This window comes from Mycobacterium sp. GA-0227b (assembly GCF_001499855.1).
Lineage (GTDB): Bacteria > Actinomycetota > Actinomycetes > Mycobacteriales > Mycobacteriaceae > Mycobacterium.
On the sequence record NZ_LQIK01000009.1, the window covers coordinates 1 to 107,594 of the forward strand.

A 107,594-nucleotide genomic window follows, 5' to 3' on the forward strand; every position below is an offset into this window, starting at 1 on the left:
CAGGCCTAAACCACTAACACCGAGTGTCAAGGATCAACCGAAACAGATTCGTCAAGGATCAACCGACGTCAGACAGGCGCGCTTTTTCTTGCCGCCGAACCTGAAGTAGTGCTCGACTTCCAGCCAGACTTCGCACACAAGCTCAGGTTCGTCGTCGGCGTCGCCACCACTAGATTGGCCGGTATGCGGCTGCTGCTCATCGCCGATACCCATGTCCCCAAGCGCGCCCGAGATCTGCCCGCCAGAGTGTGGGACGAGGTGGCCAAGGCCGACGTTGTCGTCCATGCCGGCGACTGGGTCGAGCCGTCGCTGCTGGACACTCTGGAGGCCCGCGCCACGCGACTGGTCGCATGCTGGGGCAACAACGACGGCGCCGAACTACGAAGGCGACTGCCCGAACGCGCCGACGTGACGCTCGGCGGGCTGCGGTTCACCGTCGTCCACGAGACCGGTGCGGCGACCGGTCGCGAGGCCCGCATGGCCAAGGCGTACCCCGACACGGACGTCCTGGTGTTCGGTCACAGTCACATACCGTGGGACACGACGGCGAAAACCGGTCTGCGCCTGCTCAATCCCGGCTCACCCACCGACCGTCGCCGCCAGCCCTACTGCACCTATATGACGGCGACGGTGCATAACGCCACGCTGACCGACGTCATCCTGCACACCTTGGACCGCCATGCGTGACCGACCGGCGCGGGTGGCCGACGTGCACGAGATTGCCGCGTCGATGCCGCACACCAGACGCATCGAGGGTCCTAAGGGCAACCCGATCTACCAGGTGGGGGGCAAGTCGTTCGTGTTCTTCCGCACGCCGCAACCCGACGCCGAAGATCCCGAGACGGGCGAACGCTACGCCGATGTGATCATGATCTGGGTGGAGTCGGAAATGGACAAGCTGGCGCTCGTGCAGGACCCCTCTTCGCCGTTCTTCACCACCGACCGCTTCGAGGGCCACCCGTCGGTTCTGGTGCGGGCCAGCAGGTTACCCGAGATCGGCAAGGTGGAGCTGACCGAACTGATTCAGGACGCGTGGTTGTCGCGGGCCTCGCGCCGCCGTGCGGAGCAGTGGCTCGCCGAGCACCAGAGTTAGGGCACGATCACGTCGGCGTGCTCAGCGCCGCAGATGAAAACGGCCATGCGGGCGGGCTTGTCGCCCGGATTCTTCCACCGGTGCCGCGTGCCGTTCTGTACCACCGTGTCACCCGGGTGCAACGTCACCTCGGCGCCGTCGTCGAGTTCGAGCACCACCGTGCCGTCGAGAACCACCTCGAAGTCGACGGTGGGAGTGGTATGCATGCCCGGATCGGTGTAGTCCATGTAACCCAGCATCCCGGGCAGCTTCTCCTCCATCTCGGCCATCGCCTCGTCGACGTCGAGACCGGCCGGCGCCTCGGCCGTGTGCGACGGCGGCAGCGTCAGCATCGCGAACCGGAATCCGCCAACGGGCGGGAAGTAATTGCGCCACTGCGGCATCGAGCCGTCATCGGGGAATCGGCAGGGCTCGTCGCCGCCCCACAGCAGATGGTTCTCGAAGCCCCGCATCAACATGGTCTCGATGGGCGCGACGTGAGTGTCGCTGACGAAGACGGACTTTCCGGACGGGTCGTGTCCGGTCACCACTCGACGTACGTGCATGGGCTCAGTGAACCAGCCACACGCCGATGCCGGGGTGAATATGGCGTCACCCGACTCAGGGAATTCCGCCGTCGACGCGGATGATCGAGCCCGACGTATAGCTCGACGCATCCGACATCAGATACAGTGCGGCGCCGACGATCTCGGGTGGCTCGCCGAGCCGCTTCAAAGCGAAATGCTGCGCGCCCGCCGTCGTCGCCGGAATGTCCCAGGCCTTGCTGATGTCGGTGAGGAACGGGCCGGGCATCAGCGTGTTGACCCGCACCGTCGGGCCGTACGCCAGCGCGAGCCCCTCGGTCAACGCGTTGAGGCCCGCCTTGGCCGCCGAGTACGGCAGCTGCTCAGGGCGGGGCCGGCGCGAACCGCTCGAGCTGACGTTGACGATCGAGCCGCCACCGTCGGCGACCATCCGTTCGCCGACGAGGGCGGACAACCGGAACGGGCCCTTCAGGTTGAGGTTGATCACCGCATCGAACAGCTTCTCCGGCACCGACGCCAGCGACTCGTACAGCGGTGACATGCCGGCGTTGTTCACCAGGACGTCGACCTTGCCGAACCGTTCATAGGCCGCGTCGACCAATCCGTCGAGCTCATCCCACCGCCCGACGTGCACCTGATACGGGAGCGCGGCGCGACCCGTCGCCGCGGCGATCTCCTCGGCCGTCGCCACGCAGGAGTCGTACTTGCGGCTGGCGATCACCACATCGGCGCCGCAGCGCGCGGCGGCGAACGCCATCTCCCGGCCCAGCCCGCGGCTGCCGCCGGTGATCAGCACGACGCGGTCGGTCAGGTCGAACAGTTGGTCGGCGTACCCGCGAGAAGACACCGCCATATGGTGTCACGGTGCAGTTGCTCATCATCCGACACGCGCTGCCCCTGCGCAGCGAGCCCGGCCAGGGCTCCGACCCCGACCTCTCCGAAGAAGGTGTCGAACAGGCCAAACGCCTACCCGATGCGCTCGCCCGGTTCCCGATATCGCGGCTCGTCAGCAGCCCGCAGCGGCGCGCGATCCAAACGGCGCAGCCGGTCGCCGACGCGTTGGGGCTCGAAATAGACATCGACGACCGCCTCGCCGAGTACGACCGCGACCTGTCGCACTACACCCCGGTCGAAGAGATCTCCGAGGAGGACATGCGCCGCCTGGCCAACGGCGAGCTGCCCAGCGGGGTGGACCAGTCGGCGTTCATCACCCGCGTCAAGGCCGGGGTCGCCGACATCGTCAAGGCCGCCGACCGGGAGGACACCGTCGCGCTGTTCAGCCACGGCGGCGTCATCAACGCATTGGTCCACGACGTCATGGGCACCGAGCGCCTGCTGTGCGTGCAGGTCGACTACGCGGGCATCACCCGGCTGCTGTGGTCGTCGTCGCGCGAGACGTTCTTCGTGGCGGGGGTCAACGCGACCGAGCACGTGTGGGATCTGCTGCCGAGAAATCAGCAGTGGTAGACAAGTCCGGTGACCACTGAGCCGCGCCCGTCCGAGCCCGCCCGGCTGGAAGGGCTCGACCTCGACGCCCTGGACCGTCACCTCCGTTCGGAAGGCATCCCGCGGTCGGGTGACCTACGCGCCGAGTTCATCTCCGGCGGCCGGTCCAACCTGACCTTCCTGATCGCCGACGACGCCTCGAAGTGGGTGCTGCGCCGCCCACCGCTGCACGGGCTGACGCCGTCGGCGCACGACATGGCCCGCGAGTACAAGGTCGTCGCCGCTCTGCAGAACACCGCTGTACCCGTCGCCCGCGCCGTGACCATGCGCAACGACGACTCCGTGCTGGGAGCGCCGTTCCAGATGGTCGAGTACGTGCCGGGCCGCGTCATCCGCCACACCAACGAACTCGAGGCGCTGGGCGGCAAGGACGAGATCGACGCCTGCGTGGACGCCCTGATCAAGGTGCTCGCCGACCTGCACGCGCTGGACCCCGAAGAGGTCGGCCTCGGAGACTTCGGCAAGCCCACCGGATACCTCGAACGACAGGTCAAGCGCTGGGGTGGCCAGTGGGAGCTGGTGCGCCGCGACATCGATGGCGGGGACGAACGCGACGACGACGTCAAGCGGCTGCACTCGGCGCTGGGCGAGGCGATCCCGCCGCAGCGCCGCAGCGCGATCGTGCACGGCGACTATCGCATCGACAACACGATGCTCGACGCCACCGACCCCGCCAAGGTGCTGGCGGTGCTGGACTGGGAGATGTCGACCCTCGGCGACCCGATCAGCGACGCCGCGCTGATGTGCGTCTACCGCCATCCGATGTTCAACCTCGTGCACGCCGACGCGGCGTGGGCCTCACCGCTCATCCCGACGGCCGACGAACTGGCGCAACGCTATTCGGTGGCATCCGGTCAGCCGCTGGACCACTGGGACTTCTACATGGGGCTGGCGTACTTCAAGCTGGCGATCATCGCCGCGGGCATCGCCTACCGCGGCCGGGTGGGCGGCGCGGACGCGGAGTTCGTCACCATGGTCGACGATGCGGTGGCGCCGTTGATCGCCGCGGGTCTCGAAGCGGTCTCGCGCCGAGCGTGAGACCAGTGCGAGCGAGGCCCAAAGGCCTACGGCCGCGGACCCAGTCCCTTGAAGTTCTTCTTGGCCGCGCGACGCAGCTGAACGATCCTGGCCGTCCCTGCCGCGACAGTCAGCAACCCGCCGCACACGGCGGCCAACAGAATCGCCACGCCGACAGGCAAATGCCACTCCCACGCGAAGAAGTTGATGGTCGTCGAGTCGGTGTTCTGCATGATGAACACCAACAACACGATCAGGATCACGAAGCCTGCGAACAACGCCGACCACAGCGCCGCGGCGCGGGTGAACTTCACCGCCGACTCCGGTTTGACGAGGTAGTCACCCGGGGTCGCGGTCGGATCGGGTGGTGTCCCGCGCGAGGACTCCGGCGACGGGACGGACGGCGGCACTTCAGCGGGATCGCTGGTCATGCCCACATCTTTGCCCGTTCCGGCACTCGGGAAACCCAGTTCGGAGAATCGCGGCGAGATTCGGGCTGAAACAAACCCGGGTGGAGCTGCGGTGCGATGGATAGTTTGGGCCTATGACAGCCTCGTCCGCGGCCCCGCGACGCCGGCACCGTCCTTTCGTTGTTCTCGTCCTGGTCGCGGGAATGCTGTCGGCCTGCGGAAGCTCCAACCCGCTCGGCGGCGGCGAGATCTCCGGTGACCTCAATACGATCGCCGTCGGGTCGGCGGACTTCACGGAGTCCAAGATCATCGCGGAAATCTACGCCCAGGCGCTGGAGGCCAACGACTTCACCGTGCGCCGCCAGTTCGGCATCGGCAGCCGCGAAACCTACATCCCTGCCGTGCAGGATCACTCCATCGACCTGATCCCCGAGTACACCGGCAACCTGCTGCAATATTTCGACGAGGACACCACCGCCACCACCCCCGACGACGTATTGCTGGCGCTGTTCGAGGTGCTTCCCGGCGACCTGTCGATCCTGTACCCGTCGCCGGCACAGGACAAGGACACCCTCGCGGTGACCGAGGGGACCGCGCAGCGGTGGAACCTCAAGACCATCGGCGATTTGGCCGAGCATTCCGCCGAGGTGAAAGTCGGTGCGCCGTCGGAGTTTCAGACGCGCGTCACCGGCCTGGTCGGGCTCAAAGACGCCTACGGCCTCGACATCGCACCCGCGAACTTCGTCGCGATCAGCGACGGCGGGGGCCCGGCGACCGTCGACGCCCTCAACAGCGGGACGGTCACCGCCGCGAACATCTTCAGCACCTCACCGGCGATCGAGCAGAACAACCTCGTCGTCCTCGAGGACCCCGAGAACGTCTTCCTCGCCGCCAACGTGGTGCCGCTGGTGGCGTCGCAGAAGAAGTCCACTCAGCTCAAGACGGTGCTCGACGCGGTCAGCGCGAAACTCACCACCGAGGCGTTGATCGCGCTCAACACCTCGGTGGAGGGCAACCGGGGCGTCGACCCCGACGAAGCGGCCCGAAAGTGGATCACCGACAACGGATTCGACAAGCCGGTGGGCAGTTGATGAGCGCTTGCGCGAAGAACAGACAACCATGATCACGTTCTCCGACGTCACGAAGCGCTACCCGGACGGCACCGTCGCGGTCGACGACCTCACCTTGGAGGTACCCGAGGGCACGCTGACGGTCTTCGTCGGTCCGTCGGGCTGCGGCAAGACCACCTCGATGCGGATGATCAACCGGATGATCGAGCCGACCTCGGGCACGCTGACCGTCGACGGCCGGGACGTCAGCGAGGTGGATCCGGTCAAGCTACGGCTGGGCATCGGTTACGTGATCCAGAGCGCCGGGCTCATGCCGCACCTGCGGGTCGTCGACAACGTGGCCACCGTGCCGGTGCTGCGCGGCCAATCACGGCGCAGCGCACGGCGATCCGCGTTGCAGGTGATGGAACGGGTGGGGCTGGACACCAAACTTGCCGACCGCTATCCCGCCCAGCTCTCGGGCGGTCAGCAACAGCGGGTCGGGGTGGCCCGGGCGCTGGCCGCGGACCCGCCGATCCTGTTGATGGACGAGCCGTTCAGCGCCGTCGACCCGGTGGTGCGCGAGGACCTGCAGACCGAAATCACCCGCTTGCAAAGTGAATTGCGCAAGACCATCGTGTTCGTCACCCACGACATCGACGAGGCGGTCAAGCTCGGCGACAAGGTCGCGGTGTTCGGCCGCGGCGGCGTGCTCCGCCAATACGCCGACCCGGCGTTCGTGCTGTCCAACCCGGCCGACGAGGAGGTGGCGGCGTTCGTCGGCGCCGACCGCGGCTACCGCGGCCTGCAGTTCTTCCACGCCACCGGACTGCCGCTGCACGACATCGACCACGTCCCCGAGGATCAGGTCGACGGGCTGAGCCTACAGCCGGGCGCGTGGACGCTGGTCACCAAGGGAAACGGCAAGCCGTACGCGTGGATCAACGCCGACGGTGTGGCGCTGCACCGCAGCGGAAGTTCGCTGCACGACAGCACCATCGGCGGCGGATCGCTGTTCCGGCCGGACGGCACGCTACGGCATGCGCTCGACGCGGCGCTGTCCTCGCCGAGCGGCCTCGGCGTCGCGGTCGACGAGCACGGACGGGTGATCGGCGGGGTGAAGGCCGACGACGTGCTGGCCGCACTCGACAAGCAGCGTCGTCTGCCGGAGTTGGGGTAGCGCATGCGCTACCTGCTCACCCACCTCGATGACCTGTGGGCGTTGACGCTGATCCATCTGCGGCTGTCGCTGATCCCGATCGTGCTCGGCCTGATCATCGCGGTGCCGTTGGGCGCCGCGGTCCAGCGGACCACCACGCTGCGACGGTTGACCACGATCACCGCCAGCGTCGTCTTCACGGTTCCGTCGCTGGCGTTGTTCGTCGTGCTGCCCCTGGTCATCCCGACGCGCATCCTCGACGAGGCGAACGTGATCGTCGCGCTGACGCTCTACACCGTCGCGCTGCTGGTGCGAGCGGTGCCCGAGGCCTTGGACGCGGTGTCGCCGACGGTGCTCGACGCCGCGACCGCGGTCGGTTACCGGCCCTTGACCCGGATGGTCAAAGTCGAACTGCCGCTGGCGCTTCCGGTACTGACAGCCAGCCTGCGGGTGGTCGCCGTCACCAACATCTCGATGGTGTCGGTGGGCTCGGTGATCGGCATCGGCGGGCTGGGCACCTGGTTCACCGAGGGTTATCAGGCCAACAAGAGCGATCAGATCGTCGCGGGCATCATCGCGATCTTCCTGCTGGCGATCCTCATCGACACGTTGATCATGCTGACGGGCAAGGCGCTCACACCCTGGACGCGCGCCTCGCGCACCGGTCGAGTCAAGGCGGTCTCCGCGTGAGCCCGATGAGCTTCTTGGCCGAGGCGCTGTCCTACACCTTCACCGCGGCCAACTGGGACGGACCGGCCGGGCTGACCGCCCGCCTGCTCGAACACCTGCTGTACACCGTCGTCGCGGTGTTCTTCTCGGCCCTCATCGCGGTCCCGATCGGGATGCTCATCGGCCACACCGGCCGCGGGATCTTCCTCGTCGTCACCGGGGTCAACGCGTTGCGGGCGCTTCCGACGCTCGGCGTCCTGCTGCTCGGCGTGCTGCTGTGGGGGCTGGGCCTGATACCGCCGACGGTCGCGCTGATGTTGCTGGGTATCCCGCCGCTGCTGGCAGGCACCTACGCGGGAATCGCCAACGTCGATCCCGCGGTCGTCGACGCCGCGCGGGCGATGGGTATGACCGAGCGGCGCATCCTGCTGCGGGTGGAGGCGCCGATCGCGTTGCCGCTGATCCTCGGCGGGTTGCGCACCGCCACACTGCAGATCGTGGCCACCGCAACGGTTGCCGCGTACGCCAGCCTCGGCGGGCTGGGCCGCTACCTCATCGACGGCATCAAGGTGCGGCAGTTCCAACTGGCGTTGGTCGGCGCGCTGATGGTGACGGCGCTGGCGTTGCTCCTCGACGCCGCGCTCGCGTTCGCGGTGTGGGTTTCGGTGCCGGGGACCGGTCGGCTCAGGAGATCGCCCATGCCCCAGCCGCTGCTCAGTGACGAAGTCGTCCTCGAATCCCGCCCGCGCGCAACATCACAGAACGCCGGGAAAACCGCCGTCCAAGCACGTTACGAACGGGGCGATCCTTCGCATACGGTATAGGGGTGAGTGAAGCAGGTGGCTCCGAGAAGTCATGGCCGGCGATCCTGACCTGGCGGGCGCATGACGTACCGCGGATGGAATCGGTCCGGCTTCACGTGTCGGGTAACCGCATCAAGGCCTACGGCAGGATCGTGGCCGCCGCGACATCGTCGCACCCGGCGTTCTCCGCCTCCTACGATCTGGTGACCGACGAGGCCGGCGGCACCAAGCGGCTTTCCATGACGGTCACTCTCGCCGAGCGGGAACGGCAGCTGTCGATCGCTCGCGACGAAGAGAACATGTGGCTGGTCCAGCAGCACACCGGGGAGTCGCGGCGCGCTGCGTACGACGGTGCGCTCGACGTCGACGTGATCTTCAGCCCGTTCTTCAACGCGCTGCCGATCCGGCGGACCCGGCTCTATCAACGCTCGGATTCGATCAGCTGTCCGGTGGTGTACGTGCGACTGCCGGAGATGTCGGTCGAAGCCGCGGTGATCAGCTACAGCAGCGCCGAGGACGGCATCAAGCTGCACTCGCCGGTCGCCGAGACGACGATCAGAGTGGACTCCGACGGGTTCATCCTCGACTACCCAGGGCTGGCAGAGCGGATCTGATCACCCCACCGGCGCGGCCCGCGGCGGCGAGTTCCTCGCGCCACCTGTCCTGCCCGACGACGACCGTGACGATGTCGGGCCTGCTGAAGCTGTCGTAGCGGATCCGGGCGGCGTGGCCGGTCTCGACGAGGTCGGTCAACGGTTTGCGCTCGGCGAGTGCGTCGCGCGCATGGTGAAGCAGGCTCAGCGTGCGTTCCAGGACCGGCAGCAGTTCGTCGGCGTTGGCCTCACACATCGCCCGCACCAGATCCGGTGCGGTCGCTGCCACCCGGGTGCCGTCGCGAAACGACCCCGCCGCGAGCGCGAACGCCAGCGGCACCTCTCCCGCGGTCGCGGCGAGCGCCTCGGCCAGCAGGTGTGGCAGGTGCGAGATCGTCGCTGCGGCGGCGTCGTGTTCATCGGATCGGGCCGGGACGACGACTGCGCCGCAATCCAACGCGAGGTCCATCACCAGGGTCCAGACCTCGGGGTCGACGTGGTCGTCGACGCTGATCACCCAGGGCGCCCCGACGAACAACCGGGCGTCGCCGGCCGCCCACCCGGAGTGCGCCGTGCCCGCCATCGGATGACCTCCGACGAACCGCTCCAGCAGGCCGAACGACTGAACTTCCTGCAGCACAGCGGTTTTCACGCTGGTCACATCGGTCAGGGGGCATCCCGGCGCCGTTTCGCGGATACGGCCGAGCATTTGGGCCAGCGCGGGCACCGGCACCGCCAGCACGATCAGCGCATTGCCTGCCGCCGCGCGGCCGAGCGTGGCATCGAGGTCTTCGCTGGCGTCGAACCCGTCGACCACCGCCGCCTGGACGGCCTCCAGCGACCGGTTGTACCCGAAGACCTCGCGCCCGGCGGCCGCCGCCGCACGCATCACCGAACCCCCGATCAGCCCGAGACCGAGCACGCAAACCGGTGTGTTCGTCACCCTTCAAGGTTGGCACATCGAGAGCCGTCGGCAGACGTCAGGCTTGGTGCCTTTTCCTGGTCAAGGGCCTGGTCGGCGACTACCGTAAGCCGACATGGGAGCACAGCGTGCACCGGCGCGGGAGCAGTCCGTCGAGACCCCCGACGGCTTCGGCGTGGCGGTCGTCCGGGAGGACGGCAAGTGGCGTTGCGCTCCGCTGCGCCGCGCGGCGTTGAGCAGCCTGACTGCCGCCGAGACCGAGCTCCGCGAGATACGCAGTGCGGGAGCGGTGTTCGGGCTGCTCGACATCGACGATGAGTTCTTTGTGATCGTGCGGCCCGCACCGTCGGGCGCTAGGTTGTTGCTCTCGGATGCGACCGCAGCGCTGGACTACGACATCGCCGCAGAGGCGCTGGAAAAGCTCGACGCCGACATCGAGCCCGAGGAACTCGAGGAGGCCGAGCCCTTCGAGGAGGGTGACCTGGGCCTGCTTTCCGACGTCGGCCTGCCCGAGGCGGTGCTCGGCGTCATCCTCGACGAATCCGATCTCTACGCCGACGAACAATTGGGCAGGATCGCGCGGGAGATGGGATTCGCCGACGAACTGTCGGCGGTGCTGGATCGTCTGGGTCGGTGAACCTGATCGACGACGAGGCGCTGATCCGCGCCGCCCTCGAGGCTGCGTCCGCCGCAGGACCCCGCGACGTGCCCGTCGGCGCGGTCGTCGTGTCCGCCGACGGCACCGAACTGGCCCGTGCCGCCAACGCGCGAGAAGCGTTGGGCGACCCCACCGCACACGCGGAGATCCTCGCGATCCGCGCGGCCGTGGCGGTGCTCGGGGACGGCTGGCGGCTGGAGGGTACGACGCTGGCGGTCACCGTCGAGCCCTGCACGATGTGCGCGGGCGCGCTCGTGATGGCGCGCGTGGCGCGCGTGGTGTTCGGCGCGTGGGAGCCCAAGACCGGAGCCGTCGGCTCGCTGTGGGATGTGGTGCGCGACAGGCGGCTGACGCATCGGGCCCAGGTGCGCGGCGGGGTGCTGGCCGAGCAGTGCGCGGCACCGCTGGAGGAGTTCTTCGCCCGGCAGCGATTGGAGTAGATGGGCGGGTGCCCGGTAAGCTGCCACACGGTGGCGTGTCCGAGCGGCCTAAGGAGCACGCCTCGAAAGCGTGTGACGGGTAACCCCCGTCCGAGGGTTCAAATCCCTCCGCCACCGCCACAACGACTCAGGCACTATTGTCGGATTTCGTCACTGAAGCAGAGGTCGAGGCGACCGCGGTGACCAACGCGAGAGAATTGGTTACATATGCGTGCGCTTCATGACCAAGGCCCGTCCGCCTCGGCCGGTGCCGGCGCTGCCGTGCGCCCCTTTTCGGTGCTCCTCGTCGAGGACGATCGCGGCGACGCGATTCTGGTCGAGGAGTTGATCGCCGATGCCGCCGTCGAAATCGATGTCTCGTGGGCGGCCTCGATGGAGGACGCCGAACGGCAGTTGGACACCTCTCGGCCGGATTGTGTGCTGCTTGATTTGAACCTGCCCGACGCGAACGGCATCAAGGCCCTCGACCGGATCACCAGGCGCGACATCACTTTGCCGATCGTGGTGTTGACGGGGCTCAACGATGAGCACTTCGGCATCTCCGCCGTCGCCGCCGGCGCTCAGGACTACCTCGTCAAGGGCCGAGTCGAACCCGAGACGCTCCGCCGCGCGCTGCTCTACGCGGTGGAACGCAAACGCGCCGAGCTCACCTCGGTCGAACTGCACGCCAGCGAGCTGCGCGCCATGGAGAACGCCCGCCTCGAGCGTGGGCTGCTGCCGTCTCCGCTGCTACTTGACTCGCCCGGCGTCGACATCGTCGCCGAGTACCGGCCCAGCAGACAGCATGCGCTGCTCGGCGGTGACTTCTACGACTTCGTGCAGACGCCGGACCGCACCGTGCACGTCATGGTCGGCGACGTGGCCGGGCACGGCCCCGACGAGGCCGCGCTGGGCGTAACGCTGCGCATCGGCTGGCGCGCTCTGACGTTCGCCGGGTTGCGCGGCAACGAACGCATGCGACAACTCGAACGGATTCTGAGCACCGAACGGCCGGGTTCGAGCATCTTCGCGACGGTGATCAGCGTCGCGATGTCGACCGACAGCCTCAGCTTCAACGTGGTGTCGGCAGGCCATCCCGGCATGCTGCTGCACGGTCCAGACACCGTGGAGTGGCTGGAGCCGAAGGTCGGTCCCGCCCTCGGCCTCTATGGCCACGAGTGGCCGCTGAACGTCCTCGAGCTGCCGCCGGGGTACGGCCTGGTGTTGCTGACCGACGGGCTGTTCGAGGGACGCTCCGGTGAGGGCACCCAACGCCTCGGCGAGAAGGGCCTGCTCGAAGTCGCGCGCGGCTATGCGCATCTGCCCGGCGCCGAGTTCGTCAGCGCGCTGATCGACGATGTGGAGCGTCGGGCGCAGTCAGTGGGCGGCATCAGCGACGACATCGCTGTCGTGCGGGTGGAGCGGACGACGACCGGATGAGATCACGCCTCACCGTCCAGGGCTGGCAGAACCTGGTGTTGTCGATGATGGGTGTGGTGGTGATCGCCGGTGCGATCGCCGGTGCCCTGCTGCTGAACCGGACCGACGACGTCTCGCGTGAGCTCAACCTCGGCATCCAACCCGCCCGCGTTGCGGCGTACCAGCTGCAGGCCGCTCTCCGTGACCAGGAGACCGCGATTCGCGGATACGCCATCGCCGCCGACCGCCAGTTCCTCGAACCGTATTACGCCGGCCAGGAGGCCGAGCGTGCCGCCGCGCAGCAGGTCCGCGACGGAATCGGCCACCGGCCCGAGTTGCTCGCCGACCTCGAAGCGATCGAAGAGGCCGCTGCCGCGTGGCGCTCGACGTTCGCGGACCCGGTTCTCGCGTCGGTGACGCCGGGGTCCCCGAAGGTTCTGGACGCCGAGACGGCCGCGCGCGGCAATGCCGAATTCGACAGCCTACGAGCGTTGTTCGAAGCCCAGAACCGCGATCTGACCCAGGCCCGGCAGGACGCCGTCGATGAGCTCGCCCGGGTGCAAACCTGGCGGAACAGCGTGCTCATCACGGTTGTGGCGACATTCTTCTTGGCCGCGATCGCGTTGGCGGTGCTGGTGCGTAGCGCCGTCACCCGGCCGCTGGAAGCGCTCGCCGCGGCCTGCCGCAAGATCACCGAAGGCAGCTTCGGCGAGAAGATCACGGTGGGGGGTCCGCGCGACATTCAGTCCATCGCCGCGGACGTCGAGGACATGCGGCAGCACATCGTCGACGAACTCGAAGCGGCGCGGCAGGCGCGGACCCAGCTGGCCGACCAGGCCCTCGAACTGCAGCGATCCAATGCCGAACTCGAGCAGTTCGCCTATGTCGCGTCGCATGACCTGCAGGAGCCGCTGCGCAAGGTGGCGTCGTTCTGTCAACTGCTGGAGAAGCGCTACGGCGACAAGTTGGACGAGCGCGGCGTCGAGTACATCCGGTTCGCCGTCGACGGCGCCAAGCGGATGCAGGTGCTGATCAACGATCTGCTGACGTTCTCCCGCGTCGGAAGGCTTCATTCGGTGCACGACGACGTCGACCTCTCAGCCGTGTTGGACGACGCGATGGACAACCTGGCCACCACGATCGAGGAGGCCGGCGCCGAGGTGGTGGTCCACAACGGACGGCCGCTACCTTCGGTCAAGGGTGACCCGACCCTGCTGACGATGCTCTGGCAGAACCTGATCGGTAACGCGGTGAAGTTCCGCAGACCGGGCGTCGTACCGCGGATCGTCATCGACTGCGCGACGGGTGAGGACGCGCAGGACGGGTCGTGGGTGTTCACCGTCACCGACAATGGCATCGGGATCCCCGACGAGTTCACGGAGAAGGTCTTCGTGATCTTTCAGCGCCTGCACGGCCGCGAGTCGTCGTACTCCGGCACGGGTATAGGGCTTGCGCTGTGCCGCAAGATCGTCGAGTACCACGGCGGCAGCATCTGGATCGACACCACCTACACGGACGGCACCAGGTTCCGTTTCACCATTCCCTGCGTCGTCGACGAGCCCGTCGAGGCCGATATGGAAGGATCAACCGCATGACATTGGACGGTCGAGCGATCGACGTTCTGCTGATCGAGGACGATCCGGGAGATGAGCTGATCACCCGGGAAGCCTTCGAGCACAACAAGATCAAGAACACGCTGCACGTCGCCCACGATGGCGAGGAGGGGCTCGACTTCCTCTACCAACGCGGCCAGTTCGCCGACGCGCCGCGCCCCGATCTGATCCTGCTCGATCTGAACCTGCCGAAGTACGACGGCAGGCAGCTGCTGGAGACCATCAAGTCCGACGCGGACCTGAGCCTCATCCCGGTGGTGGTACTCACGACATCGTCGGCGGAGGAAGATATTCTGCGCAGCTACAAGCTGCACGCCAACGCCTACGTCACCAAACCGGTTGACCTCGACCAGTTCATGAACGCCGTTCGGCAGATCGACGAGTTCTTCGTTCAGGTGGTTCGGCTGCCCCAGTCGTGACGCCCGTCGGTGACCTCGAAGTCGATCCGCACGGTGGTGCCGCTCGCTGAACCCGCGACGTCCACCCCGTCGCCGACGGCCCGGATGATCGGCAGCCCGCGACCGCGCGTGGTCGGTTCGGTGCTCGGTGTTCGCCACGCACCGTGATCGGAGACGCAGACGATGATCCGCTCGTCCTCGACGGTCGCGTCGATGACGATCACGCCGTCGTCGCAATCCCGATAGGCATGTTCGACGCAGTTGGTGGCCGCCTCATTGACCGCCAGCACGACATCGGCGACGACGGGATCGGGGACTCCGATCGGGGTCATCCAGTCGAGCAGTCGGTGGCGGATCTGTGCCAATCGATCCGCGGTGGCCGGTACCTCGATACGCAACGGGTCTGCCGGCCGCAGGCGCACGTCGATCACCACGCCCGTGTTGTACCCCGCTTGGCCCGATTCCTCACGCATGCCACGCATATGCGATCGATCTCGAAACGGTAGCGAGGCCTAGATCACACCTCGCGCACCGTCGAGACGGCGATCACGGGGCCTCGCCGCCGGCGCCTTTCGAGCGCCTCAGCCGTAGAACATCACGCGGTAGTCCGGGGTCCAGGCACCTTCGAGGCAGCTCAGCGGAACGCCGTCCGGCGACTGCGCCACCCCGGTCGCGTCACCGCAGGGCAGCCGATTGGTCCGGATGCCGACCAGCGGTGGTGATGCGATCCATCGGCTGCGCGAGTTGCATGCGAGGGTGTTGCCCGACGCGTCGATCCCGAAGTTGTAGCGGGTGTTCTGCACGCAGTGCGTGCCCTCCACCGCAGTCCGGTCGATATACGGGACGCAATCCGCGCCGTCGCAGTAACCCGGGGACGCCGGCGCATTCGCGGCGGTGAACATCGGCGCGGCGACGAACCCGCACGCCAGCGCAGCTGCAGCCATGAGCCTCATGGGGTTAGCGTATGTGCCCCGCACCGGCGGCGGGCACGGAATAGGCTCATATGCCATGAAGCGCGTCATCGTTGCTTTGGCCGCCGCCGCTGCCGGTGCCGGCGCTCTCGTCTGCGCCCCGCCGGCCGGCGCCGACGTCGTCGCCTATCTGGTCAACGTGCACGTGCGACCCGGCTACAACTTCCCGAACGCGGACGCGGCCATCGGCTACGGAAACAGCATCTGCGACCGGGTCGCAGCCAAGATGGGTTACGCCCAACTCGTCGATCAGGTGAAGGCCGACTTCCGCACCGCCGACTATTACCAGGGCGCCTACCTGATCAACCAGGCCGTCAACGAGCTGTGTCCGGCGCAGATCTGGCAGCTGCGGCAGTCGGCGGCCGGCTACACCGGATGACGAACGGCGGCGCCCCGGTCCGGGACGCCGCCGCCTTTCGTGCACGCTTTATCTACGGGCAGCTGACCTCGATCTCGAACGGCTTGTTGACCGGCTGCAGCGGGTTCGCCATGTCGACGCCCGTCGCGGTGCCGCTGATCTTGTAGGTGTTGCCGTCCTTCTCCACCTTGGCGTCGCCCTGGCCCGTACCGCTTTGGTAGCCCAGCGTCACGCCGTTGACGTTGCCCAGGCCGACGGACTGCACGGTGGGCTCGTCGCCGGAGCTGACCACCGCGCCGATGCCGGTGGTCGCGTCACCGATCGCGATATTGGTGTTGCCGCCGACCGAACTGCACACGACCGTGCCCGTTACGGCCTGATCCTGGCCGTCGATCGTGACGGTGGTCTTGCCTTCCGCTGCTGCGGCCGTTGACGTCTCACCCGTCGTCTCTGACTTCTTGTCGTCGGAAGAACAGCCGGACAGTCCGGCGATGACGAGAGCCGCGCCGCCTACCGCGACCAGGAAACCACGCTTCACCACAGTTCTCCTTTTGTTGTCGTGACCCGTCAAGATCGGATCATCTAGAGCAGTATGGTTCGCGGCACCCCTGCGAACAGCGGTTTCGCGGAAAAATTGATCTTGCCCCCGTTAGCAGGACACCCGGATGTGGAATGGGCCGGAAGTGCGAAAGCTCGGCGAGTCGGTCTTGAAGCCGTGGGCGGTGCCCGAGATGTCGTAGGTCCGGCCGGTCATCTGAACCTCAGCGGCCTCAGCTCCCGCGCCGCCCGCCCCGGCGTTGTAACTACCGGTGAAGCCGCCGACGTTGTTGATGCTGACCGACTCCGCGGCCAGTTCGTCTTCGGCCGACACCATCGCCGTGACCCCGGACGTCTGATCGCCGGTGGTGATGGTGGTGAGCCACCCCGTCGTGTCGCACTGCACTGTCTCGGTGACGCCGGCGTCGTGGCCGTTGACCGTCACCTGCGCCGTGCCCGCGACGAGTTGGCCGGCCGGCGGTTGGTAGTCCGGCGGATCCGACGAGCATCCGGCCATCACCAGCACGGTCGCGGCTGCGCAGCACGTGGGGAACCACCGGTTTCTCACAGTGCAGAATCTACGGCGTGGCCGTGCCGAATTCTCCCGCTCCGCAAGAGTCGTCGGCACCGTCGTTCAGCGTGGTGACCGAATTGCCCGGACGCTTCGGCCGCACGGGCGTCATCCGCACCCCGCACGGCGAGATCCACACCCCGGCGTTCATTCCGGTGGGCACCCAGGCGACCGTCAAGGCGGTGCTTCCCGAGATGATGAAAGAACTTGGTGCCCAGGCGATCCTGGCCAATGCCTACCACCTCTATCTGCAGCCCGGCGCGGACATCGTCGACGAGGCCGGCGGGGTGGGCGCGTTCATGAACTGGTCGGGGCCGACGTTCACCGACAGCGGCGGGTTCCAGGTGCTGTCGCTGGGCGCCGGGTTCCGCAAGGTGCTGGCGATGGATACCGAACGCGTGCAGGCCGACGACATCATCGCCGAGGGCAAGGAGCGGTTGGCCAACGTCGACGACGACGGGGTGACGTTCCGGTCGCATCTCGACGGCTCGACCCACCGGTTCACCCCCGAAGTGTCGATCGGCATCCAGCATCAACTCGGCGCCGACATCATCTTCGCGTTCGACGAACTGACCACGCTGGTCAACACCCGCGGCTACCAGGAGCGGTCGGTGCAGCGCACCCACGAGTGGGCGGTGCGCTGCCTGGCCGAACATGAGCGGCTGTCGACCCTTCGCCCGGACAGGCCGCGGCAGGCGCTGTTCGGTGTGGTGCAGGGCGCGCAGTACGAAGACCTGCGCCGGCAGGCGACCCGCGGGCTGGTGTCGATCGGGTTCGACGGCTACGGCATCGGCGGGGCACTGGAGAAGCAGAACCTGGCCACCATCGTCGGCTGGGTCTGCGAGGAACTGCCCGTCGACAAGCCGCGCCATCTGTTGGGCATCAGCGAGCCCGACGACCTGTTCGACGCGGTGGCCGCCGGCGCCGACACGTTCGACTGCGTATCGCCGTCGCGCGTCGCGCGCAACGCCGCGCTCTACTCGGCCACCGGCCGCTTCAACATCACCAACGCACGGTTCCGGCGCGACTTCACACCGATCGACGCGGACTGCGACTGCTACACCTGCGCCCACTACACCAGGGCTTATCTGCATCACCTGTTCAAGGCCAAGGAGATCCTCTCGGCGACGCTGTGCACCATCCACAACGAGCGGTTCGTGGTGCGCCTCGTCGACCGGATGCGCGCGGCGATCGACGCGGGCGAGTTCGAGGAGCTGCGCGCCGACGTGCTGGGCCGGTACTACTCGACGCGCACGCGGTAGTTTCACGCCATGCCAACCGAGCTCACCGCCGAGCAGGCCGCCGCGCGGCTCGCGACCGACGACGCCCTGGGGATACCGCTCGGACCCGGCCAGCCGCCGGCGGTCCTGCGGGCGCTCGGTGAGCGCGAGGACTGGACGGATCTGGGGGTGTACGGCGCGTTGCTCGCGGTCGGTACGGAGCTGTTCGCCCGTCCGGGCGTCCATTACCTGTCGGGGTTCTTCGGTCCGCTCGAGCGGGCCCTGCGGGACGCGGGTGCCAATGTCGAGTTCGCACCCGCGGACTTCCGCCGGTTCGGGCCGCTGCTCGAGCAACAGTCGCCGCGCGTGATGACGACCGTCGCCGCCCCGCCCGACGCCGACGGGTGGTGCTCGTTGTCCCTGCACGCGGGCGGCACGGTCAACGAATTGCGCCGTGCCGGAAGCGATCCCGAGCGGCTGCTGATCGTCGAGGTGTCAACCGCCTACCCGCGGACATTCGGGCTCGATGACCACCGGCACGCGCTGCACGTCGACGAGATCGACATCCTCGTGCAATCGACCGATGCGCCGCTTGCACTACCGGGCGGTGACGCGGCGCCCACCGAGGCCGACACGGCGATCGCGCGCCACGCGGTCGAGTTCATCACCTCCGGTGCGACCCTGCAGACCGGTATCGGTTCGATTCCCAGCCAGATCGCGACCCTGCTGGCCGAGGGCGACGGTGGCGAATACGGTTTGCACAGCGAGATGTTCACCGACGGCTGCATGAAACTGCATCGCGCGGGCAAGGTCACCAACACCGGCAAGGGCATCTACGACGGTGTCAGCGTGACGACGTTCGCATTCGGGTCGGCGGAACTGTACGCCTGGCTCGACGGCAACCGCGACGTCGCATTCCTGCCCGTGGAGATCGTCAACGCGCCCGGTGTGATCGGGGCCAACAACGACATGGTGTCGATCAACGGTGCGCTCGCGATCGACATTCAGGGCCAGGTCGTCGCCGACACGATCGGCGGCAACCAGTTCAGCGGAGTCGGCGGCGCCGAGGACTTCGTCGCCGGTGCAGGTCTCGAGCTGTCGGACCGCTCGCTGATCTGCCTGCCTTCGACGTTCGAGAAGGACGGCGAACCGCAGTCGCGGATCGTGCCGTGGTTCGGTCCGGGCGCGGTGATCACGACACCGCGACACCACGTCGACGTGATCGTCACCGAGTACGGCGCTGCCGAATTGGAGGGCAAGACGGTCCGCGAACGCGGTGAGGCGCTCGCCGCGATCGCACATCCGCTGTTCCGCGACGACCTGCTTGCGGCTGCCGAGCGCGCTGCGAAGGGCCGCTCACCCGTCATTTAGTCGGCGCGAGTGACCCCTAAACCCCGCGAGCGACCGCGCTTGTACAACGACGCGCCGCCGATGGCGGTGCAAACACGGTCGCTCGCGCCGGTCAAGTGACCGGGTAGATCCATGGCCGGCGGGGCAGTTCGGCCGGGTCGAAATCGGCCAGCATGCCCTCGAGGTCGCGGGCCTGCCAGCCCAACGACGCGCTGATCTGCGCGAGCGCGCGCTGGACGCCGATCTCGGCGAGGGTCACGGCGCCGTCGCGCTTGGCCAGCCGGGCGCCGTCCTCGTTGAGCACCAGCGCGACGTGGGCGTACGTCGGCTCCGGAAATCCGAGCATCCGCGCCAGGTACGCCTGGCGCGGCGAGGAAGGTAGGAGGTCGTCGCCGCGCACCACCTGGTCGATGCCCTGTGCCGCGTCGTCGACGACGACCGCGAGGTTGTACGCGGGCACGCCATCGCCCCGGCGGACCACGAAATCGTCGACGATGCCGGTGTAGTCGCCGTGCAACAGGTCGTGGATGGTGTGCACGATCGCGTCGGTGCGCAGCCGTAACGCGGGCGCCCGTCCGATCTCGTCCCGGCGCGCCGCGCGCTCGGCGTCGGTGAGGTCGCGGCAGGTTCCCGGGTAGGCGCCCTGGGGTGCATGCGGTGCCCGCGGCGCTTGCGCGATATCCCTTCGGCTGCAATAGCATTCGTACAGCAGTCCGCGGCTCGTCAGCTCCTCGATCGCCGAGGAGTAGCGGTCGGGCTGCTCGGACTGCCACTCGACGGCGTCCCACGTCAACCCGATCGCGGCGAGGTCGGCGAGTTGCCGCCGGCCGATCTCGGTCGAGGTGCGGTCGTCGAGGTCGTCGACGCGGATCAGGAACCGGCGGCCGGAGGACCGGGCGAACAACCACGCGAGGACCGCGGTGCGCAGGTTGCCGATGTGCAGGTCGGCAGAGGGGCTCGGGGCGAACCTGCCAGCGCTCACCACCGAAATCTAGCCATTCGGCGCATGCCGTCGATCAACGGCGCCTGCCGCGAGGCGATCCGGGGTACTCGCCTGAAGCGCTGGTACTTTGCTCGTGCACCGAGAAACACGGCCCTCCGCCGGCGCTCGCCGTGCCTAGGCGTCCCGGGGGCCGTGCCCGACGGACGCGAGGAGGCACGCGCGTGCACCCCGAAGGCTCCAGCAACCCGCAGCACGAGCCCGAGCAGGAGTCGCCGCCGGGCCAGGTGAAAAAAGCCATCGCGGCGTCGGCCGTCGGCAACTTCACCGAGTGGTTCGACTACGGCCTCTACGCCTACGGCGTCTCCTACATCTCCGCGGCCATCTTTCCGGGCGACGGAGCCACGGCGACGCTGCTGGCGCTGATGACGTTCGCCGTCTCGTTCCTGGTCCGGCCGCTCGGCGGATTCGTCTGGGGGCCGCTCGGCGACCGACTCGGTCGACGGCGGGTCCTCGCCATCACGATCCTGGTGATGGCCGGCGCAACGCTGTGCGTCGGGCTCGTTCCCAGCTATGCCGTGATCGGGCTCTGGGCCCCCGCGCTCATGGTGATCTTGCGGATGATCCAGGGCTTCTCCACCGGTGGAGAGTACGGCGGGGCCGCGACCTTCATGGCGGAATACGCGCCGACCCGTCGTCGGGGAATGCTCGGCAGTTTCCTCGAATTCGGCACCTTGTCGGGCTTCTCGGTGGGCGCGCTGTTCATGCTCGGATTCTCGCTGGTGCTCACCGACGACCAGATGAACGTATGGGGCTGGCGGCTGCCGTTTCTGCTCGCCGCGCCGCTCGGCCTGATCGGGCTGTATCTGCGCACCAGACTGGACGAGACGCCGGTGTTCAAGGAGTTGGCGAAGTCGGGCGAACGAGAGCGCGACGTCGGCGGCGAGTTCAAGGATCTCCTGGTCCAATACTGGGGCCCGATCCTGCGGCTGGGCGGTCTGGTCGTCGCGCTCAACGTCGTCAACTACACGCTGCTCACCTACATGCCCACCTATCTGGAGCAGTCGATCGGCCTGTCCACCGACATGTCGTTGGTCGTCCCGATCATCGGCATGCTCTCGATGATGGTGTTCCTGCCGTTCGCCGGCCTGGCGTCGGACAGGATCGGGCGCAAGCCGATCTGGTGGGTCTCCCTTATCGGGCTGTTCGTCGCGGGTATCCCGATGTTCATGCTGATGTCGACCGGCGCGGTCGGAGCCGTCATCGGCTTCGCCGTGCTGGGGTTGCTCTACGTTCCGCAGCTGGCGACGATCTCGGCCACCTTCCCGGCGATGTTCCCGACGCAGGTGCGCTATGCCGGTTTCGCGATCGCGTACAACGTGTCGACCGCGATCTTCGGTGGTACCGCGCCGGCGGTCAACGACTGGCTGGTCAACGCGACGGGCCACAACCTCGTGCCGGCGTACTACATGATGGCCGCCTGCGTCGTCGGCGCGATCGCACTGCTCAAAATGCCGGAGACCGCGCGGTGCCCGATCAACGGCACCGAGATACCCGGCACGCCCGAAGCGCCGCCGCAGTTGGATTACGAGCTCGAGGGCAGCCGCGGCTGACTACAGCGGCTGCAAGCTGATCGGGTTCTCGTGCCGGCTCGCGTTGGGATCGTTGCAGGCCCCGGGTTTCGACGTGTAGGTGGCGGTGCCCGCCAGGCTGGCGGGGTCGAACGCGTACGACAGATCCCCCGGCCCGGTACTACCGTCGGGACACGTCCAGCCGTTCGGGACGTCGTGGCGCTCGACGATCCACGGCCCGTCGGCCGCCCGGCTGATATGGGCGATCATGCCTGTGGAACTCGACACCGTCCCGGCGCAAAAGCCTTCGGGGTTGCATTGCGTGGTGATCGCCCACGTGTTGGACGTTGCGCCGTTGACGAATCGGTAGTTGCCCTCGAGGCGTCCGTCCGCCCATGCGGGGCTTGCCAATCCGATCGCGACGCCGGCGATTGCGGCCGCTGCTGCCGTCGCGCGTGTGAGCATCATGCAGGCAGCATCACACGTTCGGGACGCGAAGATACGCCTTCCGACGAAAGTACTTCCTCAGCCCAGCCCGGGGACGATGTCACCGAGCTTGAAGGTGACAGGTTGCTCGAGTTGTTCGTAGGTGCACGACCGAGGGTCCCGGTCGGGCCGCCAGCGATTGAATTGTGCGGTGTGGCGGAATCTTTCGCCTTCCATGTGGTCGTAGCGCACCTCGACGACCAGTTCGGGTCGCAGCGGGACGAACGACAGGTCCTTGCCGGCGTTCCAGCGTGAACCCTCGTTGCGGCGGGGCGTGCGGTCGCCGGCCATGTGTGCGGCCCAGTTCCATGGGTGATCGGCGAATGTCGTTACCAGCGGCTGTAATTCGGTGAACAGCTCGCGGCGCCGGGCCATCGGGAAAGCGCCGATGACGCCGACGGATGCGAGCGTTCCATCGTCCTTGTACAGCCCGAGCAGCAGCGAACCGATCGCATCCTCGCCGGACTTGTGCACCCGGTAGCCGGCGACCACACAGTCGGCGGTGCGTTCGTGCTTGATCTTGAACATCACTCGCTTGTCCGGCTGATAGGTCAGTTCCAACGGCTTGGCGATGATGCCGTCGAGGCCCGCGCCCTCGAACTCGTCGAACCAGCGCTCGGCGGTGGCCAGGTCGGTGGTCGCCGGGGTGACGTGGAACGACGGCCCGGCGTCGGTGAGCGCGTCGATGAGCGCGGCGCGCCGCTCGCTGAACGGCCGGCCGGTGTAGTCGTCATCGCCGAGCGCGAGCAGGTCGAACGCGATGAACGATGCCGGGATCTGCTCGGCAAGCATGCGCACCCGGCTGGCGGCGGGATGCAGGCGTAGCTGAAGCGCCTCGAAATCCAGGCCGCGGTCGGTAGCGATGATGATCTCGCCGTCGATGACGCAGCGATCGGGTAGTTCAGCCTTGGCTGCGTCGACGACCTCGGGGAAGTAGCGGGTCATCGGACGCTCGTTGCGACTGCCCAACTCGACCTCGTCGCCGTCACGAAAGCAGATGGTCCGGAAGCCATCCCATTTCGGTTCGTAGGAGGCGTCGGCGGGAATCGACGTGACCGGTTTGGCCAGCATCGGCGACACCGGAGGCATCACGGGCAGGTGCATCCCGCCATTGTCGCAGCGAGCCCTGCGGCAGCGTAATCCCTTGTGCCACAGTGGTTTCATCAGTCACAAACAGAGCCGAGTTGTCAGTGGTTCGAACTAGCGTTCGGGTATGTCGTTCGAACGGATCGGTGAGCGGATCGCGGTGATGAGCCGCGAGTTGACCGGGTTGCTGGCCGAGTCGTTCGAGTCGTTGAGCACCGCCGAGCAGTTCGCGGTGGCCGCGCAGTGGGAGACGTTCACCCGCGCGCAGGCCGCGGTGGGGCACCGGTTGGTCGCCGAGCTCGAGCGCACGCCGATCGCCGAGTTGGGTGCGCCTAGCGTGGCCTCGGCATTGACCGTGTTGTTGCGGATCTCGAAGACCGATGCGAACCGTCGGGTGCGACAGGCGCGCGAGTTGGCGCCGCGGCGGGCGATGACCGGGGAGCAGTTGGAGCCGGTGCTGGCCCGGACTGCTGCTGCGCAGGCGCGCGGGCAGATCGGTGTCGAGCATGTGCGCATCATTGGGAAGTTCTTCGCCAAGCAGATACCGGTGTCGGTGCCCTTTGACGTGCGCGAGGCCGCCGAAGCGCAGCTGGCCGATATCGCTGCCAAGCTCACCCCGGAGGAGTTGCGCGAGGCCTGTGAGCGTCTGGCCGCCTATCTGCATCCGGACGGGGATTTCTCCGACGAGGAGCGCGCGCGTCAGCGCTGGCTGCGGTTGGGGCGCCAGCGCGCCGATGGGATGCGCGAAGTGCGCGGGTTGCTCGATCCGACGACCGGCGCGGCGTTGGAAGCCGTTCTCGCCAATGCGGCCGCGCCGGGGATGAACAACCCCGCCGACGAGAAGCCGTGTGTGGACGGCGAACCCTCACCCGAAGCGGTGTCGTCCGATACGCGGACGGTCGGGCAGCGCAATCATGATGCGTTGAGTGCGATGTGCCGGGCGTTGTTGGCGTCGGGGACGCTGGGTAGCCATAACGGGTTGCCGGCCACGATGGTCATCACCACCACGCTGCGGGAGTTGCAATCCGGAACCGGTCACGGCGTCACCGGCGGGGGCAGCTTGGTGCCGATGAGTGAGGTGATCCGTCAAGCCTCGGCGGCCTATCACTATCTGGCGGTCTTCGACGAGCACACTGAAGAACCGCTGTATCTGGGGCGGGCCAAACGCCTGGCCACCCCCGGACAACGGCTGGTGCTCTACGCCAAAGACCGCGGCTGTACCCGGCCGGGATGTACTGCGCCGGCCTATCACTGCCAGGTGCATCACGCGGTCGCGGACTGGGCTGATGACGGTAAGACAGATATCACCGATCTGACGTTGGCCTGTGGGCCCGACAATCGGCGGGTCAAACCCGGCGGGTGGCGCACCCGAAAACGCAAAGACGGCCGCACCGAATGGCTGCCCCCACCACAACTGGACACCGGCCAAGCCCGCGTCAACAACTTCCACCACCCCCAGCGCTACCTCATCCCCGACGACGGAGACGACGAGACTGCCGACGGAGACGCCGAGTAGACGCGAATGGCTCCGAGGCATCTTGAAAGTGAGCCATTTGGCGGCTGCTGGTGCCCCGATGACTTAGCCCGGTTTGGCGGGTCTACCTGAGTATGGACAGCGGGCATGTTGCAGTGCATCGGGCGCCGGAACGGATCGCGAACGGATGGACGACACCATGACGAAGCAGGAAGGTCCCGGCATTCCGTCACCATCGATGCAGCAGGACGAAATCGCGCTGCCGGAAATCGTCTCGCATGACGAATGGCAGGCCGCCCGTGAAGATCTGTTGGAAGAAGAGAAGGCGTTGATGAAGGCGCGGGATCGCCTCGCTGCAAAGCGTCGGCGGCTACCCATGACCCCCGTGCGCAACGACTACCGCTTCGTCGGGCCTGACGGCGAAGTCGACCTCCTGGGCTTGTTCGCCGGGCGGCGTCAGCTGATCGTCTACCGCTTCTTCTATGCCCCTGATGTTGAGAACTGGCCGGACGGGGCGTGCTCGGGCTGCTCGCTTTTCGCCGACACCGTGATCCATCCAGCGCACCTGGCTGCCCGTGACACGAGTCTGGTGTTTGTCACCGCGGCCCCGCAGGAGCGCATCAGAGGGCTTCAAGCGCGGATGGGTTGGGAGCAGATTCCCTTCTTCACCCTTGTCGGCGACGAGTTCTCTCAGGACTTCGGTGTCGCGGAGATGTTCGGGCTCAACGTCTTCATCCGCGACCGCGATCGCGTCTTCCGCACCTATTTCATCAACGGGCGCGGCATCGAGGAGATCGGTCCGGTCTGGTCGTTCCTCGACATCACACCGCTCGGCCGACAAGAAGATTGGCAGGATGTCCCGCCAGGCAGACCGCAGGGTCCCCCGTATGAATGGTGGCGCCTGCACGACAACTACGGCGACATAGTCTCCGGCGGCAATGACCGCCGATGACATTGCCCGGTGTCGTCGGTCTCAATTGCCGTGGACGCAATAATGGGCCGGGTGGACCTTCCGGTACTGCCGCCGCTCGAACCGATGCTGGCCAAGGCCCAGGCCAAGGTGCCACCCGAAGCGGGCGTGTGGTCCTTCGAGCCCAAGTGGGACGGCTTCCGCGCGCTGGTGTTCCGCGACGGCGACAAGGTGGTGCTGCTGTCCCGCAGCGGTAAGGACCTGGGCCGCTACTTTCCCGAGGTCCTCGAGTCGGTGCGCGAGGAACTGGCGACGCGCTGTGTGCTCGACGGTGAGATCGTCGTGCCTCGCGAGATCGGCGGCCGCATCCGGCTGGACTGGGAGTCGCTGAGTCAGCGTATCCACCCCGCCGGCAGCCGGATCAAGATGCTGTCCGAGCAGACGCCGGCCCACTTCATCGGTTTCGATGCGCTTGCCACCGGCGACACGGCGCTGATGAAGGAACCTTTCCGGGTCCGCCGCGAGGCGCTGCTCGATGCGGTGACCGATCGGCTAGCTGTTCGGGAGTCACAGTGTCACGTCACCCGCACCACCGAGGATCCCGAACTCGGCGCCCGATGGTTGGAGGAGTTCGAGGGCGCCGGGCTCGACGGTGTGATCGCCAAGCGCCTCGACGGTCCATACCTGCCGGGCAAGCGGGAGATGGTGAAGGTCAAGCACGCCCGCGACGCCGACTGCGTGGCGATCGGGTACCGCATCCACAAGAGCGGCGAGGGCATCGGGTCGATACTGCTGGGCCTGTATCGCGACGACGGCGAACTGCAGATGGTCGGTGGCGCGGCCTCTTTCACCGCGAAGGACCGGCTCAAGCTGCTCGCCGAACTGGAGCCGCTGCGTGAGGGCGACGAGATGCGTGAAGGGGATCCCAGCCGGTGGAACTCGGCCGCCGACAAGCGGTGGATTCCGATCCGGCCGGAGAAGGTGTGCGAGGTGGCCTACGACCAGATGGAAGGCAACACCGTGGACGGAGCCGGGTCGCCGGCGACATCAGGACCCGGCCGGCGTTTCCGGCATGCGGTGAAGTTCCGGCGCTGGCGGCCGGACCGGGATCCCAAGAGCTGCACCTTCGACCAGCTCGAGGTACCGCTGAACTACGACCTGTACGACGTTCTGGAGTCCTGAAATGGCAACGGCTGCTGAGGAAATCGACGTCGACGGCGTCCAGGTCCGGCTGACCAATCGCGACAAGCCCTACTTCCCGAAACTCGGCAAGGCGGGCACCAAGGGCAAGCTCTTCGAGTATTACCTGTCGGTGGCTGACCGGATGGTGATGCTGTTACGAGACCGGCCCACGCATCTGCAGCGTTTCCCCGACGGCATCGACGGCGAGGAGATCTACCAGAAGCGGGTGCCGCAGAAGCATCCCGACTACCTGCAGACGTGCCAGGTCACCTTCCCGTCCGGCCGCACCGCCGATGCGCTCAAGGTGACCCACCCATCAGCGATCGCATGGGCGGCACAGATGGGCACGATCACGCTGCACCCGTGGCAGGTGCGGTGCCCGGACACCGAGCATCCCGATGAGCTGCGCATCGACCTGGACCCGCAGCCCGGGACGGATTTCGGTGACGCCAGTTCGGTCGCGGTGGACGTGCTCAAACCGCTGCTCGACGAGTTGGGTCTGGTCGGCTATCCGAAGACCTCGGGCGGCCGAGGCGTACATGTCTTCCTGCGAATCAGAACCGACTGGGACTTCATCGCGGTGCGTCGTGCAGGCATCGCGCTGGCCCGCGAGGTCGAGCGCCGTGCACCCGATGCGGTCACCACTTCGTGGTGGAAGGAAGAGCGGGGTACGCGCATCTTCATCGACTACAACCAGAACGCCAGGGACCGCACGTTCGCCTCGGCGTATTCGGCGCGCAAGACTTCGATCGCCACCGTGTCGACACCTTTGACGTGGGACGAATTGCGCACCGCCGAGCCCGATGACTTCACGATCTCGACGGTGCCGGATTTCGTTGCGGGACGGCCCGATCCGTGGGCCGACATCGACAGCGATGCGCAATCGCTCGAACCACTGTTGAAGATGGTGAAAGCCGACGAGGAGCGGGGACTGGGTGACCTGCCGTATCCGCCGAACTACCCGAAGATGCCCGGCGAGCCGCCGCGCGTGCAGCCCAGCAAGAAGGTCGCATCCAACTGGGACGCCGACGGTAACCCGGTGAAACCCGACTGACGAAAACGCGCCATCGGCCGCGATGTGCTCTTAGCATCGACAAATCGCCAGCAGATGGTCATCAATTCACATCGCCATACGGGTCTGCGTAGCCGGCCTGACGGCGGTCGCTGTATTGAGCGCGCCGGTCGGCATCCCCTCCGCGGGGGCTCAATCCTGTCCCGACATCGAGGTGGTGTTTGCGCGCGGGACGGGTGACCCGCCCGGTGTGGGCGGCGTGGGACAGGCGTTCATCGACTCGTTGCGCTCGAAAGTGGGCGGCCGATCGGTCGGCCAGTACGCGGTCAACTACGCCGCCACCATGAACTTCCTGCGAGCCGCCGAGGGCGCCGCAGACGCGAACGGTCACGTCGGATACATGACCGCGAACTGCCCGGCCACCCGGTTGGTGCTCGGCGGCTTCTCGCAGGGCGCGGCCGTCATCGACCTGATGCTCGGCGTGACTCCCGGTCTGGGAGCCATCCCCGGATTGGGTGCGATACCGGGCCTGGAGGCCGTGCCCGGCCTGGATCTCGGCGCCGTTGCCGCGCCGCTGCCTCCGCAAGCCGCCGACCATGTGGCCGCCGTCGCGGTGTTCGGCAACCCACTGGCCAAGGTCGTCGGCCCGCTGAACGCGCTCAGCCCGGTCTACGGCGGCAGGACCATCGACTTGTGCAACGCCAACGACCCGATCTGCGGCGAGGGCGATATGGACAACCGGGCCGCGCACCATCAGTACGTACCCGGAATGACCGATCAGGCAGCAACTTTCGTCGCCGGTCTCCTCTAGTCTCCGGTGCGCTGGACGCGTGATTCGAAATCGCTGTTGAAGGGGCAACCGCCCGTGACGGTGTAGTGCCCGCGTCCGGTGAGCAGGGTGATCGGATCTTGCGGCGGCTGCGGCAGCGGGTAGCTCAGGCTGATTTCGCGGTGAGCGGGCGCACCGTTCTTGCACTGGGAGTCCGTCGAGGTGTTGGTCAGCGTCCACTGGTTCTGTTCGAACGCCAGGACTTTGACGTCGTTGGGGTTCAACCAGTAACTCAGGCACCGCTGACCGCTGCGCAGGCAGTACGTCTGGATGTCGAAACTCACTTCGGCGCTACGGTTTCCGTCGACATACGTGTCGACTTCCTGATAGCGGCCGTGCAAGGACTGCGCTGGGGACGCGACGCGCGCCGGCTGACTTGCCGGGTCGGCGACCGACGCGCCGGCCTCGGGGTCACCGGTGCGGGTAAAGGTCACCGGCTGGTTACTCGCGCAGCTTCCGCTGGTCGACCGGAGGACGAATTCGCCCTCCAGGCTTCCGTCGGGCTGAGACTGCAGCGAGAAGACCTCCCAGAGTTCGACCGGCTCGGCGCCCTGGCACGTGCCCTGTTTCGCGTTGACGGCCTCCCAACGGCCGTCGATCTCGTCGAGCACCAGAGTCGACGTTGTTGTGCGTGAACCGTTGACCTTTGTCGCCGACGCGACACACCCGCCGTCGCGGCACGCCGATCGGATCACCCATTTCTCGTTGCCGCCCTGCGCGTTCTGATAGGGCTCGCCGTTGGGCTTTGTCGGCGAGCCGAATTCGACGGCGAACGTCCCGTCGAGAGGTGCATCCGGCGACTGTGCGACGGGTCGGTCGGCGCCGTCGTCGCTGATCACGGTGAGGATGGTGGCCGCGGCGGCGATGATCAGAATCACGCTGATGGGCACGACGATCGCGGTCCGTCGCCACCAGGGCAGCGACCCGTCTTCGTCGGGTGTCCGGTCCGAAGGGCCGCCGGGAGGCGGCGTTTCGGCCTGGCTGACCGAATCGGCAGGCGGCGCCTGAGTCGCCGCGTAAGCCTGTTCGTCATGCGCAGCAGGCGCGGCATGGGTTGGCGCCCACGCTTTCTTCACATGTTCGGGTGGCCCGGCCTGTGTGGGGGCCGCGGGTGCATCGGCCTGCTGCTCCTGCGGACGAGCTTGGGTCGCCGCCCAGGCTTGCCCCGCCTGAGCCGTACTGGCAGCTGCGGTGGGCGCGGACGGGGCGGGTCCTGCGGCTGTCGGCGCTGAATGTGGTTGTGCCGGTTGGGTGGAGACGGCGGGATCGGTGATGGCCTTGCTTGCCGCTTGGGCCAGTTCGACGGTCGTTCCGTAGCGTTCCTCAGGGTCTTTTGCCATACCGGCCGCGATCACGGCATCCAACTCCGGCGTCACCTCCGGCCGCGAGATCGACGGTCGCGGTGGCGGAGTCGTCAGGTGACCCGCGATCTGCTGTTCGACGCTGTTGCCGGGGAAGGGGCGGCTGGACGTGAGGCACTCATACAACACGCACGTCAACGCATAGACGTCCGCGCGGGTGTCGGTTTGGCCGGTGGTGAACCGCTCGGGCGCCATGTATGGCCATGTGCCGACCACGTTGCCGGTGGCGGTCAACTTGGTGTCGCCCGTCGCACGTGCAATCCCGAAATCGATCAGATACGAGAAATCATCTTCGGCGACGAGGATGTTCGAGGGTTTGACGTCGCGATGCACGAGCCCGATTCGATGCGCAGCATGGAGCGCCGAGGCAATCTGGGCGATGATCTTCACCGCCCGTTCCGGCTCCAATGGGCCGCGGGCAAGCAGATGTTCGAGATCCTGGCCATCGATCAGCCGCATGTCGACATACAGGCGACCTTCGATCTCGCCGAAGTTGTGAATCGGCACCACGTGGGGATTGGTCAGCCCTGCGGCCGCGAAAGCCTCGTGCCGGAAGCGCTGTTCGAACACCGGGTCGGCGGCGAGATGCGCCGGCAGCACCTTCACCGCGACCACACGCTGTGTGGCCGTGTCGAATGCCTTCCAGACCTCGCCCATGCCGCCGCGGCCCAACAACTCGACCAACCGGTATCGGCCGAACGGCGCTCCGTCCACTACGCCTCCCGCGGACAGCTGCGTACCAGCGGATTCACAGTCATCACCATAAGCCGGTCGGGGGCTGCTCGTTCGCTCTTGGAAGGGTTGCTCTACCTGTACACCCACCGCTCAGGCGCCGTGGAAATGCCACGCGCCGCGGGCCAGGTCCGGCGCGCATGGTTCGCATTTGCACCAAAATTTGCTGTTTTTGCAGTTTTCGGAATGCTCGCAACTTTCGGCTGAAACAATTCGACGATCTGACCACTCGGGGGTCACCAGGTCAAAGGGGACAGTCGATGAACTCGTCACACCAACCCAAGCCGCGCTCGTCGATCGTTGTCGTGTTGGCCGCCGCTTTTGCCCTTGTCTGCGCGTCGGCGGCGCCGACGGCGCAGGCGTTCCAGATCCAGAACCATGACCGCATCACCCGCGACGCACTGGCGCCGCTGGGAGTCGACGAAGCCACCATGGGCCAGATCCTCGTCGGCCCACCGCCGGGCGCCGGCGTGGTAGGCAGCGACGCATTCTTCGCCGACGAGTTCCGCCACATCGACAACGCAAAGGACCCCGCCGACATCTGCGCCAGAACCCAGGAAGCGTGGAACTTCTTCACTCCGCTCATCCTCAACGGCGCGCAGCCCGCCGGTCCCGGTGGCAGCGACCTCGTCGACGGGCCCGGAGCCCGCGCCGCATTCGGCGGCCTGGCCCACGCTCTGCAGGACTTCTACTCCCATTCGAACTGGGTCGAGGACAACATCGCCGTCGGCCAGCTCGATCGGATGCCGCCACCGCTGATGCCGACATGCGATCCGGCGAGCCTGCCTCCCGGGCTGCACACCGGGTTCTACGCCTTCGGAGGCGACCACCACGACCCGCTCGGCGGCTGCCCGCCCGGTGGTCCGCCGCCCGGCTTCGTCGAGTGCCACTCGACGCTGAACAAGGACTCGTGGGACACCCCCCGCGGCATGATGCTCGTGCCCGGCACCAATCCGCCGATCAACAACTACGACCTGGCTGCACGGCTGGCGACGAAGGCCACCGCCGACCTGTACTGGCAGATCCGCAACCTCGTCGTCAGCGATGCCGGAGAGTGCGCCGCCGCCAACCTCTTCCAGGTCGAGCGACGTCAAGCCTGCTGGTGAGAAGAGGTTGACGTGCCTGGCGCAGTCAGTATCCCGCGCGTCCGCCACCTAGCGGCTGCGCTGGCTTCGGTGGCGGCCGTCGCGTTGATTGCGGCCGGCACCGGTGTGCAACCAGCGCTTGCCCAGCCGGACACGACCGCCCCGACCGAGACCGCGTACGCCCCCGCAGAAGAGGCGCCTGCCGAAGTCCCGACCTACGAAGCACCGCCGGCGGTTGAGGCACCGCCTGCGGTTGAAGCACCACCGGCGGTTGAAGCGCCACCGGCGGTTGAAGCACCACCCGCTGTTGAAGCCCCGCCGGCGGTTGAAGCACCGACGCCCGTGGCACCGGAGCCGCCGCCGGAACCTCAAGCGCCCCAAGAGCCGACGACGCAAGCCCCAGTCGTCACCGAAGAGACGCAAGCACCGGAGATCGCGACGACGACGGCCGCGCCGAGTCCTACTCCGACGTCGCAGGCAACACCGACGACGCAGGCGACGACCGAGGTCACGACGGCAGCGACGACACCGTCGGCGTCGGCCACCACGTCGCCGTCCGCGGGCCCGGCAACGACGTCGGGAACCCCGACGGTCACGAGTGCACCAGCCGGCCTGGAGCCCGAGACGACGACGGGCACCGCGTCGCCGAGTGAGACGGTGCCCGCGGGGGGATCGCAGCAGTCGAGTCCCGAGGAAACCGCTCCCGTCGGCGGAACGACGGATTCGTCGGGGGTAACGCAGTCGCCAAGTGCAGAACTGGCGGCGGGCGTGACCGAAACCCCTGAGCCGCAGAGGTCGGAAGCATCCCCGCAGGACATCAAGATCGCGCAGTTGGCTGCCCCCGTCCAGGAAATTCCACCGCCTGCGCCGCCCGCGGAGATCGACCGCCTCCGGAACCTGGTCGTCCCCGCGGCAGATCCCGGCGCCAACGCCCCGGCGAGCGGTGCCGCTGAGGCGGGCGGTGCGACCGCGCCGTTGAAAGTGTTGCAATGGCAGCCGGACTGGGTCGAGTACGACCGGTACTTCAGGCCGCTGATCTTCAACCCCTACCCAGAACCGCTGCAGCTGGTCTACGAGGTAGCCGGGGTGCCTCGGATCCTGCTCATCCCGCCGCTGGGGCGCATCGTCACCGAAGTGCGCGATCTCGGGTCGTACAACTTCACCGCACTGCGCCTCAATCCTTTTGGAATTCCGATCGACGTCGCCGTCGGCAACTTCTTCGGCGGTGGCTACTTCCCCGGACCCGGTCTGCCACCTCCACCGCCGCCTCCACCCGTGCGGACGCTCACCGATGTCCCGGTCCAGGTCAAGTACACGGACGCGACATACCGGCCGATCGTGGTCCGAAAGATTGTCGACGTCGGCCCTGACCCGGCCGTCGGCGGTGCGCACAAAGTCCTACTCGACGGCGTCACCCCGGCGTGGGGGGAATGGAAGCAAAACGACAGCGGGGTACCGCAATTCGAGGTGCACCAAACTCAGAGCTTCCCGGGTATGGAAGGCCCCGGGGAGGGACCGTTGCCCGGCGATTACGACTTGCAGCTGGTAAGTGATTCCTCGCCCACGGGCCTCAGTGGCAAGGACATCACGTTGATCGTCGCGGCCGCGCTGGTGGCGGCGCTGGGTCTGGGCGGGATCTTCCTGACGCTGTTCCTGGGTAGACGCCGCCGCATCAGGCACTGAGGGAACCGCCGTCGGTAATGCGACGGAAACGCCGCGCATCCGGTGGCCCACCAGGTTTCCTTGACGCATGCGCGTGTCGACGGCCGTCCGCAAGTGGTCCGCGGGACTGGCGCTGCTCGCCCTCGTCGCCGGCGGCGTCGGCATGGCGGCCGTGATGATCCTCGGAAGTGTCAACGCGCCCGAGCAGGCGCAGCGGGCGACAACGCCGCGCACGACGTTAGCCCCGCCGCCGGCGAAGGTTCCGACACCGGCGGAGTTCACGGTCAACGTGATCGTCACAGACCGGCAGTGCCCACCGGAAGCGTCCGCCTGCACCTACAGGTACACGATCGAGCCGAAATACATTGGATTGCACCTGCTTCCGGAGACACCGTTCACCGTCTTCTACGAAGTCGTCGGCGGCGCGGTACCGCAGAAGGGTGAATTCACCGTCCATAAGGATCAGGCCAAGATCCTCAAAGACGTTGTCCTGGAAGGGCCGCCCAACGCCCAGCTGAAGGCGACCGTCAGGGGCGTCAACGGTGCTGCGGTGCCTCCGCCGCGCCCATGAAACGGCTTTCGGCTAAGACCCGGGTCAGTTGGTCGGCCCGACCCCGCGGGCCTGGGGTAGCGGCAGGTCGTTGTAGGTGGCGATACCGGGTGCCGCGGCCACGACCGCCGGTATCGCGTGGATCGGCGGCATTGCGGTCATGATGTGCCCGAGCACGAAGAAGTCCTCGATCGACTTGGCGTTCTCGATCATGTCCGGCGGCGGCAGGAACCCGACCTGCATGTTGACCGTCGGCCGGCCGTCGACCGTGATCTTCCAGCCGTCACCGTCGAGCTGCCAGTCCGGATCGAGGGTCTGACCCTTTTTCCACCGGACGTTGATGTCGACGACGGTCTTCCCGTTCACCACGCCCTGCCAGCTGGCGTAGACGCCCGCAACATGTCTGGCCGGGATGGTCCACGACGCCATCACGAGATCCTCTGTGGTCTGAGCATATTCGGAGACACATTTGATCTCGTCGAGCTCGACGCCGATCGAGTCGGCGACCAGTCGCACCGCTTCGGCGAACACCGCGGTGCCGTTGGCGGCCATCGGGGCCAGGTTCGGGTCGTCGATCGCGGTGCCGAACCCGGTGGGCCGCTCCGTGTCGGGGGAGTCGTAGAGCGTCGTGTCGGCGGATTCGGAGATGGTGACCTTGTCGACCCGATCGCAGGCCGTCGACGCCACGATGGCGAGCAATTCGGCGAAGCCGGGGCTGACACCGGAACCGAACAGCGTCGCACCGCCCCGCCGGCACGCCTCGTCGAGTTTGTCCCGGCCGGCACCGAGGTTGTGGCCGGTGATGAAGGACGCCGACGCCACGACGTTGACGCCGGCCTCGAGGATGCGGACCAGTTCGTCGACGTCGATCCACATCGGGTTGTAGACCACCGCGTCGGGCTTCAGCGCGAGCAGCGCGTCGACGTCGTCGGTGGCCTGCACGCCGAGCGGTGCGATGCCGGCGAGCTCACCGGCGTCCCGGCCCACCTTGTCCTTCGACCACGCGTAGAGGCCGACGAGTTCGTAGTTCGGGTTCGTGGCGATCGCCTCGACCGAACTCTTGCCGACATTGCCGGTGGTCCACTGAACGACGCGATAAGGGGTGTTTGGCACGCGCACAGCATAGGGAAACGCGACGCGTCGCGAAGGCGTTTTTACCGACCGGTGAAAAATACGTTCGGCACGCTTTAGGGTGACCGTGATGAGCGGCCGCACCAGAGGTCGTCCACCCCGGATCAGCCGAGACCAGATCGTCGCGGCGGCGCGCGGCGTGGCGGGCCGAGACCTGACGATGCAGGCGGTGGCCGACGCGCTCGGGGTCAGCCGCAAGGCGTTGCACTACTACGTCGGTGACCGGGAGGGGCTTCTGACGCTGGTGGTCGCCGACCTGTTCGAACGCGAACTGACCAGCGTTGAGTTGCCGGTCGACGACGATTGGCGTGCGGTGCTGCGCGCGTACAGCGTCGCGTTCCGCGACGGCCTGGTTCAGGTCGGGGTCGCGACCGATTTCACGCGGTTGCGCGGAATCGGCGCCGCGGCCGCCTTGGCGCTCGCTGACCGGGTGCTCGACGCGCTGCTCGCCGCCGGCTTCGCGCCCGACGCCGCGCGGTACGCCTTGACCGCGGCGTCCAACATCGCGCAGTCGGCGGCGCACAGCAGCGTCGCGCAAACCGCGTCGGGGGTGCATCGGCACCGCGCCGACACGTCCGCGGCGCTCGAACACGAACCGCAGGACATCTACCCGGCGCTGCGCACGGTGCTGGCGTCGGCCGAATCGCAACGCCACGACGCCGAGCATCAATTCGACTTCGAACTGGGCCTGTTGATCGCCGGTCTCGACCGACTTCTGGACGCCTAGAGGGGCGTCAGGATGGCCTTGCCGGTGCGCTCCTGCCCGCTGCGGTCGATCCACGTCAGGTCGATCACGTCACCGGAGTAATGACGGTCCAGCACGTATGTCAGCGTGGTCGCCGAATCGAGGGGAGTGCCGTCGAGCACGACCAGCACGTCACCGGCGGCCAGTCCGGCTCGGTCGGCGGGCCCGCCGCGCAGCACCTCGGCGATCTGCACGCCAGGGCCGCGTTGCGCCGAGCGGACGCCGACACCGAGCAACACCGGCGGCCCGATGTGCACCTCGGCGGAGGGGGCGCGGGACCGGATCTGGTTCGCGACGGGCAGGGCGTCATTGATCGGGATCGCGAAGCCCTCTCCGCCCGGGCCGAACTGGTAGTTCACCGATGCCGCGGTGGTGATTCCGACAACCTGTCCGGCGCTATTGACCACGGGTCCACCGGAATCACCCGCGACCACCGGCGCGGCGAACTCGAAAAGCCCGGCGAGTTGGTCCTTGCTGCCGGTCAACGTGTCTTCGGCGTTGACAGTGCGGCCGAAGGCGGTGATCTGTCCGACCTCGCGGGTCAGCGGTCCGTTCGTGCCGTTGGCGTTGCCGATCGCCACGACGGGTTCGCCGGGCACCAGCTGCGCGGAGTCCCCGATCGGTGCGACGGGCAACCCGTTGGCGCCGATCAGTTGCAACACCGCGATGTCGCGCCTGCGGTTGTAGCCGACCAGCTCGGCGGGATAGGACCGGCCTCCGACGCTCGCGGTGATCCGGTCGGCACCCGACACGACGTGGAAGTTGGTCAGCACGTGGCCAGCCGGATCGATCACGAAACCCGCGCCGTTACCGACGGCGCCCTGGTAGTCGATCTCGGTGTCGATGCGCACGACGGCCGGCTCCACCTGCGCCGCCGCGGCGATCGGGTCGGCGGGGGCCGCCGTGGCGGGGAAAACCGGTATGACCATGGCCAGCGCCGCGGCCAATGCGATCAGTAGCGGCGCGAACGGACGACGGACGGGGATTTTGCCCATGAACCCATATTGCCCGATGCGCGGGCGGCTAATCGTCTACGACGACGCCGCCACGTAGCCGCCTGCGGCGACGGCGGGTCGGCTCAGGTCGGCGATTGCGCAGCTTGCCGTCGGTTTGCTCGGCTTCTTCAGTGGCGGTCGAGGCGGGTTCCTGGGCGTCGGAGTCGGGCTCCTCAGCGACGGTCTTGTCCTCGTCGTCCGCGTCGGCGTCGGGCTTCTCAGACGCTGAGGCGTCCTCGTGCTCGGCGTCCTCGGACGCTTCGACCCCGGCTTCTTCGGCCTTGGCCTCTTCCGCCTCTTTCTCCTCACCAGCTTCCTCGGCGTCCTTATCGGCGCGCTTGCCCCGGCCGCGCCGCTTCTTCGGCGCCTTGACCTTGAGAGGTTTCGGCGGCGGTGGCGGCATCTCGGCGACCCAGGCCAGGTAGAACGCGAAGACGCCGAGCAGCGCGATCGCCGCGGCGGCCCCGTATATGCCGAACAACCACCGGCCCGCGTCGTCGAGCGACAGCCAGATCTCGCTGATCGCCGCGCCGAGGATCAGGACGCCCGCCAACACGTGCAACACGATGGACCAGGTCCGCAGCCTCAGCGCCAGCAGCGGTGTGCCGAACTCCGGCCTGCGGGTGCGCAGCAGCGTGAAGACCACCGGCAGCGCCGCGAGCCCGATCAGCGCGCCGACCACAATGCGCATCGCGGTGCCCAATGTGTGGGGGATGTCGCCCGATAACTCATACCAGCGAGGCAGGACGAAGAAGAAGTACAGAACACCGGCCACGACGGTGAACGATGCGTGCCAGATCACCGCGACGGTGCGGCTCATACTCCTCCTAGACATTTGGTTGGACGGGGTGCGACCGGGCGAGGCCTGCAGATCGCACCCCGTGCCGAGTGCGGAGGATGCGGGATTTGAACCCGCGAGGGCTATTAACCCAACCCGCGTTCCAGGCGAGCGCCATAGGCCACTAGGCGAATCCTCCGCGGGCCATGGTAACCGACCCTGCCGATGAGCCCGTCCGGATGCGCGTGGCTCTGGTATTAGACTCGCCGTGGACCCCGCGCGGCGTCCATCCTGTGAACTCCCCCAGGGCCGGAAGGCAGCAAGGGTCAATGGGCTCTGGCGGGTGCGCGGGGTCCCCTTCTTCCACCGTTCGAAAGGCTTCCGGTGTCTTTTCTGTCGCTCGGCCGAGATGACCTCTCCGCACAGCACGAGCAGCAGAAGCGCAACTACGCCGAGCTGCAGGCCAAAGGCCTCAAACTGGACCTCACCCGGGGTAAGCCGGCGCCCGCGCAGCTGGAGCTGTCGAACGGGCTGCTGGACCTGCCCGGCAAGGACGACTTCCGCGACGGTGACGGCACCGACACCCGTAACTACGGCGGTGTGCACGGGCTACCGGAGTTGCGGGCGATCTTCGGCGAGCTGCTGGGCATCCCGGTGCAGAACCTCATCGCCGGCAACAACGCCAGCCTGGAGCTGATGCACGACGTGGTGGTGTTCTCGATGCTGCACGGCACCGCCGACTCGCCCCGGCCCTGGAGCCAGGAACCCACGCTGAAGTTCCTGTGCCCCGCTCCCGGCTATGACCGGCACTTTGCGATCACCGAGAGCCTGGGCATCGAGATGATCACCGTGCCGATGCGCGAGGACGGCCCGGACGTCGACCTGATCGAGGAACTCGTCGCCGCCGATCCGGCCATCAAGGGCATCTGGTGCGTGCCGGTCTACTCCAACCCCACCGGCGTCACCTACTCCTGGGAAGTTGTGCGCCGGCTGGTTCAGATGCGAACGGCCGCAACGGATTTCCGAATCATCTGGGATAACGCGTACGCGGTGCACACGCTGACCCACGACTTCGTCCGGCAGATCGACGTGCTCGGGCTGGCAGAAGCCGCCGGCAACGCGAACCGGCCGCTGGTGTTCGCGTCGACGTCGAAGATCACGTTCGCCGGCGCTGGGGTGAGCTTCCTCGGCGGGTCGCTGGGCAACATCGCGTGGTATCTGCAGCATGCGGGCAAGAAGTCGATCGGCCCCGACAAGGTGAACCAACTGCGGCACCTGCGCTTCTTCGGCGACGCTGACGGGGTGCGCCTGCAGATGCAACGCCACCAGCAACTGCTCGCGCCGAAGTTCGCCGCCGTGCTGGAGATCCTCGAGGACCGCCTCGGCGAATCCAAGATCGCGTCGTGGACCGACCCCAAGGGCGGCTACTTCATCAGCCTCGACGTGCTGCCCGGAACGGCCAAGCGCACCGTGGCGCTGGCGAAGGACGCCGGCATAGCGGTGACCGAGGCCGGTGCGACATTCCCGTACCGGAAAGACCCCGAGGACAAGAACATCCGGATCGCACCGACATTCCCCGCCGAACCGGAGCTACGCGCGGCGATCGACGGTCTGGCCACCTGTGCCCTGCTGTCGGCCACCGAGTCGCTGCTCTCGTAGGCCCGTTTGTGAATCTGACGACGAAATCCGCCCGAAAACGTCGCCAGATTCACAATCGAAACCCCCGCGAATACAACGCGCTCTCGACCCTGGCCACATAGGTGGAGCGCCGATAACGCAGCAGGTCTCTGCTGACCCGGATGATCAGCCAATCCAGCCCGGTCAATACGAACTGCTTGTCGATATCGCGCTGCCGCACTGCGGGATCGGTCCAGTGTTGCGGCCCGTCGTATTCGATACCGACTTTGAAATCCTCATACGCCATGTCGACGCGTGCGACGAACTGCCCGTACTCGTCGAATATCCGGACCTGCGTCTGCGGGGCCGGAAGGCCCGCATCGATCAACGCCAGCCGGGCAAGCGTCTCTTGCGGGGATTCCGCACCGCCGTCCATCAGCGGAAGCACGCTGCGCAGTCGCGGAATGCCGCGGGCCCCCGCGTGTGCAGCGATCACCGCCTCCACGTCGACGTGTTTGAGACCAGTCGCATTGGCCAGAGCGTCGAGACGTTGCACTGCGACGGTCCGAGACTCGAGATGGCGACCGAGGTCGAACGCGGTGCGGGCCGGCGTCGTCACACGCATCTCGCTTATCGTCACGAGTTCGTTCGGCAGCACCCGTTCAGTCCTGACGACGAGTTTCGGTGGCGGCCTCCGATTGTCGTGGACCAGCTCCGCGGCCTCCGACGGATCGATCCACTTGGTACCCAGGACCGCCGCCGCCGACAGGCCCGCAACGACTCCGCGCCGCTTCGACCACAGCCAGGCCGCCTGGGCACGATGCTGTGCCGACACGGTGGCGTCGCGTGGGACGTAGATTCCCGGATACATCGGTGCGTACAGGCGGCGCATCGTGCGCTCGGAGATGCTGCCTGTCGACAACACTTCGGTTCCGACGAACGGCCACGGCAGCTCGGTCATGCCCGTACGGTGCACGCGTGGACCGACGGATCAGGGCTGCGGTCGGCGAGTCATCCACAGAGTTGCGCCGCCCGGCCGAGCCCGTTTGTGAATCTGACGACGCGTATCGCCTCCCAACCGTCGTCAGATGCACAATCCAGCGACGCAGTGGTGGCCCACTGGGCCGTCAGACCGCATCGGTAGCCTGCTGAGCGTGGCGCTCTACCGCAAGTACCGGCCTGCGACGTTCGCCGAAGTCGTCGGACAGGAACATGTCACCGAGCCCCTTTCGACGGCCCTTTCGTCCGGCCGGATCAACCACGCGTACCTGTTCTCCGGTCCGCGGGGGTGCGGCAAGACCTCGTCGGCGCGCATTCTGGCCCGCTCGCTGAACTGTGCGCAGGGTCCGACGGCCACCCCGTGCGGGGTGTGCGACTCGTGTGTGGCACTCGCGCCCAACGGGCCGGGCAGCGTCGACGTCGTCGAACTCGACGCCGCCAGCCACGGCGGCGTGGACGACACCCGCGAGCTGCGCGACCGCGCGTTCTATGCACCGGCGCAGTCGCGGTACCGGATCTTCATCGTCGACGAAGCGCACATGGTCACCACGGCCGGCTTCAACGCGCTGCTCAAGATCGTCGAGGAGCCGCCGGAACACCTGATCTTCGTGTTCGCGACCACCGAACCGGAGAAGGTGCTGCCGACGATCCGCTCGCGCACGCACCATTACCCGTTCCGGTTGCTGGCCCCGCGCACCATGCGGTCGCTGCTGGAGGGCATCTGCGCGCAGGAGGGCGTGACCGTCGACGATGCGGTGTATCCGTTGGTGATCCGCGCCGGTGGCGGATCGCCGCGTGACACGCTGTCGGTGCTCGACCAGCTTCTGGCGGGAGCCGAGGGAAATCACGTCACCTATGCGCGGGCTCTGGCGCTGCTCGGTGCGACGGACGTCGCGCTGATCGACGACGCGATCGACGCGCTTGCCGCCAACGACGCCGCCGCCCTCTTCGGGGTTGTCGAGGCGGTGATCGACGCCGGCCACGACCCGCGCCGGTTCGCAACCGACCTGCTGGAGCGGTTCCGCGACCTGATCGTCCTGCAGTCGGTGCCCGACGCGGGAGCGCGTGGCGTCGTCGACGGGCCGGAGGATGTGCTCGAGCGGATGCGTGAGCAGGCGACGCGCATCGGGACTGCGACGCTGACCCGCTACGCCGAGGTGGTGCACGCCGGGCTCGGCGAGATGCGGGGCGCCACCGCGCCTCGACTGCTTCTCGAAGTGGTGTGCGCGCGGCTGCTGCTGCCGTCGGCCAGCGACACCGAATCGGCGCTGCTGCAACGTGTCGAGCGAATCGAGACCCGGCTGGACATGTCGATCCCGGCCGGAGAGGGCGCCGCGGCGCAGGGCAGCGGGCCGCCGAGGCAGTACGCCCGCAAGAGCAGGGCGGCCGAACCGCCTCAGGCTGCGCCCGAGCCCTCGGCGCCCACCGAACCGGCGTCGGAAGTCAAGGCCCCGGAAGTCAAGGCCCCGGAAGTCAAGGCCCCCGAAGACAAAGCGCCCCAAGAGAAGGCGCCGTCACCTCCACCGGTGCGTCCGCCGTCGGACCCGGTGGTGGAGGCGCCGGCGGCGGCCGGCGAGCCGAACGCGGCCGCCGTGCGCAGCATGTGGTCGACGGTGCGCGACAAGGTCCGCGAACGCAGCCGCACCACCGAGGTGATGCTGTCGGGCGCGATCGTCCGCGCGATCGAGGGCGACACGCTGGTGCTCAGCCACGACTCGGCGCCGCTGGCCAAACGGTTGGCCGAACAGCGCAACGCCGACGTCATCCGCGAAGCGTTGAAGGACGCTCTCGGGGTGAACTGGAAGATCCGCTGCGAGACCGGTTCTGCGGATCCTGCGCCCGCTCAGACCAAGCCGGTTGCCGACGTGGCGGCGCCGCAGCGCGACGAGGACGAGGAAGACATGTTGGCCGAGGCCGGCAGCGACACCTCCGACACCCCGCGCCGGGATCCCGAGGAAGCCGCGCTCGAGCTACTGCAGAACGAACTGGGCGCGCGGCGCATCGACGGCTGACGCCTACGGCGTCCACCAGGGCCGCAGCGGCAGCCCGCCATCGCGCCCGTCGCTGTCCAGCTTGACCGCCAGAACCTGGTGTAGCTGAACCACATTCGTCTCGAACCCGAGGCGCGACCCGGCCATGTACAAGCCCCACACCTTGGCGGTGGCCAGGCCGACCTCGGCGACCGCCTCGTCCCAGTGCTCCACCAGGTTGCGACACCAGTCGCGCAACGTCAGCGCGTAGTGGTTGCGCAGGTTCTCCTCGTGCACTACCTCCAGGCCGACGTCCTGCGCCTCGCTGATGATCCGTCCGGACCCGGTCAGCTCCCCGTCGGGGAAGACGTAGCGGTCGATGAAGCCTCCCGCTGTCGCCCCCGTCCTGTTGTCCGGACGCGTGATGCAGTGGTTGAGCAGCAACGCGCCGGCGCGCATCCTCGACTGCAGGAAAGCGAAGTAGGCCGGATAATTGTGCACGCCGATGTGCTCGGTCAGCCCGATCGACGAGACCGCGTCGAAGCCGTCCTCGCGCACATCGCGGTAGTCACCGTGCCGAACCTCGGCCAGATCGCCGAGGCCGTCCTCGGCGATCGCGTTCTGCGCCCAGGACGCCTGTTCTTTCGACAGCGTGACGCCGATCGCCTTGACCCCGTGGCGCGCGGCGTAGCGCACCATGCCGCCCCAACCGCAGCCCACGTCGAGCAGCCGATCGCCGGGCTTGAGCCGCAGCTTCTCGAACACCAGCCGGTACTTGTTCTCCTGCGCTTCCTCCAGGGTGGCCCCGTGGTGCGGATAGCACGCGCACGTGTAGGTCATCGACGGGCCGAGCACCCACTCGTAGAACGTGTTTGACACGTCGTAGTGGTGGTGGATCGCCTCGGCGTCACGGGTCTTGCTGTGCCGCAGGCCCTCTGCGATTCGACGCCAGCGTGGCAGTGCCTCCTGCGGCGGCGGCGCGATCGGCTTGAGGTGCTCGATACCGATGGAACGCACGATGTTGGCGAGCACCCGCGCCGGCGGTCGTTTGAAATCCATCTTGTCGGCGAGCGCCTTGAGCAGCTCGTAGGGATCACCCGGGTGCACGCCGTGCGGTTCCAGGTCGCCCGACACGTAGGCCCGCGCCAGTCCCAAATCGCCGAAAGCGGTCGCCAGATAGGTCGTACCGCGAGGGGTCAGCAATTCGAGGCCGAGCGGCGAATCTTCGGGCCCGGCCGAACTCCCGTCGTATGCCGTGAATCTCAGCGGTAGGTTCCCCGCGGCGAGGATCTCCAGAATCTCCGCCAGCGTGAGCTTTCTGGCCGGCGCGTGAGAATGTGCGGCGTTTTCTTTGAAGGTCGTCATCGTCTTTGCACCGCCTTCGCATACAGATCGAGGAGCCGGGAATCTGGATCGTAGGCTTTTTTGACGATCTTGTAGGTTTCCCCGCCGTAGAGATCGTCAAACTCGTCGCGGCCGTAGTACGAATCCGAGTACAGCGATTTGTGTCCGTCGAGTTCACTGACCTTGCGTTCGATCAGCTTGTTGGTGTGGCCCTGCTCGGCAGGCCAGTTGGGTCCGATAGGCACCGAGGACCAGAACCCCACGTTGACGTAGGTGTGGCCCGGCCGCAGAGGATAAAGCGGCCAGCCGCCACCTGTTCTCGGGTCGTCGCGAAGACGCAACGGGCACAACCAGATCGGCTCGATCGGAACATCGGCGAGGAACCAGTGCAGGAATTCGGCGACCCGCTCGATCGGCACCTCGACGTCCTGCACGACGCGTTCGCGCGGCGGCCGCCCGTTACGCTTCTCGATCCGGTCGGCGATGTCGAACCGCTGATCGTAGGCGATGAGCTTCCAGTAGAAGCTGCTGCGCCGGTAGCGCCGTGGCCACCACCGCCGGATCCGCGGGTTCTGTGCGCCGAACGCCCGTGAGCACCAGAACCAGTCGGTGTCCCACCGCCAGAGGTAGTCGTGGATCGTCAGCCGGTCGTGTTTTTCGGCGCCGTTGTCGCCCGAATGCTGGATCGAGCGGTAGTAGATCTGCTGGCCGGTGTAATCGCTGACGGGTCCGGGCGTCGCGGTTTGGAAGCCAAGCGTCAGGTACGCCTCGTCGGCGGAGAACACCACACCGTCGAGATAGTCGACCGGGGTGCCCCCAGAGTCTCCGTAACCGCCGGTCTCGACGATGCGGTCCATGGCGGCGACGAGATCCTCGATGGTGTTGAACCGCAGGTGGCGAACGGCGACGAACGGGTGGACCGTCTCCAGCTCGATCTTCAACCGGACCGAATAACCCAACGTGCCATAGGAATTCGGGAAAGCCCGATACAAGTCGACGTGCTGGTCCGGCGACGCGGTGAGCACCTCGCCGGTGCCGGTCAGGATATCCATCTCCAGCACCGACTCATGCGGTAGGCCGTTGCGGAACGATGCGGACTCGATGCCGAGCCCGGTGACGGCGCCACCGAGCGTGATCGTCTTCAGTTGCGGTACCACCAACGGGGACAAGCCGTATGGCAGCGTCGCGGCGACCAGGTCTTCGTAGGTGCACATGCCCGCCACATCGGCGGTGCGGGCCTCGGGGTCGACGGCGATGACACCGGTCAGGCCCGAGACGTCCAACCCCTTGACGGTGGTCTTGGCGCGGGCTCGAAACAGGTTCGACGTGGGCTTGGCGAGTCGCACGGTCGCATCGGGCGGGATCGCACGGTAGCTGGACAGTAGCCGCTGCACGCCCGCGGCATGTGAAGCACGTGCGTCGGTTCGGGCAACAGACACGCATATACGCTAGTCCGCGGTGGCACCTGATGCGACCCAACCAACCCCTTCAACCAAGGAGCTCGTAGGAGATGGGACAGGTCAGCGCGTCCAGCACGGTTCTGATCGACGCGGCGCCGGAGGCGGTGCTGTCGGCTGTCGCGGATTACGCGACCGTGCGTCCGAGAATTCTGTCGCCGCACTACAGCGAGTACAAGGTGCTCGAGGGCGGCCAGGGCGCGGGAACCGTGGCGAGTTGGAAGCTGCAAGCGACGAAGTCGCGCGTGCGCGACGTGACAGCCAACGTCGACGTTGCGGGTCACACGGTGATCGAGAAGGACGCCAATTCGTCGATGATCACCAACTGGACCGTCGCGCCCGCAGGGCCTGGCTCCTCGGTGACCGTCAAGACGTCCTGGCAGGGCGCCGGCGGTATCGGCGGCTTCTTCGAGAAGACGTTCGCGCCGCTCGGTCTGCGCAAGATCCAGGCCGAGGTGCTGGCGAACCTGAAAAAGCACGTGGAGGAAAACCCACGTTAAGCGGTTGATCACAAGCACCAGGTGCGAGCAATCAACCCCGTTAGAGGGCAACAGGTGCGTTAGAGGGCAACAGGCGCGCTAACTGGCGCCCAAGAAGCCCGCTATGCCGCGCACCACGGCGTCGGCGTACTTCTGCCGGCCTTCCGCCGTCTTCATCAGCGCCGAGTCGACCGGGTTCTTCATGTTGCCCAGCTCGACGAGTATCGACGGGTACTGGGCGAGGTTCAGCCCGGCGATGTCCGAGCGTGGGTTGAGGCCGTCGGAGCCGATGTAGGTCGACGGCACGAAGCCCGACGCCTGCAACTGGTCGCGCATGATCGCCGCGAACCGAGGAGACGGCCCCGCCTGCGCGTCGTTTAGCGGCGGGGACGAGTACAGCACGTGAAATCCGCGCCCGGTGGGCGGGCCGCCGTCGGCGTGAATGCTCACGATCGCGTTCGGCTTAAGCGAGTTGGCCATCGCGGCGCGCTCGTCGACGCAGGGGCCTACTGCGGTGTCGTTGCCCCGCGACATCGCGGTGCGCACGCCGAGCGCGGTGAGCGCTTGGCGGATGCGCAGGGTGGTATCCCAGGCGAAGGTGTGCTCGGCGTAGCCGTCGCCGGTGGAGGTTCCGCTGGCCTGGCAGTCCTTGGTGCCGCCGCGGCCGGTGGGCACCTGTCGGCTGATCGATGCGTCGTTGGCGCCGTTGTGGCCCGGGTCGAGGAACACGATCTTGCCCGCGATACTGGCGGGCGCGGCGGCGACTTCGGCGGCTGGGCTGACGAGGGTCGATGCGGCAACGAGCAGTCCGGTGGCCACTGCGGCGCAACCGCGCATTGCTCGAGTGGCGCCGACACGCAGGCGGGCAGGCACGGGCGTCACCGTAGCCGCAACCACGACTACGCTGAAAGGCCAAACCGCCGCGAGCGGGCGAGGCGAGACCAAGTCGAAACCCGTCCGCAATCAACACGCAAGGGGACCAGTCATGCAACCCGGAGGCCAACCGGATATGTCGGCCCTGCTCGCGCAGGCGCAGCAGGTGCAGCAGCAATTGATGGAGGCGCAGGAGGCGCTGGCCAACTCCGAGGTGCACGGGCAGGCCGGCGGCGGTCTGGTGCAGGTCACGATGAAGGGCAGCGGTGAGGTGGTCGCCGTGTCGATCGACCCGAAGGTCGTTGACCCCAACGACGTCGAGACGCTGCAGGACCTCGTCGTCGGCGCGATCGCCGACGCCTCCAAGCAGGTCACCATCCTCGCCCATGACCGGCTCGGGCCGCTGGCGGGCGGGATGGGCAATATGGGCCTGCCGGGAATGTAATTGTCCCTCCATGTTTGAAGGACCCGTCCAGGATCTGATCGACGAGCTCGGCAAGCTGCCCGGTATCGGGCCGAAGAGCGCGCAGCGGATCGCCTTCCACCTGCTGTCGGTGGAGCCACCCGACATCGACCGGCTGACCGCCGTGCTCAACAAGGTGCGCGACGGGGTGAAGTTCTGCGCGGTGTGCGGGAACGTCTCCGACGACGATCGCTGCCGCATCTGCAGCGATCCGCGGCGCGACGCGTCGCTGGTGTGCGTGGTCGAGGAGCCCAAGGATGTGCAGGCCGTCGAGCGCACCCGTGAGTTCCGCGGCCGCTACCACGTGCTGGGTGGTGCGTTGGATCCGCTGTCGGGGGTCGGGCCGGAACAGCTGCGAATCCGCGAGTTGCTCAACCGGATCGGGGAGCGGGTGGACGGGGTGGATGTCACCGAGGTGATCATCGCGACCGACCCCAACACCGAGGGCGAGGCCACGGCCACGTACCTGGTGCGCATGCTGCGCGATATCCCGGGGCTGACCGTGACGCGGATCGCGTCCGGTCTGCCGATGGGCGGGGATCTGGAATTCGCCGACGAGCTGACGTTGGGCAGGGCGCTGGCTGGCCGCCGGGCCATGGCATAGGTTGGCCGTCATGCCGGACGAGGAGTTCAAGGTCGAGGTCGAGCTGGGCAGCGATGAGCACCGGCTCTCGTTCTGGGAGAAGCTGCGAACCCTGGACCTGGACGACGGCGCGCGCCGACGGCTCGGGTCGCGGGTGACGGTGACGCGCGACGGCGATCGCATCCAGCTGTACACGCACACGCTCGCGGATGCGCAGGAGGCCGAACGCACGCTGCGCGCGTTGGTGGCCGACGACCACGTGAGTGCGCAGTACACCCTGAGCCGGTGGGACCCCTCGAGCCAGGAGTGGGTGGATCCGGTCAGCGGGCACGAGGTGACCGACGATGCGCGCGAGGCGCCCGCGCCGGACCCGAGCTACGTGATCCTCGAGGCCTACAAGCCGCAGTTCCTGCGCGACCTCGGGCTGTAACCACCGCCCTTGTAGCCCGAGCCGATCGGCGCCGTAGGGCCCGCCCGCCTAACCTCAGGAGTCACAGCTATCGACGCTTGGTAGACGTGTTCTCGCACTTTCCCTGCCAAACGTCGATCGGTGTGACGTGTCGGTGGTCCCGTGCACGATGCCGTCATGACTGAAATCTTCATCGGCAGTGAGGCTGTCGCGGCGGGACGGCTGACCCGTCATGAACTGAAGCGGTGGTACCGCCCCGTCTTTCGCGGTGTGTACGTGCCCAAAGATGTTGAGTTCTCATTGCGGGATCGGGCGATCGCGGCATGGTTGGCGTCACGCCGCAAAGGTGTCATCGCGGGAGTCGCGGCATCCGCCCTACACGGCGCCCCGTGGGTGGATCCATCGCAGCCGATCGAACTCGTCGGCGTGCGGATTCGTCCACAACCGGGTCTGATTCCGAGAGCGGATGACGTCGACGTAGACGAGGTCACCAGGATCGGCGGACTGCCGGTGACGTCTCGAGTCCGAACGGCCTTCGACATGGGTCGCCGGCTTCACCGGACCGAGGCGTTGGGTCGTCTTGACGCGCTCATGTGGAATCAGCGCTACGACATCGACGAGGTTGCGCAACTAGGTCAAAGGCATCGACACGCTCCCGGATTGAACCGGTTGTACGAGTTACTTCCACTCGTCGACGGCGGAGCCGCCTCGATACCGGAATCCCGAATCCGACTGTGGTTACACGACGCCGGCCTGCCGCGGCCGGAGACACAGATTCCGGTAATCGTCGGCCATCGGCCGCAAGCGTGGCTGGACATGGGTTGGCGGGAATACAAGGTCGCCGTCGAGTACGACGGGGACCACCACCGCAAGAACCGGCGCCAGTACGTCAAGGACATCGCGAGGCTGCGAATGCTGGAGGCGCTCGGGTGGATCGTCATTCGGGTGATCGCGGAGGACAAGCCTGAGGACGTCATTGCACGGGTCGAGGCTGCGCTGATCGGTCGGGGCTGCAACCTCGACCTCGACGACATGCAAAGGTTCAAGCGCAGTTTGGCCGCCTAGTGTCCAACTTTGAGCTCGATTCACGGACGGTTTCGCCCAGCTTCGGTGATGAATCTGTCCGCAGCCTGGCTTTCTAGCTGGAACGCAGTCACACTGATCAACTTTCTGCGGGCAAAGTGCGAGAACGCGTCGGCAAAACGTCGATAGTTGTGACTCGCGGAGGGCAAGTTGCACAATTGACAGCTCGGCCGCGCTACACAGAGCGCGCAACACAATTCAAAGATGCAACAACTAAGACGCCCGCCGCGGTGCGGCCAGGCGTTCACGGCGGAGCCGGTCGACCTCGGGCAGCTCGATCGGCGCCAGCTCGCCCACCACCTGGCTCAGCAGATGGTCGGCCAGCTCCGGATTGCGGGCCAGACACGGGCCGTGCAGATAGGTGGCGACGACGCTGCCCTGCACCGCGCCGTCGTAGCCGTCGCCGGCCCGGTTGCCCGCACCCTTCTCGACGCGGGCCAACGGCTGCGCATCACCACCGAGAACCGTTCCGCCGCGGTGGTTCTCGAAACCGGTGAGCCGCTGCGACAAGCCGGCCAACAACGGCTCCGACACGACCTCGCCGATCGTGCGCTGGTCCTGCGGCGAGGTGGTGACGTCGAGCAGGCCGACGCCGTCGACACGTTCACCCGACGACGTCTCATACCAGTGCCCGAGCACCTGGATGGCCGCGCAGATCGCCAGCACCGGCGCACCGCGTCCGGCGGCCTGCTGCAGACCCGGATACCGCAGTAGGTGCCTGGTGGCCAGCCGTTGCGCGTAGTCCTCGGCGCCGCCGAGCGTGTACAGGTCCAGTTCGGCGGGCACCGGGTCGGTCAGCGTGATCTCCACGACCTCGGCGTCGATTCCGCGCAGCCGCAGGCGTTCTCGCAGTACGACGGCGTTGCCGCCATCACCGTAGGTGCCCATCACGTCGGGCAGCACCAGCCCGATGCGCACCGTCGACTCAGCCACCGGGCAGCCGCCTGTTCAGTTGCAGAAATGCCGTGTAGTTCGCGATCACCTCGACGTGCCCCGGCGGGCAAGACTCGATCGCGTTGAGCGTGTCGTGCACCAGCGTGTGCTCGACGCCGGCGTAGCCGAGGCGCACCGCGAGGTCGGTGCCGCGTTCACCGGCGGCCACGACTTGCGTGTCGCCGAAATGCTCGAACCGCACATCCCACAGCCACGACAGATCCTCCCCGTCGGGCACCTGGCCGTTGACCGAGATCACCACGCCCGCACCGTGTTTGTCGACCATCGACAGCGCCTCCTGCCAACCCGCCGGGTTCTTCGCCAGCAGCACGCGCACGGTGTGCTCGCCGAGTCGAACAGTGCGGTACCGGCCCGCGACTTCGTCGACGGCGGACACCGCCGCAACAGCTGCGGCGGCGTCGGCGCCCATCGCGACCGCGGCGGCCACCGCCTGGGTGGCGTTGCCACGGTTGACCGCGCCGGGCAACGCCAGCGTCATCGGTAACGAAAACCCCTCCGGTCCATGAATATTCGACTCGTCGAACCACCATTGCGGGCTCGGACGCTTGAAATCCGTTCCGGTGGAATACCAATGCGAACCGTCGCGCACGATGATCTCACCCGATCGCGGACAGCTCACCGAGTCGTTCGCCCAGCTGCCACCCGCGGCCACCCATACGACGTTCGGGCTGTCGTAGGCGGCCGACGTCATCAGCACGTCGTCACAGTTGGCGACGACCACCGCCGAGGGATGACGGGCCAGCCCGCCGCGCAGCGTGCGCTCGATGTGGTTGATCTCGCCGACGCGGTCCAGTTGGTCCCGCGACAGGTTCAGCAGCACGACGACGGTGGCTTCAACCGCGTCCAATACGTGGGGCACGTGCATCTCGTCGACCTCGAGCGCGGCCAACCCGGCGTCACGCGCACCTGCGAGGGCCGCGACCAGACCGGCGTCCATGTTGGCGCCCGTGTCGTTGGTGGCCACTGCGCCGATCGTGCGCAGCGCCGCGGCGACCATCCGGGTGGTCGTCGACTTGCCGTTGGTTCCGGTCACCACCACAGTGCGGCGGTCCCGGCCCAACTGGCGCAGCAACGACTTGTCGAGGGCCAACGCGACCAGCCCACCGATCATCGCGCCCGCACCTCGACCGGTGACCCGCGACGCCCAGCGTGCGGCTGCGCCCGCCGCGAGTGCTGCCCGTCCCCGAGTGGTGACCATCCCCGGGATTCTAAGGAGCCGACACGCTGGCGAGCGATTCGGCGAGGTCCCGGCTTTGTCACTGCTGCGTGCCATCCTGACGAAGTGACCCGAACTGGCGCCGGATGTCGCCGGCCGGGCGGCTCCTGGGGCCGGCCGGCGAGCGAGGACGGTGCCGGCTGGGCGGTCGTCGACGTGGAGACGTCGGGCTTCCGGCCGGGACAGGCACGCATCGTCAGCGTCGCCGCGCTCGCACTCGGCGACGACGGCAACGTCGAACACAGCCTCTACAGCCTGCTCAACCCGGGCGTCGACCCCGGGCCCACCCATGTGCACGGGCTGACGGCCGCGATGCTGGAGGGCCAGCCGACATTCGCCGACGTCGTCGACCACCTCGTCGAGCTGCTCGCCGGGCGCACCCTCGTCGCACACAACGTCGGTTTCGACTACTCGTTCCTGGCCGCCGAGGCCGAGCTGGTCGACCGCGAACTGCCCACCGATACCGTGATGTGCACGGTCGAACTGGCCCGCCGCCTCGACCTCGATGTCGAGAACCTGCGGCTCGAGACACTGGCCGCGCACTGGGGCATCAGCCAGATGCGGCCGCACGACGCGCTCGACGACGCGCTGGTGCTCGCGCAGATCCTCAAACCGGCGCTGGTGCGGGCCCGCGAACGCAAGGTGTGGCTGCCGGTGCATCCGGTCACGCGGCGACGCTGGCCGAACGGCTTCGTCACGCACGACGAGCTGCGCCCGCTCAAGTCGGTGGCGGCGCGGCTACCGTGCCCGTATCTGAATCCGGGCCGCTTCGTCGCGGGGCGGCCGCTCGTGCAGGGCATGCGCGTCGCGTTGTCGGCGGAGGTGAAGCACACGCACGAGGAGCTCATCGAGCGGATCCTGCATGCCGGACTCGCCTACACCGACGCCGTGGACCCCGAAACCTCGCTGGTGGTCTGCAACGACGCCTGCCCGGCGCAGGGCAAGGGCTACCAGGCCAACGAGTCGGGTGTTCCGCTGGTCACCGACGCCGACTTCATGCGCTGTCTCGACGGCGTCGTCGGCGGCACCGGCATCGAGGAGTTCACCGACACCACGCTGGCCGGCGACCAGTTCGCACTCTTCTGATCGCCGCCTTCGGCGGCAGTGTTCTGATCGCCTCAGAGACAGCCTTTCAGCGGGCGGCGCGGTTGACCGCCGACACCACCGCGCGCAGCGATGCGGTGGTGATCGACGGTGCGATACCGACGCCCCACACAGTCTTCCCGTCGATCGACGCCTCGACGTACGCCGCGGCCTGGGCCTCCTCGCCGGCCGACAGCGCATGCTCGGAGTAGTCCAGCACGGAGATCTGGTAGCCCAACGCGCCTAATGCATCGCAGAACGCCGCCAGCGGACCGTTGCCCGCGCCGACGATCTCGCGCTCGACCCCGTCGACCTTCACCACCGCATCGATGGTGTCCGTGCCGCCGTCGACCTCGGACGCCGTCACCTTCTGGCGGATCCGTTCGAGCGGGCGGACCGGGGCCAGGTACTCCTCGGCGAAGACGTCCCACATCTCCTTCGGCGAGACTTCACCGCCCTCACCGTCGGTGATCTGCTGGATCGCCTGGCTGAACTCGATCTGCAGCCGCCGCGGCAGCGCCAGGCCGTGGTCGGCCTTCATGATGTAGGCGACACCGCCCTTGCCGGACTGCGAGTTGACCCGGATCACCGCCTCGTAGGTGCGGCCGACGTCGCGCGGGTCGATCGGCAGATAGGGGACCTGCCAGAGGATGTCATCGACGTCGGCGTCCTGCTCGTCGGCGGCGACCTTCATCGCGTCCAGACCTTTGTTGATCGCATCCTGGTGGCTGCCGGAGAACGCGGTGTAGACCAGATCGCCGCCGTACGGGTGGCGTTCGTGCACCGGCAACTGGTTGCAGTACTCGACGGTGCGGCGGATCTCGTCGATGTTGGAGAAGTCGATCTGCGGGTCGACGCCACGGCTGAACAGGTTCAAGCCCAGCGTCACCAGGCAGACGTTGCCGGTGCGCTCACCGTTGCCGAACAGGCAGCCCTCGATCCGGTCGGCACCTGCTTGGTAGCCCAATTCGGCTGCGGCGACGGCGGTTCCGCGGTCGTTGTGCGGGTGCAGGCTCAAGATGATGCTGTCCCGCGGGGTCAGATGCCGGTGCATCCACTCGATCGAGTCGGCGTAGACGTTGGGCGTCGCCATCTCGACGGTGGCCGGCAGGTTGACGATCAGCGGCACATCGGGTGTGGGCCCGACGATTTCGGCGACGGCGTTGCAGACGTCGACTGCGTACTCCAACTCGGTGCCGGTGTAGGACTCGGGGGAGTATTCGAAGCGCCACTTGGTGTCCGGGTATTTCTCGGCCTGTTCGACGCACAGCCGAGCGCCGTCGGTGGCGATCTTCTTGACGGCCTCGCGGTCGGCGCGAAAGACCACGCGGCGCTGCAGGATCGACGTCGAGTTGTAGAAGTGCACGATCACGCGGGGCGCGCCCTGGCACGCCTCGAACGTCCGCTCGATCAGTTCCGGCCGGCACTGCGTCAGCACCTGGATCGTGACGTCGTCGGGGATCATGCCCTCGGAGATGATCTCGCGGACGAAGTCGAAGTCGGTCTGGCTTGCCGACGGGAAGCCGACCTCGATCTCCTTGTAGCCCATGCGCACCAGCAGGTCGAACATGCGGCGCTTGCGGGCCGGGCTCATCGGGTCGATCAACGCCTGATTGCCGTCCCGCAGGTCGACCGCACACCACATCGGCGCGGTCTCGATCACCTTGTCCGGCCAGGTGCGGTCAAAAGGAAACGGAACCGGGCCCGATGCCGGGCTGCCGCCGGGCACCTCCTCGGCGAAGCTGCGGTAGCGGCTGACCGGCATCGCCGACCCGCGTTGGGTGTTGTACGCCGGCTGGCCGGGGTGAGGCGGACCGGACGGCTTGGTGATCTGGCGTACCGACGAAAACGCGTCGGGTGAATCGGGTGATGGTTTCGAGAATGTGGTCACGGTGGTCGCTCCGGGAGTTTCAAAGGGGACTCGACCGGCGCATCGCGAACACCCGCGACGGGAAGCCGGTCTGGATCAGACCCCGTCGCGGCTGCCGAGAAGGAGCACCCGCTGCACGGGGGCCACTGTACTCCGGGCCCCGACGCGCCACAAAATGGACTCCTGCAGGCCGCGACCGCGCAGCTAGGTACGGTTCCGAGCCTCAACGTGTACGTGGGGTGAGCGCTCGCCGCCGCGGCGCTGGCTAGAGTGCAAGCGGTGATAAGGCTTGACCGGCGATGGTGGCTGGCGATCGGCGTCGTCGTGGTCGCGATTGTGGCGCTGGTCTACTCCCAGCTGCAACAACCGCCGCAGGAGTGCCGCCCGGTGCTCGATCTGCTCGAGTTCAACAAGTCCCAGAACGACTTGATCAGCTCGAAGAGCGAGGGCGCGCAGGGTCCGCCGACCGCGGCCGAGGAGCTGGCGTATCAGCAGTGGGCCGACGGGTTGTCTGAACGCGCCCGCAAGATCGACGCGCCCGAGCTGCGGTTCACCGCCGTGGAGGTCGCCGACCTCGCCACGGCGTTCGTCGCGAAGATGCCGCGAGCACGCGCCGCGGTGGAGGCCCAGGCGCCGGGCGCACCGGCCCCACAGGTCTACTACGAGATGTCGGCCCTCGACGTCCAGATCCAGCGCAAGCTCGCGGAGCTCACCGAGGCGTGCTCGAGCTGAGCCCGCATAGGCTCACTGATCATGTGCACACGCGTGGTTTACCTCGGAACGAACGACCGCAACGTCACGGGTCGCTCGATGGACTGGAAATCGGAGATCGGCACGAATCTGTGGGCGCTGCCGCGCGGTGTCCACCGGACCGGCCAGGGCGGCGCGAACTCCGCCGAGTGGACTTCGAAGTACGGCAGCGTTGTCGCCAGCGGCTACGACATCAGCACCACCGACGGGGTGAACGAGGCCGGCCTCGCTGTGAACCTGTTGTGGCTGGCCGAATCGCAGTATCCGGCGGCGACAGCCGACGGCCCCGCGGTCTCGCTCGCGCTGTGGGGCCAGTACGTGCTCGACAACTTCGCGACGGTTTCCGAGGCGGTGCAGGCGCTGAGCGCAACCCCGCTGCGGGTCGCCACCGCGGAGGTGCCGGGCGAGGAGCGGATGGCGACGCTGCACCTGGCGATGTCCGACGCCGGCGGGGACAGCGCGATCGTCGAGTACATCGACGGTCAGCAGGTGATTCACCACGGCAGGCAGTACCGGGTGATGACCAACTCGCCGACCTTCGACAAGCAGCTCGCGATCAACGAGTACTGGAAGGAGATCGGCGGCACGGTGATGCTGCCGGGCACCAACCGCGCCGCCGACCGGTTCGTGCGGGCGTCGTTCTACATCGACGCGGTCCCCAAGACCGACGACCCGCTGCTGGCGGCCGCCGCAGTCCTCAGCGTGGTGCGCAACGCGTCCACCCCGTACGGCATCTCGACATCGGACGAGCCCAACATCTCGACCACCCGCTGGCGGACCGTCGTCGATCACAAGGCGCTGCGCTACTTCTTCGAGTCGGCGCTCTCGCCCAACACCTTCTGGGTGGAGCTGCGCAACATCGACTTCTCGCCTGGCGCCCCGACTCTGCGGCTCAACCTGGGCGAGGGGGAGCGCACGATCTACGCCGGCGACGCCAGCTCCGAGTTCGAGCAGGCCGATCCGTTCCCGTTTCTCGGGGTGCCCTGACGGTGTTGTAGCCACTGTGCTTTTCGAGCATCGACTCCAAGCGTGAGATCAGCTACAGCACCACGCCTTTGGTCGTTGTCGAGTTTGCCGGCGGTTGAACTCGCGCCGCATCATGATGACCGCGGACAACTGTGGCGGCCAGTTCGGCAGCATGTTGGACAACAGAAATCGTTGTCGCGGCAACGCCTGCGCGACATAATCACGGGACATTGATGTGGCGGATGAGGACGATGACCACCTCGCGCACGCGGGTTTTCGTCCGACCAACGTCTGGTGGAGCGCCGATGGAAAAGCGTCTGACGACGTGAAGCCTGACTCTTTTGCAAGCCCTCAATTTGCGCCCGATGAGGCGCGGGCCCAGGCGCGCCGGTGGAGATCGGCCTATCACCGGCGGGTTCTTGCCGTCGATGCGTTGACTCTCGCCGCGGTCGTCATATTCGCCGAATGGATCGGAACGCGGCTGGCGCACCGCCATTTCGCCGATTTCACCACGGCAACGGCTTTCTCGGTGGGGATCTACATCGGATGGCTGATAGCCCTCGGTTACGCCCGCTCACGGGATATTTCGCTGGTCGGCCAGCAGGCCGAGGAGTACCGGCGCGTTGCTGCAGCGACCGGGTGGACATTTGCGCTCGCCGCAGCGTTCGAAATCTTTCTCGACATGCCGATCTCGCGCATCCAGTTCGGCGTGACTTTCGGACTCGGCTTGGTCGGCCTTTTCCTCACCCGCTACCTACTTCGGGCGGATGTACGCCGACGCAGGAAGAAAGGCACCTACATCTCGCGTGTCGTCGCGCTGGGCGATCTGGATTCGGCGCGGACATTGTGTGAGTACTTTGCGCGCTCGCCGACGGCCGGCTATCGGGTCGTGGGGCTCTGCATTCCCGACGCCGGAGACCAGATCGGGCAGAACGTGAGCCTGCCCACCGGCAGTGTCCCCATCCTCGGTTACGACGACGACAGCCTCATCGAGTCGGCCGTGCAGTCCGCCGGAGCAGACACCCTCGCGGCCGTCTATTCCGAGCAGCTGGGGCCTGAGACGGTCGAGTATCTAGCTTGGCGTATGCAGGCGATCAACACCGAACTGATCGTCGTCCCGGCATTGACAGAGGTGGCCGCGCACCGACTCCAATTGCGACCGCTCGAGAATCTGCCGCTGTTCGTCATCGACGCGCCGACACACGATGCGCCGTCGATGATCACAAAGCGCATCCTCGATCTTGTGCTGGCCACCGTTGGACTGGTGGTGGCGCTTCCGGTCATCGCACTGGCGGGGTTGGCCATCAAGCTCGACGACCGGGGACCGGTCTTCTACCGGCAGCAACGGGTGGGCATGGACGGCAAGCCATTCAAGATCATCAAATTGCGCAGTATGTACGTGGATACCGATAAGACGGCGCAACCAGAGAGTCACCGTCACGGCAGCATTTTTCACAAACGCACTTCCGATTCCTGCGTGACCCGCGTCGGAAAATTCCTCCGTGCCAGCAGCGTCGACGAGTTGCCGCAGTTGTTCAATGTGCTCGAAGGCTCGATGAGCATAGTCGGGCCCCGACCGCTGGCTGTGGGAGAAGCAGGGGCCCGTGAGCACTTCATCGAACACCGGTCACACGTCAAGCCGGGAATGACCGGTTTGTGGCAGGTGTCCGGGCGGTCCGATCTGGAAGACAAAGACCGCATACGACTCGACGAGTCGTATGCGGGCAACTGGTCGGTTGTCGGGGACCTGTTGATCATCTGGCGCACGGTGGGCGCCGTTCTCAAACGCAAGGGCGCATACTGACGTACACGGGCTACCAGCCCATCGCGCTGCGCACTTCTCCCGGCCAGGATGCCGGATCCAGACCGTGAGTTCGCAGCATTCCCAAGGCAATTCGCTCCATGCCGAAACCTACGCAGGCGCTGTGTGCAACGCCACCATCGGCGGTGCGCAGGGCGAACGTTTCACCGAAGTGGTCTCGGTGGCAATTGGCCGACACCACGGCGGTGCCCTCGTGCAGGTCGCCGTAGAGCCGCACCACTAGTTCAGTCTTCAGATTCTCGTCACGCTGGTTGGCGGCCAACAACTTGCCGACCCGGCCGAAGAACGGGTCGTTGGCCGCTACGGGGCGGGCGTCCAAGCCGAGTTCGGTCAGTACCGCCATGCCGTGGTCCACCCAGCTGTCACGGTGTTCCTGTGCCTGATCGGGTGTTCCGACCAACACGTACTCGTGCATCCGGAACGCCTGCATGCGCGCCGGGTCAATGGCCGGCTCGTGCCGGAAGCAGTACCCATAGATGTCCATCAGCACACCGCCGTCGGGCAGGCTCGACGGCAGCGTGGCATAGCTTGGATGGCAGGCCGCCGAAACCAGCATGGTCCCAGCGGAACTCAGATGCCCGTCCCACGGCAGGCCGGCATCACGATCAGCCAACAGCGCGCGGTGCTCGGCGTTTCCGCCGGTGAATGTCGAGATCGCACCGGTCAGATCCGGGAAAGACGCGATGTAATCGGTCTTCTCGAATTGCTCACGCGGGAATACCGGTGGAAACCGCAGCACCTTCGCGCGATCCCGATGGACCTCGGCGCCCTTGCCTTCCACCACGTGGTCGACACCATCGACGATGCTCTCGAAAACCGCTCCACGGCCGTACAGTCCGTCGATACCCATCGGCACCAACAAGCCCGCCGCAATCAGTTCATCGCGGAACTGGTGGCGGGCCGACTCGAGTTGCGCATCAAGGTCACGAGCTTCGGTCATCTGCCAAATCCTATCGCCGGCCGGTGGAGGCCGGACGTGATCCGCGGCCCACCGAATCGTGGTTCCTTGGCTCGTCCCTCACAGCTGTTCGGGGCCGGCACGGAACTGGGTGACGACGCACAGCAGCAGACCTCGGTCGTGCTCCGCTCGCGAATTATGCTGATCAGCATGCGGGAAAGAATTCAGAAGGCATTGGCCGACCACGGAAGAATGTCGGTCGACCCGAACGGCGTCGACGCCGACGCCGACCTCTATGAGCTCGGGCTCACCTCGCATGCCTCGGTCAACGTCATGCTTGCCCTCGAGGACGAGTTCGACATCGAATTCCCCGACGAGGCGATGAAGAAATCCACTTTTGCTTCGATCAACAACATCGAAGCCGCCGTCACGAGGCTCATCAAGTAGCACCCACCAGGGCGCGCCGCGCTACTTCGAACAGGAAGACCCATGAACCCGCCGGAGGTGCAGCTACCGGGTCACCTGATCCGCGTGGGGTGCGATGTGGTGGCCCTCGAAGAGATCGAGAATTCGTTGTCCTCGTTCGGAGACCGGTTTCTGGCCAAGATCTACACCGCTGCCGAGGTCGCCACTTGTGCCGGTTCGAACCGGCTGGCCCGCCTTGCCGCCCGGTTCGCCGCCAAGGAGGCCGCCATGAAGGCATTCGCACGGCCGGACGCCGCGCTTTCGCCGCTCGAAATGGAGGTCGTCCTTTCGGGCGATCTGCCGACGTTGCGGCTCAGCGGTTCGGCCGCCCAGCTGGCCGTGGCGCAGCGGTGGCTACAGGTCTCGATGTCGATCACCCATGCAGACTGTCACGCGGCAGCCGTGGTGGTAGCGGTCTGCGCCGAGTAGCAGCGGTGCCCGGGCAATGGTCGTACCGTGTATCGAGAGCGACTCGCAAATGCCGACGTCTGATAGATGTGCGCCAAGATGCAAAGTTTGGACCAATCCGGGGTCTCTTCGGGGGATGACCGGGTGAACGCGGGCATGACGGGGTTATCCGGTGTGCCGACGTGGTTCGGACCCGAGGAGTCGCGGCTTTTCGGTGTTTTACACGTCCCGGCCGGCGGGGTTGCGCGGGCGGGCGTGGTCATCTGTCCACCGCTCGGTCGTCAGCACCTGGATACCTACACCGGACTGAAGCTGCTGGCGCAACGATTGTGCGAAACGGGATTTGCAGTGTTGCGCTTCGATTACCCGGGCACCGGGGACTCGATGGGCGCCCAATGTCGGGACAGTGCCGTGGATGACTACGTGGACGGCATTCGGACGGCAGTGCGGTATCTGCAGGCTTGCGGCGCGCAGAGTGTGTCGCTGGTCGGCCTGCGGGTCGGTGCGTTGCTCGCCGCGACAGCGGCGCCCTCGATAACGAGTCTCGGCGGCCTGGTCATGTGGGACCCCGTCACCAATGGTCGCCGATACCTGCGCGAACAACAGGCGCTCTATCGGGTGACCGTCGGCGGCGAGGAGGGTTCCGAATTACCGCCCGAGCCGGGCGCGGTCCCGCTTCTCGGTATCACCCTCTCCTCCACAGCTGCCACCGCCCTCGGCGGACTGAAGATGCCGGCGGATGTCGGATCGACTTCGGTGCTTGTGTTGAGCCGGCCGGAACACACTGGTGACCGCTTGCTCGCCGACCTGCCCGCATCGGGCGACTGCATGGTCCAGCAAATTGCCGGGCAACCCGAGTTCGTGGAACCACCCAGCATTGTGGTCAGGATTCCGGTGGAAACCCTGGCGATGATCGAGAAATGGCTCGACGCGACGCTGACATCGGAGACGTTCGCATTCGAGCCGGAGTTCGCCGGTATTGCCGTGGCGGACGAGTTGCCCGACGGCCGCAAGATCATCGAGTCGATCACCGAACTCGGCCCTAACCGGCTGTTCGCCATCCGGACCGCGTTCAGTGACGCTACTGAGGGTGGGCCGACGGTGTTATGCCACAACACCGCGTGTGAACATCGGGTCGGCTCGGGGCGAATCTGGCCGGACACGGCCCGGGAACTGGCTGCGCTGGGCGTGAGCGTGGTCCGCTACGACCGTCGGGGGGTAGGCGACACCGGTGTCGCAACCGGCGAGTTCCCATGGATGCATTCACCAGATGCCCAGGCTGATGTGACCGATGCGATTGCGGCCCTGGCAGTGCCGGAAGACCGTCTGGTGATGGCCGGAATCTGTTCGGGTGCTTGGAATTGCGCGTATGGGGCGTTGCAGAGCGGCGCCAAACTGGTGGTTCTGCTGAACATTCTGCTGTATTCGTTGCGGCGCGCCGACGGCGGATCGGAGCGGATCGCGCAGGTGACTGACGCTGTTGTCGGCGATCACGACCCCCAGGAGCGGCGGCTATGGGGAATGGTCAAGCAGGGACTGCGAAATTGGCTGCCATATCAGGGTTGGTTGCTCCTCGGTCGCCTTGGTTACACCCAGGCTCCGGAGGTGCTGCTCAAGGCGCTCGGCAAGAGCGGAGTGCCGACTGAGTTGGTTTTGTCACCATCGGATTTCGAGTGGTACGTAGAGCATCGCGGCCTGATCGGGGCCAAGCGGCTGGCACGTCGTGGTTGGGCGCCGAAGCTGACTTTGCCGCCCGCCGGTGATCATGCGGTGCTACACCGCGGATTGCAGAACTTCATGCGTGAGTATCTGCTCGCCGCGGCGCGCCGCGAATTCGCCGACCAGCTCTGAAGCGCGGGAGCCGATATCAGACCGTTGCGAACAGAGAACGCAGCGCGGCAGTGGTTGCGGTGATGTCGAATTCCTGCTCGACCAGGTCGCGTCCCGTGCGGGCGTAGTCGTCGAGTGCGGGGCCCGACGATATCAATTGTTCCAGCGTGTCGCGCAGGCTCTGCGCGTCGGCCGGGATGGCCAGGAGGCCGGTCTTCTCGGGTATGACCAATTCCGGGACGCCCGAGAGACTTGTTGACACGGTCGGTATTCCGCTCGCCAGCGCCTCCATGAGGGCGACCGGCAGACCCTCCATCTGGCCGTCGGCGGCTACGATGCTCGGCAGTACGAACAGATCGGCCTCGGCCAATGCCTGCTTGACCGTTGTCTCGGACTGCCCGCCATGGAATCTGACCCGTGATCCGAGCCCGAGTTCGGTTGCCAGCTTGTGCAATTCGTCGTTCAGCGGTCCGTTGCCGATGAGGTCCAGTTCGGTCCGGTCCAGGCCGGGTCCGCCCAGCGACAACGCCCGCAGCAGCACTTCGTGTCCCTTGTACTCCTGCAGCGAGGCCACACATAGCGCCCGGATCGGACCGCTGTCCGGGATCCTCCTGGGACGGAACGGATATGCCGCCGAGTCGATTCCACAGTGGATGACGTGCACCGGTGTCGAGGTATAGCGCTCCAGCAGTCGACGGTTGTACTCCGACACCGTGACGATGAAATCGGCACCGTCGAGTTTGCGGCCCAGCATCGACTGATCGACGTAGAGGTCGTGCGCATGCACGGTGACGCTGTAGGTGACACCGGCCAACCGCGAGCAGATCCATGCGGCGAGGGCGGGATATGTGGCGTAGTGGGCGTGGATGTGCCGGGTGGGACTCGAGGAGTGCAGATCGCGGGCGTGCGCGGTGGCGATCGGCACCGTGATCAGGGCACGGATCAGCAGCCCTGGCCGCGCGGCGTAACCGCGCACCACCGTGGCCAGAATCGACAGCGTGGCCAGCGGGTGCCGCACCAGCGCCCACCCCAATCCGGCCACACAGGCACCGACACCGGGCCGTACCAACTTGTCCATCCACCGCCTGGCGATGTCGTGGACCTGTGGGTCCGGCGATGGAAACAGCGACCGCAGTCCAATTTCACGTCCGTCGGTGGTAGACAGCGCATCGAGTTCCCGGACGATGAAGGTCTCCGAGATAACCGGGAACCGGGATACCAGATAGTCGATCTGTTTGCCGCTCAACGTCCACGCTCGATCAGTTCTCGGTAGAGGCCCTGCAGCCGGTGGGCCCACGAGGTGGCCGAGAACTCGGCGCGGGCGCGCTCAATAGCCGGCTTTCCCAGCGACTTTCGCAGCCCTGGGTCGTCCAGCAACCGCGTCACGGTGGCGGCCAGTGCGGCCGGATCGTCGGGTTCGAACAGCAGCCCCGTGGAGCCGTCGACGATGATGTCCGGAATGCCGCCGATCCGCGATGCAGCGATGGCCTTGCCCGATGCCGACGCCTCGATCAGCACCGTGGGCAGATTCTCACCGTAGGTCGACGGCAGCAGTACGACGTCGGCAGCCCGGTAGACCTGCGGCATGTCCGAGCGAACGCCGGCGAAGATCACAGAGTCGGTAACGCCTACTTCGCCGACCAGCCTCCGGAGTTCGGCTTCGTCTGGGCCGCCACCGACCAGAGACAGGATGGCGTCCGGATGCGTCTGCAATATCTGCGGCCACGCCGCGATCGCCACCGGGATGCCCTTGAAATCGCGGAAGGCGGCCGGTAGCACGACCAAAGGTCCAGGGCCACCGCCGAGTTCGCGGCGGACCGTCGGATCCGGTTCGCCGGGGTGGAAATTGCTGACATCGATTCCGTTGTGCAGCACATCCCAGTTGGCCGGGATCCGGCCTCGGCGATGCACCTGGGCCCACGACACCCGGCTCGCCTCAGAGACGAACAGCACCCGATCACCCCGGGTCGCCGCTTCGGTCGCGATCTGCTCGCGCCAATGCTCGCGCCCGGGCCAACGCTCCGTCACATGGTGGAACGTGCAGACCACCGGGCGGCCGGTCAGCTTCGCCGCCGGTACCGCGAACGTTGCCGACATCTCCAAGTGAGTGTGCACCAGATCGTAACCACCACTGCGAATCTCGCGGGCCAATCGGAAAACGCCGGTGACGTCGAGAAGTCGGCGGATTCCGAGTGAGCGGGGATGCACGCCGGCTTCAGACAGTATCTTCATGGTCTTCTCGGAATTGACCGATGCGTCGTCCAGGCCGACGAAGTCCATCTGGACATCGGTGTTGCGCATGGCGAGGGCCATCGGTGCCAGCAGGGTTTCGGCACCGCCCATACGGAACCCGTCGATGAGGGTCATCACCCGAATCGGCGTCATTTGAGAACCCGCAGCTTGTTCCACGGGATCTTCGTCATCCCGTCATAGTCCCATTGAATACCGGCCGCACTGTAGGTTCGCCCGACGGTTCCGGGGGCGGCTGTGTTGTCCCGTTCGAAGCTGATGCTCAGTGGTGCTCCGCTGACATCGACGATGTAGGCGCCGTACTTCTGGAGAGCCTCGGCCACTGTGTGTTGCGCCGGGGAAAGTCCCAGGCTGTTGATGTCCACGCTGGGGTCCAGTTGTATGCGCGCCCCTTCGGGAATGCAGTCGGGGCTGGTCGATTGGCCGTCGGTCTTGAGCGCCGGCGGCCGGAACACCTTGGCGCACACGTTGTAGCTTTGCATGGCGAGCGCATGCGGAATCGAACCCTGAGCGATCTCGGCTACCCGCACCACTCCGGCCAATCGGGATGCACCCGAGCCTGTGCTCGCACCGCCCCAGCCCGAGCCGTCGAGACTGTTCACAGCGCCGAATTCGGTTGTCCAGGAACCGTTTGCCTTCTTGGCGCGCCAGAACTCGTAGATCGTTCGGCTGTCCGGGTCGATCACCACCATCGCGCCGTCGGAGCCGTCCTGTGGCCGTGCGTCGTCAGGGATCGGTACTCGAAGGCCATCAAACGGGCAGGGGCCCCATTCGGTGATGAGGCACGGGACGGAATAGCGGGGGGTGTGCGCGTTCGCGGTGTAGATCGGGATTCCGAATTCAACAGTCGCCGCGGACGCGCTGTTGTCCCAGTGCACCGCCCGGATCATCGCCGCGCTGTTCGGGTCGACCTCGGCGTCGGTCGGGATCGGTGTGCGAAATGGGCTGTCTTCGGCAAACGGTTGGGATTGGTCGGCCCGCACCGGCGTATCTGCGACAAGCCTCGCGATGATGAGGAGCGCGCCGACGGCCGCAGCGACAAGCGCAGCGATGGCGACCTGCCACCGTGTTTGCTTGCTCATCATGGCTTACATCTCCGGACTGACATGTTTGGTGGCCGCCGTCACCGCATCGCTGATCGAGGCCGCGGCGACGGACCAGGAGCGCTGTACCGCAGCCTGCCCCGCCTCGCCGAGCTTCGCCGCCAACTGCGGATCCCGCAACAGTTGAAGCATTGCGGTGGCGAGTGCCCCGGCGTCGTTCGGCGGGACCAGCAGACCGGTGACACCGTCCTCGATCGCGGCCGGTAGGTCGCCGACGGTGGTGCCGATGACCGGACGGCCGAAGGTGTATGCCAGGTGCGCTACGCCGCTCGCGCTGGCCCGGATATACGGTGTGACGACGACCCGGGCGGATTCGACGAGCTCGGATACCTCCTCCATTGCGCAGTAGCCCGGCCGCGCGTCCACGCCGTTGGCCGCGGCCCGGGCCAGCAGTTCCGGAGCGTCCACGTCGGCACTGACCGCCCCCGCGAGGATCAGGCGTGCGGTCGGCATTTCGGCTCTGACCAACCCGAACGCATCAATCAGGACGTCAATACCCTTGTAGGCGGTCCAGGTGCCGAAGAACAGGGCGATCGGCTCGGTCTGGGCCACCGGTGCCGGTGGACGGCCGCGCTGCACGGCACCGGCGTCGCCATGCGGAATGACCACGACCTCGCCGTTGGGTTGCCAGTGGTCGAGGACGATCTGCCGGGTCCGCGGCCCCAATACGAATGCGACGTCCATCTGGCGCCATGCTGCGGCGAAAGAGGCCTGCAGCAACCGCCCCTCTTTCGGCGTGCTGGTGTCCTTGGCGTCGGATCGCGGAAGCGGCTCGTGGGCGATGATGCCGAACACCGTGCGCGGCAACAACTTGCAGATCATCACCACGAACCACGGCTCGAAGGTGAAGCGCCACTGCGAGAACAGCACCGCGCGCGGCGGTCGACGGCGCAGCTGATAGGCCAGCACCAGCCAGGCGAGCACCAGCTGGCCGGCCCGCCGGCCCCGGCGCACCAGGTACCTCAGGTAGCCGTGGTCACCGGTAGCGTGGGGGTGCCAGGTCGGCAGCACGGAGCGGATCTCGAATCCGGCTTCTGCGGAAGAGATTTCGGGATCGGGGCCGGTCCACAGCTCGACTTCGTCGCCGTGGTCAGCCATAGCGTTGCCGAGTTGGGCAGCGAACTGGAAGAGCCCGCCTGACGGCGAGAACTCGACGAGGACCGTGCGGTTGTCCGTCACGCCGCGACCCTGACACGCTCAGGTGGCACCACGGTCGCGCGCGGCCAGAGTCGGTTCAGCAAGCGGCCCAATAGCAATCGCGCCAACACCAACGCGGCCAGCCCCCAGCCCGCGGCATAGGCCAGCGCCGACTTCGACCGCACGGAGACGCGTTCCACGTGCACGTCGGTGATGGTTTCGGCGGTGTATTGCATCGGGCCGATGTGGTCGTTTATCCGCGTGCGTGCCACGGCCAACGCGTCGGCCAGGCGTCGTTCGGCGCCGTCGGCATCCTGCGCGGTGACTGAGAACGTAGCGATACCGCGGATCGGGTCGGAGTGGATCTCCGCCGGGGCGTCCGTGTTGTACATGACTTCGATCAGGGTAGGCAGGAATGCCTCGCGGGCTCGGACATTCATCGCGTACGAGGCCCAGCCGTCGAGCGGGCCGACTGGCATCATGATGACCTTCTGGCTGGCCCGCACCGCCGGGGTGCTCGCGATGAGCATGCTGCTGCCGGCTACGGCGGCGCCGACGACGACCGCCATCACCCACAGCGCGGCGGTGCGGAGCATATTGCGGATGACTGCCGGTTGCACGGTTTCGGCCGGGCCGAGGGCGCACGCCAGTGCCAGCACGATGGCGAACGACCGGAAGTAGGCCAGGTGAAGGAAGATGCTTGCCACCGACCAGGTGACGATGCCGGTGAGCGTTGCCGCGGCCAGCGCCCGATCGACCGATCCGGGGTCCGCAGCGATTCGCAGCGCCACGATTGTGAAGATGCCGCCGACCATGATCAGCCAGGTGAACAGCCCGGTCACCCCCGATTCGGCGAGGAACTGGGCGTAGAGGTTGTGCGGGGCGACGAGCCCTTCGTTGACGGCCGTCCTCACCCGGTCGGTGTAGTAGGGCACCTCATGGCCGAAGGCCCCCGGGCCGAATCCAAAGGCGGGCCGTTCCTGGAACATTCGCCAGGCCATCTCCTGAGACGCCGCGCGGCCGAGGACCGAGGGATCGATGTCATAGCTCCGCTGAGCACCGGACCCACCAAGCACATCGTTGAGAAGGGCGATCATTCGGTCGCCGATGCCGGGGATCGCGAACGTCAACAGCATGACCGGTGGTATCCAGATCAGCTTCTTCGGCTTGCCGGAAGCGATGAACCACAGCGCGACAGCTGCCCCGGCCGTCAACAGCGTGCCACGGGATTGGGTGAGATAGATCCCGATCAGCATGAGGATGCTGCAGAGCAGCCATGCCACCGACTGCGGCTGCCTGCCGGCGCGACGACTGCGCTGTGCCAGCGCCCAGCCCATGGGCAGACCCAATACCAGCTGACGGCCCCAGAAGTTCGAGTCACCATACGGGCCGGCATACCGCTGGGTGGTGATCAGCTCCCCCTGGGCTTCTGAGATCAGGGCCAACCCGCCGAACGTCGCATCCCCACCGGTCAGATAACTCGCGATCGACAGCAGCGACAGCACCGCCAGCGTTACGGCCACCGCCATCGCCACCGCCCAGGGCTTCCCGGTGACCTGGGTCAGCATCAGGATGACGAACAGGAACGCGAGATCGACCGCCGTCCGCCAGAGCTCGGCGGTTGACGCGGCGGTGTCGACGCTGCCGACCAGTGCGATCACCTGGCCTGCGACATACACCGCGATCAGGACGACGCCGATGACCGTCCAGCGATTGAGGCGAGCCCGGGCCTGTGGGTCCCGCAGCGCGACGATCAGCGCGAGAACACCAAGCGCCACACTGCCTTTGAAGACGGGAGCCGAGGTGTATTGAGTGGCCACCTCGGACAGGTTGGCCACTTCCGCGACCACCATGCCGACGAGGACGCCGACGATCCATGGGCTCGAGCCGGACACCGCTATGTGCGGCTTCGGCGTGTGCGCAGCCAGGCCACGCCGATTCCAGCGGCAGCGCCGAGCATCAGACCGCCCAGCGCGCCGGCCAAAACCAGTTGGCTGCGTGGTGTCGACATCGCAGACGCATCACTGGGCGGCGAAACCACCCGGACCTGAAACGGAGCCGAGACCGCGGTGACTTCGGGTGTGGCCTTGGCGAGGAGGTCAGAAGCCGCGGCTTGGGCGGCTTGAGCCGATGGTGCATCGGCGGTGATCGACACCATTGTGGTGTCCGGCAACGCTCCGGCCGTCAACGTAAGGCTCGATTCCTCGATCCCCGCGGCCGACGCCGCGCTGGCCGTCCAGCGCGGGTCGGAGTAGACCGCCGCCGCGGTGCGCGAAACCTGCCCCTGGGTGAGGACCTCCCAGTAGGCCGATGCATCGGCGGTGGTCAGGTCGGGCCCAGGGACCAAGGCCACCTGTGCGGTCGCGCGATATGTCGTCGATACGGGCATCAACAGACCGGCGATGCCACCGATGACGAGGCCAATAGCCGCGCAAATTGCGACGATTGGGTTCAGCCAGACGCGCTGCGGGTGACTCATGGACAGTCCTTTTCGCCATGGGCGTTACCTCTTCGCCATGATCCTGCCAACCGGCTGACGACCGGCCGGGCCAGCTCCGGCGCAACAACGGCAAGCGCCGCTGCATAGATGACGATGCCTAGTGGCACCAGGAGGACAAGTTGGACCGGTGCCGGCCAATGAACAACCAGAAGGCCGATGCCAAACAGGATGGCGGCCATGGGGATTGTGGCGACCACAGGTCGCCCTACGACCGAGAAGATTTGTTTCCACCCCAGTGGGATGACCCGGCGGACAACGGTCATCCGGATCGTGAAATGAACCAATTCGACACTGAGAAGGGCGACCGCCACCAGCGTGGCGCTGTGGCCGGCCGCCCACCAGATCGGTCCGACCAGTAGGACGAGTTTGGCCGCGTTGATCGCGGTGAGCATGCCGGGGCGCCCCGCGGCTTTGAATACGTCGCCCGCGTGGTACGAGGCCGAATAAATCGCGGTATACAACGCCAGCACGACCAGAATGTTCTTGGCGCCGTCGTACTGCGAGCCGTACAAGGTGTGCAATAGGGGGTCGGCCACCACCGCCAAGCCGACACCGGCCGGCAAGGTCAGCACCATGACGATGCCCAAGGCCTTCTGGTACTGCGACGACATGGCGCCGCGATCGTGCTGCAGCCGCGACATCGAACTGAACAACACGTCGCTGATGACGGCGCACAGGTTGAGCACGACGAGCTCAGGAACCCGGTAGGCCAGGGTGTAGAGGCCGAGTTCGGTGGTGCCGAGTCGGGTTCCGACGGCGAGGTAGTCGACGTTGTAGATGGCGTAGGCGAGCAGCGTGACGCCGGTGACGGGAATGCCGAAGCGAAGCAGCTCCTTGGCTTGATCCAGATGGAGCCGCGGCCACACGAAGGTCGGTGCGGCCCACCAATACAAGACCGCGGTGACCAGCACGCCCGCGAGTTGGCCATACACGAGGCTCCACACCCCGTGGCCGGTGGCCGCGAGCCAGATGGTGAGCACCGTCTTGACCACCGCGCCGGCGAACTCTGGGAGCAGTCGGCGCTGGAAGCTCAGGTCGCGGCGCAACCAGGACAACGGCACGACGCTGGCCGCCGAGATCACCAACGCGATCGCGAGGACCCGGATCAGCGGCGCGAGGTCGGGATGGTGTAGCAGCTGCGCCGTGATGCCGGCGGTCGAGGCGAGCAGCGCCCCGGCGATCACCCCGAATCCGATGGAGAGCGTCAATCCGGTTGGGGCGATGCGGTTCCAGGGCCGGTGACTTTGAATGAGCGCCTCTGCGACGCCGAGGTCCTTGACGTAATCGAAGAGGTTGACCAGCAGCAAAGCCAAGGCGAAGACGCCGAATTCGGCCGGGGTGAGCAGGCGCGCGACCACCACCGTCATCAGCAGCGTGGAGCTCTTGCTGATAGCGAAGACGGTGTAGTTCCAGATCGTCTGCGCACCGAGGTTGGCTCGCTTGGCCGGCGGCGGATCCGGGGTGTCGATCGGTGGGTCGGGGAGATTGGTCGGCGTCACGGCGTTGCGGTTCGGTGAAGAACCGTCTCTCGCCACCGAATCGCTCCCGTCGACTTCGCTGAGGTTGCGTTGGCGCACAGCTCGGTTGGTGACAGCCTGCTATTGAGCGCCGGACCAGTGTATGTCAGCGGACGCTCGATTCAGTTGGAAACAACGTCGCCGATCGGTGATCGTCGGCTCGGTGCAACGGTTAACTTGATTCGAGTGGGCGACTAGAGCAATCGAGGCAGGTGTGCGGTGTCGGTGACACTGATGAGTGCGGTCGATCCATATCCCAGCGATGCCGGAAAAAAGGTGGTGCTGGCGGGTTTTCTCGAGTACTTCCGGGATCGGCTGGGTCCCCAGAGCGTCCACTACCTACTCGTCGGCGGCCGGGCCCAGCCGGAGTTTCCCGTCAGGTTGCACCCGCTGCCCCGACCGACCCGAAAAGCGGCGCTGGCAGCGGTGGCCAGTCGAGTACCGACCGGTCGGGCTACCTTGCAGGAGTCCTTGTTGTACTCACCGGAAGTTGGCCGCGCGCTCCAGAGTTTTCTGGAGCGGATCGGACCGGACCTGGAGATCTACGACACCATCCGGATGGCGCAGTACGCCGGCGAGGGATGTGCGGACCGGCAGCTGTGTTATCTCGATGACCTGTTCTCCGAGCGGTATACGGCCATGCTCGACGCGGCGGATCGCTATCCGGACGTGACGATCCGGCCGCTGGGCAATTTCGCCGAACATGTGCCTCGCCGGCTGCGGCCACTGGCCGACAGCAAGCTTCCGCAACGGGCGCTGCTACGCATGGAGGCCACCCTGGCCCGCCGCAGCGAAGACCGCGTGGCGTTGCGGTTCCGCCGAAACCTGTTGGTGAACAACGGGGAGGCCGCCCGGTTGGCGGCCCGGGTCGCGGACCGTGGATCGGCCGACGTGGTTGCGGTGCCGCCATTGGTCAAGCCGCCGCAGTACCGCCGGCGCCAGTACGGTGGAGCACCCGTCTTCGTCTTTCTCGGTCTGTTGTCGTTGCCGCACAACGAAGATGGCGTGCGGTCGTTCCTGGCTGACGTGTGGCCGACGGTGCTGACCCGGATGCCGAAGGCCCGGTTGCACATCATCGGACGGGGCTGCAGCCCGGAACTGGCCGAGGTGGCGGCGCGGTTCGGCGGTTCGGTGACGCAGGAGGGCTATGTCGACGATCTCACCGACGTGTTGTCTTCGGCGGCCGGGCTGATCAACCACCTGCGATTCGGCTCGGGGATCAAACTGAAGGTGATCGAAGCACTGGGGCGGGGGCTACCAGTGATATCGACGAGCGTAGGTGCGGACGGATTCGCCACCGGGCACGACCATGGAGTGCTGGTTGCTGACCAGGGCGCACAGTTCGCAGAGGCCATGTGCGAGTTGACCGATCCCGGACGTAACCGCGAGATATCCGACAGTGCCCGTGGACAATTCGAAACCACCTATGCGCGAGACGCTGTATTCGCCTGCTACGACAAGGCTTTCGCGCTTCGCTGACGGTCGAGAGGTTCATTGCCGGGATATGACGCCCTGCACCTTGTTGACTTCTGGGATCAGCCCCTCGATGGCGAGTGAAAGTTCGTGCCGTTCAGGTTCAGTCACCTTGTCGTAGGGCACGAAGCCGGCGTTCCACTGGTGCTTGTCCAGCAGCCCCTGGACCTGGGCGAAGGCCAAGTCGACCTGCGCACCGAGCTCGTGGTCGCGCTCGTCGATGATCGGCCGGACTGAGCCGACCGCAACACGGGCACCGTCGAGGTTGGCCTGGATGTCCCAGAGGTCGGTGTGGCTGAAGACCTCTTCCTCGCCGGCAATCGTGTTACCGACGATCCTGTCCAGCAGACGTTGCGCTCCGCCGGTGATCTCGGTGGCGTCGATCGTCCATTTCGGATCCTTGACCAGAGCGTCGAGTTCCTTGACGTCGGCCACCAGCTGATCGGCGATCGCGCCGGTGTCCGGCTGCAGGTTGCTCACCCACAGGTCCTTTTCCAAGCGGTGGAACCCGGTCCACCGCTCGCCTGGGCGCAGATCGGCCTCGCGCAGGTCGATCCGCCGGTCCAGTTCGTTCGGGAACGACGCGGCGATCTGCTCGATGCGCCCGTAGTAGGTGCGCGCCTGGGAATACAGCTCCTGGGCGCCTTGCCAGTCACCCTTCTTTGTAGCGCCGGCGAACGTCTCGGTGACGGTCACCAGATTGGTGGTCTGGCCGGTGACGTAGGCCTTGTAGCTGTCGATGGCTTCCTTGAACTTGTCCTGGGAGTCCGCCGCAAGCGCCTTGCCGGTGACGGTGAAGTCACCGCGGATGCCGTCACCGACCATGCCCGGCTTGCAGGCGGTGTAGTACCTGCCTGGCTCCGGCAACTGCAAGATCAGCTTGCGCTGCAGGCCCGGCGAGATGTTTCCCACCGTGCCCATGACCCGGTCACCGGCGCCGTAGACATAGAACTCGGTGACCGTGGTGCCGTGGTTGGTGATCACGAATGTCGTCGTGCCGGTGTCTGCGGACGCCGCCGACAGCTGGCATGACTCGTCGCCGGCGGCCACGGTGATCTCATTGCCATCGGCCTTCCCGTCAGGGACCGTCGGCTTGGGCGCACACCCGGAGATCGACATTGCGGTGAGGCCGACCAGCAGGACCGCGGCCGTCAACCCCGTTTTTGCGTTGTGCACAGTGCAAGCCATCTCGTGGACCTTTCCAGCAGTCCAGGCACCATCACCAGATAACCAAGCCGACAGCAAAATTGCAGCATTGCGTTTTGTCTTTCCAAGGGGATTTTCCCGCCGAGAATTGCGAGAAACGAGTGCTGGTCAGCCAATTGCCCGTCGGTCGGCGGTGCCCGCCGGTATCATCCGTTCCCTGTCGGGATTACGAAGGCTGGACATCCGAAAGCAGGTCGAACAGCGTGCACCGGCTGAGCCGCAGCATCCTGGCGCGTGTGCTGTCGTCGGCGATGTTGGTGCTCCTGCCGGTAGCGGCCGCCGGATCGCTCATGGCCCCCGCACACGCGCAGCCGCAGCCGCCCCCACCGGACCAGCCGAGCCTGACGCTGCCCTGGCAGGAACTCGGATTGAACTCCGAGATCTACCTCGATCCCGATCACCCGTCGAGCTTCACCATGCCGGTCCCACGGGGGCTGACCGCTGTGCGGTTGCGCGGCACCATTGACGCGTCCCTGAACATCGATGCCGGCACGCTCCTGATCACAGGCAACGGCAACCTCCTCGCGGCGATCGAACTGCCCCCCGGCGCGACCGGCAGACCCGCGACGCCGCTCGATGTCGACCTTTCGGCCGCAGGCGGGGGTGGTTCGTCGGTCGACTTGTCGTTCGCCATTCGGCCACGCTTCGATCCGCAATACTGCGGGCCGCGGCGGCAGTTGGTGCTGAACAACCTTTCCACGGTCTTCACCGGGCTCGAGGTCGCTCCGACGACGATCGCGAACTTCTTCCCGCCGGTTCTCCAGCGCGCCACGATCTTCACACCGACCGATGCCGATGCCGATGAACAACAAGCGGTCCTGTTGCTGGTATCCACCCTGGCGCGGCTCTACCAGAACCAGCCGATGGTCATCAGCGTCGTCAACCAACCCCGTGGCGCGGCACCGCCGCCGGCGGGACAGCTGGCGCGCACGATCCTCGTCGAGAGGGGTGGTACCGCGGGCCTGAAGGTCGAAAACCGCGAAACCCCAGAGGTATTCCTTCGCGTCTCCGGCAGCGGCGGTGAGCTGTCGACCCAGGTGTCGCTGCTTGTCAATCAGCTTCAAGCGCTGGCGCAGGTAGACACGGTGCGGGTGGACCAAGCGGGGTCATCAGCCGCAGCGCCGAGCGGTGACACGATGACGTTCCGGCAGTTGAACATTGAGGGCCAAACCGACGTCATCTGGACCAGTAGCCTGTCAGTCGGCGTCGACCGTGCCGCGCTCGGGGCAGAGCGCGTCGACGGCGTGCAGGTGCATCTGCTTGCCGATTACACACCCGTGGCCAGAGACGACGCAGCATCGGTGGTGATCCGGTCCGGCGGGGTGGTTGTCTATCGAGCGGCGCTCGACAACACCGGTCTGCTGGATGCGAGGTTCGATTTGGACAGCGAGAAGATCGGTCAATTCATCAACCTCGATATGGCCCTCACCTACACCCCGCGCGAAACGTGCGGGGCGCTCATCGCTCCGCTCACCTTCGAAGTCGATCCGCGGTCCACCTTGAAGGTGCACCGTGGTGGCCCCCCGCTCGATGGTTTCGGCGCCGCACCATCGGAGTTCAGCCCCGGTTTCATGGTCGCGATGGACGGGACCGGTCCCGATCAGCTGGCCTACGTCGCCCGGCTGGTCGCGTCGATGGCGCGTTCTTCCAGCAAACCGCTGTCACCACAGGTTGTGGATCTCAACACCGCCGCGGACGCCAGCACGGGAGCGTTGATCGTGGCCAACACCGAGGCGCTGAAGCAGACCTCCCTCGACCCTCCTATCAGTGCCGACGGCACGACGGTAGAGGTGGGGCTGCCCACTGTGCTTCGTGCGGAGATCGGGGGTGGTCTGGGGTCGATCCAGGCGTTCGCCGATCATCCTCGGAATCGGTCCGTCATCCTCGTCACGACGACCGGCGCCTGGACACTGGTCGACCCGCTGTTCAGCTATCTCGACGGCTTGAACGACGACCTGTCTGCGCTCACGGGGGACGTGCTCTTCGCCGGTCCGGCGGGTGAGCCGACGAACCTCGCCATCCGAGCCGATGGCAAGGCTTCGGATACGGCGGAATCGCCGCAGTCGCTGAGCCGGTCGATCGTGATCGGCGCCGGAGTGGCTGTGGTGGCGGTCATCGCGATGGCCGCGGCGGTGCTGTGGTCGAGGAGGCGTCGCACCACCAGGGCTTCGGCAGACTAGGCCGGAGCCTGGCGCGACGGACCGTCGATCTCGGTTGCCAGTGTGCGCAGCAGCGGACCTTCGAGCTGGGTCGCCAGATTCCGTAACACCGGGCCGTATTCAGGATGGGTCAGGGCGAACGCGAACTGCGCGACCAGGTAGTCGGATGGATTGCCGGTGTCACACCAGTGCCCCTGGATCACCTGACCGTAGACGGCATGGTCCTTGGCGTACGTGTTGATCGCGTCGGTCAGGTAGATCTCACCCGTTTGGGTCTGCGCATACCAGCGTTTCGTCTGCTCACGCAGCTCGTCGACGACACCGGGTGTGATGACATAGCCGCCGATGGCGGCGTACTCCGACGGAGCCTCGTGTGGTTGTGGTTTCTCGACGATTCCGGTGACCCGCAACAGCCCGCCGTCGAGATCCTCTTTGACGATCGGCACGCCGTACCGGCGTGAGTTCTCGGGCGCCATCGGCATCAGCGCCAGGACTGGCGAGGCGGTCTGCTCGTAGGCCTTGATCAGTTGCTGGGCGCGGGGCACCTCGGCGACGAAGACGTCGTCCGGCCAGAGCACCAGGACCGGCTCGTCACCGAACGAGCGTGAGGCGTTGAGCACCGGGGTGCCGTTACCGTACGGACCGTACTGGTAGAGGTACGTGATGTGGCCATGCTGGGACAATTTGCCGACGTCGTCGACCGCGTCGGCATACGCGTCCTTGCCGTCGGCGCGTAGTTGGTCGACCAGCGCCGGATTAGGGCGAAAATGCTCCTGTATCAGGGTCTTTCCGCCCGACACCACAATCGTTATGTCGGTGATGCCCGAGTTGATCAGCTCGCGCACAGTGTGTTCGATGACGGGCTTGTCGCCGACCGGCAGCATCTCCTTGGGGATCGCCTTGGTCATCGGCAGCAGACGTGAGCCGATGCCGGCCGCGGGGATGACCGCTTTGCGGATGGTCTGTCGCGCCATATGTGCCTCTCTCCGTCAGGCTTGGCGGCTCGAGCTAGCTCGGACCAGGCGACCAGCGTGGTTGATTCACCGAATATCCGCCGCAAGTTCCGCGCATATCGTATTCGCCGCAAGGCGATACTTTTGTGCCCAATTCGAACCGCACCCACAATGGTGAGTTTGCCGACATTTCGCGGTGGCCTCGCACTCGATAGCACTCGCGGCGAATGGCGTAATCCGCTGTCGAACGCGACCTGGGTTCAGCGGTCGCTCGCGATGAGCCGCGCACCGCTGGTAGCGGCCGGTCGACGGCTCGGCCCCTCGGGGACGTCCGCCGGACCACCGGCGGAAAAAATCGCGCGCGCCCCTCCCTTATCCTTGTTGGGACTCAATCCCGGCTTGTTGAGAGGTAGACAGTGGCGCTCGTCGTGCAGAAGTACGGCGGATCCTCGGTGTCCGACGCCGAGCGGATCCGTCGCGTCGCCGAGCGGATCGTCGAGACGAAGAAGCAGGGCAACGACGTCGTCGTGGTCGTCTCGGCGATGGGCGACACCACCGACGACCTGCTCGACCTGGCCCACCAGGTTTGCCCCGCGCCTCCTGCGCGCGAGATGGACATGCTGCTGACATCCGGAGAGCGAATCTCCAACGCTCTGGTCGCCATGGCCATCCATTCGCTGGGCGCGCAGGCGCGGTCGTTCACCGGATCGCAGGCCGGCGTGATCACCACCGGTATCCACGGCAACGCCAAGATCATCGACGTCACACCGGGCCGGTTGCGCGACGCGCTCGACGAAGGCGTGATCGTGCTGGTCGCCGGTTTCCAGGGCGTCAGCCAGGACAGCAAGGACGTCACCACGCTCGGCCGGGGCGGCTCGGACACCACCGCGGTCGCGTTGGCCGCGGCGCTCAAGGCGGACGTGTGCGAGATCTACACCGACGTCGACGGCATCTTCACCGCGGACCCGCGAATCGTGCCCAACGCGCGTCACCTCGACCGGGTCAGTTTCGAGGAGATGCTCGAAATGGCCGCCTGCGGCGCCAAGGTGCTGATGCTGCGGTGCGTGGAGTACGCCCGCCGCTATCACGTGCCGATCCGCGTGCGCTCGTCATACTCAGACAATCTCGGCACCCTGGTGTCCGGATCGATGGAGGACATACCCGTGGAAGACGCCATCCTGACCGGAGTCGCGCACGACCGCAGTGAAGCCAAGGTGACCGTCGTCGGCATCCCGGACGTGCCCGGTTACGCCGCCAAGGTGTTCCGCGCGGTCGCCGACGCCGACATCAACATCGACATGGTGCTGCAGAACATCTCCAAGGTCGAGGACGGCAAGACCGACATCACGTTCACCTGCCCCCGCGACAACGGCCCCGCGGCGGTGCAGAAACTGAGCTCGCTACAGCGGGAGATCGGTTTCACCGGTGTGCTCTACGACGATCACATCGGCAAGGTCTCGCTGGTGGGGGCCGGTATGAAGAGCCATCCGGGCGTCACCGCGAAATTCTGTGAAACGCTGGCCTCGGTCGGGGTGAACATCGATTTGATCTCGACTTCGGAGATCCGGATCTCGGTGCTGGTGAAGGACACCGATCTCGACAAGGCGGTCGCCGCGCTGCATGAGGCGTTCGGACTGGGCGGCGAAGAGCAGGCCGTCGTCTACGCGGGAACGGGGCGTTAGCCGTGGTGAAATTAGGAGTGGTGGGCGCGACCGGCCAGGTCGGCCAGGTGATGCGGAACCTGTTGGAGGAGCGCGACTTTCCGGCTTCGTCGGTGCGGTTCTTCGCATCGGCGCGGTCACAGGGCAAGAAGCTCTCGTTCCGCGGCCAGGAGATCGAGGTCGAGGACGCCGCGACCGCCGACCCCGCCGGGCTGGACATCGCGCTGTTCTCCGCAGGCGCGACGATGTCGCGTGTGCAGGCGCCGCGGTTCGCCGAGGCCGGTGCGGTGGTGGTCGACAACTCGTCGGCGTGGCGCAAGGACCCCGACGTGCCGCTGGTGGTCAGCGAGGTGAACTTCGCGAGAGATGTGCGGGGCGTGACCCTGAAGAAGGGGATCATCGCGAACCCGAACTGCACCACGATGGCCGCGATGCCGGTGCTCAAGCCGTTGCACGAGGAAGCGGGCCTGGTGCGGATGATCGCGTCGACCTATCAGGCGGTGTCGGGCAGCGGCGTCGCCGGCGTCGACGAGTTGTTCAGCCAGGTCAGCGCGGTGGCCGCGAACAGCAGGGACTTGGTGGCCGACGGTGGGGCGCTGGACTTCCCCGCGCCTTCGAAGTATGTGGCGCCCATCGCGTTCAACGTCGTCCCGCTGGCGGGTTCGTATGTCGACGACGATTCCGGTGAGACCGACGAAGACCAGAAACTGCGCAACGAGAGCCGCAAGATCCTGGGCATCCCGGACCTTGCGGTCAGCGGGACGTGTGTGCGGGTGCCGGTGTACACCGGGCATTCGCTGTCGCTGAACCTCGAGTTCGCTCAACCGCTTTCGGTGCAGCGCGCCGTCGAGTTGCTGGAGTCGGCTCCGGGTGTGAAGGTGGTCGACGTTCCGACGCCGCTGGCGGCCGCCGGTGTGGACGACTCGCTGGTCGGCCGGATCCGCCAGGATCCCGGTGTGGAAAACGGCCGCGGACTGGCGCTGTTCGTGTCCAGCGACAACCTTCGAAAGGGTGCGGCGCTCAACACGATTCAGATCGCCGAGCTGCTGGCCGCCGAACTCTGACGCCACTGCCTTGCGCCGAAACCGACGTTTAGGTGGGAAAGTACGAGTAGTTTCCGCCGTTTCGTCGATCTCGGCGTTGGGCCTCGTCGCGGCGCCGTCGGCGGTCGCCCAGCCCGCGCCGATTCCCGACCCGGTGCTACCTCCGCTGGCGTCGGGACAGGTGATCCGGATCGGCCCGACGGCCGGAACCGGCACGCCGACACGTGATTACGGCGTCGGCGCCACCGATCTGTGCGAGTTCATGGAGTTTTCCAGCGGCATCCTGCAGGTGTGCGGTGACAGCTTCGCCGGCCAGGGTGTCGGCTACGGCGGGTGGTTCTCGCCGATCGCGCTGCACGTTGAGACGGATTCGATCGACGACCCGACCGGTGTGCGCTATGACGGTGTGACGGGCACCGACCGACCGCTGCTCGCCGACCCGACGCCGGCGGGCATGTCGCAGTTGCCTGCAGGCGTGGTCCAGATCAACCGCGAGAACTACATGATGGTCACGACGGTGCGCGAACTGGAACCGGAGTCGTCGCGGTTGGTGAAATCCGACCCGGCGCAAGGTAGTTGGCCGACGGTGGACGGATCGGAACGGGCGGCTTCCTACGCGGGGGGCCAGCAGTCGCAGATCAGCGGCTACTACGACCCGATCCCTCGTCCCGATTCGCCCACCGGATGGGTCTACATCGTGGCCGACAACTTCGACCGCAGCGCGCCGCTGGTCCTGTACCGCGTCGCACCCGAGGCGTTCGAGGACCGGTCCAGCTGGCAGGGCTGGTCGGCTGTCTCGGGTTGGGGACATCCGCCGACGGCCCTGTGGCCGGACGCGGTGGGGGAGATGAGCATTCGGCAGATCGACGGCAAGACCGTGCTGTCGTACTTCAACGCCACGACCGGCAACATGGAGATGCGCGTGGCCGACGACCCTACCGGGCTGGGCACCGCGCCGGTGACGACCGTCGTCGTCGCGACCGAGTGGCCGGATCCGGTGGACCATCTGGGACCGCCGGAGAACAACCGGCTGGCTCAACCGTACGGCGGCTACATCTCGCCCGGCTCGACCCTCGACGAGGTGCGGGTGTTCGTCAGCCAGTGGAACACCGGTCCGCGCGGTGGTTCGCCGTACCGGGTGATCCAGTTCGCGGTCAACCCGTTCAAGCCCTAGCCGACACCAGGGGCGCCCTCGACGAGTGTCAGTGGTCGCATTCACAGCTTGCTCACAGGTGCCGCATGACCCGCACATCAGAAGTGCCCGCAAGATGGCAGCCATGAGTCAAACACCTAGCGAACCCGGGACTGAACCCGTCGTCACCGCATCACCGCAGAATCCCGTCACGCCGGCCGCGCGTGAGGAACCGCGCCGTTCCCGACTCGGCGCCGTCGCCGCTTGGGTCGGCATCGTCGCCGGCGTGGTCTTCGTCGTCGCGGTGATCTTCTTCTCCGGATTCATCATCGGCGCGCACTCCGGTGGCCACCACGGCGGCGGCCGACCCGGCGGGCACGACCGTGATTTCGCAATCTTCCACCGTGGCCCGCCACCGGGATTCCCGATGGGTCCGCGCGGCGATTTCCAGGGTCCGCGGTCCGGCGGCCCGGGAGGTGCGGAAAACCCACGATTCCAACCGCCTCAGCAGCCGCAGTCGCCCGAGCCGCCGACCACCACCGCGCCGGCGCGGCCGTAATCACCTCCGCCTCGAGGGCCCGGTATCTGCCGGGCCCTCGAGCCGGCATTGGCGCCGAACGCCGCGATGTTTTGGATCGAGGCGCTCAGGGGACCACCACCTGGACGGAGGCGGTGCAGCCCGCTGCCGCCCGATTCGAGGAGTGACGCCTGATGACCGACAAGTACACGACCAACGACGCAGGTAATCCGGCACCGAGCGATGACAATTCGCTGACCGTCGGGCCGGACGGTCCGATCCTTCTGCAGGACCACTACCTGATCGAGCAAATGGCGAACTTCAACCGGGAGCGCATTCCGGAACGCCAACCGCACGCCAAGGGTGCCGGCGCGTTTGGCTACTTCGAGGTGACCAACGACGTCAGCCGCTACACCAGGGCCGCGGTGTTCCAGCCGGGCGCGAAGACCGAGATGGTGGCCCGGTTCTCCACCGTGGCCGGCGAGCGCGGCAGCCCCGACACATGGCGTGACCCGCGCGGGTTCGCGCTGAAGTTCTACACCTCAGAGGGAAACCTCGACCTGGTCTGCAACAACACGCCCGTTTTCTTCATGCGCGACCCGTTGAAGTTCCAGCACTTCATCCGTTCGCAGAAGCGACTGCAGAAGAACAACCTGCGTGACAACAACATGCAGTGGGACTTTTGGAGTCTGTCCCCGGAATCGGCGCATCAGGTCACCTGGCTGATGGGCGACCGGGGCATTCCCAAGACGTGGCGGCACATGAACGGCTACAGCAGCCACACCTACAGCTGGTTCAACGCCGACGGCGAAATCTTCTGGGTGAAGTACCACTTCAAGACCGACCAGGGCATCGAGTTCCTGACGCAGAACGAGGCCGACGTGCTGGCGGGCCAGGACACCGACTATCACACCAAGGACCTGTATTACGCGATCGAGAACGGCGACTACCCGAGCTGGACGCTCAAGATGCAGATCATGCCGTTCGAGGAGGCCAAGACCTACCGGTACAACCCGTTCGATCTGACCAAGGTGTGGCCACACGGCGACTACCCGCTGATCGACGTCGGCAAGATGGTGCTCAATCGCAACGTCACCGATTTTCACACCGAGATGGAGCAAGCGGCGTTCGAGCCGAACAACATCGTCCCGGGCACCGGGTTGAGTCCGGACAAGATGCTGCTGGCTCGCGGCTTCTCTTACGCCGATGCGCACCGCGCCCGGCTCGGGGTGAACTACAAGCAGATCCCCGTGAACTCGCCGCACGTGGAGGTGAACAGCTACTCCAAGGACGGCGTGATGCGGGTGCAGAACGTCACCGACCCGGTGTACGCGCCCAACTCCTACGGGGGCCCGCAGGCCGACGAGGCCCGGGCCGCCGAGGTGCGCTGGATGTCGGACGGCGAGATGGTCCGTGCGGCGTACACGCTGCGCCCGGACGACGACGACTGGGGCCAGGCCGGCACGCTCGTCCGCGATGTACTCGACGACGCTGCGCGGGAACGCTTGGCCTCCAACATCATCGGCGCCCTGTCCGACGGTGTGCGGGAGCCGGTGCTGTCCCGGGCGTTCGAGTACTGGCGAAACGTCGACGCCGATCTCGGCAAGAAGGTCGAAGAAGGAGTTCGAGCCAAGCTCGATGGCAACGGAAGTTGACGAGGGGCACCTTGCCGTCTCGGAGTGGGCTGGCATGATCGAGGCCATGAGCATCGAAGTCGTTTTCACCCAGGAGTCCACTGCAACCGGAGGCGGCCGCGAGGGGCACGTCAAGTCCTCGACCGGCAAGATCGATCTGAACACGAACCACCCGAAGGAGATGGGTGGCAGTGGCGAGGGCACCAACCCCGAGGAGCTGTTCTCCGCCGGATACGCCGCATGCTTCCTCGGCGCGCTGAGGCTGGTGGCGAAGAACAACGACGTCAAGCTGGACGACGCGACCGGCATCACCGCCCAGGTTGGCTTCGGCAAGGACCCCGAGGGCGGCTTCGGCATCAACGCGCACCTGATCGGCTACCTGCCCGGCCTCGAGCAGAGCGCGGCCGACGACCTGATGAACAAGGCGCACCAGGTCTGTCCGTACTCGAAGGCCACCCGCGGCAACATCGACGTCAAGCTGTCGGCGAAGGTTTGAGCCGGTGCGGATCGCCGCCCTAGCCGGCGTCGGTCTTGCGCTCGGATTGTCGATTGTGGCGCCGGCCGACGTCGCCTCGGCGCGCCCGTCGGATCCCGGCGTGGTGAACTACGCCGTGCTGCCGAAGGGCTCGGTGGGCAATATCGTCGGCGCCACAATGCGATTCGAGACGACGTTCACCGATCCGGTGCAGTCGTTCCGCGTTGACAACCCGGTGTGCAACAACTGGGCCGACATCGGCCTGCCGGACGTCTACGCCGACCCCGACCTGGCGTCGTTCAACGGTGCCGTGACACAGGAGTCGCCCACCGACGCGACACATCTCGTCAAGCAGGCGGTCGGGGTGTTCGCGACGAGTGACGCCGCCGACCGGGCCTTCCGCCGCGTCGCCGACCGCACCGTCGGCTGCAACGGCCAGACCACCGCGATGCACCTGGACAACCTGCGCACCCAGGTCTGGACGTTCACCGGCGGACCCGCTTCGGCGACGGACGCCGACTGGGTCAAACAGGAGGCCGGCACGGATCGGCGCTGCTTCACCACCACCCGCAAGCGGGAGAACGTCCTGCTTCAGGCGAAGGTCTGCCAATCCGGGAACGGCGGCCCCGCGGTCAATGTGCTGGCAGGGGCGATGCAGAACACGCTCGGCCAGTAGCCGAGCGGCGCAGTTCACCACATGTAACGAACACGTCATCGAAAAAATCGCGAGACTTTGTCGGTCACGTCTGGAAGATGGTTGAAAGGGGGCGAGCGGTCCAGACCCGGAAGGGGACGGTTGGGTGACCTTCACCATCACGACCGAGGTGGACGACGCGCACCCGTCGCGAGCCGCTTCGGCAGAGCTGACCAGCATTGAGGCCGCTGCGCTGCACGTCGGCGCCGGCTGCTTCCGGGACGGCCCGGTGGGTCAGGTGGGTCTGGAGATCGAGGCGCACTGCTTCGACCTGGCCGACCCGATGCGCCGGCCGACCTGGCAGCAACTCACCGACATCATTTCCGGACTTCCGGTACTTCCGGGGGGCAGCAGGGTCACCGTCGAACCCGGCGGGGCCGTCGAACTGTCCGGCCCACCATTGCCGGGTCCGATGGCCGCGATCGACGCGATGCGCGCCGACCGTGCGGTGCTGCGGGCGGCGTTCGCCGGTGCCGGCTTCGGCCTGGTGCTGCTCGGGGCCGACCCGCTGCGCTCGCCGCAGCGGATCAATCCCGGTGCCCGCTACCGCGCGATGGAGACCTTCTTCGAGGCCAGCCGGACCGGCGCCGCGGGCGCGGCGATGATGACGTCAACGGCCTCAGTGCAGATCAACCTCGACGCCGGGCCGCGGAACGGCTGGGCGGATCGGGTGCGGCTGAGCCACGCGCTCGGGCCGACGATGGTTGCCGTCGCGGCGAACTCACCGCTGCTGAGCGGACGGTTCTCCGGCTGGCAATCCGCGCGGCAACGGGTGTGGAGTCGACTGGACGCCGCGCGTTGCGGTCCTGTGCTCGGCGAAAGCGGCGACGACCCGGCCTGCGACTGGGCCCGATATGCGCTCAAAGCGCCGGTCATGCTCGTCAACAACACGGCCGCCGATGCCGAACCGGTCACCGAGTGGGTGCCGTTCGCCGACTGGGTCGAAGGACTTGTGCCGCTCGGTGGGCGCCAACCCACCGAAGCCGATCTCGATTACCACCTGACCACGCTGTTCCCGCCGGTACGGCCGCGTCAGTGGCTCGAGATCCGGTATCTCGACAGCGTGCCCGAAGCCGTCTGGCCGGCGATCGTGTTCACGCTCGTCACGCTGCTCGACGATCCGACCGCCGCCGACATCGCCGCCGAAGCCACCGAACCCGTCGCCACCGCGTGGGATCTGGCCGCCCGCGTCGGCCTGGCCGACCGCCGGTTGCGGTCCGCTGCCGAACAATGCGTGCAGGCCGCCGCCGAACGCGCGCCGGCCGAACTCGAGGAATCGATGCGACAGTTGGTGCGTTCGGTCGAACAGGGACGGTGTCCGGCCGACGAATTCAGCGACCGTTCCGTGAGATACGGGATCGCGCCGGCGGTCACCCAACTGGCCCGAGGAGAAATGTGACTTCTCGCGACAGCATCGCGCGCGAACTCACCAGGGCACGCGAGCGCACCTTGCGGCTGGTCGATTTCGACGACGCCGAACTGGGCCGCCAGTACAGCCCGCTGATGAGCCCGTTGGTGTGGGACCTCGCGCACATCGCGCAGCAGGAGGAGCTCTGGCTGCTGCGCGACGGCAACCCGGATCGGCCGGGCATGCTGTCGCCCGAGGTCGAGCGGCTCTACGACGCGTTCGTCAACTCCCGTGCCAGCCGCGCGAACCTGCCGCTGCTTCCGCCGTCGGACGCCAGGGCCTACTGCGGCACCGTGCGCAACCGGGTGCTCGACACGTTGGACGCGATGCCCGACGACGATCCGGCGTTCAACTTCGCACTGGTCATCAGCCACGAGAACCAGCACGACGAAACCATGCTGCAGGCGCTGAATCTGCGCACCGGCGCGCCGCTGCTCGACGCCGGTGCCCCGCTACCCCAGGGCCGGTCCGGCGTCGCGGGTACCTCGGTCCTGGTGCCGGCCGGCGAGTTCGTCCTCGGCGTCGACGCGGTCACCGAGCCGCACTCGCTGGACAACGAGCGCCCGGCACACGTCGTCGAGGTGCCCGCCTTCCGGATCGGCCGCGTCCCGGTCACCAACGCCGAGTGGCGCCGGTTCGTCGACGACGGCGGCTACGACAACCCGCGATGGTGGTCGCGGCGCGGCTGGGCGCACCGGCAGGAGACGGGTCTTCGGGCGCCGCAGTTCTGGAACGAGGACGGCACCCGCACCCGGTTCGGCCACGTCGAGGACATCCCCGGTGACGAACCCGTCCAACACGTCACCTTCTTCGAGGCCGAGGCCTACGCGGCATGGGCCGGCGCCCGGCTGCCCACCGAGACCGAGTGGGAGAAGGCCTGCGCGTGGGACCCGGCGGCCGACGCGCGGCGGCGCTACCCATGGGGCGCCTCGGAACCGACGACGCACCTGGCCAACCTCGGCGGCGACGCGCTGCGGCCCGCCCCCGTGGGTGCCTATCCGGCGGGCGCATCGGCGTACGGCGCCGAACAGATGCTCGGTGACGTGTGGGAGTGGACCACCTCGCCGCTGCGGCCGTGGCCGGGTTTCACGCCGATGATCTACGAGCAGTATTCGGCGCCGTTCTTCGATGGTGACTACAAGGTGCTGCGCGGCGGGTCGTGGGCCGTGGCGGCAAGCATCCTTCGGCCCAGCTTCCGCAACTGGGACCACCCGATCCGGCGGCAGATCTTTTCGGGCGTGCGCCTGGCCTGGGACGCCTGATGTGCAGACATCTCGGGTGGCTCGGCGAACCCGTGTCGGTGGCGTCGCTGGTCCTCGAGCCCGCCAACGGCCTTCTGGTGCAATCGTATTCGCCACGCAGGCAGAAGTACGGGCTCATGAACGCCGACGGATGGGGGGTCGGGTTCTTCTCGGCCGATGTGCCTGACGGCACGCCCCGCCGGTGGCGCAGCGCGACGCCACTGTGGGGGGACGGCTCGTTCGCGTCGGTCGCGCCGGCGCTGCGCAGCGGTTGTGTGGTGGCGGCCGTCCGGTCGGCCAGCATCGGCATGCCGATCGAGGCGACGGCGTCGGCACCGTTCACCGACGGGCACTGGCTGCTGTCGCACAACGGGCTGGTGGACCGCGCCGCCCTGCCATTGTCGCCGCGCGCCGAGTCGACGAACGACAGCGCCCTGCTGGCGGCGCTGATCTTCGACCGCGGGCTCGACGCGCTGGGCGACACCATCGTCGAGGTCGCTGCCGCCGACCCCGGGGCCCGGCTCAACATCTTGGCGGGCAACGGTTCTCGGTTACTGGCCACCACGTGGGGGGACACCCTGTCGGTGCTGCGCCGAAGCGATGGCGTCGTGCTGGCCAGCGAACCCTACGATGACGATCCGGCCTGGGCGGAGATTCCCGACCGTCATCTCGTGCACGTGCACGGCCCGGATGTCGACCTGATTCCCCTGAAAGGATCGTGATGACAGTCAAGCGAGGAGCGGACACGGATCACGCATCCACCCTGACGCTGTCGAATCACCTGTCCGCCGACTCGGCGGCGGTGGCGCTGCGCCGTGACGTGCTCGACGGATTGACGCAGCAGCCGAAGTCGTTGCCGCCCAAGTGGTTTTACGACGCCGTCGGAAGCGACCTGTTCGACCAGATCACCCGCCTGCCCGAGTATTATCCGACGCGGACCGAGGCGCAGATCCTGCGGGAGCGAGCCGCTGAGATCGCCGCGATCTCCGGTGCGGACACGCTGGTCGAACTCGGCAGCGGCACGTCGGAGAAAACTCGCATGCTGCTCGACGCCCTGCGGGACCGTGGGTCGCTGCGCCGGTTCATCCCGTTCGACGTCGACGTGGGAGTGCTCGCCGCAGCCGGGTCGGAGCTCAGCATCGAGTATCCCGGCATCGAGATCGACGCTGTGTGCGGCGATTTCGAGGAGCACCTCGACCGGATTCCGCGGATCGGGCGCCGTCTGGTCGCGTTCCTCGGCTCGACGATCGGCAACTTCACACCCGGTCCGCGCGCAGACTTCCTCGCGGCGTTGTCGCAGACGCTGCGGCCCGGCGACACGCTGCTGTTGGGCACCGATCTGGTCAAGGACGCCAGCCGGCTGGTGCGGGCCTATGACGACAGCGCGGGCGTCACCGCCGAGTTCAACCGCAACGTGCTGGCGGTGGTGAACCGGGAACTGCAAGCCGACTTCGACCCGGGCGCGTTCGAACACGTTGCGAAGTGGAATTCCGACGAGGAGCGGATCGAAATGTGGTTGCGCGCTAGGACCTCTCAGCGGGTGACGGTACGCGACCTCGACCTGACCGTCGACTTCGCCGACGGCGAGGAGATGCTCACCGAGGTGTCGTGCAAGTTCCGCCCCGACGGGGTCGCCGCCGAACTCGCCGCCGCGGGGCTGCGGCGCACCCACTGGTGGACCGACGCCGCAGGGGATTTCGGCGTGTCGTTGTCGGCGAAATGAGCCTCGGCGAACAGTGGCGGTCCGCGCGTCCGGCCGTCGCGGGGCTGCATCTCGACAGCGCGGCCTGCTCCCGCCAGAGCTACGCGGCGATGGACGCCGCCGCCCACCACGCCCGGCACGAAGCCGAGGTCGGCGCATACGTCGCCGCCGAGGCCGCCACGCCGGTACTGGACGCGGGGCGTGCGGCCGTCGGCGTGCTCACCGGGCTCAGCGGCAGTGACGTCGTGTTCACCACCGGCGCCAACAACGCGCTGGACCTGCTGCTGTCCGCCTGGCCGGGCCCGCGCACCCTGGCCTGCCTGCCCGGCGAGTACGGACCGAACCTGGCCATCATGTCCGCCAACGGTTTCGACGTCCGCCCGCTGGCGGTCGACGGGGACGGACGCCTCGACGTCGAGGCATCGTCCCGCGGGCTCGCCGAAAACCCGCCCGCCCTCGTGCATCTCACCGCACTGGGCAGCCACCGCGGCACCGCCCAGCCGCTCGCCGCGCTGACGCAGGTATGCCGTGACCTCGACGTGCCGGTGGCGGTCGACGCCGCGCAGGCGCTCGGGCACCTCGACTGCGCGGTCGCGCCGTCGGCGATCTACGGATCGTCACGCAAATGGCTCGCGGGCCCGCGCGGAGTGGGCTTCCTGGCGATCGCACCGGCGCTTGCCGAACGGCTGCGGCCGCGGTTGCCGCCGCCGGACTGGAATCTGCCCTTGACGCTGATGCAGCGCCTCGAGCAAGGTGAAGCGAATGTCGCGGCCCGGGTCGGGTTTTCCGTCGCGGTCGGGGAGCATCTGGCCGCGGGACCTGCTCGGGTACGTGACCGCTTGGCCGAGGTCGGCCGGATGACGCGTGAGGCGTTGGCCGGCATTCACGGCTGGCGGGTGGTCGAGGCAACCGACGAGCCGACGGCCGTCACCACGCTGGCGCCGACGGCCGGCGCCGATCCGCAGAAGGTGCGGGCCTGGCTGATCGCCGAGCGTGGCGTCGTCACCACCCATGCCGAGGTGTTGCGAGCTCCGTTCGAGATGACGACACCGGTGCTGCGGGCATCGCCCCACGTCGATGCGACCCCAGAAGACCTGGCGCAGTTCGCCGAAGCGCTGGTGACCGCGACCGAGAAGGCCTAGTCGTCGAAGCCCTCGTCCCAGGTGTGCACGGGTTCGTTGCTGTGCATCCGCGTCCCGTACCGGCGCAGCATCTCCGCGAGCGCGGCTGGCCGCGCCATACCGCGTTCCTGCAGCGCCCGCACCGTCTCGACCTGCCAGGTGGCGCCGTTGCGACCGGACTTGGCGCGGCCCTCGATCACCCCGAGATACCGGTCGCGCACCTCGGCCGCCACCTCCCAGCGGCGCAGGCCCTCGTCGGCCATCGGCAACAACTGGCGCAGCACCAACTCGTCCGCCGTCACCTCGCCCAGGCCCGGCCAGTACAGCCGGGCGTCTATCCCGTGCTGCGCGGCCTGCACGAAATTGTGCTGTGCCGCAGGGAAACTCATTTTGGTCCACAACGGGCGGTCCTCCTCGGACAGCGTCCGTAGCGTGCCGTAGTAGAACGCGGCGTTGGCCATCATGTCCACCACGGTCGGACCCGCGGGCAACACCCTGTTCTCCACCCGCAGGTGCGGACGGCCGTGCACGACGTCGTACACCGGCCGGTTCCATCGATAGATGGTGCCGTTGTGCAGCCGCAGCTCGGCCAGCTTCGGGGTGCGGCCCTCGGCGAGCTCGCGGACCGGGTCCTCGTCGGAAAGTTCCGGCAGCAGCGACGGGAAGTAGCGCACGTTCTCCTCGAACAAGTCGAAGATCGACGTGATCCAGCGTTCGCCGAACCAAACGCGGGGCCGCACGCCCTGCGCCTTGAGCTCGTCGGGACGAGTGTCGGTGGCTTGGGCGAACAGTTCGATGCGGGTCTCGGCCCACAGTTCGTGTCCGAAGAAGTACGGCGAGTTGGCGCCCAGCGCGAGCTGCGGCCCGGCCAACACCTGGGCGGCGTTCCAGTTCTGCGCGAACTCGGCGGGCGACACCTGAAGGTGCAGTTGCATGCTCGTGCACGCGGACTCCGGCGCGATCGACGCGGTCTGCAGGCTCAGCCGTTCCGGTCCGACGATGTCGATCAGGATGTCCTCGCCACGTGCGGTGAAGATCGAGTCGTTGAGCGCCTGATACCGCGTCGACTCGCTCATCCAGTGGCCCGACAGGTGCTCGGGTAGCAGCGTCGGCAGAATCCCGATCATCACGATGTGCGCGTCGTGCTGGCTGGCTTTGATCTCGGCCGCGTTCAGGCTCGCGCGCACCTCGGATTCCAGTTCGAGAGCAGCCCGCCCCGGCAGCCGGCGTGGCGGCACGTTGAATTCGATGTTGTAAGCGCCCAATTCGGTTTGATACGCCGGATCGGCGATCGCCTGCAACACCTCCTGGTTGCTCATCGCGGGCTGATACGCCGAGTCGACCAGATTGCACTCGATCTCCATGCCGGTCAACGGCCGCTCGAACTCGAAACTCGACTGCGCGAGCATGGTCTCGAAGACGTCGAGGCACTGCTGCACCTTGCGGCGGTACTCCCGGCGGTGCGCGCCGCTGTAGCCGGTGCCCTTGACTTCTTCACCCACACCCCCATTGTCGGCGAGCGCCGGTATTTGCACCGAGACACGCCGCTATTCGTCGACGTTCGCGCACACACGCCGGGAAGTCGGCGGCATAAACCCCGCCGCGGCGGGTAGTCGGAGGCGATGGACGTCACCGTCACCTTCATCGGCAATGCCACCGCCCTGATCTCCGGCGGCGGCATAACCCTGTTGACGGACCCGAACTTCCTGCACCAAGGCCAGCACGCCTACCTGGGCTACGGCCTGCTGTCCAAGCGGTGCAAAGGACCGGCGCTCGACATCGACCAGTTGCCCGCGCTCGACGGGGTGGTGCTGTCGCACATGCACGGCGACCACTGGGACCGGGTGTCGCAGCGCCGACTCGACCATGCACTGCCGATCGTGACGACACCGCACGCGGCCACGCGGTTGGCTCACCGCGGGTTCGGCCGCGCCGTGGCACTGGACACCTGGCAGCGTCACGCATTCGTCAAGGGCACGACGTCGGTCACCGTCACCTCACTGCCCGGCCGGCATGCGCCCACCCCGATCGACCGCTTGCTGCCGCCGGTGATGGGCAGCATGGTCGAATTCTCCGACGGGGCGGCGCGCCGGCGGCTCTACATCTCCGGAGACACGCTGCTGGTCGACGAATTGCGCGACATACCAGTGCGATTCGAATCGATCGACCTCGGCGTATTGCATCTGGGCGGTACTCGTCTGCCCTTCGGCAGGCACCTGCCGTTCGGGCTGACGGTGACGATGGACGGTCGCCAGGGCGCCGACGTCGTCGAGTTGGTCGACCTGCCGAAGGTGATCCCGGTGCACTTCGACGACTACGGGGTGTTCGCCTCCCCGCTGTCCGACTTCCTCGACGAGATGAAGAGGCGCGGGCTGGGTGAGCGGATCATCGAATTGGAACGCGGTTCGTCGGTCACGGTCTGATACTGACCCGGTGTCAGGTCCATGGTCGGGCGACGACCAGGGTGGCCTCGAACAGGTTTCGACGGTCGACCGGGTCGCGTCGCTCACAGGGATTCGTGCTGTCGCGGCGCTGCTCGTCATGGGGACCCACGCCGCCTACGGCACGGGGGCATACAACCGCGGTTATCTCGGGTTGACGTTCGCGCGCATGGAGATCGGTGTCGCGATCTTCTTCGTGCTCTCGGGCTTCCTACTGTTCGGTTCGTGGGTGCGGGCCGCCGCGACCGGAACCGCACCGCCGACCCTGCGCCGATACACCCGCAGCCGGGTGCGCCGCATCATGCCGGCCTACGCGGTGACGGTCCTGCTGGCCTACGTCGTCTACGAATTCCGTCCGATCAACCCGAATCCGGGCCACAGCTGGAACGGGTTGCTGCGCAACCTCACGCTCACGCAGATCTACAGCGGCAACTACCTCACGACGTACGTGCACCAAGGCCTCACGCAGATGTGGAGCTTGGCGGTCGAGGTGGCGTTCTACGCCGTGCTGCCCGTACTCGCTTACCTGTTGCTCGTATGGCTGTGCCGGCGCCGCTGGCGACCGGGCGTGCTACTGGCCGGCCTGGCCGCCGCGGGTGCGCTGAGCCCGCTGTGGCTCGTCGTCATGCACCAGACCGACTGGCTGCCGAACGGTGCCGGCTTGTGGCTGCCGCACTACCTCGTGTGGTTCGTTGGCGGGATGGCGCTTGCGGTATTGGCGCACAACAACGTTCGGTGCTACGCATTCGCGGCGCTGCCGGTCGCGCTCGTCGCCTATCTGGTGGTGGCCACCCCGATCGCCGGACGGACAGACGCCCCGGCGCTCGACCTCGGGCAGGATCTGGTCAAGGTGATGTTCTACGCGGCGATCGCCACGCTCGTCGTCGCACCGCTGGCGCTCGGCGACACCGGCTGGTACTCGCGGTTGTTGAGCAGCAGGCCGATGGTGTGGCTGGGCGAGATCTCCTACGAGATCTTCCTGCTGCACGTGCTCGTGATGGAGATCGCGATGGTGTCGGTGTTGCGCTGGCAGGTCTACACCGGTTCGGTGGTGGTGCTGTTCGTCGTGACGCTGACGCTCACGATCCCCGCCGCGTGGCTTCTGCACCGGCTCACCCGTCCCCGCCGTAGGGTTTGACCTGCGGCGACGCGGGTATCAAGGTCAACATGAAACTGATCGGTGTGCTGATCGCGCGGCATCCGGCGTTGTACGACGTGCTCGACGCCCTCATCGAGTACGGGCAGCAGCGGTGGCCGTCGGTGTGGCGCGCCGTGGAGCGTCAGCAGCGCGCAACTACCACCTGAGGGCTCATCAACCCGCCGCGCAACTCCAGTTCGATGCCGGGTCCGGCATGTGCGGCCAACGCCCGCAGCGCCGACGGGCTGTAGGCGCGCATCGAGCTGATCACGCCGTCATGTATGGACGGGAACACCGGCGCGAACGGAAGCATGGTCGCCAGGCGCAGCAGATGGAGCGGCGTCGGTGGCCGAGGAAGATCGATTATCAGCAGCTTGCCGGCCACCCGTGTGCCTTCGGCGATCGCCCGCGCGGCTGCCGAGGGCGGCAGGTGGTGGAAGGACAGCGCGAACACCGCCAGGTCGAACTCGCCGTCCGGGACCTCGATCGCGGTGGCGTCCATCTGCCGGACCGCGGCGCGGGGGTGCCGGCCCAGGTCGCTGTCGGCCATCGCCTCGACGGAGGCCGCTTCCACGTCGGTGATCGTCAAGTGCGCGGTCGGATGCCAGTCGAGCAGCTTGCGCGACAAACCCCCGTGCCCCGCACCGAGTTCGAGGATCTTCGGGTCGGCTACGTCGGCGACCTCGGCGAGCGCGATCTCGGCGAACTTGCCGGTGGTGCCGAACCGCTCGCCGGTCCATTCCAGCGCGCGGATAACCCTGCGCTTGCGGGCGGCGTCGGCAGGACGGTCCGAGTCGCGGTCCAGGTACTCGAGCCGGTCGGTTTCAAGCAGTCGGTCCAGGCACGAGGCGTCTGGTCCGCCGCGGGGCATGCGGTCAATGTCGGCGAGCGGTCCGGTCATGTAGTCCATCATGAAGGAATGCCAGCCGAATTCGTCGCCGCGATCGATCAGGGCACCACGAGCACCCGATGCATGATCTTCGACCACGGCGGCGCCGATGTCGGCCGCCATCAACTCGAACACGAGCAGATCCTGCCGAAGGCCGGTTGGGTCGAACACAATCCGGTCGAGATCTGGGAGCGCACCGCGTCGGTCATCATGTCGGCGCTGAACAAGACGAACCTGGCGGCGACCGACCTGGCCGCGCTGGGCATCACCAACCAGCGGGAGACGGCGCTGGTCTGGAACAAGCGGACGGGACGGCCGTACTACAACGCGATCGTGTGGCAGGACACCCGCACCGATCGCATCGCCTCGGCGCTGGACCGGGACGGCCGCGGCGAGGTGATCCGCCGCAAGGCCGGCCTGCCGCCGGCGACCTATTTCTCGGCCGGCAAGGTGCAGTGGATCCTGGAGAACGTCGACGGCGTCCGGGAGGCCGCCGAGGCCGGCGACGCGATCTTCGGTACACCCGACACGTGGGTGCTGTGGAATCTGACCGGTGGTCCGCGCGGCGGCGCACACGTCACCGATGTCACAAACGCCAGCCGCACCATGCTGATGGACCTGGAGACGCTGGACTGGGACGACGAACTGTTGTCGTTCTTCGGGATTCCACGGCAGATGCTGCCGGAGATCAAACCGTCGTCGTATCCGGAGTCGTACGGCATCACCCGCGACGACGGGCCGGTCGCCGGTCAGGTGCCGCTGACCGGGATCCTCGGCGACCAGCAGGCGGCGATGGTCGGCCAGGTGTGCCTCGATGCCGGTGAGGCCAAGAACACCTACGGCACAGGGAACTTCCTGCTGCTGAACACTGGTGAGAAAATCGTGCGCTCCGAGAACGGCTTGCTGACCACGCTGTGCTACCAGTTCACGGACCGAGATGGGCCGGCCAAACCCGTTTACGCGCTGGAGGGTTCGATCGCGGTCACCGGTTCGGCCGTGCAGTGGCTGCGCGATCAGCTGGGCATCATCAGCGGCGCTGCGCAGAGCGAGGCGCTGGCGCGCCAGGTCGAGGACAACGGCGGCGTGTACTTCGTGCCCGCATTCTCGGGATTGTTTGCGCCGTACTGGCGTTCGGATGCCCGCGGCGCGATCGTCGGGCTGTCGCGGTACAACACCAACGCGCATCTGGCGAGGGCAACCCTCGAGGCGATCTGCTACCAGAGCCGCGACGTCGTCGACGCGATGGAGGCCGACTCCGGCGTGCGCATGGAGGTCCTCAAGGTCGACGGCGGCATCACCGCCAACGATCTGTGCATGCAGATCCAGGCCGACGTGCTCGGCGTCGACGTCGTCAAGCCTGTCGTCGCCGAGACCACCGCGTTGGGCGCGGCATACGCCGCCGGTCTCGCCGTCGGGTTCTGGGATAACGCCGATGACCTGCGGTCGAACTGGCAGGAGGGCAAGCGCTGGACGCCGTCGTGGAGCGACGAGCAGCGCGAGTTCGCTTACGCCGGTTGGCAGAAGGCGGTGCAGCGCACGCTGGACTGGGTCGACGTCGAGTGATTTGTGGAGCGCTAGCGGCGCTGACCGCCGCGAACACTCCACAAATCGCAAACCGGACGGCCTACTCAGACTCGCCGAGGATGCCGTAGATCTCGCGCCGGGCGTTGTTGACGATGTCGACGATCCGCTGTTGCTGCTCCTCGCCGGTGGCGAAGGCCGCCTGCGCGACGGCGCCCATCAGCTGGGCGACCGCGGTCTGGAGGTTGACGTGGCTCGGGTCGACGTTGTCGGCGATCTCCTCCCACGGCGCGGTCTCGATCTTCTCCGCCGCAGTGTGTCCGTCGTTGGTGAGCTCGAAAAGCTTCTTGCTGCCGTCACTTTCGGTCGCCTCGATGAGCCCTTCGTCGACGAGCAACTGCAGCGTCGGATACACCGACCCGGGGCTCGGCCGCCACAGGTTCTGGCTGCGCTCGGCGATCTCCTGGATCATCTCGTAACCGTGCATGGGCCGCTCGGCGAGAAGTTTGAGGATCGCCGAGCGCACATCGCCGCGACGGCCACGGCCGCGACGGCGGCCGCGGTGCAGGCCGCCGGGGCCGAATCCCGCGCCGAAGCCGGGGCGGAAGCCGAAGCCGCCGCGCGGGTCGAAGCCGAACTCGAAGCCGCCGCGACCCGGACCGAACCCGGGTGGACCGCCGAAGCCTGGCCCGCCGTCGTGCTGGCGGAGTTGTTCGCGCAGGTTCTCGCGGAACTCGCGCCGGGCCTGCCGCCGCTGCTGATGCAGGGCGCGCCGGTCCAGTGGGGTGAAGCCGAAGCCGCCGGGCGGCGGCGTGAATGGGTCTGTCATGTCCGTTTCCTTTTGATCGTGAGAAAGCGCGTCGTGCGCTTCCGATACGTAGACGATATATCGGAAACTATCGTGATGCAACGTCGCGGCGTCGGTCCCGGTCGTCCATCCCCTCGATGACGGACCGCGCCCAATCCGCTTCCATCGCATTCAGCTGCAGCCCGTATTCGAGCGCGGCTCGGCCGTAGAAGAGCCCGTCACTGTCGTCCCAGGCGATCGAGTCACGTAGCTTCTCGAGCCGGTTGATTTCGGCGTCGGCGCGCTCGGCCATCGCCGTGAGGTGCGCCCGCGCCTGCTCATCAGTGACTTCACCGAGTAGGAAGATGCGCAGAAGCGCTGGGCTGCGAAACGGCGGATCATCCTTTGGGTTGACGATCCACCGCCGCAACTCGGCCCGGCCGGCCGCGGTGATGCGGTACTCCTTGCGGCCGCGGGGCCCGATGGCCGAAACCTCGATCAACCCGGCGTCGGCCAGCTTGTTCAGTTCGCCGTACAACTGGCTCTGGGTGGCCGGCCACACGTTGGCCATCGACTTCTCGAAGTGCTTGAGCAGGTCGTATCCACTGCCTGGCTGTTGGGCCAGGAGGCCCAGCGCCGCAATCCGCAAACTCACCGCTCCAGCATACTTCACTCTTGACATGTCAGGAGTGACATGTCAGTGTCGGGTTACCGATTTGAGGAGGGCTAGATGACCGAGACGACCGATTCGACGCTTTTCGGCACCGACGACTTCTTCCGGCGCGGCAACTACGCCCCGGTCGCAGACGAACTGACCGAATACAACCTCCCGGTGCACGGCGCGATACCGCCGGAACTGAACGGCTGGTATCTGCGCAACGGGCCCAACCCGCGCCAGGCCACGGCGCACTGGTTCGTCGGCGACGGCATGATCCACGGCGTCCGCATCGAAGGCGGCCGGGCCAAGTGGTACCGCAATCGGTGGGTGCGCACCGACAGCTTCGTTCAGGATTTCCCGCTCTACAACGCCGACGGCACCCGCAACCTGCGCTCCAGCGTGGCGAACACCCACGTCGTCAACCACGCGGGCAAGACGCTCGCGCTGGTGGAATCGTCGCTGCCCTACGAAATCACCAACGATCTGGAGACGTTGGGCGCCTACGACTTCGGCGGCAAACTCGTCGACTCCATGACCGCGCACCCGAAGATCTGCCCGACGACCGGCGAATTGCACTTCTTCGGTTACGGCAACATCTTCGCCCCGCACGTGACCTATCACCGCGCCGACGCCAACGGCGAGTTGACCGTCAACCGGCCGCTCGACGTTCCAGCGCTGACGATGATGCACGACTTCGCGCTGACCGGGTCGTACGTCGTCTTCATGGACCTGCCCATCGTGTTCGACCTCGAGAATGCGATGAAGGCCAACGACGACATGCCGTATCGGTGGGACGACGATTACGGCGCACGTCTAGGGGTGCTGCGCCGCGACGACCCATTCGGTGAAGTGCGGTGGTACGACATCGATCCGTGCTATGTGTTCCACGTCGCCAACGCCTACGACGACGGGAATTCGATTGTGCTGCAAGCTGTCCGATACCCCGAGCTGTGGCGGGGCACTGGCGGCTTCGAGGCCGACGGCGTGTTGTGGAGTTGGACGATCGATCCGTCCACGGGCACCGTCTCCGAACGTCAGCTCGACGAGCGCGCGGTCGAGTTCCCGCGCATCGACGACCGGCTGGCCACTTTGCCGGCCCGCTATGCCGTCGCCGTCGGTGACGGCCGGCTCGTGCGCTACGAGCTGTCGACCGGCGCCGCGGTGGAGCACACCTTCGGTACCGCAGAAGCCCCCGGTGGCCCCGGCGAGGCGGTGTTCGTCCCGTCGGCATCGGCGCCCGCCGACGAGAGCAGCGGCTGGTATCTCGGCTACGTCTACGACCCCGCGCGTGACGGCAGCGACCTCGTCATCATCGACGCCTCCGACTTCTCCGGCCCGCCGGTCGCGAGAATCGAGCTACCGCAACGGGTTCCCTACGGCTTCCACGGCAACTGGATCGCCGGGTGACGCGCTCGCGGCGCGGTGGGTGTTCGGGCTGACGCCGTAGGCCCGCTTGAATGCGCTGCTCAATGCGAACGGCGTGCTGTAGCCGACCTGGCGCGCGACCGCCGCGATCGTCGCCCCGCTTGACTGCAGCAGATCGGCGGCGAGCGCGAGTCGCCAACCGGTCAGGAACGCGATCGGTGGTTCGCCGACCAGATCTGTGAACCTGCGAGCGAACACCGCCCGCGAGGAACCCACCGCCGCAGCGAGATTCGCAACCGTCCAGGGATGCTCGGGATTGTTGTAGATCAGTTTGAGCGCGGGTCCGACGACGGGGTCCTGTTCGGCGTGCCACCACGTCGGCGCGTTGCCGTCACGACCGAACCAGGCCCGCAGCACCGCGATCAGCAGCACGTCGAGCAGGCGGTCCAGGTAGGCCTCCTGCCCGGGGCCGTCACAGCCCGCCTCGGCGCCGAGCAGGTCCACCAGCGGCGTGTCCCACTCGTCGGCACGCAGCACCAGCACCGAGGGCAGCACATCCAACAGGCGGGCGCTGACCTCGCTGCGGCCCTCATAGGCGCAGATCACCGACCGGGTCGCGCCCGACGCACTGTTGCCCCAGGTCCGCACGCCGATCGACATCGCGAACTCGAGGGTGTCACCGGTCAGCGTCGTGCAGCGCTGACCCGGATGGATGACGATCATCGGGGCGGTCGACGGATCATCGGCGACCACGTAGTGATCGATGCCGCGGGTCAATGCGACGTCGCCGGGATGCAGCCATGTCGTTCCGCTGGATTCGCCCACGATGGCTGCGCTGCCGTGCGTCTGACAGATCAGGGTCAGCGGCGCGTCATCGCGTATGAGCAGCGACCACGGCGGGTCCATCCGCATCCGCAGCACAAACGCGCCGCGCGCCCGCACCCCGTCGAGCAAGCCGACAACGGCGTCCACGGTGTGAGCCTATCCCGCGGGTGCGCGGTAGCCCGCCAGGAAGACCGCGACACCGGCGGCGACATGCTGGTCGACGTCGATTGCCTCGAGCACATCGGGCCCGCCGTGAAACAGCGCCTGGTCGATGCACCTGCCGACGATCAGGAACGCGAAATGTTCGGCGGCCAAGCGGGGTTCGGGCGCGTGAAGCAGCCCGCGGCGGTGCAGGTGACCGAAGGAGTCGGCGTAGGCGGCCAGCGTTCGGGCGGGCGCGCGCTCGTAGTACAACCGCGCCAGCGCCGGCGATCGGTTGGCCTCGCCGATGATGAGTCGGCGCAACTGCACGACGGGTTCCTGCAGTACCGCGTGCAGATAGTCACCCGCAAGAGCGGTCAGGTCCGCCTCGATATCGGAGGTCTTGGCCAGCGCTTCGATGCGGTCGGCAAACGGGGCGACCGTGTGCTCGAGAGCGTCGTCGACGATCGCGAGAAGCAGTTCCTGCTTGTCGCCGAAGTGTTTGTACACGGTCTGCTTGGACACCTCGGCCGTCGCGGCCACCTGATCCATGCTGGTGCCCTGGTAACCGTGGCCCAGAAACAGCGCACGGCCCGCGGACAGGATCGATGCGCGCTTGCGGGCCGATCGGCCGAGTGCCTCCGTCGTCACGACCATATAGTACTGGACAGTCCAGTTCTCGGTACTGTACCGTCCAGTCTATTCGGAGGGAGCGCTCGATGACCACGACTGACTGTCCACCCCTGGATGTGCGGGTGACCAAGTCACTGCTGGGCTACGGCATCATCGCCGGACCGATCTACGTTGTCGTCGCGGCCGCGCAGGCACTCACTCGAGACGGCTACGACCCGACCCGGCATGCGATCAGCCAACTCGCCAACGGCCCTTGGGGTTGGATTCAGATCGTCAACTTTCTGATCACCGGAGCGATGACCGTCGCCGCGGCAGTTGGTGTGCGCCGCGCACTCGGTCGGGGACGCCGGTCCGCTTGGGCGGCGGCGCTGCTCGGCGCCTACGGCGTCGGACTGCTCGGCGCCGGCGTCTTCCGCGCGGATCCGTCGGATGGCTTCCCACCCGGCACGCCGCCAGGGATGGGCGAAGTGAGTTGGCACGGCATGGCGCACTTCGCGATCGCCGGCCTCGCGTTCGGGTGTCTGGTGGCCGCCTGCTTCGTGATCGCCGGCTGGTTCGCAGGCACCGGTGACCCGGCGTGGGCGTGGTTCTCGCGGGCCACCGGCGCCGTCTTCGGGCTGAGTTTCCTCGCGCTGGCCGGAACAGGCGGAGCCGCAGCGGTTCTGACCTTCACCGCGGCCGTCGTGCTGGTATGGGGATGGTTGGCGGCGGTGTCGACCAAGCTCTATCGCGGCGTGCGGGCCACCTAGACGCGCGCGTATGCGCGCAGGACGCTCGACGATGGCGTGCCGCTGCGCACACCGGTTGACTGAAGCCATGACAGCCACTCCCTTCGTCATCCTGACCTCGATTGCCGCGCTTGCCGCGGCGGCCGCCGCCGGCATGATGTATGTGTTTTCGACCTTCGTGCTGCGCGGACTCGATCGGACCGGTCCGGTCGATGCGATCATTGCGATGCGCGGCATGAACGCCGAGGCGAACACCAATGCGCCTTTCCTGATCGGCTATTTCGGTCCTGCGGTCCTCGCGGTCGCCGTCGGCGTGATGGCCGTCGTGAAGTGGGGCCAGCCTGGCAGCGTCTGGGCGCTGGTGGGCGCGGTCTTCGGTGTGCTCGCCGCGATCATCACGATCGCATTCAATGTGCCGCTGAACAACCACCTCGGCACCGTCGACCCCGCCGGCCTTTCGGTCGCCGAGGCGGCACGTGAATGGCGGGAGTACTACTCGCCGTGGACCGCATGGAATCACCTGCGGACGGCCACCAGCATCACCGCGGCGATCCTGATGGTGATAGCTCTGCGCTACAACTGAATTCAGCGGGGCGGGGCGAACCCGCCGGAGTCCGGACGCGGCATCGGTTGCGGTGGAAGGTTCACCGGTGGTGGCGTTTGATACCCCGGCCACTGCTGCTGGCGTGCCGACTGCGCTGCCTGCAGGCGAGCCAATTCCCGGCGATGCCGCTCGGCCAGTACCGCGGCGAGTACGAGCTGCGGCGGCGTACCCGGCGGCGGTGGCGGTGAGATCTGCGCGACGACGCCGGCGGTGATCCGGTATGCCATCTGTTCGCGAACCGCAGGGTTCAATTGCGCTGCCCGGCCGAGGAACTGGCGCGCCAGCTCCGCCAGCTCGGGCCGAAGTCCGGACAGCTGTAACGACGATGCCCACCAGGCGAGCTGCGGGGGCATCGGCGGTGGGGGCGACATCCGCGGAGCGCGTTCGCTGATCACCACGGTGCCGGCGAAGATGTCTCCGAGCCGTTTCCCTTTGGCCGACAACAAGCTGCAGATCACCGCGGGTCCGCCGGCGAGCATCCAGATTTCGATCACGCCGGACAGCGCGCGAAAGAACGCCTGCCGGAAGCGTTCCGGGCCACCGTCTTCGGACACCACCCGCAGCCCCATCGCGATCTTGCCCAGCGACCGACCCCGTGTCGCGGTCTCGAATACGAGCGGATACCCGAGCAGGGCCAGCACGATGAAGATGATCATCACCGCCGCCGACAGCGCCGGATCGAACTGGGTGATCGTCAGCGAAAAGAGCAGCAGCCCGATCAGGTAGAGCAGGAAGACCACGGTGACGTCGATGAGCGCTGCGACCGCGCGAACCGGAAGCTGGGCGATCTGAACATCAAGGACCACCGCGTCTCCGGTCACCACTGGTTCCTGCGGCCCGACCATAACGGGACACGCTACTAGGATTTGGATTCGTGGATGTCGACGCGTTCGTGCTGGCGCACCGACGCACGTGGGACCGGCTCGAACAGCTGGTCAAGCGGCGCCGCCGGCTCACCGGCGCCGAAGTCGACGAGCTCGTCGACCTCTACCAGCGCGTGTCGACGCACCTGTCGATGCTGCGCGCCGCATCCGCCGACCCGGTAGTGGTGGGCCGGTTGTCGGGCCTGGTGGCGCAGGCGCGTAGCGCGGTGACCAGTGTGCACGCACCGCTGTGGCGGGAGTTCGTCCGGTTCTGGACGGTGTCGTTTCCGGTGGTCGCCTACCGGTCCAGGCGGTGGTGGTTGAGCACGGCCGTCGTGTTTCTCGTCGTCTCCGCGGTCATCGCGTTGTGGGTGTCGGGCAGTCCGGAGGTGCGCGCGTCGATCGGCACGCCGGAAGAGCTCGACCAGCTGATCAACAACGACTTCGCCTCGTATTACAGCGAGAACCCGGCCGGCTCGTTCGCGCTTCAGGTCTGGGTGAACAACGCCTGGGTTTCCTTGCAATGCCTCGGCTTTGCGATCCTGCTCGGCGTTCCTATCCCGTACATTCTGTTCCAGAACGCCGCCAATCTCGGCGTGAATGCGGGGCTGATGTTCGGCGCGGGCAAGGGCGACATCTTCCTCGGTCTGATCACCCCGCACGGCCTGCTCGAGCTGACCGCGGTGTTCCTGGCGGCGGGCGCGGGGATGCGGCTGGGCTGGACGGTGATCTCACCGGGGGACCGACCGCGCGGGCAGGCGCTCGCCGAACAGGGCCGCGCGATCGGTGCGGTGGCGGGCGGGCTGGTGGCGGTGCTCCTGGTGTCTGGCCTCATCGAGGCACTCGTGACACCTTCGCCGCTGCCGACTGCGGCCCGCATAGGCATCGGCGTGGCGGTCGAGATCGCTTTCCTGGCTTACATATTCCACTTCGGACGTCGAGCCGGGAGGGCCGGCGAAACCGGAGACGTCGAGCACGCGCCCGATGTGGTGCCGACCGGCTAGTGTCCTGAGTCGTTACTTCGTCGTCAGTGAGAATTCGAGGTTCGCGCGTTCGGTGTGGTCCATTTTCGGCTTCCTATGCTCGAGATTGCACACACGGCTGTGGTCGTTTTCTCGGATCAGCACAACCCTGAATGCAATCTCGGCGCTAGGACCATCTCGCAGACCAGCACCACCCGGCCCCGTGCATGCGTACAAGCACCCCAAATTCTGCTCCCGAACTGATGACTCACGACACTAGAGCCGGCCGGTGGCTTTGAACGCCAGGTAGTGATCGGCCAACGCGGGTGCGAGCTCCTCAGGCGGCGCGTCGATGACGCCGACACCGCGGCGCCGCAACCGCGATGCGATCGCCCGCCGCTCGTTGCGGGCGCGCTCGGCTGCTGCGGCGTCGTAGACCTGCGGCGCATCGGAGCGTCCGCCGGCGAGGACCTCGACCCGGGGGTCGGCGACCGCGGCGACGATCACCCCATGCTTTGCCGTCAGCTGCGACAGCACGGTCATCAGGCCTTCGTCGAGCGCGGACGCGTTGAGGTCGGTGAGCAACACGACCAGCGCACGCCGGCGGACGCGGCGCAGAACCGCGGCGACCATTGCGCCGGCGTCGGATTCGATCAGCGCGGGTTCGACGGGGGCCATTGCGGCCACCAGTTGGGGGAGGAGTTCGGTGCGTGAGGCGTTGAACACCGCCGCCCTGGTGACGCGGTCGTGGGCGAGGAAGTCGACGTGGTCACCGGCGCGGGACGCCAGCGCCGCGAGCAGCAGCGCGGCGTCCATCGACCAGTCCAACCGTGGCCATCCGGAGACGTCGTTCGCCGTGGGATCGACGCCGACGCGGGCGGCCGACGTGCGGCCCGTGTCGAGCACGATGACCACGCGTTGATCCCGTTCGGGGCGCCACGTGCGGACCACCACGTCCGCGCGACGGGCGGAGGCGCGCCAGTCGATCGACCTGACGTCGTCGCCGATGACGTACTCGCGTAGTGAGTCGAACTCGGTGCCCCGGCCACGGATCAGCACCGGCGTATTACCTTCGAGTTCACGCAGTTTCGCCAGTCGCGACGGAAGGTGCTTGCGGGACAGGAACGGCGGCAGGACCCTGATCCGCCATGGCACCCGGTGCGAGCTCTGTCGTCCGGCCAGCCCCAGCGGTCCGGTCGCGCGCACGGTGACCAATGCCGAGTCCTGGTCGCCCCGGCGCACGGGCCGCAGTGCCGTAACGAGGCGGAGTTGTTGGCCGGCAGCCAGATTGACCGGGTGAAGACGGGGGTAGGCGCGGGCGCTCGGCGGCCAGGCGTCGCGGACGACCCCCTTGATGCGGCGCGGGCCGGCGTTGTCGACCAGCAGTACGGCTGCCACCTGCTGGCCCAACCGTGCGGCGGTGTCGCCGGACCGGCGCAAGCGTACGCGCCGGGTGTTGCCGGCCAGTGTGACGTCGACCGCGATGAGCACGAGCAATGCGATCAGCAGCACGACGAACGTGAGGGCCGGGCGCGGTGAGACCGCGATCGGCAGGACGCAGATTCCTGCGACCAATCCGGCACGTCCGGTGAGAATCACCAGCGCGGCACCGGTACTGCCGCGAGGATGCCGTCGAGCACGCCGTCGGGGGTGGCGCCCTCCAGTTCGGCCTCGGGCCGAAGTTGGATGCGGTGGCGCAGGGTCGGGCGCGCCATCGCCTTGATGTCGTCCGGGGTGACGTAGTTGCGTCCCGACAGCCAGGCCCACGACCGGGCGGTCGCCAGCAGCGCGGTCGCCCCGCGCGGCGAGACTCCGAGTTGCAGCGAAGGCGAGTGTCTTGTCGCGGAGGCGATGTCGACGATGTAGCCGAGAACCTCGTCGGCTACCAACACCTCCCGCACGGCAGCACGCCCCGCGGCCAGTTCCGCGGCTCCCGCGACGGGCCGCACGATCGACAGGTCCCGAGGGTCGAAGCCGTGCGCATGCCGGTTCAAGATCGCGACCTCCTGTTCCCGCGACGGCAGCGGCACGTTGAGCTTGAGCAGGAACCGGTCCAACTGCGCCTCCGGGAGCTGATAGGTGCCCTCGTACTCGATCGGGTTCTGCGTGGCGGCGACGATGAACGGATCCGGCAGCGGGCGCGCTTCGCCTTCGACGCTGACCTGGCGTTCCTCCATCGCCTCCAGCAGTGCGGCCTGGGTCTTGGGCGGCGTCCGGTTGATTTCGTCGGCCAGCAGCAGGTTGGTGAACACGGGTCCGGACCGGAACTCGAATTCAGCGGTGCGCGCGTCGTATACGAGTGAGCCGGTGACGTCACCGGGCATGAGGTCGGGGGTGAACTGCAGCCGCTTGAAGTCGAGCTGCAACGCGGAGGCGAGCGTGCGGACCAACAGCGTCTTGGCGACCCCCGGGACTCCCTCGAGGAGAACGTGGCCGCGGCACAGCAGCGCGATCACCAGTCCGCTGACGACCGCGTCCTGTCCGACTACTGCCTTGGCTATCTCCGAGCGCAGCGCCAGTAGCGCGGTTCGCGCCGAATCGTGTCCGCCTGCCTGAGTCACGAGCGTGCGACCTGCCTTTCGATGTTGTCGAGTTCGCGTGCGAGATTGACCAGTTCGGCGTCGTCCCGGGGTGGTGGGCCGAACAACGCGTAGGCCACCGACTGCGGTTGGACGCCACAGTGTGCCGAAATCCCTTGGACGACCGCGACCGGGTCGGTGTTGACGCCAAGGCCGAGGCGGGGCTGCATCCGCTGCAGCGCGGCGGTGCGCAACGCCGCGGCCGCGCTGTCGCGGGCCCGCCGCGAACGGTACAGGCGGCCACGTCCTTCCACGGTCTCGGAGGCTCGCACCACGACGGGGAGTCGTTCGGCCACGAGTGGGCCGATGCGCCGGCTCTTCCAGGCGGCCAGCAACACCACCACCGCGACGAGCTGCCACATGATCCACTTCACCTGCTCAGGCGCGAGGTCGAAAAGCGTTGCCCCACCCTCTGCTTCGCCCTCGGTGAATTGCGGCGCATACCAGATCATCCGCTGATGTGTGCCCGTGAGGTTCATGGCCAGCGCGGCGTTGCCTTCCTCGAGCAACCCGCCGTTCGTCATGAATTCGGAGTTTCCGACGACCGTGATGTCCCGGCCGTCGGCGGTGTACCGGACCAGCGCACCGTCGTAGCAGCGCGTCACGCTGGTGTCGTCGTCTGATGCGTCGTAGGCGTCACTGACTCCGAACTGCACCGCCCCGGCGCGGGTCGCCTCGCGCAGATCGCAGTTCGGCCGCTCCCCGCCCCCGAAGGTGGTTGCCCCGCTCAACTTGATCGCCGGCGCCAGCACTTCCCGGCTACGCGAGATCGGTTGTACGAGAAGACGATCACCGGGCAGCCCGGCCAACCGGCGCAGCGCGCCACGGTCGACGAGGTGATAGGTCTGCACCACCACCAGCAGGGTGTCGGGGCCGGCGGCCGCCTCGACCGCGGCCACATCGGGTGCCTCTACGACGTCGACACCGTGCTCGCGCAGCAGCGTCATCAGCGCCCGAGCGCCGTCCGGCGAAGTGGAGTCCGGATCCATCCGCCCCCCGGGCCGGGGTGCGGTCAGATAGGCGCTGAGCGTCGCGAATGCGACGATGACGGCCAGCGCCAGCAGCACCCAACGGGCACCGCGCCACCGCTGGCCTATCGTCGGTTCCGTGGCGGTGCCTCGCCCGCCCGGGGTGGCTTCGACGATCAACGGATTTCCGCCCAACCATCGGATGCCGTGGGCGCGGGCGCAGCGGAGGCGGCCACCGGCGACCGCGACCTCAGGTGGTCGTCGAGACCGGTGATCAGCGCGTAGGCGTCCTCGGTGCCCGGTCGGTCGCCGTAGGTGACGTCGTTGAAAGCCGTTGCAGCGGCGTCTAATTCACCGGTGAGATGCGGCAGCTGTCGTCCCGCGTCACGCGCGAGTTCGGTGGCGGTGCGGCCGGGGACGGGATCCAGCACACCGGTTTCCTCCAACTGGCGGGCGACGGCGCGCAGCCGGTGCCGAATCGCCGCCGCCCAGTCCGCCGCCGCGGCCGAACGTTCGGCGGCGGCCCGGTGCTGTGCCGCGGTCAGCTCCTGGCCACCGAACAAGGCCTCACCGCGGCCGCGACTGGTCCTCATCGACCGTCGCGCGATCCGGACCGCCACGACCACCGCCACCCCGACCAGGATCAGCAGCACCGTGACCGTCACCCACCCCCCGGGCACCGATGCGCCCTGCACCGCCAATCGGTACAACAGGTCCTCGATCCAGTCGATGGCCTGCTCGGTGAGGGACCCCTTGGGGTAGATCGGCTTTGCGAGTTCGCGCTGCGCGGCCTCGTGCGCGGCATCGCGGTCGATGTCTATCGTCGGCACGTCAGTTCTGGCGGGTCAGCCAAAGATGGTCGGTGGAGTCGGACGGGGCGGCGGGGCCGTACCCCGCGCCGGTTTGCAGCACGAGATCGAAGGCCTCTCTGCGGATCCGGCCGTCGGTGTACTGCAGCGCGACCACGCCCGCGTTGAACGGTGCGGTGATGATCTGACCGATCGCACCGCCGACGGTCAGCAGGATCAGCGCGAGCATCGCGGCAGCCGTCGTCGTGGCCGCCATCAGCACGATCTGCCCGCCGAGACTGAACGGGAACGCGACGGCACCCGCGACGAGTTGGGCGACGATCACCGCCAGCAGCCGAATGCCCAACACCCGCCAGAAGTCTCGCTTGATCAGCGCGAACGACCGTTGGACGGCGGCGACGATGCCGAGACGCTCGAGCACGATGATGACCGGCGCGAAGGTCAACATCGTGCCCAGGTACACCAGCGCCGCAATCAGCGCCAATACCAACGGGATTCCGATGACCACCGCGGCGGCGCCGCCCGCGGCGACAGCTATCCAGACGATGAGGCCGACGACCGCGGCGATCAGCAGCAGTGCGCCGATCATCTCGAGGACCGTGAACCCGATCAGTGCCCACAGCCGGCCCCGAAGTCGTTGCCACGCTTCGCCGATCGTGATCTCGGAGCCGAAGACGGCCCTGCCGACGACGACGGTGAGCAACCCGCTGAGCAGGATCGACGACAACCCGGTTGCCACCGATCCGGCGAGGCTCGACATCATGGAGCCGAGCAGCACCCCCGTCGACACCTCTTCTTCGCCGCTGAGTGCCGGCACCAGCTGACCGCCGACGGCCAGCGGGCCGATGGACAGGATCAACGCGAGGACCTGCGTGATGACCACGACGATGGTGGTCAGGCCGAGCGTCGCTTTCGGGTTCGCCCGGATGTAGCCGACCGCGCCGTTGAAGATGTCGGACAGGCTCAGGGGCCGCAGGGGGATGACCCCCGGCTTCAGCGCGAACGGCCCGTATCCCGGCGGCGGCCCGTAGCCCGGCGGCGGCCCGTAACCCGGGGGCGGCCCGTATCCCGGGGGCGGCCCGTAACCCGGAGGTGAGTAGCCCGGCGGCGCCGCGTAGCCCGGCGGTGGATAGCCGGGTGGTGGCCCGTACCCCGGCGGCGGACCTGCGGTACCGGACCCGCCGGCGTGGGTGCTCATGGCCACCATCCTGTCGAGGGCGATGCGAATTGACAACGTCGTCGCGCGGCCGTGCCGGACTTCGGCGGCGTAGTTTTGGCTCATGGCGGAGCTCAAGGACCGGTTGCGGGCCGACCTGACGACGGCGATGAAGTCCCAAGACAAGCTGCGCACCGCGACGTTGTCGATTCGCATCGCCCTCGACAGGATGGTGGCCATGAGCACCCACGCCGGCGGGTCCGGTACCGCGGGT

General features: G+C 67.0%; 107 protein-coding genes, 2 tRNA genes, 1 other RNA gene and 1 pseudogene. 66 read left to right on the forward strand and 45 right to left on the reverse strand.

Annotated elements, in window-relative coordinates:
- Positions 1 to 183 precede the first annotated feature (183 nt).
- Positions 184 to 687, forward strand: coding sequence for a metallophosphoesterase family protein (locus AU185_RS09170; RefSeq protein WP_059101877.1), 504 nt, complete (start codon positions 184 to 186; stop codon positions 685 to 687).
- The gene (locus tag AU185_RS09175; RefSeq protein ID WP_059101824.1) at positions 680 to 1,093 is read left to right on the forward strand and encodes an MmcQ/YjbR family DNA-binding protein; all 414 of its coding nucleotides are present in this window, start codon (positions 680 to 682) and stop codon (positions 1,091 to 1,093) included. The genes AU185_RS09170 and AU185_RS09175 overlap by 8 nt, the downstream gene beginning before the upstream one ends.
- On the opposite strand, the gene AU185_RS09180 is transcribed toward AU185_RS09175, so the two are convergent.
- Both AU185_RS09180 and AU185_RS09185 read right to left on the reverse strand, forming a co-directional pair.
- Entirely contained in the window at positions 1,090 to 1,638 is a 549-nt protein-coding gene (locus tag AU185_RS09180; protein WP_059101823.1) for a cupin domain-containing protein, read from the reverse strand. The genes AU185_RS09175 and AU185_RS09180 overlap by 4 nt on opposite strands.
- 55 nt (positions 1,639 to 1,693) lie before the next feature.
- A complete protein-coding gene (locus tag AU185_RS09185; RefSeq protein ID WP_286143052.1) occupies positions 1,694 to 2,464 on the reverse strand; it encodes an SDR family NAD(P)-dependent oxidoreductase in 771 nt (256 codons plus the stop codon).
- Positions 2,465 to 2,481: 17 nt separating this feature from the next.
- Here AU185_RS09185 and AU185_RS09190 point away from each other — a divergent pair, with 17 nt between their 5' ends.
- Entirely contained in the window at positions 2,482 to 3,084 is a 603-nt protein-coding gene (locus AU185_RS09190; RefSeq protein WP_059101821.1) for a histidine phosphatase family protein, read from the forward strand.
- Between the two features lie 9 nt (positions 3,085 to 3,093).
- Positions 3,094 to 4,161, forward strand: coding sequence for a phosphotransferase family protein (locus AU185_RS09195; RefSeq protein ID WP_059101820.1), 1,068 nt, complete (start codon positions 3,094 to 3,096; stop codon positions 4,159 to 4,161).
- Positions 4,162 to 4,187: 26 nt separating this feature from the next.
- On the opposite strand, the gene AU185_RS09200 is transcribed toward AU185_RS09195, so the two are convergent.
- Positions 4,188 to 4,571, reverse strand: a complete 384-nt coding sequence (locus AU185_RS09200) for a LapA family protein (protein ID WP_059101876.1) — start codon at positions 4,569 to 4,571, stop codon at positions 4,188 to 4,190.
- A gap of 113 nt (positions 4,572 to 4,684) precedes the next feature.
- Here AU185_RS09200 and AU185_RS09205 point away from each other — a divergent pair, with 113 nt between their 5' ends.
- Genes AU185_RS09205 through AU185_RS09225 form a run of 5 tightly spaced genes read left to right on the forward strand, consistent with a single transcriptional unit; the run spans position 4,685 to position 8,844 of the window.
- The gene (locus AU185_RS09205) at positions 4,685 to 5,641 is read left to right on the forward strand and encodes an ABC transporter substrate-binding protein (RefSeq protein ID WP_059101819.1); all 957 of its coding nucleotides are present in this window, start codon (positions 4,685 to 4,687) and stop codon (positions 5,639 to 5,641) included.
- A gap of 28 nt (positions 5,642 to 5,669) precedes the next feature.
- Positions 5,670 to 6,779 carry an ABC transporter ATP-binding protein gene (locus AU185_RS09210; RefSeq protein ID WP_059101875.1) on the forward strand — a complete coding sequence of 370 codons (1,110 nt, stop codon included), beginning with the start codon at positions 5,670 to 5,672 and terminating at the stop codon, positions 6,777 to 6,779.
- 3 nt (positions 6,780 to 6,782) lie between these two features.
- Positions 6,783 to 7,448, forward strand: a complete 666-nt coding sequence (locus tag AU185_RS09215; protein ID WP_059101818.1) for an ABC transporter permease — start codon at positions 6,783 to 6,785, stop codon at positions 7,446 to 7,448.
- A 5-nt stretch (positions 7,449 to 7,453) separates the two neighbouring features.
- Complete coding sequence (locus AU185_RS09220; RefSeq protein ID WP_059101817.1) at positions 7,454 to 8,251, forward strand: ABC transporter permease; 798 nt, start codon at positions 7,454 to 7,456, stop codon at positions 8,249 to 8,251.
- A 2-nt stretch (positions 8,252 to 8,253) separates the two neighbouring features.
- Complete coding sequence (locus AU185_RS09225; RefSeq protein ID WP_059101816.1) at positions 8,254 to 8,844, forward strand: putative glycolipid-binding domain-containing protein; 591 nt, start codon at positions 8,254 to 8,256, stop codon at positions 8,842 to 8,844.
- Here the strand turns inward: AU185_RS09225 and AU185_RS09230 are convergent.
- Entirely contained in the window at positions 8,807 to 9,766 is a 960-nt protein-coding gene (locus tag AU185_RS09230) for a prephenate dehydrogenase (RefSeq protein WP_172800120.1), read from the reverse strand. The genes AU185_RS09225 and AU185_RS09230 overlap by 38 nt on opposite strands.
- Positions 9,767 to 9,860: 94 nt before the next feature.
- Here AU185_RS09230 and AU185_RS09235 point away from each other — a divergent pair, with 94 nt between their 5' ends.
- From AU185_RS09235 to AU185_RS09260, 6 genes are all read left to right on the forward strand, one after another.
- A complete protein-coding gene (locus AU185_RS09235) occupies positions 9,861 to 10,382 on the forward strand; it encodes a tRNA adenosine deaminase-associated protein (protein ID WP_059101815.1) in 522 nt (173 codons plus the stop codon).
- A 2-nt stretch (positions 10,383 to 10,384) separates the two neighbouring features.
- The gene (locus AU185_RS09240; RefSeq protein WP_156425460.1) at positions 10,385 to 10,843 is read left to right on the forward strand and encodes a nucleoside deaminase; all 459 of its coding nucleotides are present in this window, start codon (positions 10,385 to 10,387) and stop codon (positions 10,841 to 10,843) included.
- Positions 10,844 to 10,872: 29 nt separating this feature from the next.
- A tRNA-Ser gene (locus AU185_RS09245) sits at positions 10,873 to 10,963 on the forward strand.
- Between the two features lie 87 nt (positions 10,964 to 11,050).
- Complete coding sequence (locus tag AU185_RS09250) at positions 11,051 to 12,262, forward strand: PP2C family protein-serine/threonine phosphatase (protein ID WP_172800119.1); 1,212 nt, start codon at positions 11,051 to 11,053, stop codon at positions 12,260 to 12,262.
- Positions 12,259 to 13,836, forward strand: coding sequence for a sensor histidine kinase (locus tag AU185_RS09255; protein ID WP_059101814.1), 1,578 nt, complete (start codon positions 12,259 to 12,261; stop codon positions 13,834 to 13,836). The genes AU185_RS09250 and AU185_RS09255 overlap by 4 nt, the downstream gene beginning before the upstream one ends.
- The gene (locus AU185_RS09260) at positions 13,833 to 14,273 is read left to right on the forward strand and encodes a response regulator (RefSeq protein ID WP_059101813.1); all 441 of its coding nucleotides are present in this window, start codon (positions 13,833 to 13,835) and stop codon (positions 14,271 to 14,273) included. Before AU185_RS09255 ends, AU185_RS09260 begins: the two co-directional genes overlap by 4 nt.
- On the opposite strand, the gene AU185_RS09265 is transcribed toward AU185_RS09260, so the two are convergent.
- Together AU185_RS09265 and AU185_RS09270 are read right to left on the reverse strand one after the other, a co-directional pair.
- Positions 14,246 to 14,725, reverse strand: coding sequence for an ATP-binding protein (locus AU185_RS09265; protein WP_156425454.1), 480 nt, complete (start codon positions 14,723 to 14,725; stop codon positions 14,246 to 14,248). The two genes, AU185_RS09260 and AU185_RS09265, sit on opposite strands and share 28 nt — an antisense overlap.
- A gap of 108 nt (positions 14,726 to 14,833) precedes the next feature.
- Positions 14,834 to 15,205 (reverse strand): hypothetical protein, encoded by a 372-nt coding sequence (locus AU185_RS09270; protein WP_059101812.1) that lies wholly within the window; start codon positions 15,203 to 15,205, stop codon positions 14,834 to 14,836.
- Between the two features lie 55 nt (positions 15,206 to 15,260).
- On the opposite strand from AU185_RS09270, the gene AU185_RS09275 reads away from it, so the two are divergent.
- A complete protein-coding gene (locus AU185_RS09275) occupies positions 15,261 to 15,602 on the forward strand; it encodes a DUF732 domain-containing protein (RefSeq protein WP_059101811.1) in 342 nt (113 codons plus the stop codon).
- A gap of 52 nt (positions 15,603 to 15,654) precedes the next feature.
- On the opposite strand, the gene AU185_RS09280 is transcribed toward AU185_RS09275, so the two are convergent.
- Positions 15,655 to 16,119 (reverse strand): lipoprotein LpqH, encoded by a 465-nt coding sequence (locus AU185_RS09280; RefSeq protein ID WP_059101870.1) that lies wholly within the window; start codon positions 16,117 to 16,119, stop codon positions 15,655 to 15,657.
- Between the two features lie 111 nt (positions 16,120 to 16,230).
- Complete coding sequence (locus AU185_RS09285) at positions 16,231 to 16,686, reverse strand: lipoprotein LpqH (protein WP_059101810.1); 456 nt, start codon at positions 16,684 to 16,686, stop codon at positions 16,231 to 16,233.
- 17 nt (positions 16,687 to 16,703) lie between these two features.
- Between AU185_RS09285 and tgt the strand changes: the two genes are divergently transcribed.
- Positions 16,704 to 17,951, forward strand: a complete 1,248-nt coding sequence (gene tgt / locus AU185_RS09290; protein ID WP_082683809.1) for a tRNA guanosine(34) transglycosylase Tgt — start codon at positions 16,704 to 16,706, stop codon at positions 17,949 to 17,951.
- A gap of 9 nt (positions 17,952 to 17,960) precedes the next feature.
- Positions 17,961 to 19,280 (forward strand): acetyl-CoA hydrolase/transferase family protein, encoded by a 1,320-nt coding sequence (locus AU185_RS09295; protein ID WP_059101809.1) that lies wholly within the window; start codon positions 17,961 to 17,963, stop codon positions 19,278 to 19,280.
- Positions 19,281 to 19,371: 91 nt separating this feature from the next.
- On the opposite strand, the gene gluQRS is transcribed toward AU185_RS09295, so the two are convergent.
- Entirely contained in the window at positions 19,372 to 20,241 is an 870-nt protein-coding gene (gene gluQRS, locus AU185_RS09300) for a tRNA glutamyl-Q(34) synthetase GluQRS (protein ID WP_082683813.1), read from the reverse strand.
- Positions 20,242 to 20,423: 182 nt separating this feature from the next.
- Between gluQRS and AU185_RS09305 the strand changes: the two genes are divergently transcribed.
- Positions 20,424 to 21,812, forward strand: coding sequence for an MFS transporter (locus tag AU185_RS09305; protein WP_059101807.1), 1,389 nt, complete (start codon positions 20,424 to 20,426; stop codon positions 21,810 to 21,812).
- On the opposite strand, the gene AU185_RS09310 is transcribed toward AU185_RS09305, so the two are convergent.
- Positions 21,813 to 22,238, reverse strand: coding sequence for a hypothetical protein (locus tag AU185_RS09310; RefSeq protein WP_059101806.1), 426 nt, complete (start codon positions 22,236 to 22,238; stop codon positions 21,813 to 21,815).
- A 57-nt stretch (positions 22,239 to 22,295) separates the two neighbouring features.
- Entirely contained in the window at positions 22,296 to 23,360 is a 1,065-nt protein-coding gene (locus AU185_RS09315) for an ATP-dependent DNA ligase (RefSeq protein ID WP_059101805.1), read from the reverse strand.
- 109 nt (positions 23,361 to 23,469) lie between these two features.
- Here AU185_RS09315 and AU185_RS09320 point away from each other — a divergent pair, with 109 nt between their 5' ends.
- The 5 genes from AU185_RS09320 (at position 23,470) to AU185_RS09340 (ending at position 28,731) form a co-directional block, all read left to right on the forward strand.
- On the forward strand, positions 23,470 to 24,858 hold the full coding sequence (locus tag AU185_RS09320; RefSeq protein ID WP_059101804.1) for an HNH endonuclease signature motif containing protein: 1,389 nt from the start codon (positions 23,470 to 23,472) through the stop codon (positions 24,856 to 24,858).
- Between the two features lie 145 nt (positions 24,859 to 25,003).
- Entirely contained in the window at positions 25,004 to 25,768 is a 765-nt protein-coding gene (locus AU185_RS09325) for a DUF899 domain-containing protein (protein WP_231740443.1), read from the forward strand.
- Positions 25,769 to 25,810: 42 nt separating this feature from the next.
- Complete coding sequence (locus AU185_RS09330; RefSeq protein WP_059101803.1) at positions 25,811 to 26,908, forward strand: ATP-dependent DNA ligase; 1,098 nt, start codon at positions 25,811 to 25,813, stop codon at positions 26,906 to 26,908.
- A gap of 1 nt (position 26,909) precedes the next feature.
- Positions 26,910 to 27,962 carry a non-homologous end-joining DNA ligase gene (gene ligD, locus AU185_RS09335; protein WP_059101802.1) on the forward strand — a complete coding sequence of 351 codons (1,053 nt, stop codon included), beginning with the start codon at positions 26,910 to 26,912 and terminating at the stop codon, positions 27,960 to 27,962.
- A 115-nt stretch (positions 27,963 to 28,077) separates the two neighbouring features.
- Positions 28,078 to 28,731, forward strand: a complete 654-nt coding sequence (locus tag AU185_RS09340) for a cutinase family protein (protein ID WP_286131834.1) — start codon at positions 28,078 to 28,080, stop codon at positions 28,729 to 28,731.
- On the opposite strand, the gene AU185_RS09345 is transcribed toward AU185_RS09340, so the two are convergent.
- Positions 28,728 to 30,824 (reverse strand): serine/threonine-protein kinase, encoded by a 2,097-nt coding sequence (locus AU185_RS09345; RefSeq protein ID WP_059101800.1) that lies wholly within the window; start codon positions 30,822 to 30,824, stop codon positions 28,728 to 28,730. The genes AU185_RS09340 and AU185_RS09345 overlap by 4 nt on opposite strands.
- A gap of 278 nt (positions 30,825 to 31,102) precedes the next feature.
- On the opposite strand from AU185_RS09345, the gene AU185_RS09350 reads away from it, so the two are divergent.
- The 3 genes from AU185_RS09350 (at position 31,103) to AU185_RS09360 (ending at position 34,160) form a co-directional block, all read left to right on the forward strand.
- Positions 31,103 to 31,948 carry a hypothetical protein gene (locus AU185_RS09350; RefSeq protein ID WP_059101799.1) on the forward strand — a complete coding sequence of 282 codons (846 nt, stop codon included), beginning with the start codon at positions 31,103 to 31,105 and terminating at the stop codon, positions 31,946 to 31,948.
- Between the two features lie 321 nt (positions 31,949 to 32,269).
- Positions 32,270 to 33,610, forward strand: a complete 1,341-nt coding sequence (locus AU185_RS09355) for a hypothetical protein (protein ID WP_286131833.1) — start codon at positions 32,270 to 32,272, stop codon at positions 33,608 to 33,610.
- Between the two features lie 67 nt (positions 33,611 to 33,677).
- Positions 33,678 to 34,160 (forward strand): hypothetical protein, encoded by a 483-nt coding sequence (locus AU185_RS09360; RefSeq protein WP_059101797.1) that lies wholly within the window; start codon positions 33,678 to 33,680, stop codon positions 34,158 to 34,160.
- 24 nt (positions 34,161 to 34,184) lie between these two features.
- Here the strand turns inward: AU185_RS09360 and AU185_RS09365 are convergent, their stop codons facing one another.
- Complete coding sequence (locus AU185_RS09365) at positions 34,185 to 35,252, reverse strand: NAD(P)H-dependent amine dehydrogenase family protein (protein ID WP_059101867.1); 1,068 nt, start codon at positions 35,250 to 35,252, stop codon at positions 34,185 to 34,187.
- A gap of 88 nt (positions 35,253 to 35,340) precedes the next feature.
- Here AU185_RS09365 and AU185_RS09370 point away from each other — a divergent pair, with 88 nt between their 5' ends.
- On the forward strand, positions 35,341 to 35,997 hold the full coding sequence (locus AU185_RS09370; protein ID WP_059101866.1) for a TetR/AcrR family transcriptional regulator: 657 nt from the start codon (positions 35,341 to 35,343) through the stop codon (positions 35,995 to 35,997).
- On the opposite strand, the gene AU185_RS09375 is transcribed toward AU185_RS09370, so the two are convergent.
- The 3 genes from AU185_RS09375 to AU185_RS09385 all read right to left on the reverse strand — a co-directional run bounded on the left by AU185_RS09375 (position 35,994) and on the right by AU185_RS09385 (position 37,987).
- Entirely contained in the window at positions 35,994 to 37,010 is a 1,017-nt protein-coding gene (locus AU185_RS09375) for a S1C family serine protease (RefSeq protein ID WP_059101796.1), read from the reverse strand. The genes AU185_RS09370 and AU185_RS09375 overlap by 4 nt on opposite strands.
- A gap of 28 nt (positions 37,011 to 37,038) precedes the next feature.
- Positions 37,039 to 37,830, reverse strand: coding sequence for a lipid uptake coordinator LucA (lucA, locus tag AU185_RS09380; RefSeq protein WP_059101795.1), 792 nt, complete (start codon positions 37,828 to 37,830; stop codon positions 37,039 to 37,041).
- A 71-nt stretch (positions 37,831 to 37,901) separates the two neighbouring features.
- Positions 37,902 to 37,987 (reverse strand) — tRNA-Ser (locus tag AU185_RS09385).
- Positions 37,988 to 38,055: 68 nt separating this feature from the next.
- On the opposite strand from AU185_RS09385, the gene ffs reads away from it, so the two are divergent.
- Together ffs and AU185_RS09390 are read left to right on the forward strand one after the other, a co-directional pair.
- Positions 38,056 to 38,150, forward strand: an RNA gene (ffs, locus tag AU185_RS24585) — signal recognition particle sRNA small type.
- A gap of 22 nt (positions 38,151 to 38,172) precedes the next feature.
- Positions 38,173 to 39,447 (forward strand): aspartate aminotransferase type Ic, encoded by a 1,275-nt coding sequence (locus AU185_RS09390; protein WP_059101794.1) that lies wholly within the window; start codon positions 38,173 to 38,175, stop codon positions 39,445 to 39,447.
- 49 nt (positions 39,448 to 39,496) lie between these two features.
- Here the strand turns inward: AU185_RS09390 and AU185_RS09395 are convergent, their stop codons facing one another.
- A complete protein-coding gene (locus AU185_RS09395) occupies positions 39,497 to 40,366 on the reverse strand; it encodes a hypothetical protein (protein ID WP_059101793.1) in 870 nt (289 codons plus the stop codon).
- A gap of 193 nt (positions 40,367 to 40,559) precedes the next feature.
- Between AU185_RS09395 and AU185_RS09400 the strand changes: the two genes are divergently transcribed.
- Positions 40,560 to 42,416: a DNA polymerase III subunits gamma/tau gene (locus AU185_RS09400; protein WP_059101792.1), complete on the forward strand. Its 1,857-nt coding sequence runs from the start codon at positions 40,560 to 40,562 to the stop codon at positions 42,414 to 42,416.
- A 3-nt stretch (positions 42,417 to 42,419) separates the two neighbouring features.
- On the opposite strand, the gene AU185_RS09405 is transcribed toward AU185_RS09400, so the two are convergent.
- Both AU185_RS09405 and AU185_RS09410 read right to left on the reverse strand, forming a co-directional pair.
- Positions 42,420 to 43,739 carry a class I SAM-dependent methyltransferase gene (locus tag AU185_RS09405; protein ID WP_059101791.1) on the reverse strand — a complete coding sequence of 440 codons (1,320 nt, stop codon included), beginning with the start codon at positions 43,737 to 43,739 and terminating at the stop codon, positions 42,420 to 42,422.
- Positions 43,736 to 45,157, reverse strand: a complete 1,422-nt coding sequence (locus tag AU185_RS09410) for an FAD-binding oxidoreductase (RefSeq protein ID WP_059101790.1) — start codon at positions 45,155 to 45,157, stop codon at positions 43,736 to 43,738. Before AU185_RS09410 ends, AU185_RS09405 begins: the two co-directional genes overlap by 4 nt.
- A gap of 71 nt (positions 45,158 to 45,228) precedes the next feature.
- Here AU185_RS09410 and AU185_RS09415 point away from each other — a divergent pair, with 71 nt between their 5' ends.
- A complete protein-coding gene (locus AU185_RS09415) occupies positions 45,229 to 45,675 on the forward strand; it encodes an SRPBCC family protein (RefSeq protein WP_059101789.1) in 447 nt (148 codons plus the stop codon).
- Between the two features lie 78 nt (positions 45,676 to 45,753).
- On the opposite strand, the gene AU185_RS09420 is transcribed toward AU185_RS09415, so the two are convergent.
- Complete coding sequence (locus AU185_RS09420) at positions 45,754 to 46,527, reverse strand: Rv3717 family N-acetylmuramoyl-L-alanine amidase (RefSeq protein WP_059101865.1); 774 nt, start codon at positions 46,525 to 46,527, stop codon at positions 45,754 to 45,756.
- A gap of 112 nt (positions 46,528 to 46,639) precedes the next feature.
- Here AU185_RS09420 and AU185_RS09425 point away from each other — a divergent pair, with 112 nt between their 5' ends.
- From AU185_RS09425 to AU185_RS09440, 4 genes are all read left to right on the forward strand, one after another.
- Entirely contained in the window at positions 46,640 to 46,972 is a 333-nt protein-coding gene (locus AU185_RS09425; protein WP_059101788.1) for a YbaB/EbfC family nucleoid-associated protein, read from the forward strand.
- 10 nt (positions 46,973 to 46,982) lie between these two features.
- Positions 46,983 to 47,594, forward strand: a complete 612-nt coding sequence (gene recR, locus AU185_RS09430) for a recombination mediator RecR (RefSeq protein ID WP_059101787.1) — start codon at positions 46,983 to 46,985, stop codon at positions 47,592 to 47,594.
- 10 nt (positions 47,595 to 47,604) lie between these two features.
- Positions 47,605 to 48,003: a hypothetical protein gene (locus AU185_RS09435; RefSeq protein WP_059101786.1), complete on the forward strand. Its 399-nt coding sequence runs from the start codon at positions 47,605 to 47,607 to the stop codon at positions 48,001 to 48,003.
- Between the two features lie 156 nt (positions 48,004 to 48,159).
- A complete protein-coding gene (locus tag AU185_RS09440) occupies positions 48,160 to 49,047 on the forward strand; it encodes a DUF559 domain-containing protein (RefSeq protein WP_059101864.1) in 888 nt (295 codons plus the stop codon).
- 231 nt (positions 49,048 to 49,278) lie between these two features.
- Here the strand turns inward: AU185_RS09440 and AU185_RS09445 are convergent, their stop codons facing one another.
- Positions 49,279 to 49,998 carry a type 1 glutamine amidotransferase gene (locus tag AU185_RS09445; protein WP_059101785.1) on the reverse strand — a complete coding sequence of 240 codons (720 nt, stop codon included), beginning with the start codon at positions 49,996 to 49,998 and terminating at the stop codon, positions 49,279 to 49,281.
- Positions 49,991 to 51,217: a Mur ligase family protein gene (locus AU185_RS09450; RefSeq protein ID WP_059101784.1), complete on the reverse strand. Its 1,227-nt coding sequence runs from the start codon at positions 51,215 to 51,217 to the stop codon at positions 49,991 to 49,993. Before AU185_RS09450 ends, AU185_RS09445 begins: the two co-directional genes overlap by 8 nt.
- 84 nt (positions 51,218 to 51,301) lie before the next feature.
- Here AU185_RS09450 and AU185_RS09455 point away from each other — a divergent pair, with 84 nt between their 5' ends.
- Positions 51,302 to 52,321, forward strand: coding sequence for a DEDDh family exonuclease (locus AU185_RS09455; protein ID WP_059101783.1), 1,020 nt, complete (start codon positions 51,302 to 51,304; stop codon positions 52,319 to 52,321).
- 46 nt (positions 52,322 to 52,367) lie between these two features.
- Here AU185_RS09455 and leuA read toward each other — a convergent pair whose 3' ends face one another.
- A complete protein-coding gene (gene leuA / locus AU185_RS09460) occupies positions 52,368 to 54,209 on the reverse strand; it encodes a 2-isopropylmalate synthase (RefSeq protein ID WP_059101782.1) in 1,842 nt (613 codons plus the stop codon).
- A gap of 258 nt (positions 54,210 to 54,467) precedes the next feature.
- Between leuA and AU185_RS09465 the strand changes: the two genes are divergently transcribed.
- The 3 genes from AU185_RS09465 to AU185_RS09475 all read left to right on the forward strand — a co-directional run bounded on the left by AU185_RS09465 (position 54,468) and on the right by AU185_RS09475 (position 57,708).
- Positions 54,468 to 54,920, forward strand: a complete 453-nt coding sequence (locus AU185_RS09465; protein ID WP_353647409.1) for a hypothetical protein — start codon at positions 54,468 to 54,470, stop codon at positions 54,918 to 54,920.
- A 21-nt stretch (positions 54,921 to 54,941) separates the two neighbouring features.
- The gene (locus AU185_RS09470; RefSeq protein WP_059101781.1) at positions 54,942 to 55,925 is read left to right on the forward strand and encodes a linear amide C-N hydrolase; all 984 of its coding nucleotides are present in this window, start codon (positions 54,942 to 54,944) and stop codon (positions 55,923 to 55,925) included.
- 214 nt (positions 55,926 to 56,139) lie between these two features.
- Entirely contained in the window at positions 56,140 to 57,708 is a 1,569-nt protein-coding gene (locus AU185_RS09475; RefSeq protein ID WP_172800382.1) for a sugar transferase, read from the forward strand.
- A gap of 10 nt (positions 57,709 to 57,718) precedes the next feature.
- Here the strand turns inward: AU185_RS09475 and AU185_RS09480 are convergent, their stop codons facing one another.
- On the reverse strand, positions 57,719 to 58,666 hold the full coding sequence (locus AU185_RS09480) for an amino acid--[acyl-carrier-protein] ligase (RefSeq protein WP_059101779.1): 948 nt from the start codon (positions 58,664 to 58,666) through the stop codon (positions 57,719 to 57,721).
- A 168-nt stretch (positions 58,667 to 58,834) separates the two neighbouring features.
- On the opposite strand from AU185_RS09480, the gene AU185_RS09485 reads away from it, so the two are divergent.
- The 3 genes from AU185_RS09485 to AU185_RS09495 all read left to right on the forward strand — a co-directional run bounded on the left by AU185_RS09485 (position 58,835) and on the right by AU185_RS09495 (position 61,348).
- A complete protein-coding gene (locus tag AU185_RS09485; protein ID WP_059101862.1) occupies positions 58,835 to 59,071 on the forward strand; it encodes an acyl carrier protein in 237 nt (78 codons plus the stop codon).
- 42 nt (positions 59,072 to 59,113) lie between these two features.
- Positions 59,114 to 59,518, forward strand: coding sequence for a 4'-phosphopantetheinyl transferase superfamily protein (locus tag AU185_RS09490; protein WP_059101778.1), 405 nt, complete (start codon positions 59,114 to 59,116; stop codon positions 59,516 to 59,518).
- Positions 59,519 to 59,653: 135 nt separating this feature from the next.
- Complete coding sequence (locus AU185_RS09495) at positions 59,654 to 61,348, forward strand: serine aminopeptidase domain-containing protein (RefSeq protein WP_231740442.1); 1,695 nt, start codon at positions 59,654 to 59,656, stop codon at positions 61,346 to 61,348.
- A 16-nt stretch (positions 61,349 to 61,364) separates the two neighbouring features.
- On the opposite strand, the gene AU185_RS09500 is transcribed toward AU185_RS09495, so the two are convergent.
- From AU185_RS09500 to AU185_RS09530, 7 genes are read right to left on the reverse strand one after another with little or no spacing between them, the layout of a single operon-like run.
- Positions 61,365 to 62,573: a glycosyltransferase family 4 protein gene (locus tag AU185_RS09500; protein ID WP_059101777.1), complete on the reverse strand. Its 1,209-nt coding sequence runs from the start codon at positions 62,571 to 62,573 to the stop codon at positions 61,365 to 61,367.
- Complete coding sequence (locus tag AU185_RS09505) at positions 62,570 to 63,712, reverse strand: glycosyltransferase (protein ID WP_059101776.1); 1,143 nt, start codon at positions 63,710 to 63,712, stop codon at positions 62,570 to 62,572. Before AU185_RS09505 ends, AU185_RS09500 begins: the two co-directional genes overlap by 4 nt.
- Positions 63,709 to 64,659: a hypothetical protein gene (locus tag AU185_RS09510; protein ID WP_231740441.1), complete on the reverse strand. Its 951-nt coding sequence runs from the start codon at positions 64,657 to 64,659 to the stop codon at positions 63,709 to 63,711. Before AU185_RS09510 ends, AU185_RS09505 begins: the two co-directional genes overlap by 4 nt.
- Before the next feature lie 6 nt (positions 64,660 to 64,665).
- Positions 64,666 to 65,859: a glycosyltransferase family 4 protein gene (locus AU185_RS09515; RefSeq protein ID WP_059101774.1), complete on the reverse strand. Its 1,194-nt coding sequence runs from the start codon at positions 65,857 to 65,859 to the stop codon at positions 64,666 to 64,668.
- Positions 65,856 to 67,712 carry an O-antigen ligase family protein gene (locus tag AU185_RS09520; RefSeq protein ID WP_059101773.1) on the reverse strand — a complete coding sequence of 619 codons (1,857 nt, stop codon included), beginning with the start codon at positions 67,710 to 67,712 and terminating at the stop codon, positions 65,856 to 65,858. The genes AU185_RS09515 and AU185_RS09520 overlap by 4 nt, the downstream gene beginning before the upstream one ends.
- Positions 67,713 to 67,714: 2 nt before the next feature.
- A complete protein-coding gene (locus AU185_RS09525) occupies positions 67,715 to 68,296 on the reverse strand; it encodes a YveK family protein (protein ID WP_059101772.1) in 582 nt (193 codons plus the stop codon).
- Complete coding sequence (locus tag AU185_RS09530) at positions 68,293 to 69,852, reverse strand: lipopolysaccharide biosynthesis protein (RefSeq protein WP_231740440.1); 1,560 nt, start codon at positions 69,850 to 69,852, stop codon at positions 68,293 to 68,295. The genes AU185_RS09525 and AU185_RS09530 overlap by 4 nt, the downstream gene beginning before the upstream one ends.
- Positions 69,853 to 70,068: 216 nt before the next feature.
- Between AU185_RS09530 and AU185_RS09535 the strand changes: the two genes are divergently transcribed.
- Positions 70,069 to 71,313 (forward strand): glycosyltransferase family 4 protein, encoded by a 1,245-nt coding sequence (locus AU185_RS09535; RefSeq protein WP_059101859.1) that lies wholly within the window; start codon positions 70,069 to 70,071, stop codon positions 71,311 to 71,313.
- 12 nt (positions 71,314 to 71,325) lie between these two features.
- Here the strand turns inward: AU185_RS09535 and efeO are convergent, their stop codons facing one another.
- Complete coding sequence (gene efeO / locus AU185_RS09540; protein WP_059101771.1) at positions 71,326 to 72,495, reverse strand: iron uptake system protein EfeO; 1,170 nt, start codon at positions 72,493 to 72,495, stop codon at positions 71,326 to 71,328.
- 221 nt (positions 72,496 to 72,716) lie between these two features.
- Here efeO and AU185_RS09545 point away from each other — a divergent pair, with 221 nt between their 5' ends.
- Positions 72,717 to 74,693, forward strand: coding sequence for a hypothetical protein (locus AU185_RS09545; protein ID WP_231740439.1), 1,977 nt, complete (start codon positions 72,717 to 72,719; stop codon positions 74,691 to 74,693).
- Here the strand turns inward: AU185_RS09545 and AU185_RS09550 are convergent.
- On the reverse strand, positions 74,690 to 75,646 hold the full coding sequence (locus AU185_RS09550) for a UTP--glucose-1-phosphate uridylyltransferase (RefSeq protein WP_059101770.1): 957 nt from the start codon (positions 75,644 to 75,646) through the stop codon (positions 74,690 to 74,692). The two genes, AU185_RS09545 and AU185_RS09550, sit on opposite strands and share 4 nt — an antisense overlap.
- 395 nt (positions 75,647 to 76,041) lie before the next feature.
- On the opposite strand from AU185_RS09550, the gene AU185_RS09555 reads away from it, so the two are divergent.
- The 12 genes from AU185_RS09555 (at position 76,042) to egtE (ending at position 88,274) form a co-directional block, all read left to right on the forward strand.
- Positions 76,042 to 77,307, forward strand: coding sequence for an aspartate kinase (locus tag AU185_RS09555; protein WP_059101769.1), 1,266 nt, complete (start codon positions 76,042 to 76,044; stop codon positions 77,305 to 77,307).
- Between the two features lie 2 nt (positions 77,308 to 77,309).
- Entirely contained in the window at positions 77,310 to 78,350 is a 1,041-nt protein-coding gene (locus AU185_RS09560; RefSeq protein ID WP_059101768.1) for an aspartate-semialdehyde dehydrogenase, read from the forward strand.
- A 67-nt stretch (positions 78,351 to 78,417) separates the two neighbouring features.
- Positions 78,418 to 79,503: a DUF4185 domain-containing protein gene (locus AU185_RS09565; protein WP_156425464.1), complete on the forward strand. Its 1,086-nt coding sequence runs from the start codon at positions 78,418 to 78,420 to the stop codon at positions 79,501 to 79,503.
- Between the two features lie 103 nt (positions 79,504 to 79,606).
- Positions 79,607 to 80,020: a hypothetical protein gene (locus AU185_RS24590; protein ID WP_231740437.1), complete on the forward strand. Its 414-nt coding sequence runs from the start codon at positions 79,607 to 79,609 to the stop codon at positions 80,018 to 80,020.
- Between the two features lie 152 nt (positions 80,021 to 80,172).
- On the forward strand, positions 80,173 to 81,633 hold the full coding sequence (locus tag AU185_RS09575; protein WP_059101765.1) for a catalase: 1,461 nt from the start codon (positions 80,173 to 80,175) through the stop codon (positions 81,631 to 81,633).
- Between the two features lie 46 nt (positions 81,634 to 81,679).
- A complete protein-coding gene (locus tag AU185_RS09580; protein WP_172799347.1) occupies positions 81,680 to 82,108 on the forward strand; it encodes an organic hydroperoxide resistance protein in 429 nt (142 codons plus the stop codon).
- A gap of 4 nt (positions 82,109 to 82,112) precedes the next feature.
- Positions 82,113 to 82,763 carry a sensor domain-containing protein gene (locus AU185_RS09585; RefSeq protein ID WP_059101763.1) on the forward strand — a complete coding sequence of 217 codons (651 nt, stop codon included), beginning with the start codon at positions 82,113 to 82,115 and terminating at the stop codon, positions 82,761 to 82,763.
- 124 nt (positions 82,764 to 82,887) lie between these two features.
- A complete protein-coding gene (egtA, locus tag AU185_RS09590; RefSeq protein WP_082683812.1) occupies positions 82,888 to 84,180 on the forward strand; it encodes an ergothioneine biosynthesis glutamate--cysteine ligase EgtA in 1,293 nt (430 codons plus the stop codon).
- Complete coding sequence (gene egtB / locus AU185_RS09595; RefSeq protein WP_059101762.1) at positions 84,177 to 85,451, forward strand: ergothioneine biosynthesis protein EgtB; 1,275 nt, start codon at positions 84,177 to 84,179, stop codon at positions 85,449 to 85,451. The genes egtA and egtB overlap by 4 nt, the downstream gene beginning before the upstream one ends.
- On the forward strand, positions 85,451 to 86,152 hold the full coding sequence (egtC, locus tag AU185_RS09600; RefSeq protein WP_059101761.1) for an ergothioneine biosynthesis protein EgtC: 702 nt from the start codon (positions 85,451 to 85,453) through the stop codon (positions 86,150 to 86,152). Before egtB ends, egtC begins: the two co-directional genes overlap by 1 nt.
- Positions 86,152 to 87,153: an L-histidine N(alpha)-methyltransferase gene (gene egtD / locus AU185_RS09605; protein WP_059101760.1), complete on the forward strand. Its 1,002-nt coding sequence runs from the start codon at positions 86,152 to 86,154 to the stop codon at positions 87,151 to 87,153. Before egtC ends, egtD begins: the two co-directional genes overlap by 1 nt.
- Positions 87,150 to 88,274, forward strand: coding sequence for an ergothioneine biosynthesis PLP-dependent enzyme EgtE (gene egtE, locus AU185_RS09610; protein ID WP_059101759.1), 1,125 nt, complete (start codon positions 87,150 to 87,152; stop codon positions 88,272 to 88,274). Before egtD ends, egtE begins: the two co-directional genes overlap by 4 nt.
- Here egtE and AU185_RS09615 read toward each other — a convergent pair.
- Positions 88,271 to 89,755 carry a glutamate-cysteine ligase family protein gene (locus tag AU185_RS09615; RefSeq protein ID WP_059101856.1) on the reverse strand — a complete coding sequence of 495 codons (1,485 nt, stop codon included), beginning with the start codon at positions 89,753 to 89,755 and terminating at the stop codon, positions 88,271 to 88,273. The genes egtE and AU185_RS09615 overlap by 4 nt on opposite strands.
- 120 nt (positions 89,756 to 89,875) lie before the next feature.
- Here AU185_RS09615 and AU185_RS09620 point away from each other — a divergent pair, with 120 nt between their 5' ends.
- From AU185_RS09620 to AU185_RS25080, 3 genes are read left to right on the forward strand one after another with little or no spacing between them, the layout of a single operon-like run.
- The gene (locus AU185_RS09620; protein WP_059101758.1) at positions 89,876 to 90,676 is read left to right on the forward strand and encodes an MBL fold metallo-hydrolase; all 801 of its coding nucleotides are present in this window, start codon (positions 89,876 to 89,878) and stop codon (positions 90,674 to 90,676) included.
- Positions 90,677 to 90,686: 10 nt separating this feature from the next.
- Complete coding sequence (locus tag AU185_RS09625) at positions 90,687 to 91,832, forward strand: acyltransferase family protein (RefSeq protein ID WP_059101757.1); 1,146 nt, start codon at positions 90,687 to 90,689, stop codon at positions 91,830 to 91,832.
- A 29-nt stretch (positions 91,833 to 91,861) separates the two neighbouring features.
- Positions 91,862 to 91,999 carry a hypothetical protein gene (locus AU185_RS25080; RefSeq protein WP_156425457.1) on the forward strand — a complete coding sequence of 46 codons (138 nt, stop codon included), beginning with the start codon at positions 91,862 to 91,864 and terminating at the stop codon, positions 91,997 to 91,999.
- Here the strand turns inward: AU185_RS25080 and AU185_RS09630 are convergent.
- On the reverse strand, positions 91,975 to 92,742 hold the full coding sequence (locus tag AU185_RS09630; protein ID WP_059101756.1) for a class I SAM-dependent methyltransferase: 768 nt from the start codon (positions 92,740 to 92,742) through the stop codon (positions 91,975 to 91,977). The two genes, AU185_RS25080 and AU185_RS09630, sit on opposite strands and share 25 nt — an antisense overlap.
- A 9-nt stretch (positions 92,743 to 92,751) precedes the next feature.
- On the opposite strand from AU185_RS09630, the gene glpK reads away from it, so the two are divergent.
- Positions 92,752 to 94,284, forward strand: a complete 1,533-nt coding sequence (gene glpK, locus AU185_RS09635) for a glycerol kinase GlpK (RefSeq protein WP_059101755.1) — start codon at positions 92,752 to 92,754, stop codon at positions 94,282 to 94,284.
- Between the two features lie 61 nt (positions 94,285 to 94,345).
- Here the strand turns inward: glpK and AU185_RS09640 are convergent, their stop codons facing one another.
- Both AU185_RS09640 and AU185_RS09645 read right to left on the reverse strand, forming a co-directional pair.
- On the reverse strand, positions 94,346 to 95,071 hold the full coding sequence (locus AU185_RS09640) for a PadR family transcriptional regulator (protein ID WP_059101754.1): 726 nt from the start codon (positions 95,069 to 95,071) through the stop codon (positions 94,346 to 94,348).
- Positions 95,072 to 95,138: 67 nt separating this feature from the next.
- Entirely contained in the window at positions 95,139 to 95,684 is a 546-nt protein-coding gene (locus tag AU185_RS09645) for a PadR family transcriptional regulator (protein ID WP_156425458.1), read from the reverse strand.
- A gap of 75 nt (positions 95,685 to 95,759) precedes the next feature.
- Here AU185_RS09645 and AU185_RS09650 point away from each other — a divergent pair, with 75 nt between their 5' ends.
- Positions 95,760 to 97,094, forward strand: coding sequence for a carotenoid oxygenase family protein (locus tag AU185_RS09650; RefSeq protein ID WP_059101752.1), 1,335 nt, complete (start codon positions 95,760 to 95,762; stop codon positions 97,092 to 97,094).
- On the opposite strand, the gene AU185_RS09655 is transcribed toward AU185_RS09650, so the two are convergent.
- Complete coding sequence (locus AU185_RS09655; RefSeq protein ID WP_059101751.1) at positions 97,044 to 98,024, reverse strand: AraC family transcriptional regulator; 981 nt, start codon at positions 98,022 to 98,024, stop codon at positions 97,044 to 97,046. The genes AU185_RS09650 and AU185_RS09655 overlap by 51 nt on opposite strands.
- 9 nt (positions 98,025 to 98,033) lie before the next feature.
- A complete protein-coding gene (locus AU185_RS09660) occupies positions 98,034 to 98,669 on the reverse strand; it encodes a TetR/AcrR family transcriptional regulator (RefSeq protein WP_059101855.1) in 636 nt (211 codons plus the stop codon).
- Positions 98,670 to 98,737: 68 nt separating this feature from the next.
- Here AU185_RS09660 and AU185_RS09665 point away from each other — a divergent pair, with 68 nt between their 5' ends.
- Both AU185_RS09665 and AU185_RS09670 read left to right on the forward strand, forming a co-directional pair.
- Complete coding sequence (locus AU185_RS09665) at positions 98,738 to 99,400, forward strand: DUF998 domain-containing protein (RefSeq protein WP_059101750.1); 663 nt, start codon at positions 98,738 to 98,740, stop codon at positions 99,398 to 99,400.
- A gap of 67 nt (positions 99,401 to 99,467) precedes the next feature.
- Positions 99,468 to 99,962, forward strand: a complete 495-nt coding sequence (locus tag AU185_RS09670) for an anthrone oxygenase family protein (RefSeq protein WP_059101749.1) — start codon at positions 99,468 to 99,470, stop codon at positions 99,960 to 99,962.
- Positions 99,963 to 99,964: 2 nt separating this feature from the next.
- On the opposite strand, the gene AU185_RS09675 is transcribed toward AU185_RS09670, so the two are convergent.
- Positions 99,965 to 100,828, reverse strand: a complete 864-nt coding sequence (locus AU185_RS09675; RefSeq protein WP_059101748.1) for an RDD family protein — start codon at positions 100,826 to 100,828, stop codon at positions 99,965 to 99,967.
- Positions 100,829 to 100,857: 29 nt separating this feature from the next.
- Here AU185_RS09675 and AU185_RS09680 point away from each other — a divergent pair, with 29 nt between their 5' ends.
- On the forward strand, positions 100,858 to 101,850 hold the full coding sequence (locus AU185_RS09680) for a stage II sporulation protein M (RefSeq protein WP_059101747.1): 993 nt from the start codon (positions 100,858 to 100,860) through the stop codon (positions 101,848 to 101,850).
- Positions 101,851 to 102,084: 234 nt separating this feature from the next.
- On the opposite strand, the gene AU185_RS09685 is transcribed toward AU185_RS09680, so the two are convergent.
- The 5 genes from AU185_RS09685 to AU185_RS25310 are packed head-to-tail and all read right to left on the reverse strand — an operon-like array spanning position 102,085 to position 107,362.
- Positions 102,085 to 103,407: a DUF58 domain-containing protein gene (locus tag AU185_RS09685; protein WP_059101746.1), complete on the reverse strand. Its 1,323-nt coding sequence runs from the start codon at positions 103,405 to 103,407 to the stop codon at positions 102,085 to 102,087.
- A complete protein-coding gene (locus AU185_RS09690; protein ID WP_059101745.1) occupies positions 103,404 to 104,369 on the reverse strand; it encodes an AAA family ATPase in 966 nt (321 codons plus the stop codon). Before AU185_RS09690 ends, AU185_RS09685 begins: the two co-directional genes overlap by 4 nt.
- Positions 104,366 to 105,535: a DUF4350 domain-containing protein gene (locus AU185_RS09695; protein WP_286143063.1), complete on the reverse strand. Its 1,170-nt coding sequence runs from the start codon at positions 105,533 to 105,535 to the stop codon at positions 104,366 to 104,368. The genes AU185_RS09690 and AU185_RS09695 overlap by 4 nt, the downstream gene beginning before the upstream one ends.
- A complete protein-coding gene (locus AU185_RS09700; protein WP_059101744.1) occupies positions 105,532 to 106,185 on the reverse strand; it encodes a DUF4129 domain-containing protein in 654 nt (217 codons plus the stop codon). Before AU185_RS09700 ends, AU185_RS09695 begins: the two co-directional genes overlap by 4 nt.
- Before the next feature lies 1 nt (position 106,186).
- A complete protein-coding gene (locus AU185_RS25310) occupies positions 106,187 to 107,362 on the reverse strand; it encodes a hypothetical protein (RefSeq protein WP_172800383.1) in 1,176 nt (391 codons plus the stop codon).
- Between the two features lie 82 nt (positions 107,363 to 107,444).
- Between AU185_RS25310 and AU185_RS25885 the strand changes: the two are divergent.
- A pseudogene (locus tag AU185_RS25885) lies at positions 107,445 to 107,594 on the forward strand (hypothetical protein); the annotation flags it as partial.

Coding starts and splice junctions, on each gene's coding strand:
- AU185_RS09350 (WP_059101799.1), top strand. CDS start 31,103: ATGAACTCGTCACACCAACCCAAGCCGCGCTCGTCGATCGTTGTCGTG.
- AU185_RS09175 (WP_059101824.1), top strand. CDS start 680: ATGCGTGACCGACCGGCGCGGGTGGCCGACGTGCACGAGATTGCCGCG.
- AU185_RS09260 (WP_059101813.1), top strand. CDS start 13,833: ATGACATTGGACGGTCGAGCGATCGACGTTCTGCTGATCGAGGACGAT.
- AU185_RS09170 (WP_059101877.1), top strand. CDS start 184: ATGCGGCTGCTGCTCATCGCCGATACCCATGTCCCCAAGCGCGCCCGA.
- AU185_RS09665 (WP_059101750.1), top strand. CDS start 98,738: ATGACCACGACTGACTGTCCACCCCTGGATGTGCGGGTGACCAAGTCA.
- recR (WP_059101787.1), top strand. CDS start 46,983: ATGTTTGAAGGACCCGTCCAGGATCTGATCGACGAGCTCGGCAAGCTG.
- AU185_RS09395 (WP_059101793.1), bottom strand. CDS start 40,366: ATGACCGAGCTGCCGTGGCCGTTCGTCGGAACCGAAGTGTTGTCGACA.
- AU185_RS09205 (WP_059101819.1), top strand. CDS start 4,685: ATGACAGCCTCGTCCGCGGCCCCGCGACGCCGGCACCGTCCTTTCGTT.
- AU185_RS09620 (WP_059101758.1), top strand. CDS start 89,876: ATGGACGTCACCGTCACCTTCATCGGCAATGCCACCGCCCTGATCTCC.
- egtD (WP_059101760.1), top strand. CDS start 86,152: ATGACAGTCAAGCGAGGAGCGGACACGGATCACGCATCCACCCTGACG.
- AU185_RS09425 (WP_059101788.1), top strand. CDS start 46,640: ATGCAACCCGGAGGCCAACCGGATATGTCGGCCCTGCTCGCGCAGGCG.
- glpK (WP_059101755.1), top strand. CDS start 92,752: ATGCCAGCCGAATTCGTCGCCGCGATCGATCAGGGCACCACGAGCACC.
- AU185_RS09480 (WP_059101779.1), bottom strand. CDS start 58,666: ATGACCGAAGCTCGTGACCTTGATGCGCAACTCGAGTCGGCCCGCCAC.
- AU185_RS09535 (WP_059101859.1), top strand. CDS start 70,069: ATGAGTGCGGTCGATCCATATCCCAGCGATGCCGGAAAAAAGGTGGTG.
- AU185_RS09470 (WP_059101781.1), top strand. CDS start 54,942: ATGTGCACACGCGTGGTTTACCTCGGAACGAACGACCGCAACGTCACG.
- AU185_RS09220 (WP_059101817.1), top strand. CDS start 7,454: ATGAGCTTCTTGGCCGAGGCGCTGTCCTACACCTTCACCGCGGCCAAC.
- AU185_RS09505 (WP_059101776.1), bottom strand. CDS start 63,712: ATGACGCCGATTCGGGTGATGACCCTCATCGACGGGTTCCGTATGGGC.
- AU185_RS09255 (WP_059101814.1), top strand. CDS start 12,259: ATGAGATCACGCCTCACCGTCCAGGGCTGGCAGAACCTGGTGTTGTCG.
- AU185_RS25080 (WP_156425457.1), top strand. CDS start 91,862: ATGAAACTGATCGGTGTGCTGATCGCGCGGCATCCGGCGTTGTACGAC.
- AU185_RS09360 (WP_059101797.1), top strand. CDS start 33,678: ATGCGCGTGTCGACGGCCGTCCGCAAGTGGTCCGCGGGACTGGCGCTG.
- AU185_RS24590 (WP_231740437.1), top strand. CDS start 79,607: ATGAGTCAAACACCTAGCGAACCCGGGACTGAACCCGTCGTCACCGCA.
- AU185_RS25310 (WP_172800383.1), bottom strand. CDS start 107,362: ATGAGCACCCACGCCGGCGGGTCCGGTACCGCAGGTCCGCCGCCGGGG.
- AU185_RS09235 (WP_059101815.1), top strand. CDS start 9,861: ATGGGAGCACAGCGTGCACCGGCGCGGGAGCAGTCCGTCGAGACCCCC.
- AU185_RS09415 (WP_059101789.1), top strand. CDS start 45,229: ATGGGACAGGTCAGCGCGTCCAGCACGGTTCTGATCGACGCGGCGCCG.
- AU185_RS09630 (WP_059101756.1), bottom strand. CDS start 92,742: ATGGACTACATGACCGGACCGCTCGCCGACATTGACCGCATGCCCCGC.
- AU185_RS09330 (WP_059101803.1), top strand. CDS start 25,811: ATGGGCCGGGTGGACCTTCCGGTACTGCCGCCGCTCGAACCGATGCTG.
- AU185_RS09490 (WP_059101778.1), top strand. CDS start 59,114: ATGAACCCGCCGGAGGTGCAGCTACCGGGTCACCTGATCCGCGTGGGG.
- AU185_RS09440 (WP_059101864.1), top strand. CDS start 48,160: ATGACTGAAATCTTCATCGGCAGTGAGGCTGTCGCGGCGGGACGGCTG.
- egtE (WP_059101759.1), top strand. CDS start 87,150: ATGAGCCTCGGCGAACAGTGGCGGTCCGCGCGTCCGGCCGTCGCGGGG.
- AU185_RS09580 (WP_172799347.1), top strand. CDS start 81,680: ATGAGCATCGAAGTCGTTTTCACCCAGGAGTCCACTGCAACCGGAGGC.
- ligD (WP_059101802.1), top strand. CDS start 26,910: ATGGCAACGGCTGCTGAGGAAATCGACGTCGACGGCGTCCAGGTCCGG.
- AU185_RS09495 (WP_231740442.1), top strand. CDS start 59,654: ATGACGGGGTTATCCGGTGTGCCGACGTGGTTCGGACCCGAGGAGTCG.
- AU185_RS09575 (WP_059101765.1), top strand. CDS start 80,173: ATGACCGACAAGTACACGACCAACGACGCAGGTAATCCGGCACCGAGC.
- AU185_RS09675 (WP_059101748.1), bottom strand. CDS start 100,828: ATGGTCGGGCCGCAGGAACCAGTGGTGACCGGAGACGCGGTGGTCCTT.
- AU185_RS09215 (WP_059101818.1), top strand. CDS start 6,783: ATGCGCTACCTGCTCACCCACCTCGATGACCTGTGGGCGTTGACGCTG.
- AU185_RS09435 (WP_059101786.1), top strand. CDS start 47,605: ATGCCGGACGAGGAGTTCAAGGTCGAGGTCGAGCTGGGCAGCGATGAG.
- AU185_RS09310 (WP_059101806.1), bottom strand. CDS start 22,238: ATGATGCTCACACGCGCGACGGCAGCAGCGGCCGCAATCGCCGGCGTC.
- AU185_RS09485 (WP_059101862.1), top strand. CDS start 58,835: ATGCGGGAAAGAATTCAGAAGGCATTGGCCGACCACGGAAGAATGTCG.
- AU185_RS09325 (WP_231740443.1), top strand. CDS start 25,004: ATGGACGACACCATGACGAAGCAGGAAGGTCCCGGCATTCCGTCACCA.
- AU185_RS09650 (WP_059101752.1), top strand. CDS start 95,760: ATGACCGAGACGACCGATTCGACGCTTTTCGGCACCGACGACTTCTTC.
- AU185_RS09320 (WP_059101804.1), top strand. CDS start 23,470: ATGTCGTTCGAACGGATCGGTGAGCGGATCGCGGTGATGAGCCGCGAG.
- AU185_RS09510 (WP_231740441.1), bottom strand. CDS start 64,659: ATGAGCAAGCAAACACGGTGGCAGGTCGCCATCGCTGCGCTTGTCGCT.
- AU185_RS09370 (WP_059101866.1), top strand. CDS start 35,341: ATGAGCGGCCGCACCAGAGGTCGTCCACCCCGGATCAGCCGAGACCAG.
- AU185_RS09525 (WP_059101772.1), bottom strand. CDS start 68,296: ATGAGTCACCCGCAGCGCGTCTGGCTGAACCCAATCGTCGCAATTTGC.
- AU185_RS09450 (WP_059101784.1), bottom strand. CDS start 51,217: ATGGTCACCACTCGGGGACGGGCAGCACTCGCGGCGGGCGCAGCCGCA.
- AU185_RS09295 (WP_059101809.1), top strand. CDS start 17,961: ATGCCAACCGAGCTCACCGCCGAGCAGGCCGCCGCGCGGCTCGCGACC.
- efeO (WP_059101771.1), bottom strand. CDS start 72,495: ATGGCTTGCACTGTGCACAACGCAAAAACGGGGTTGACGGCCGCGGTC.
- AU185_RS09275 (WP_059101811.1), top strand. CDS start 15,261: ATGAAGCGCGTCATCGTTGCTTTGGCCGCCGCCGCTGCCGGTGCCGGC.
- AU185_RS09210 (WP_059101875.1), top strand. CDS start 5,670: ATGATCACGTTCTCCGACGTCACGAAGCGCTACCCGGACGGCACCGTC.
- AU185_RS09270 (WP_059101812.1), bottom strand. CDS start 15,205: ATGAGGCTCATGGCTGCAGCTGCGCTGGCGTGCGGGTTCGTCGCCGCG.
- AU185_RS09640 (WP_059101754.1), bottom strand. CDS start 95,071: ATGACAGACCCATTCACGCCGCCGCCCGGCGGCTTCGGCTTCACCCCA.
- AU185_RS09405 (WP_059101791.1), bottom strand. CDS start 43,739: ATGACGACCTTCAAAGAAAACGCCGCACATTCTCACGCGCCGGCCAGA.
- AU185_RS09315 (WP_059101805.1), bottom strand. CDS start 23,360: ATGCACCTGCCCGTGATGCCTCCGGTGTCGCCGATGCTGGCCAAACCG.
- AU185_RS09200 (WP_059101876.1), bottom strand. CDS start 4,571: ATGACCAGCGATCCCGCTGAAGTGCCGCCGTCCGTCCCGTCGCCGGAG.
- AU185_RS09250 (WP_172800119.1), top strand. CDS start 11,051: ATGCGTGCGCTTCATGACCAAGGCCCGTCCGCCTCGGCCGGTGCCGGC.
- AU185_RS09375 (WP_059101796.1), bottom strand. CDS start 37,010: ATGGGCAAAATCCCCGTCCGTCGTCCGTTCGCGCCGCTACTGATCGCA.
- egtC (WP_059101761.1), top strand. CDS start 85,451: ATGTGCAGACATCTCGGGTGGCTCGGCGAACCCGTGTCGGTGGCGTCG.
- AU185_RS09550 (WP_059101770.1), bottom strand. CDS start 75,646: ATGGCGCGACAGACCATCCGCAAAGCGGTCATCCCCGCGGCCGGCATC.
- lucA (WP_059101795.1), bottom strand. CDS start 37,830: ATGAGCCGCACCGTCGCGGTGATCTGGCACGCATCGTTCACCGTCGTG.
- AU185_RS09265 (WP_156425454.1), bottom strand. CDS start 14,725: ATGCGTGAGGAATCGGGCCAAGCGGGGTACAACACGGGCGTGGTGATC.
- AU185_RS09180 (WP_059101823.1), bottom strand. CDS start 1,638: ATGCACGTACGTCGAGTGGTGACCGGACACGACCCGTCCGGAAAGTCC.
- AU185_RS09670 (WP_059101749.1), top strand. CDS start 99,468: ATGACAGCCACTCCCTTCGTCATCCTGACCTCGATTGCCGCGCTTGCC.